Source organism: Serratia sp. CY52157 (genome assembly GCF_052168495.1).
Lineage (GTDB): Bacteria > Pseudomonadota > Gammaproteobacteria > Enterobacterales > Enterobacteriaceae > Serratia > Serratia ureilytica.
Genome location: NZ_JBJNMO010000007.1, coordinates 167,641 through 252,647 on the forward strand (window position 1 = coordinate 167,641; position 85,007 = coordinate 252,647).

82 protein-coding genes, 1 pseudogene and 1 riboswitch (1 of these 84 running past the window's edge) are annotated in these 85,007 nt (G+C 60.6%); of the genes and pseudogenes, 32 read left to right on the plus strand and 51 right to left on the minus strand.

Features of this window, described 5'->3' with window-relative positions:
- The 6 genes from ACJ8IP_RS20770 to ACJ8IP_RS20795 all read left to right on the plus strand — a co-directional run.
- A protein-coding gene (locus ACJ8IP_RS20770) for a hypothetical protein (protein ID WP_198793321.1) crosses the window boundary here: on the plus strand, positions 1–185 show its end. Its footprint begins 769 nt before the window's first position; the window shows 185 of its 954 coding nt (coding positions 770–954); its start codon lies off the left edge, out of view; its stop codon occupies positions 183–185.
- A 596-nt stretch (positions 186–781) separates the two neighbouring features.
- The gene (locus ACJ8IP_RS20775) at positions 782–910 is read left to right on the plus strand and encodes a hypothetical protein (RefSeq protein WP_269815952.1); all 129 of its coding nucleotides are present in this window, start codon (positions 782–784) and stop codon (positions 908–910) included.
- Positions 911–963: 53 nt separating this feature from the next.
- A complete protein-coding gene (locus ACJ8IP_RS20780; RefSeq protein WP_164106904.1) occupies positions 964–1,431 on the plus strand; it encodes a hypothetical protein in 468 nt (155 codons plus the stop codon).
- A 217-nt stretch (positions 1,432–1,648) separates the two neighbouring features.
- Positions 1,649–1,745, plus strand: a riboswitch (TPP riboswitch).
- Positions 1,746–1,780: 35 nt separating this feature from the next.
- The gene (gene thiM, locus ACJ8IP_RS20785; protein WP_033651555.1) at positions 1,781–2,572 is read left to right on the plus strand and encodes a hydroxyethylthiazole kinase; all 792 of its coding nucleotides are present in this window, start codon (positions 1,781–1,783) and stop codon (positions 2,570–2,572) included.
- Positions 2,572–3,372, plus strand: a complete 801-nt coding sequence (gene thiD / locus ACJ8IP_RS20790) for a bifunctional hydroxymethylpyrimidine kinase/phosphomethylpyrimidine kinase (protein ID WP_033651554.1) — start codon at positions 2,572–2,574, stop codon at positions 3,370–3,372. Before thiM ends, thiD begins: the two co-directional genes overlap by 1 nt.
- 83 nt (positions 3,373–3,455) lie before the next feature.
- The gene (locus ACJ8IP_RS20795; protein WP_033648850.1) at positions 3,456–3,914 is read left to right on the plus strand and encodes an inhibitor of vertebrate lysozyme family protein; all 459 of its coding nucleotides are present in this window, start codon (positions 3,456–3,458) and stop codon (positions 3,912–3,914) included.
- 39 nt (positions 3,915–3,953) lie between these two features.
- On the opposite strand, the gene gutQ is transcribed toward ACJ8IP_RS20795, so the two are convergent.
- From gutQ to yegS, 9 genes are all read right to left on the minus strand, one after another.
- Positions 3,954–4,925 (minus strand): arabinose-5-phosphate isomerase GutQ, encoded by a 972-nt coding sequence (gene gutQ / locus ACJ8IP_RS20800; protein WP_069100799.1) that lies wholly within the window; start codon positions 4,923–4,925, stop codon positions 3,954–3,956.
- Positions 4,918–5,691: a glucitol operon DNA-binding transcriptional repressor SrlR gene (gene srlR, locus ACJ8IP_RS20805; protein WP_033644070.1), complete on the minus strand. Its 774-nt coding sequence runs from the start codon at positions 5,689–5,691 to the stop codon at positions 4,918–4,920. Before srlR ends, gutQ begins: the two co-directional genes overlap by 8 nt.
- A gap of 83 nt (positions 5,692–5,774) precedes the next feature.
- A complete protein-coding gene (gene gutM / locus ACJ8IP_RS20810; protein ID WP_108681744.1) occupies positions 5,775–6,131 on the minus strand; it encodes a transcriptional regulator GutM in 357 nt (118 codons plus the stop codon).
- A gap of 46 nt (positions 6,132–6,177) precedes the next feature.
- Positions 6,178–6,957 carry a sorbitol-6-phosphate dehydrogenase gene (gene srlD / locus ACJ8IP_RS20815; RefSeq protein WP_164057273.1) on the minus strand — a complete coding sequence of 260 codons (780 nt, stop codon included), beginning with the start codon at positions 6,955–6,957 and terminating at the stop codon, positions 6,178–6,180.
- A gap of 10 nt (positions 6,958–6,967) precedes the next feature.
- A complete protein-coding gene (gene srlB, locus ACJ8IP_RS20820) occupies positions 6,968–7,330 on the minus strand; it encodes a PTS glucitol/sorbitol transporter subunit IIA (protein ID WP_004941520.1) in 363 nt (120 codons plus the stop codon).
- Positions 7,331–7,352: 22 nt separating this feature from the next.
- Positions 7,353–8,336 (minus strand): PTS glucitol/sorbitol transporter subunit IIB, encoded by a 984-nt coding sequence (srlE, locus tag ACJ8IP_RS20825; protein ID WP_442524506.1) that lies wholly within the window; start codon positions 8,334–8,336, stop codon positions 7,353–7,355.
- A gap of 15 nt (positions 8,337–8,351) precedes the next feature.
- Complete coding sequence (srlA, locus tag ACJ8IP_RS20830; RefSeq protein WP_004941528.1) at positions 8,352–8,900, minus strand: PTS glucitol/sorbitol transporter subunit IIC; 549 nt, start codon at positions 8,898–8,900, stop codon at positions 8,352–8,354.
- A gap of 235 nt (positions 8,901–9,135) precedes the next feature.
- On the minus strand, positions 9,136–10,185 hold the full coding sequence (fbaB, locus tag ACJ8IP_RS20835; RefSeq protein ID WP_015378749.1) for a class I fructose-bisphosphate aldolase: 1,050 nt from the start codon (positions 10,183–10,185) through the stop codon (positions 9,136–9,138).
- A gap of 261 nt (positions 10,186–10,446) precedes the next feature.
- Positions 10,447–11,352, minus strand: a complete 906-nt coding sequence (gene yegS, locus ACJ8IP_RS20840) for a lipid kinase YegS (protein ID WP_033644066.1) — start codon at positions 11,350–11,352, stop codon at positions 10,447–10,449.
- A gap of 29 nt (positions 11,353–11,381) precedes the next feature.
- Between yegS and ACJ8IP_RS20845 the strand changes: the two genes are divergently transcribed.
- Positions 11,382–11,603, plus strand: coding sequence for a hypothetical protein (locus ACJ8IP_RS20845; RefSeq protein WP_187048288.1), 222 nt, complete (start codon positions 11,382–11,384; stop codon positions 11,601–11,603).
- 216 nt (positions 11,604–11,819) lie between these two features.
- On the opposite strand, the gene trhP is transcribed toward ACJ8IP_RS20845, so the two are convergent.
- Positions 11,820–13,172, minus strand: coding sequence for a prephenate-dependent tRNA uridine(34) hydroxylase TrhP (gene trhP, locus ACJ8IP_RS20850; RefSeq protein ID WP_046897730.1), 1,353 nt, complete (start codon positions 13,170–13,172; stop codon positions 11,820–11,822).
- 178 nt (positions 13,173–13,350) lie between these two features.
- Positions 13,351–13,689 carry a YegP family protein gene (locus ACJ8IP_RS20855; protein WP_033644064.1) on the minus strand — a complete coding sequence of 113 codons (339 nt, stop codon included), beginning with the start codon at positions 13,687–13,689 and terminating at the stop codon, positions 13,351–13,353.
- A gap of 285 nt (positions 13,690–13,974) precedes the next feature.
- On the opposite strand from ACJ8IP_RS20855, the gene ACJ8IP_RS20860 reads away from it, so the two are divergent.
- Positions 13,975–14,157, plus strand: a complete 183-nt coding sequence (locus ACJ8IP_RS20860; RefSeq protein ID WP_046687632.1) for a hypothetical protein — start codon at positions 13,975–13,977, stop codon at positions 14,155–14,157.
- Here ACJ8IP_RS20860 and baeR read toward each other — a convergent pair.
- Genes baeR through ACJ8IP_RS20890 form a run of 6 tightly spaced genes read right to left on the minus strand, consistent with a single transcriptional unit; the run spans position 14,154 to position 25,139 of the window.
- The gene (gene baeR / locus ACJ8IP_RS20865; RefSeq protein ID WP_033644062.1) at positions 14,154–14,870 is read right to left on the minus strand and encodes a two-component system response regulator BaeR; all 717 of its coding nucleotides are present in this window, start codon (positions 14,868–14,870) and stop codon (positions 14,154–14,156) included. The two genes, ACJ8IP_RS20860 and baeR, sit on opposite strands and share 4 nt — an antisense overlap.
- On the minus strand, positions 14,870–16,252 hold the full coding sequence (baeS, locus tag ACJ8IP_RS20870; protein ID WP_033644061.1) for a two-component system sensor histidine kinase BaeS: 1,383 nt from the start codon (positions 16,250–16,252) through the stop codon (positions 14,870–14,872). Before baeS ends, baeR begins: the two co-directional genes overlap by 1 nt.
- Positions 16,249–17,679: a multidrug transporter subunit MdtD gene (gene mdtD / locus ACJ8IP_RS20875; RefSeq protein WP_164106906.1), complete on the minus strand. Its 1,431-nt coding sequence runs from the start codon at positions 17,677–17,679 to the stop codon at positions 16,249–16,251. The genes baeS and mdtD overlap by 4 nt, the downstream gene beginning before the upstream one ends.
- Positions 17,680–17,689: 10 nt before the next feature.
- On the minus strand, positions 17,690–20,770 hold the full coding sequence (mdtC, locus tag ACJ8IP_RS20880) for a multidrug efflux RND transporter permease subunit MdtC (protein ID WP_047574078.1): 3,081 nt from the start codon (positions 20,768–20,770) through the stop codon (positions 17,690–17,692).
- The gene (locus ACJ8IP_RS20885) at positions 20,767–23,886 is read right to left on the minus strand and encodes an MdtB/MuxB family multidrug efflux RND transporter permease subunit (RefSeq protein ID WP_047025609.1); all 3,120 of its coding nucleotides are present in this window, start codon (positions 23,884–23,886) and stop codon (positions 20,767–20,769) included. The genes mdtC and ACJ8IP_RS20885 overlap by 4 nt, the downstream gene beginning before the upstream one ends.
- Positions 23,886–25,139, minus strand: coding sequence for an MdtA/MuxA family multidrug efflux RND transporter periplasmic adaptor subunit (locus ACJ8IP_RS20890; RefSeq protein ID WP_442524507.1), 1,254 nt, complete (start codon positions 25,137–25,139; stop codon positions 23,886–23,888). Before ACJ8IP_RS20890 ends, ACJ8IP_RS20885 begins: the two co-directional genes overlap by 1 nt.
- A gap of 269 nt (positions 25,140–25,408) precedes the next feature.
- On the opposite strand from ACJ8IP_RS20890, the gene ACJ8IP_RS20895 reads away from it, so the two are divergent.
- Together ACJ8IP_RS20895 and ACJ8IP_RS20900 are read left to right on the plus strand one after the other, a co-directional pair.
- A complete protein-coding gene (locus ACJ8IP_RS20895) occupies positions 25,409–26,362 on the plus strand; it encodes an aldo/keto reductase (protein ID WP_240289951.1) in 954 nt (317 codons plus the stop codon).
- Positions 26,363–26,423: 61 nt separating this feature from the next.
- Positions 26,424–27,041 (plus strand): pyridoxamine 5'-phosphate oxidase family protein, encoded by a 618-nt coding sequence (locus ACJ8IP_RS20900; protein WP_033644055.1) that lies wholly within the window; start codon positions 26,424–26,426, stop codon positions 27,039–27,041.
- On the opposite strand, the gene ACJ8IP_RS20905 is transcribed toward ACJ8IP_RS20900, so the two are convergent.
- On the minus strand, positions 27,038–27,604 hold the full coding sequence (locus ACJ8IP_RS20905) for a GNAT family N-acetyltransferase (protein ID WP_033644054.1): 567 nt from the start codon (positions 27,602–27,604) through the stop codon (positions 27,038–27,040). The two genes, ACJ8IP_RS20900 and ACJ8IP_RS20905, sit on opposite strands and share 4 nt — an antisense overlap.
- Positions 27,605–27,655: 51 nt before the next feature.
- Positions 27,656–29,008, minus strand: coding sequence for a molecular chaperone (gene yegD / locus ACJ8IP_RS20910; protein WP_442524508.1), 1,353 nt, complete (start codon positions 29,006–29,008; stop codon positions 27,656–27,658).
- A gap of 271 nt (positions 29,009–29,279) precedes the next feature.
- Between yegD and ACJ8IP_RS20915 the strand changes: the two genes are divergently transcribed.
- The 3 genes from ACJ8IP_RS20915 to alkA all read left to right on the plus strand — a co-directional run bounded on the left by ACJ8IP_RS20915 (position 29,280) and on the right by alkA (position 32,929).
- Entirely contained in the window at positions 29,280–30,290 is a 1,011-nt protein-coding gene (locus ACJ8IP_RS20915; RefSeq protein ID WP_197666693.1) for an AraC family transcriptional regulator, read from the plus strand.
- Between the two features lie 147 nt (positions 30,291–30,437).
- Complete coding sequence (locus ACJ8IP_RS20920) at positions 30,438–31,277, plus strand: oxidoreductase (RefSeq protein WP_033651541.1); 840 nt, start codon at positions 30,438–30,440, stop codon at positions 31,275–31,277.
- A gap of 161 nt (positions 31,278–31,438) precedes the next feature.
- Positions 31,439–32,929 carry a DNA-3-methyladenine glycosylase 2 gene (alkA, locus tag ACJ8IP_RS20925; RefSeq protein WP_164106909.1) on the plus strand — a complete coding sequence of 497 codons (1,491 nt, stop codon included), beginning with the start codon at positions 31,439–31,441 and terminating at the stop codon, positions 32,927–32,929.
- A 6-nt stretch (positions 32,930–32,935) separates the two neighbouring features.
- On the opposite strand, the gene ACJ8IP_RS20930 is transcribed toward alkA, so the two are convergent.
- The 6 genes from ACJ8IP_RS20930 to ppk1 form a co-directional block, all read right to left on the minus strand.
- On the minus strand, positions 32,936–33,289 hold the full coding sequence (locus ACJ8IP_RS20930) for a DNA-binding protein (RefSeq protein ID WP_033644048.1): 354 nt from the start codon (positions 33,287–33,289) through the stop codon (positions 32,936–32,938).
- A 195-nt stretch (positions 33,290–33,484) separates the two neighbouring features.
- Positions 33,485–36,814 (minus strand): diguanylate cyclase, encoded by a 3,330-nt coding sequence (locus tag ACJ8IP_RS20935; protein WP_042785187.1) that lies wholly within the window; start codon positions 36,812–36,814, stop codon positions 33,485–33,487.
- Between the two features lie 185 nt (positions 36,815–36,999).
- On the minus strand, positions 37,000–38,433 hold the full coding sequence (mgtE, locus tag ACJ8IP_RS20940; protein ID WP_015378729.1) for a magnesium transporter: 1,434 nt from the start codon (positions 38,431–38,433) through the stop codon (positions 37,000–37,002).
- A 103-nt stretch (positions 38,434–38,536) separates the two neighbouring features.
- Positions 38,537–38,719, minus strand: coding sequence for a YfgG family protein (locus ACJ8IP_RS20945; RefSeq protein ID WP_004941600.1), 183 nt, complete (start codon positions 38,717–38,719; stop codon positions 38,537–38,539).
- A 181-nt stretch (positions 38,720–38,900) separates the two neighbouring features.
- Complete coding sequence (gene ppx / locus ACJ8IP_RS20950) at positions 38,901–40,451, minus strand: exopolyphosphatase (RefSeq protein WP_442524509.1); 1,551 nt, start codon at positions 40,449–40,451, stop codon at positions 38,901–38,903.
- A 10-nt stretch (positions 40,452–40,461) separates the two neighbouring features.
- On the minus strand, positions 40,462–42,525 hold the full coding sequence (gene ppk1 / locus ACJ8IP_RS20955) for a polyphosphate kinase 1 (RefSeq protein WP_033644044.1): 2,064 nt from the start codon (positions 42,523–42,525) through the stop codon (positions 40,462–40,464).
- A gap of 396 nt (positions 42,526–42,921) precedes the next feature.
- Here ppk1 and ACJ8IP_RS20960 point away from each other — a divergent pair, with 396 nt between their 5' ends.
- Genes ACJ8IP_RS20960 through pstB form a run of 3 tightly spaced genes read left to right on the plus strand, consistent with a single transcriptional unit; the run spans position 42,922 to position 47,580 of the window.
- Positions 42,922–45,093: an ABC transporter permease subunit gene (locus ACJ8IP_RS20960; RefSeq protein ID WP_164106910.1), complete on the plus strand. Its 2,172-nt coding sequence runs from the start codon at positions 42,922–42,924 to the stop codon at positions 45,091–45,093.
- A complete protein-coding gene (pstA, locus tag ACJ8IP_RS20965; protein WP_442524510.1) occupies positions 45,090–46,739 on the plus strand; it encodes a phosphate ABC transporter permease PstA in 1,650 nt (549 codons plus the stop codon). The genes ACJ8IP_RS20960 and pstA overlap by 4 nt, the downstream gene beginning before the upstream one ends.
- 28 nt (positions 46,740–46,767) lie before the next feature.
- Positions 46,768–47,580 (plus strand): phosphate ABC transporter ATP-binding protein PstB, encoded by an 813-nt coding sequence (gene pstB, locus ACJ8IP_RS20970; protein ID WP_004941613.1) that lies wholly within the window; start codon positions 46,768–46,770, stop codon positions 47,578–47,580.
- A gap of 280 nt (positions 47,581–47,860) precedes the next feature.
- On the opposite strand, the gene ACJ8IP_RS20975 is transcribed toward pstB, so the two are convergent.
- The 4 genes from ACJ8IP_RS20975 to purM form a co-directional block, all read right to left on the minus strand.
- Positions 47,861–48,082, minus strand: coding sequence for a hypothetical protein (locus tag ACJ8IP_RS20975; protein ID WP_033651536.1), 222 nt, complete (start codon positions 48,080–48,082; stop codon positions 47,861–47,863).
- Positions 48,083–48,283: 201 nt separating this feature from the next.
- Positions 48,284–48,835 carry a spermidine N1-acetyltransferase gene (speG, locus tag ACJ8IP_RS20980; RefSeq protein ID WP_033644040.1) on the minus strand — a complete coding sequence of 184 codons (552 nt, stop codon included), beginning with the start codon at positions 48,833–48,835 and terminating at the stop codon, positions 48,284–48,286.
- Between the two features lie 113 nt (positions 48,836–48,948).
- Positions 48,949–49,587: a phosphoribosylglycinamide formyltransferase gene (gene purN / locus ACJ8IP_RS20985; RefSeq protein ID WP_147881080.1), complete on the minus strand. Its 639-nt coding sequence runs from the start codon at positions 49,585–49,587 to the stop codon at positions 48,949–48,951.
- A complete protein-coding gene (purM, locus tag ACJ8IP_RS20990; protein WP_025303843.1) occupies positions 49,587–50,624 on the minus strand; it encodes a phosphoribosylformylglycinamidine cyclo-ligase in 1,038 nt (345 codons plus the stop codon). The genes purN and purM overlap by 1 nt, the downstream gene beginning before the upstream one ends.
- A 255-nt stretch (positions 50,625–50,879) precedes the next feature.
- Between purM and upp the strand changes: the two genes are divergently transcribed.
- Together upp and uraA are read left to right on the plus strand one after the other, a co-directional pair.
- The gene (gene upp / locus ACJ8IP_RS20995; protein ID WP_004941642.1) at positions 50,880–51,506 is read left to right on the plus strand and encodes a uracil phosphoribosyltransferase; all 627 of its coding nucleotides are present in this window, start codon (positions 50,880–50,882) and stop codon (positions 51,504–51,506) included.
- 76 nt (positions 51,507–51,582) lie between these two features.
- Entirely contained in the window at positions 51,583–52,872 is a 1,290-nt protein-coding gene (uraA, locus tag ACJ8IP_RS21000) for a uracil permease (RefSeq protein WP_033651534.1), read from the plus strand.
- A gap of 47 nt (positions 52,873–52,919) precedes the next feature.
- Here uraA and ACJ8IP_RS21005 read toward each other — a convergent pair whose 3' ends face one another.
- Both ACJ8IP_RS21005 and ACJ8IP_RS21010 read right to left on the minus strand, forming a co-directional pair.
- Positions 52,920–53,168, minus strand: a complete 249-nt coding sequence (locus ACJ8IP_RS21005) for a GlsB/YeaQ/YmgE family stress response membrane protein (protein ID WP_016926728.1) — start codon at positions 53,166–53,168, stop codon at positions 52,920–52,922.
- Positions 53,169–53,201: 33 nt separating this feature from the next.
- Entirely contained in the window at positions 53,202–53,717 is a 516-nt protein-coding gene (locus ACJ8IP_RS21010) for a hypothetical protein (RefSeq protein ID WP_016926729.1), read from the minus strand.
- Positions 53,718–53,989: 272 nt separating this feature from the next.
- On the opposite strand from ACJ8IP_RS21010, the gene hda reads away from it, so the two are divergent.
- Positions 53,990–54,691, plus strand: coding sequence for a DnaA inactivator Hda (gene hda, locus ACJ8IP_RS21015; protein ID WP_025159568.1), 702 nt, complete (start codon positions 53,990–53,992; stop codon positions 54,689–54,691).
- Positions 54,692–54,704: 13 nt separating this feature from the next.
- Here the strand turns inward: hda and ACJ8IP_RS21020 are convergent, their stop codons facing one another.
- The 4 genes from ACJ8IP_RS21020 to ACJ8IP_RS21035 all read right to left on the minus strand — a co-directional run bounded on the left by ACJ8IP_RS21020 (position 54,705) and on the right by ACJ8IP_RS21035 (position 57,532).
- A complete protein-coding gene (locus ACJ8IP_RS21020) occupies positions 54,705–55,244 on the minus strand; it encodes a helix-turn-helix transcriptional regulator (protein ID WP_033644020.1) in 540 nt (179 codons plus the stop codon).
- A gap of 13 nt (positions 55,245–55,257) precedes the next feature.
- A complete protein-coding gene (locus tag ACJ8IP_RS21025) occupies positions 55,258–55,488 on the minus strand; it encodes a hypothetical protein (protein ID WP_164106911.1) in 231 nt (76 codons plus the stop codon).
- A 200-nt stretch (positions 55,489–55,688) separates the two neighbouring features.
- Positions 55,689–56,042: an arsenate reductase (glutaredoxin) gene (arsC, locus tag ACJ8IP_RS21030; RefSeq protein ID WP_047025632.1), complete on the minus strand. Its 354-nt coding sequence runs from the start codon at positions 56,040–56,042 to the stop codon at positions 55,689–55,691.
- A gap of 20 nt (positions 56,043–56,062) precedes the next feature.
- Positions 56,063–57,532: a beta-barrel assembly-enhancing protease gene (locus ACJ8IP_RS21035; protein WP_033651532.1), complete on the minus strand. Its 1,470-nt coding sequence runs from the start codon at positions 57,530–57,532 to the stop codon at positions 56,063–56,065.
- Positions 57,533–57,872: 340 nt separating this feature from the next.
- Between ACJ8IP_RS21035 and ACJ8IP_RS21040 the strand changes: the two genes are divergently transcribed.
- Together ACJ8IP_RS21040 and ACJ8IP_RS21045 are read left to right on the plus strand one after the other, a co-directional pair.
- On the plus strand, positions 57,873–58,412 hold the full coding sequence (locus tag ACJ8IP_RS21040) for an RrF2 family transcriptional regulator (protein ID WP_033644016.1): 540 nt from the start codon (positions 57,873–57,875) through the stop codon (positions 58,410–58,412).
- A 160-nt stretch (positions 58,413–58,572) separates the two neighbouring features.
- Positions 58,573–59,781, plus strand: coding sequence for an NAD(P)/FAD-dependent oxidoreductase (locus ACJ8IP_RS21045; protein WP_042785178.1), 1,209 nt, complete (start codon positions 58,573–58,575; stop codon positions 59,779–59,781).
- Between the two features lie 34 nt (positions 59,782–59,815).
- Here the strand turns inward: ACJ8IP_RS21045 and ACJ8IP_RS21050 are convergent, their stop codons facing one another.
- Entirely contained in the window at positions 59,816–60,277 is a 462-nt protein-coding gene (locus ACJ8IP_RS21050; protein ID WP_021504394.1) for an Lrp/AsnC family transcriptional regulator, read from the minus strand.
- 192 nt (positions 60,278–60,469) lie between these two features.
- Here ACJ8IP_RS21050 and ACJ8IP_RS21055 point away from each other — a divergent pair, with 192 nt between their 5' ends.
- Positions 60,470–61,087 (plus strand): LysE family translocator, encoded by a 618-nt coding sequence (locus ACJ8IP_RS21055; RefSeq protein ID WP_033651530.1) that lies wholly within the window; start codon positions 60,470–60,472, stop codon positions 61,085–61,087.
- Positions 61,088–61,089: 2 nt separating this feature from the next.
- Here ACJ8IP_RS21055 and ACJ8IP_RS21060 read toward each other — a convergent pair whose 3' ends face one another.
- Positions 61,090–61,542, minus strand: a complete 453-nt coding sequence (locus ACJ8IP_RS21060; RefSeq protein ID WP_033651529.1) for a GNAT family N-acetyltransferase — start codon at positions 61,540–61,542, stop codon at positions 61,090–61,092.
- Between the two features lie 30 nt (positions 61,543–61,572).
- The gene (locus tag ACJ8IP_RS21065) at positions 61,573–61,785 is read right to left on the minus strand and encodes a hypothetical protein (RefSeq protein WP_033651528.1); all 213 of its coding nucleotides are present in this window, start codon (positions 61,783–61,785) and stop codon (positions 61,573–61,575) included.
- Positions 61,786–62,641: 856 nt separating this feature from the next.
- On the opposite strand from ACJ8IP_RS21065, the gene ACJ8IP_RS21070 reads away from it, so the two are divergent.
- Positions 62,642–63,718, plus strand: coding sequence for an AI-2E family transporter (locus ACJ8IP_RS21070; protein WP_033644006.1), 1,077 nt, complete (start codon positions 62,642–62,644; stop codon positions 63,716–63,718).
- Positions 63,719–63,761: 43 nt separating this feature from the next.
- Here ACJ8IP_RS21070 and bcp read toward each other — a convergent pair whose 3' ends face one another.
- Positions 63,762–64,226, minus strand: a complete 465-nt coding sequence (gene bcp, locus ACJ8IP_RS21075; protein WP_033635500.1) for a thioredoxin-dependent thiol peroxidase — start codon at positions 64,224–64,226, stop codon at positions 63,762–63,764.
- A gap of 2 nt (positions 64,227–64,228) precedes the next feature.
- Positions 64,229–64,834, minus strand: coding sequence for a glycine cleavage system transcriptional repressor (locus ACJ8IP_RS21080; RefSeq protein ID WP_369795937.1), 606 nt, complete (start codon positions 64,832–64,834; stop codon positions 64,229–64,231).
- Positions 64,835–64,944: 110 nt separating this feature from the next.
- Between ACJ8IP_RS21080 and dapA the strand changes: the two genes are divergently transcribed.
- The 6 genes from dapA to ypfH all read left to right on the plus strand — a co-directional run bounded on the left by dapA (position 64,945) and on the right by ypfH (position 71,736).
- Positions 64,945–65,826: a 4-hydroxy-tetrahydrodipicolinate synthase gene (gene dapA / locus ACJ8IP_RS21085; RefSeq protein ID WP_033644005.1), complete on the plus strand. Its 882-nt coding sequence runs from the start codon at positions 64,945–64,947 to the stop codon at positions 65,824–65,826.
- A gap of 16 nt (positions 65,827–65,842) precedes the next feature.
- Complete coding sequence (gene bamC / locus ACJ8IP_RS21090) at positions 65,843–66,895, plus strand: outer membrane protein assembly factor BamC (protein WP_033644004.1); 1,053 nt, start codon at positions 65,843–65,845, stop codon at positions 66,893–66,895.
- Positions 66,896–67,064: 169 nt separating this feature from the next.
- The gene (gene purC, locus ACJ8IP_RS21095) at positions 67,065–67,778 is read left to right on the plus strand and encodes a phosphoribosylaminoimidazolesuccinocarboxamide synthase (RefSeq protein ID WP_033644003.1); all 714 of its coding nucleotides are present in this window, start codon (positions 67,065–67,067) and stop codon (positions 67,776–67,778) included.
- A 209-nt stretch (positions 67,779–67,987) separates the two neighbouring features.
- Positions 67,988–68,857, plus strand: coding sequence for a KPN_02809 family neutral zinc metallopeptidase (gene ypfJ, locus ACJ8IP_RS21100; RefSeq protein WP_033644002.1), 870 nt, complete (start codon positions 67,988–67,990; stop codon positions 68,855–68,857).
- 56 nt (positions 68,858–68,913) lie between these two features.
- On the plus strand, positions 68,914–70,926 hold the full coding sequence (locus ACJ8IP_RS21105; RefSeq protein WP_442524511.1) for a tRNA(Met) cytidine acetyltransferase TmcA: 2,013 nt from the start codon (positions 68,914–68,916) through the stop codon (positions 70,924–70,926).
- A 120-nt stretch (positions 70,927–71,046) separates the two neighbouring features.
- Positions 71,047–71,736, plus strand: coding sequence for an esterase (gene ypfH / locus ACJ8IP_RS21110; protein ID WP_099785460.1), 690 nt, complete (start codon positions 71,047–71,049; stop codon positions 71,734–71,736).
- 30 nt (positions 71,737–71,766) lie between these two features.
- Here the strand turns inward: ypfH and ACJ8IP_RS21115 are convergent, their stop codons facing one another.
- The 7 genes from ACJ8IP_RS21115 to ACJ8IP_RS21145 form a co-directional block, all read right to left on the minus strand.
- On the minus strand, positions 71,767–71,952 hold the full coding sequence (locus ACJ8IP_RS21115) for a YpfN family protein (protein WP_004941720.1): 186 nt from the start codon (positions 71,950–71,952) through the stop codon (positions 71,767–71,769).
- A gap of 2 nt (positions 71,953–71,954) precedes the next feature.
- Positions 71,955–72,629 carry a M15 family metallopeptidase gene (locus ACJ8IP_RS21120; protein ID WP_442524512.1) on the minus strand — a complete coding sequence of 225 codons (675 nt, stop codon included), beginning with the start codon at positions 72,627–72,629 and terminating at the stop codon, positions 71,955–71,957.
- Entirely contained in the window at positions 72,626–73,753 is a 1,128-nt protein-coding gene (gene dapE / locus ACJ8IP_RS21125; protein WP_442524513.1) for a succinyl-diaminopimelate desuccinylase, read from the minus strand. The genes ACJ8IP_RS21120 and dapE overlap by 4 nt, the downstream gene beginning before the upstream one ends.
- Entirely contained in the window at positions 73,750–74,136 is a 387-nt protein-coding gene (locus tag ACJ8IP_RS21130; RefSeq protein ID WP_228206518.1) for an ArsC family reductase, read from the minus strand. Before ACJ8IP_RS21130 ends, dapE begins: the two co-directional genes overlap by 4 nt.
- 256 nt (positions 74,137–74,392) lie before the next feature.
- Entirely contained in the window at positions 74,393–74,944 is a 552-nt protein-coding gene (locus tag ACJ8IP_RS21135) for a LuxR C-terminal-related transcriptional regulator (protein ID WP_033651523.1), read from the minus strand.
- A gap of 729 nt (positions 74,945–75,673) precedes the next feature.
- Positions 75,674–76,105 carry a GNAT family N-acetyltransferase gene (locus tag ACJ8IP_RS21140; RefSeq protein WP_147839004.1) on the minus strand — a complete coding sequence of 144 codons (432 nt, stop codon included), beginning with the start codon at positions 76,103–76,105 and terminating at the stop codon, positions 75,674–75,676.
- A 9-nt stretch (positions 76,106–76,114) separates the two neighbouring features.
- Positions 76,115–76,594 carry a tetratricopeptide repeat protein gene (locus tag ACJ8IP_RS21145; RefSeq protein ID WP_197756167.1) on the minus strand — a complete coding sequence of 160 codons (480 nt, stop codon included), beginning with the start codon at positions 76,592–76,594 and terminating at the stop codon, positions 76,115–76,117.
- A gap of 216 nt (positions 76,595–76,810) precedes the next feature.
- Here ACJ8IP_RS21145 and ypfM point away from each other — a divergent pair, with 216 nt between their 5' ends.
- Positions 76,811–76,870 (plus strand): protein YpfM, encoded by a 60-nt coding sequence (gene ypfM, locus ACJ8IP_RS21150; protein WP_100396732.1) that lies wholly within the window; start codon positions 76,811–76,813, stop codon positions 76,868–76,870.
- Between the two features lie 124 nt (positions 76,871–76,994).
- On the opposite strand, the gene acrD is transcribed toward ypfM, so the two are convergent.
- The gene (gene acrD / locus ACJ8IP_RS21155; RefSeq protein ID WP_442524514.1) at positions 76,995–80,129 is read right to left on the minus strand and encodes a multidrug efflux RND transporter permease AcrD; all 3,135 of its coding nucleotides are present in this window, start codon (positions 80,127–80,129) and stop codon (positions 76,995–76,997) included.
- A 291-nt stretch (positions 80,130–80,420) separates the two neighbouring features.
- Between acrD and ACJ8IP_RS21160 the strand changes: the two genes are divergently transcribed.
- Positions 80,421–80,699, plus strand: coding sequence for a winged helix-turn-helix domain-containing protein (locus tag ACJ8IP_RS21160; protein WP_004941750.1), 279 nt, complete (start codon positions 80,421–80,423; stop codon positions 80,697–80,699).
- 31 nt (positions 80,700–80,730) lie between these two features.
- Here the strand turns inward: ACJ8IP_RS21160 and ACJ8IP_RS21165 are convergent, their stop codons facing one another.
- Both ACJ8IP_RS21165 and narQ read right to left on the minus strand, forming a co-directional pair.
- The gene (locus ACJ8IP_RS21165) at positions 80,731–81,363 is read right to left on the minus strand and encodes a response regulator (RefSeq protein ID WP_033643992.1); all 633 of its coding nucleotides are present in this window, start codon (positions 81,361–81,363) and stop codon (positions 80,731–80,733) included.
- A 161-nt stretch (positions 81,364–81,524) separates the two neighbouring features.
- A complete protein-coding gene (gene narQ, locus ACJ8IP_RS21170) occupies positions 81,525–83,201 on the minus strand; it encodes a nitrate/nitrite two-component system sensor histidine kinase NarQ (RefSeq protein ID WP_046897421.1) in 1,677 nt (558 codons plus the stop codon).
- Between the two features lie 387 nt (positions 83,202–83,588).
- Here narQ and nudK point away from each other — a divergent pair, with 387 nt between their 5' ends.
- Positions 83,589–84,164 carry a GDP-mannose pyrophosphatase NudK gene (gene nudK / locus ACJ8IP_RS21175; RefSeq protein WP_060660385.1) on the plus strand — a complete coding sequence of 192 codons (576 nt, stop codon included), beginning with the start codon at positions 83,589–83,591 and terminating at the stop codon, positions 84,162–84,164.
- Between the two features lie 749 nt (positions 84,165–84,913).
- Here the strand turns inward: nudK and ACJ8IP_RS21180 are convergent.
- A pseudogene (locus ACJ8IP_RS21180) lies at positions 84,914–85,007 on the minus strand (transketolase-like TK C-terminal-containing protein); the annotation flags it as partial.

The window sequence follows — 85,007 nt, forward strand, 5'->3', positions numbered from 1 at the left end:
ATGGTAGAGGGTTTTTCAATGAAAACAACCTTGGTCGAATAGTTATATTTTACAGTCAAGTCGATGAGGTTGGGAAGGGATATATGACTCCTCAACTTGGATGGGGGGAAGTGGCTCTGTTACCTGCTAAATATAATGAATTTCTAATCAGGGATTATATGTCATCTCACCATGGTGAGAAATAACTTTCGGTTGGTTATTGTTAAATCGATAATTGATGGTGGGTAAATTTTGGATGCAAACTTTATGATTTAGTATAGACTATACTAAAACAGGGATTGCTTATATAATCGCATTCACAGGTATTTATAAATCAAGCAAAGTATTTTGATAACTAGTTATGCCTTAAAGGAGAATGTTAGATGGATAAAAATGGGATTCTTCAATAGATAGAGACTAGATGTGCTTTTTCTAAATCAGCCTGGGTGCCCTTACGAGCGGCTTCAGAGAATGAGCAAAGCAATGTTAAGGATGGACTGACCTCACCACGGTAGTTGAGCCTTTACTTTAGTTGGGTTTACACTATAAAGTGATGTGAATCGCTTGTTTGATTATATCGACTGGTCAGCAAAAGCAAGCGCGGATTCATTGACTCGCAGCCTTACGCTATCAGCATTGAGTGGTCAGTCATCCACAAGGAGATGGTTGCGATGTAAATCACACGGGGATGCCGCATATTGTATTTTATTTTTATGTGGTTTTTTTTGACACCGTTTCGTTTGTCCCTTAACCTTATCAAGGATAAAAAGTTTAATCTTTATCTTCAGGATGAGGTGTTTCTATGGCTAAGAAAACAGTAGTTCGTTCTGCGATAACTGGTCAGTTTGTTAAGCCCATGGAAACTAAACGGCATCCTGATACTGCGGTAACTGAAATTATCATAATGCCTAGCAATAAAGGTAATAAATAAAAAAATCTCAAAGCGCTCGTAGTGGCGCTTTTTCTATCTCTGGAGATCTATTGATGGAAAGTCATAACTTTGAAAGGCTAAAAGAACACATCTTATCTTTATCGGTTTCGAATAACTTTGAAGTTGCCAAAACAGAGTGGAGTCTACACTCGATAGAAGTTTCTGAAGAAATGGATTTCTGTCCATGTGGTCAGAGTATCAAAGAGCATTGCTACATTGAAAATAAAAAAAATGGTAAAACCACGTATGTTGGTAACGTTTGTATAAATAGATTTTTGAATATTTCAACTGGAAATTTGTTTGAAGGGTTGAAAAGGATTAAGAAAAATATTTATGCCAATCCAAACTTGGAACTAATTGAGTATGCGAATGATAAAGGGTATTTATACGATAAAGAGTATGGTTTCCTTGTTGATACAATGAAGAAAAGAAACCTTAGCGAAAAACAAAAGTTGTGGAAGGAGAAAATAAACAGTCGCATCCTTAAAGAAGTTGTTGTTAATAATCGTACAGCAAGATGAGAATTCTTTTTTAGCAACTTCGATTCGGAAACAATGAAAACCAGCACATTCTATACAGAGTGTAAGTAATAAGGGGCTTGCCCCCTTTTTGCTGTCTGGGATGGGGGTCAGAAAAAGGGGGATACGTATTTTCGAGGAGAAGAAATGATAACCGGAAGGTCGGGCTTGCGTTAGCAACCCACTTCCCCTAATCTGGCAAAAAGTATAGAGATTCAATCTACATGACTCGGGGTGCCCTTCCGCGTGAAGGCTGAGAAATACCCGTATTACCTGATCTGGATAATGCCAGCGTAGGGAAGTCACGGCCGCTCAACCGGCGCCGCCTTCTTGAACGCCGGTTGGGAGGAATATGATCGCTCGACCTGATGCACTACCCGGCGCCCGCGCCGCGGCCTGCCTGACCCAATTCCAACAGCGGCCTCCGCTGATCCACTGCCTGACCAACGAAGTGGTGCAGTCGCTGACCGCCAACGTGCTATTGGCGCTCGGCGCCTCTCCGGCGATGGTGGTGGAGCCGCAAGAGGCGGCGCAGTTCAGCGCGCTGGCCGACGGCCTGCTGATCAACGTCGGCACCCTCAACGCGCTGCGCGCCGAATCGATGCGGGCGGCGGTGGCCGCCGCCAATCGGGCCGGCAAGCCCTGGACGCTGGATCCGGTGGCGGTCGGCGCGCTCTCCTACCGCACCGCCTTCGCCAAACAGCTGCTGGACGAGAAACCGGCGGCGATACGCGGCAACGCCTCGGAAATCATGGCGCTCAGCGGGTTGCTGGCCAGCGGCCGCGGCGTGGATAGCGGCGACGACTCGCTGGCGGCATTGCCCGCCGCGCGTGAGCTGGCGCAGCGCAGCGGCGCGGTGGTGGCGGTCACCGGCGCGGTGGATTACGTCACCGACGGCCAACGCGATTGGGCGATCGAAGGCGGCTCTCCGCTGATGACGCGGGTGGTGGGCACCGGCTGCGCGCTGTCGGCGGTGGTGGCGGCGTTTTGCGCCCTGCCGGGCGATCGCCTGGACAACGTGGCGACCGCCTGCCGGGTGATGTCCCACTGCGGCGGCCTGGCGGCCAGGCAGGCCGCCGGGCCGGGCAGCTTTACGCCGGCGTTCCTCGATGCGCTGTATCAACTGCGCGGGGAGGATCTGTGATGAAACGCATTAACGCCCTGACCATCGCCGGCACCGATCCCAGCGGCGGCGCCGGCATTCAGGCCGATTTGAAGGCCTTCTCGGCGCTTGGCGCCTACGGCACCTCGGTGATTACCGCGCTGGTGGCGCAAAATACCCGCGGCGTGCAGTCGGTGTATTACATCGATCCGGCGTTCGTCGCCGCGCAGCTGGACTCGGTGTTCAGCGACGTGCGCATCGACAGCGTCAAGATCGGCATGCTGGCCAACGCCGACATCGTGCAGGCGGTGGCCGAACGGCTGCGGCATTACCGGCCGGAATTCGTGGTGCTGGATACCGTGATGCTGGCGAAAAGCGGCGATCCGCTGTTGGCGCCGGAGGCGGTAGAGTCTATCCGGCGCGAGCTGTTGCCGCTGGTGTCGATCATTACGCCGAACCTGCCGGAAGCGGCGGCGCTGCTGGCGTGCGCGCCGGCGGAAGATGAAGCGCAGATGCGCGAGCAGGGGCGGGCGCTGCTGGCGATGGGCTGCCGGGCGGTGCTGATGAAGGGCGGCCACCTGAGCGAAAGCGAGAGCCCGGACTGGCTGTTTACCGCCGAAGGCGAGCAGCGCTTTACCGCGCCGCGCGTCGCCACCCGCCACACTCACGGCACCGGTTGCACGCTCTCAGCCGCGTTGGCGGCGCTGCGCCCGCGCCATGCCGACTGGGCGGCCACGGTGGCCGCCGCCAAGGACTACCTGCAACACGCGCTGCAACAGGCGGATACGCTGGAAGTGGGGCACGGCATCGGGCCGGTGCATCATTTTCACGCCTGGTGGTGAGTCAACTTTTTGCCGCAACCGTGGTCTGACTAGTTCAGGCCCGGTTTACGGGCGAAACCTGATTTAACCTAGGGAGAAGGACTATGACGGGACACCAGGCGCTGCGTTGCGCCCTCTTCGGCGCACTGCTCAGCTTCAGCGCGGGCAGCTTCGCTCAGCAGATCGTCACCACATCGGATTTGATTCAGCAGCCGGGGTATCAGGCCAGCTGGCAAAACATGGTCAAAGGCCAGGCGCGGATGCCGGGCTGGGCGCGCAAGGGCGTCGGCACCTCTACGCCGGCGCAAAACCTGAGCTGGAAGGGCAAAGAGTATCTGGTCGGCAATCTGTGCAAACCGCACGACTGCGGCAACAACTTTTTGATCGTGGCGTTCAGCGCGGATAAATCCCAGGCCTGGGGCGTGCGAGTCGCGGTGGAAGATCGGCCGGAAGCCGTCGATCATCCGAAGAAATATGCCAAGTACCAGTGGCTCGGCAAGCCGGATGACGACATGAAAGCGCTGCTTAAGCAGCAGTTTGAGAACAATCCCGACTGGAAATGATCTGACCGGGGGCGCTGACGATGCCGCCCCCGGCGTCGATCAGCCAATGCCGGCCTGATGCAGATCGTGCAGGTTGAGCGCCCCCACCAGCACGCCGTCCATATCGACCACCGGGGCCGCGCTGATGTGCTGTTCGTGCAGCGCTTCCAGCGCTTCGCCGGCGCGCCACTGCTCCGGCAGCCGATAGCCGGGGCGGGTGATCGCCGGGCTGAGCGGATCCTGCAGGCTGTTGCCCTTCACCAGCCAGCGGCGCAGGTCGCCGTCGGTAAACACGCCCACCACCCGCTGCTGCGCGTCGCACACCGCCACCAACCCGAGCCCGGTGCGGCTCAGTTCCAGCATCGCTTCCATCACGTTGGCGCTTTCGCTCACGCGCGGCAGGCGATCGCCGGTGCGCATCAGGTGATGCACGCGGTTCAACAGGCGCGCCCCCAGGCTGCCGCCCGGGTGCGAGCGGGCGAAGTCTTCCGCATTGAAACCGCGCTGGCGCATCAGCGCCATCGCCAGAGCGTCGCCCATCATCAGGGTGTTGACCGCGCTGGAGGTGGGCGCCAGCCCCATCGGGCAGGCTTCGCGCTCGACGCCGATATCCAGTACGCAGGCCGCGCCCTGCGCCAGGGGCGATTCTTTGCCGCCGGTGATGGCGATCACCGGAATGCCGTTCTCCGCCAGCAGCGGCAGGATCAGATCCAGCTCTTTGGCGCGGCCGGAGTAGGAGATGAACACCACCACGTCGTCGGCGCCGATCATGCCGAGATCGCCGTGCAGCGCCTCCGCCGGATGAACGAAGAACGACGGCGTGCCGGTGCTGGCCAGCGACGCGGCGATTTTTTTGCCGATATGGCCGGACTTGCCGATGCCGGAAATCACCGCTTTGCCGCGGCAGTTCAGCAGCAGCTCGCAGGCGCAGACGAAATTGTCATCCAGGCGCGCCAGCAGGCGCTGCGCTTCGGTCAACTCGATCTCCAGCGTTTCGCGGGCGAAGGCGAGCAGGGCGTTGGCGTTACTCATCGGGGTCTCCTACCAGAATGATATTGATGCCTTTCGCCTGCAGGGCGGCGAGGTAATCGGGGTTGATGTCTCGGTCGGTGATCAGCGTATCGACGGCGCTGAGTTCGCACACCACGTTCGGGCTCTTGCGGCCGAATTTCGAGGAGTCCACCAACAAAATAATGCGGCCGGCGGCTTCGCACATCGCTTTGCTGACGTTGTGCACTTCGTTGAAGGTGGTGACGCCGGCGTTGAGATCGACGCCGTCCGCGCCGATAAACAGCTTGTCGAAGCTGAATTGCTGAAACGCCGATTCGGCCAGGCTGCCGTGGAACGAGGCCGATTTTTTGCGGTAGGTGCCGCCGGGCATCAGGATGGTCTGATCGTTATCCAGCTCCACCAGCGCGTTGACGATGGTCAGGCTGTTGGTCATCACCGTGATGTTATTGAACTGCGCCAGATGCGGCACCATCTGCAGCACCGTGCTGCCGGCGTCGAAGATCAGCGAGTCGCCGTCGGCGATCAGCGCCACGGCGGCGCTGGCGATGCGGCGTTTTTTCTCGGTGTTGATATGGGTTTTACGGTCGATTGGCTGATCGCCGTCGTCGCGGCTGAGCACCACGCCGCCGTAGGTGCGGATCACCTCACCTTCTTCTTCCAGCAGGGTAAGATCTTTGCGGATGGTGGTGCCGGTAGTGGAGAAATGCTCGGCCAGGGCGTCCACTGCCGTTTTGCCATGCTGCTGCAGATATTCAAGGATAGCGGCCTGCCGCTGCTTTGGTTTCATCGCGATTCCCGTTCACAAGAGTGGGGCATTTCCCCTCGCTGAATAATTCACTATGAAAGGTAATGCCTTTTAATGTGAAAATATCACGATTTGGGTTCAATCGCTAACGATAGTGCAGACTGGCATGCGCGATCCTCGGGGAAGATCACATCCGGGCGCAAATCCCGCTGATGCAAACCGTGCAAATGAGGCACCGGGCGGGGCCGGGCGAAAACGGTCAGGCCGCGCAGCAACAGGCTGCCGCACACCCGCCGATCGGCGTCGAAGGCCAGCGCCAGCACCACCCGCGGGCGAAAACGGCCGCCGGAGCGGCCGACGCCGACGGCGCCCAGTCGGCATAAGCCGTCGAAGGCGCGGTTGAAACGTTGCAGTTGCCACCAGCCGAAGGCGATTTGCAGCAGCCAGGCCAGCAGCGCGAAGGCGATCAAAGCTTGTGTCATGGGGTTCTCCTTATGCCCCCTTCCGCGGAAGGGGGCGTCGGTGGCGTCAGAACATCACCTGGCCGCCGGTGATGTTGATCGATTGGCCGGTGCAGTAAGAGGCCTTATCGCTGGCGTAGAACAGCAGGGTGTTCAGCACGTCCTGGTAGTCGCAGCCGCGCTTCAGCGGCACTTTGTCGATGTAGTACTGCTCCACCTGGTCCGGCGCGATGCCCAATTTTTGCGCGTACTGCGGCAGCAGCGATTGAAACATCGGTGATTTCAGCAGGTTGCCGAGCATCAGCGAATGCACCGTAATGCCGTATTCCGCCAGATCGAGCGCCAGCGACTGCGTCAGCCCCACGCCGCCGAACTTGGCGGCGCTGTAGCCGGAGTTGTGCTTGCTGCCGACCTTGCCGGACTTGGAGTTGATCTGAATGATGCGCCCGGCGATGCCATCGCGGATCATCAGGCGCGAGAACTCACGGGCGCAGAGGAAATAGCCCACCAGGTTCACCTGCAGCGAGCGGTCGAAGTCGCCCAGCGGGAAGTCGGTGATCGGCGCCGCCTTGGCGATGCCGGCGCTGTAGACCAGCAGGTTGGTTTGGCCAAACTCCCGGTCAACCGCCGCCGCCAGCGCGATCACGCTCTGCTCGTCGGTGGCGTCGGCCTGAAAACCGCAGGCGCTGCCTGCGCTATACTCTTCGTTGATCTGCCGCGCCACCCGATTGGCGTTGTCGGCGTTCAGATCGGCCACCGCCACCCGATAGCCGGCCTGCGCCAGCCCGTGGGACAAAAAGGCGCCTAACGTTTGGCCGCCGCCGATCACTACAGCTACTTCAGACATGGTCTACTCCTTATGCGATAAATGACAGCGTGCTGCCCAACGGGATATCGGTCGGCGTCGGGCCGGAAACGTGGATCGAACCGGGGAATTCGGCTTCGGCTTCGCCGTCGAAGCGCACGGTGATGTGGCCGAGCTCGCGCAGATTCTGCGTGGCGACGCTGCCGACGGCGGTGATGGCGTAGCGCTGCTGCGCCAGTTCCATCACGCCGCCCACCTGCAGTTCGCCGGCGGTCGCGCCGTGGCGGTGGATGAAGCAGAACTCTTCGATATCCGCCGGCGCGCCTTCACGGAAAGTGATCAGCATGTTGTCCAGCAACGCGTCGCGGGCGCAGCCGCCGATCTGCGTGATGGTGGTATGAAAAATGGTGTGCATAAACGTCTCCCTGGAAATCATGCTATTGATAAATAAAGGCCGAGGCGGCCCAGGCGATCAGGACCGTTGGCGCGCCGGTCAGAAAGCGCCCAACCAGCACTGAAGGCACGCCGACCCGTACGGTGTCCTGTTTGGCTTCCGCCAGCGACAGGCCGACCGGAATGAAATCGCAGGCGGCCTGCGCGTTGATGGCGAACAGCGCGGGCAGCGCCAGCTGCGGCGGGATATGGCCGAGGCCGATCTGCACCCCGACCAGCACGCCGATCACCTGGGCGATGACCGCGCCGGGGCCGAGGAACGGCGACAGCAGCGGGAATGAGCAGATCAGCGCCAACGTCACCAGGCCGATCGGGCTGTTGGCCAGCGGCGTCAGGCCGTGAGCGATAAAGTCCCCGAGGCCGGAGGCCATGATGATGCCGATCAAGGCCGAGACGAATGCCATAAACGGCAGAATGGTCTTCAGCACGGTGTCGATAGTGTCGCGCCCGGCCTGGAAGAACACCGCCACCACCGATCCCATGCCCATGCCGACTTTCGCCAGCAGCCCGTCGCTTTGTTCGGTGATCTTCTTGCTGGTGTCGTAGTCGCGCGCCTTGGGCGGCGCTGCAACGGCGGCGGCGGCGGGTGGGTTCTCCGTAGCGTCGATTCGGCTGATGTTGTGGTCGCGCACGCCGGAGACATAGATGTCTTCGAGGATAAACTGCGCCAGCGCGCCGGACTGGCCGGTGGCGTGGATGTTGACCGTCGGAATGCGGCGTTTCGGGTACAGGCCGCAGCGCAGGGTGCCGCCGCAGTCGATCACCGCCACGCCGATCTCTTCCGCCGGCGGCTCGCCCTCTTTGAAACCGTCGACGGCGGGCCAGCCGGTCAATTCGCTGAGGCGATCGACGATGGAAGGCCGGGTGCCGGCGGTGATGTACACCACTTTTTTGCCGGGTTCTATCGGCAGTTCCAGGGGGCCGCCCCAGCCGCTGGCGCCTTTTTCAATACGGATATAAGCACTCATGCTGCACTCCACGAATTAAAGTTGCACCTGGCGATCCAGACGGATGCCCATCTTGCGTTCGAACAGACTGGTGGTGAGATCGGTGACCCAGCCGCGGAAGAAGTTGGTGAACAGCCCCACCAGGAAATAGCTCACAGCCAACGGGCCGAGCGGCAGGCCGAGGGTAGTCAGGCCGCTGGCGATGCCGAGGTAAACGAACAGCTCGCCGGGGTTGATGTGCGGGAACAGGCCGTTCATCGAGTGGCAGCTGTAGGAGGCCGCCGCGTAGTAGCTTGGCTTGTATTTCTCCGGCATGAAGCGCCCCAGGCTGAGGGTCATCGGGTTGCAGAAGACAAAGGTGCCGATCAGCGGCAGCAGCAGATAACGCGAAACGGGGTTGCCCGCGCAGCGCTGTGCCAATCGTTCGATACGTTCCTGGCCAACAAATTTGATCAGCGCGTTCATGATAACCAGCAGGCTGATCAATAAAGGCAAAATGCCGGTCACCATGCCGACAAACACTTCACCGCCTTTCTGAAACAGGCCGATAAACCACTCGGCGCCGTGGGTGATTAGCTCAATCATTATGTTCTCCTGTAATGGACTGATATGGCCTGGAGCGAACGGCGGCTCTGTCGCCATGGGCCTTACAGTAGTCACTTTGTTGGGCTATTTGTTTTAAATAGATCACAATTTGAAAGATAAATATTTTATTTTGAAAGTTTAAAGTGAAAGAAAGAGAAGAACTGTGGCACGAGGGGGAGAAAACGGGCACAAAAAAGCCCGGCGAACCGGGCTTTGGGACAGACGGTCTGTCACATCAGGCGATGGTGACCTTCTTGTCCAGGTAGGCGTCTTGTACGGCGTTGATCAGCGCCACGCCGTCTTTCATCGATTTCTTAAACGCTTTACGCCCCAGGATCAGGCCCATGCCGCCGGCGCGTTTGTTGATCACTGCGGTGCGCACCGATTCCTGTAGATCGTTCTCACCGGCGGCGCCGCCGGAGTTGATCAGCCCGGCGCGGCCCATGTAGCAGTTGGCCAGCTGGTAGCGCACCAGATCGATCGGGTGATCGGTGGTCAGCTTGGTGTAGACGCGATCGTCGGTATAGCCGAATTTCACCGCGCGGTAACCGCCGTTGTTTTCGGCCATTTTCTGTTTGACGATGTCGGCGCCGATGGTGGCGGCGATGTGGTTGGCCTGGCCGGTCAGATCGGCGCTGGAGTGGTAGTCCACGCCGTCCTTGTTGAACGCCGGGTTGCGCAGATAGGCCCACAGCACCGTGACCATGCCCAGCTCATGCGCGCGCTCGAAGGCGATCGAGATCTCTTCGATCTGGCGGCGCGACTGCTCGGAGCCGAAGTAAATGGTGGCGCCAACCGCCACTGCGCCCATGTTGAACGCCTGCTCGACGCTGGCGTACAGGGTCTGGTCGTACTGGGTCGGGTAGCTCAGCGTTTCGTTGTGGTTGAGTTTGACCAGGAACGGAATTTTATGCGCATAGCGGCGCGATACCGACGCCAGCACGCCGTAGGTGGAGGCGACGCAGTTACAGCCGGCTTCAATCGCCAGCTCGACGATGTTCTTCGGATCGAAATACAGCGGATTGGCGGCGAACGAGGCGGCGGCGGAGTGCTCGATGCCCTGATCGACCGGCAGGATCGACAGGTAACCGGTGCCGCCCAGGCGGCCGTGGTTGAACAGGGTTTGCATCGAACGCAGCACGCTGTTGGGGCGGTTGTTATCGATCATTACGCGGTCGACGAAGTCGGCGCCCGGCAGGTAGAGATTCTCGGCGGGGATAGTGGTACAGCGGTGTTGCAGCAGATCTTCCGCTTCCTTTCCTAGCAACTGCACAATATCAGTCATGATTCACTCCCGATTAAGCTTCTTCATACACCGGCAATGCAAGGGTTTTTGACCACCGGCGTAGTAAAAAAGCGGTGATTGAAGCTGTAAAGCGATGCTACCGAACTTGATCCGGCAAGGACAAACAATAGATGCGATTGAGAGGAAATGCCATTGGCGAGGCCAAATACGCGGGGACGATCGCCCCCGGCGCGTTAAGTGCTTGATTGTTCGATCTCGCCTGCCTTGGCGTTCCGAGCGGCGAGCGGGCGCAGAGCCGGATTAGCCCAGCAGGGCGCAGTTCGGCGGCAGGCGGCATTCGATGGCCTGCGGCACCACTTCGATGCGGAAATGGCGGCCTTTGAGCGGCTCGCCGTCGAGGTTAAAGGTCATCTCATGCGGCGCGTCGATCTCCAGCCACGGCAGCGCGGCGCTGAGGATGCTGTTGCTCTCTTCGTCGTTGAACAGGGCGGCCACCAGCGCCGGCAGCAGTTCATCGGCGATCAGCAGGCGCAGCTGCAACTGCCCGTCGTTAATCAGCGCGTTGGGGCACAGTTCCTGGCCGCCGCCGGCCTGTTTGCCGTTGCCGATGCCGATCACCAGCGCTTCGCCGGCCCAGCGGAAGTCCGGCCCGCGGATTTCACAGCGGTCGGCCTGCAGCGTATCCATGCGCAATAAGCCGTGAACGAAGTAGGACACGCCGCCCAACGCCGCCTTCAGCTTCTCCGGCGTTTCAGTGGTGATACGGGTGCCGAAGCCGCCGGTGGCCATGTTGATGAAGTAGCGCTCGCCGTTGACCTTGGCCAAATCGATAGGCACCGAGCGGCCTTTGATCGCCAGCTGCAGCGCCTGCTCGGGCGAGAGGGGAATGTTGCAGGCCATGGCGAAGTCGTTGGCGGTGCCGAGCGGCAAAATGCCCAGCGCCGGCCGACCTTGCGCCGGCAGTTGCGCCAGCGCGGCGGCCACTTCGTTGATGGTGCCGTCACCGCCGCCGGCGACGACGGTGCCGACGCCGAGCCGAGCGGCTTCCGCGACGTAGCGCGCGGCGTCGCCGTGCTCCCAGGTGACGCGCACGTGCAGCGTTATTTGCTCTTCGCGCAGCCGGTTGACGGCCTGGCGCAGCTCTTCGTTGCCGGCGCCCTTGCCGTTGATGATAAGCAGTGCTGGTGCATGTGAGTGTTGAGGCATTGCCGAGCTCCTCCGGCGGAAAACCAATAATGCCTCAAGATAAACCAGCCCAGGCCGCCAAGCCATCAGAATATTCAGCTAATTCCGGTTATTTCCCATTGTGCCGTGAATATGAGGACGATGCGAATTTATCTGAATTTAACCTGACAATAAGCGCAATTTTAATGGCGGCAGGATTAATCGCTATAGCGTTATTTATATATCGATGTGGCGTTATTATTTTTATTAAAATGGATAACGGGAAAACGTAATGAGAAATAGGCGCGCCGGCGGCAATGGCGGGCCCATAAAGAAAAAGCCAGCCCAAGGGAGATTGGGCCGGCTAAGGAGGTGGTTCCTAGTATTGCTATGCAAATATTTTCGTTGTTCGTTTTAAGCAGCGTGATAGTAACCAAGCTGCGGGCACATTGATGTGATCCAATTCTAATATTTGCTAAAAATCGCCGCCGAATGACGGCGATTCATTGTTAGGCTCCGGCGCTATTTTCTTCCGCCAAATTGCGGATCAGCAAAGCATAATTGAGATCGATATCCTGCGGGATCGGCAAATAAACGATATGGCCGTTGCCCGGCGCGACCTCAATCGGCTCGCCTTTCTTATTTTGCATGCTTTCGAGGGTGAACAGCACGTTGCCGCCCGGCGTCATCATCTCGACGCTGTCGCCGAGTGAGAATTTATTCTTCACGTCGACTTCCGCCCAGCCTTCGCGGCGCACGCCGGTGAACTCGCCGACGAACTGCTGGCGCTCGGAGAGCGAAGAGCCGTATTCGTAGTTCTGCTGCGCTTCGTGCACGTGGCGGCGCAGGAAGCCTTCGGTATAGCCGCGGTGCGCTAGGCCTTCCAGCGTGGTGAGCAGGGTCGGATCGAACGGTTTGCCGGCAACGGCGTCGTCGATGGCGCGGCGGTAGACCTGGGCGGTGCGCGCGCAGTAGTAAAAGGACTTGGTGCGCCCTTCGATCTTCAACGAATGCACGCCGAGCTGCGTCAGACGCTCTACGTGCTGGATGGCGCGCAGATCCTTGGAGTTCATGATGTAGGTGCCGTGTTCGTCCTCGAAGGCGCTCATATATTCGCCTGGTTTTTGCGCCTCAGACAGCATGAATACCTTGTCGGTCGGCGCGCCGATGCCCAGCGTCGGCTCGACGGTCTGCACCGGGATCGGCTCGTGCAGGTGCACGATATTGCCGGTGTCGTCCTCTTTGCCTTCTTCCGCCTTGTACTGCCAACGGCAGGCGTTGGTGCAGGTGCCCTGGTTGGGATCGCGCTTGTTGATGTAGCCGGACAGCAGGCAGCGGCCGGAGTAGGCCATGCACAGCGCGCCGTGGACGAAGATCTCCAGCTCCATGTCCGGCACTTCGGCGCGGATCTCGGCGATCTCTTCCAGCGACAGTTCGCGCGACAGGATCACGCGGGTCAGGCCCATTTGTTTCCAGAACTTCACCGTCGCCCAGTTAACGGCGTTGGCCTGCACCGACAGGTGGATGTCCATCTGCGGGAAGGCTTCGCGCACCATCATGATCAGGCCAGGATCGGACATGATCAGCGCATCCGGGCCCATATCGACTACCGGTTTCAGATCGCGCAGGAAGGTTTTCAGCTTGGCGTTGTGCGGGGCGATGTTGACCACCACGTAGAATTTTTTGCCCAGCGCGTGCGCTTCGTTGATGCCCTGCGCCAGATTCTCGTGGTTGAACTCGTTGTTGCGCACCCGCAGGCTGTAGCGCGGCTGGCCGGCGTAAACCGCATCGGCGCCGTAGGCGAAGGCGTAACGCATGTTTTTCAGCGTTCCGGCCGGGGAGAGAAGTTCCGGTGTAAACATAGTGTGTCTCGGTCTGATTTCAGGTCAGCACCACGCCACCTGATGGCGCAGTAAAAGCGGGGGATTGTAGCCGCGGCGCGGCAAAAAATCAGCAGTTAACCGGATTTATTCAAGGGAGATTGATCCCGGTCAAACGGAAAACGCGCGATGGCGGCCACCGCGCGGGCGAAACGGGGGATCAGGCGCTCAAATCGCGAATATCGGTGGTCGGGCCGTTTTTAATCACCGACTGGATACCGTTTTTGGCTGCGCTTTCGGAGCTGTACATTTCGCTGACGCCGATCACCTGATGGTTCTTGGCCTTCAGCACAAAGTAGGGCTGGTTGCTGGTGCTGTGCTTCAGTTCAAACTGCGCTTCATGCGGCGAATTGGTCTGCACCGAGGCGATGCCGTTCTCCGCCGACGCTTTGCTGGCGTACATCTCGCTGGCCAGAATGATCTCGCCGTTACTGGCTTTCAGGTTGAAGTGGTACTGTCCGTTCTTTGCTTTTTTCAGCTCGTAATGACCGATTGCCATGGTTCTTCTCCTGTAGGTTCCGATTCGTGATGTAAGTGTAGCCAATCGCTTGAAAATCGGTGGCTAAACCTCACAGCAGCTTAGTCGAAAAAATGCGCAATTTTTTTGCGCCGGCGCGGAGTTTTCGCCCGAGAAGCCCGGCGCCGCACGGGAAGCTAAGGGAGGGGCGGTGATTGCGCAGCGCAGTATTTGGGACGTCTAAGCCGTGGAACACTCGCGATTTCATCTTGGCGGGTTCACCTCGCAGAGATAAAATAGGGCAAATTTTGCACAGGAGCGCCAAGGATGGAAAAAATCGAACGGTCAGTAGGAAATGATAAAAGCGAGGGCAGCGATAAAGATTGGGAGCCTCTGTTGAGAATGATCGCTAACACAGCCCTACCACACGACTTCCTGCTGTCGGATGAGCGACAACAGGGTGTGGCTGACCGCGCGCCTTGGTGGAACGCAGTCGATTCTCTCCCCTAAACCCCATTCACCAGCCGGCAGGGTTCGGCTTCCCAGCGGTAACCGACGCCGTATACCGAGCGGATAAAGGATTTTTGCCCGTCGATCAGCTCCAGCTTGCGGCGCAGGTTTTTGATGTGGCTGTCGATGGTGCGGTCGGTGACCACCCGATAGTCGTCATACAGGTTATTCAGCAGCTGCTCGCGCGAAAATACGTTGCCCGGCTGGCTGGCCAACGTCTTCAGCAGGCGGAACTCCGCCGGCGTCAGATCCAGCAACTGCCCCTGATAGCTGGCCTGGAAACGCGGTTCATCGATGTGCAGCAGGTCATCTTCCCGCGCATTCTCCTGCGGCCGATAGCTGCGGCGCAGGATGGTTTTCACCCGCGCCACCACCTCGCGTGGGCTGTAGGGTTTGCAGATGTAATCGTCGGCGCCGATCTCCAGCCCCAACAGGCGGTCAATCTCTTCGATTTTCGCCGTCACCATCACGATCGGTACGTCGCTGAAGCGGCGCAGCTCGCGGCACACCGTCAGCCCATCGGCGCCCGGCAGCATCAGATCGAGCAAGATCAGCGCCGGCGGATGCTGGTGCACGGTCGGCACCACCTCATTGCCGTTGGTCAGCCAACGGGTGGCGTAGCCCGCCGCCTGCAGATAATCCACCAGCAGCTGGCCCAGCTTGGGCTCATCTTCAACAATCATGATCTGCACGGGTTGATTCTGAATGTCCATCAGGGCGCCTTATTTTTTATCGGGGTAGCAAATTCTACTGTAATGCGCACGCCGCCTAAAGGCGAATGCTCGGCGCGGATTTTCCCGTCGTGCGCTTCCACGATGTTGTGGCAGATCGCCAGCCCCAATCCGGAACCGCCGCTGGCGCGGTTGCGCGAGCCTTCCGCCCGGTAGAAACGTTCGAAAATGCGCGTCAGTTGCTGATCGCTGATGCCCGGCGCGCTGTCCTGCCAGCAGAGGGACAGCCGCCCCGGCTGCAGCTCGGCGCTGATTTCCAGCCGGCCGCCGGCATCGGTGTAGCGCAGGCTGTTTTCCAACAGGTTATTGAACAGCTGATTCAGGCGATCGGGATCGCCGAACAGCGGCGCCTGGGGCGGCAGATGGGTAACGATCTCCAGCCCTTTGGCGCGAAAGCGCTCGCGGAAGGCGGCGACGGCGATCTGCAGCAGATGCACGCAGTCCACCGACGATTTGCGATAGGCCAGCGCGCCGAGATCGGAGAGCGAAAGCTGGTGCAGATCGTCGACCAGTTTGGTCAGAGTGGACACCTCGGCCTGCAGCGAGCTGAGTGACGCGGGCGTCGGCTGGCGCACGCCGTCCTGCAGCGCCTCCAGCTCGCCGCGCAGCACCGCCAGCGGCGTGCGCAGTTCGTGCGACACGTCGGCCATAAAGGCGCGGCGCATCTGTTCATTTTTCTCCAGCGAGGTGGCCAACTGGTTGAAGTCGTGCGCCAGCCTGCCCAGCTCATCCTGGCTGCTGACCGCCACGCGGGCGGTGAAGTCGCCCGCCGCCAATCGATGGGTGCCCGCCACCAGGCGTTTAACCGGGGCCAGCATGCCGCGCGACAGTAGCCAGGTCACCGCCGCCGCCAGCAGGGTGGAGAGCGCGACGATGATCCAGCTGGTGCGGCGCTGCTGGCGATCGAAGTTGATGTCGGTATTGCGCGTCAGGCGTTCGACCGGGGTAGTGAGCACCCAACCGACGATCTCGTTGTTGTAGCGGATCGGGTGGCGCGGCCCCTCTTTCGGCAACGGGCCGGAATGCCCGACCAGCCGATTGAACTGGCTGTCCACCACCCAAAACTGGGTGCGCCAGCCTTTGGGCGGCAGGTTGTGGCTGCTGTCGCTGTTCTGCTCGAACGAACGCATGATTTGGTAGACCACCTGATCGTTGTTGCGCAGGAATATCCAGTTGCCATGATGGCTGTACTGCTCCTCCAGCGCTTCGCTCAGCATGTTGATGCGCTGCTCGTTACTGCTCTTGATGTAGTCGATAAAACCGCGCTCAAAGCTGACGCGCACCCCCCAGTGCATGGTGATCAACACCAGCATGCAGGTGGCGAAAATGGCCAGGAACAGCTTCCCGGTAATGCCTATCTTCATTGCAACCTCGTTGAGCCGGTGCCCGGCTCTTTGGCCAGCGTGCGGTTAGGCGCGCTATCCGCCGGCACGCGCGCGAAGGCCAGCGCGGGCAGGGCGATAATCAACGCCATACAGCAGTAGCTGTAAATAAATGCGCTGTGGATGGCCGGGCTGTCGGCCACCGCCTGGTGATGGGCGAAGCTGCCGATCAAGATGCCGGCGACGCTGACGCCGAGGCTCATCGACAGCTGCATGACCATCGACAACAGGCTGTTGCCGCTGCTGGCCAGGCGGTCCGGCAGGTCTTTCAGCGTCAGGGTATTCATCGCCGAGAAGCGCAATGCGTTGACCATCCCCTGGAAGAACAGTATCACCGGCAGCAGCCACAGCCAGCCGAGCATCGCCGCCAGCAGGAAACTCAGGCTGACCAGCGCCAGCAGCAGCGTGGCGGCCACCAGCACGTTGCGGTAGCCGAAGCGGTTGACCACCTGCACCACGATGCGCTTCATGCCCATGCTGCCGATGATCATCGGGATCATCATCAGCCCGGCGTGGAACGGCGTGAAGCCCATGCCCACCTGCAGAAACAGCGGTGTCATGAACGGCAGCATGCCGCTGCCGATGCGCCCCAGCAGACTGGCCAGCAGCCCGATCTTGTAGGTCGGGGTGCGCAGCAGCCGCAGCGAGAACAGGGCGCGGCTATTGCCGTAGGCATGCCAAACATACCCCAACAACGCCGCCGCGCCCAGCGCCACCAGGCCGGCGATGGCGCCGCCGGTCAGGCCCATGCCTTTGTGGCCGTCGAGCGCCAGCGTCAGCGACGCCATGCCGATCGCCAGCAGGAAAAAGCCGCTGAGATCGAAGCGGCGGGTCTGCATTTGGTAGTTGGGCATCAGCAGCAGCGTGGCGATGGCGCCCACGATGCCCACCGGAATATTGATCAGGAAAATCCAGTGCCAGCTGGCGTATTGCACCAGAAGTCCGCCCAGCGCCGGCCCCATCAGCGGGCCGATCTGGCCTGGCAGCGTCACGAAGGTCATCGCCGCCATGTACTGCTCGCGCGGCACGATCTTCATCACCGTCAGGCGGCCGACCGGCACCATCATCGCGCCGCCGATGCCCTGAAGCACGCGCGAGGCGATCAGCTCGTTCAGGGTTGCCGAGCGGGCGCAGAGGAGGGAGCCGAGGGTAAACAGCACAATGGCGCTGAAAAACACCCGCTGTACGCCGACCTTGTCCGCCAGCCAGCCGCTGGCCGGCAGCGTCACCGCCACCGTCAGCACATAGGCGACGATCACCGACTGCATGCGCAGCGGGTTCTCCCCCAGGCTGGCGGCCATCGAGGGCAGGGCGGTATTGACGATAGTGGTATCCAGCGTCTGCATAAAGAAGCCGAACGCCACTATCCAGAGTTGCCAACGTACCGTGGCGGCGTGTTTCATCAGCATCGGTCGGCCATTAGTGCGGCAGCGGGGCCAGCTGCTTGTTGCGGCGGAACTTCGCCTGCAGCCGGTCGAAGTAAAGATAGACCACCGGCGTGGTGTACAGCGTCAGCAGCTGGCTCATCACCAGACCGCCGGCGATGGTGATGCCGAGCGGCTGGCGCAGCTCCGCACCGTCGCCGCTGGTCAACACCAGCGGCAGCGCGCCGAACAGCGCCGCCAGCGTGGTCATCAGGATCGGCCGGAAGCGCAGCAGGCTGGCCTGGAAAATCGCCTCGCGGGCGCTGATGCCGCCGTTGCGCTGCGCCTCGAGCGCGAAGTCGACCATCATGATGGCGTTTTTCTTCACGATGCCGATCAGCAGCATGATGCCGATCAGCGCGATCAGGCTGAACGGCGCGCCGAACAGCTCGAGCGCCAACAGCGCCCCCACGCCCGCGGAAGGCAGGGTGGAGAGGATGGTCAGCGGATGGATATAGCTCTCGTACAGCACGCCGAGCACGATATACACCGTGGCGATCGCCGCCAGGATCAGGATCAGCTGCGACTTCAGGGTGTCCTGGAACACCTGGGCGGTGCCGGCGAAGGCGCCGCGCACCGTGGACGGCACGCCGAGCTGAGTCATGGTGCGTTCGACAGCGGCGGTGGCGTCCGACAGGCTGCCGCCGTCCGGCAGGTTAAAGGAGATGGTTGAGGCGGCGGACAGCCCCTGATGGTTGACCGACAGCGGCGCGTTGGCCGGTCGCCAACTGGCAAAGTAGGAGAGCGGTATCGCCTTGCCTTCGTTGTTGATGATGAACATCTTGTCCAGCGAGCTGACGTCCTGAGTGTAAGGCGGCGCGACTTCCATCACCACCTTGTATTGGTTGAGCGGTTGATAGATGGTCGAAATCTGTCGCTGGCCGAAGGCGTTGTTCAACAGGTTGTTGGCGTCGGACACCGAAATGCCGAGGCGCGCCATGGTCTCGCGATCGTAGACCAGATCCATCTCCGAGCCTTTATCCTGCTGATCCGAGTTGACGTCCGCCAGCTCGGGCAATGCCGCCAGCGCGGCGCGGATCTTCGGTTCCCAGTCGCGCAGCGCGGCGAGGTCATCCGCCAGCAGCGTATATTGGTAGCTGGCGTTGGCCTGGCGGCCGCCGACGCGGATATCCTGCACCGCCATCAAGAACAGGCTGGCGCCCGGTTCTTTGGCCAGGCGAGCGCGCAGGCGGGCGATCACTTTCTGCGCGTCGTCGCTGCGCACCGACAGCGGTTTCAGTGAGATGAACATCGAGCCGCTGTTGGTGCGCGAGCCGCCGGTAAAGCCGGTGACGTTTTCCACGTCCGGATCTTCGCGCACGATTTTCATGAAATCTTCCAGTTTGCCGCGCATCGCCTGGAACGAGATGCTCTGATCGGCCTGGATAAAGCCCATCAGGCGGCCGGTATCCTGTTCGGGGAAGAAGGTTTTCGGGATGCTGATATACAGCCAGACGTTGAGCGCAATGGTGGCGAGGAACACCGCCAGCACCCAGCGCGAGTGGCCAAGCACCCAGTTCAGCGAGCGTCCGTATCCCTGCTGCAGCGCCAGCAGCATTTTGCCGAAGCCGCGCGCGCGCCGCTGCGAACGCGCCGGCTGGTGGCGCAGCAGATAGGCGCACATCATCGGCGTGAGCGTCAGCGAGACGATCAGCGACAGCCCGATAGACACCGACAGGGTGACGGCGAATTCGCGGAACAGCCGGCCGGGCAGGCCCGCCATCAGCAGCAGCGGGATAAACACCGCCACCAGCGAAACGCTCATCGACAGCACGGTGAAACCGACCTCCCGCGCGCCCAGCAGCGCAGCGTTGATCGGTTTCATGCCGGCCTCGACGTGGCGGGAAATGTTTTCCAGCACCACGATGGCGTCGTCCACCACAAAGCCGGTGGCGATGGTCAGCGCCATCAGCGACAGGTTGTTGAGGCTGAAGCCGCACAGGTACATGGCGGCGAACGAGCCGATCAGCGACACCGGCACGGCGACCGCCGGGATCAGCGTGGCGCGGCCGGAGCGCAGGAAGATGAACACCACCAGGATCACCAGCCCGATGGCGATCGCCAGCGACTGTTCGACCTCGGCCAGCGACGCGCGAATGGTCGGCGAGCGATCCTGCGCGACGTTGAGCGAGATTGCGGCCGGAATGTTTTCCTGCAGCGCGGGCAGCTCGGCGCGAATGCGATCGACGGTTTCGATGATGTTGGCGTCCGGCGCGCGGCTGATGGCCAGAACGATCGCCGGCTTGGCGTCGGTCATCCCGGCGTTGCGCACGTCCTGCACCGAATCTTTGACCTCGGCCACGTCGCCGAGCCGCACCGCCGAACCGTTGTTGTAATGAACGATCAGCGGGCGGTAGGCGTCGGCGGTTTTCAGCGCGTCGTTGGCCTGGATTTGCCAACGTTGCTGCGGGTTTTCGACGGCGCCCTGCGGGCGGCGCACGTTGGCGTTGCTGATGGCCTGCCGCACGGCATCCAGCGAAACGCCCTGATTGAACAGCGCCGAAGGGTTCAACTCCACCCGCACCGCCGGCAGCGAGCTGCCGCCCACGGAAACGTCGCCGACGCCTTCGGTCTGGCTGATCTTCTGCGCCAGCTGGGTGGACGCGAAGTCGTAAAGCTGCCCCTGGCTGTAGGTGTCCGACGTCAGCGTCAGGATCATGATCGGCGCGTCGGAAGGGTTGACCTTGCGATAGCTGGGGCGGCTCGGCATGCCGGTCGGCAACAGGCTTTGCGCGGCGTTAATCGCCGCCTGCACGTCGCGCGCGGCGCCGTTGATGTCGCGGCTGAGATCGAACTGCAAAATCACCCGGGTGCTGCCGAGCGAGCTCATCGAGGTCATTTCATTGACCCCGGCGATGCGGCCCAGCGCGCGCTCCAGCGGCGTCGCCACCGAGGAGGCCATGGTTTCCGGCGAGGCGCCCGGCAGCGACGCGCTGATCGAAATCACCGGAAAATCCACCTGCGGCAGCGGCGACACCGGCAGCAGGCGAAAACCGATCGCGCCGCTGATGGCGATGGCCAGCGTCAGTAGGGTGGTGGCCACCGGCCGGTGAATGAACAGGGCGAAGAATTTCACGGCAGCTCCTGCGTATCCGGCTGGCGATGCGTGTTGCGCGCCAGTTTGTCAAACAGCAGGTAGATCACCGGCGTGGTGAACAGCGTCAGGATCTGGCTCATGATCAGGCCGCCGACCATACAGACGCCGAGCGGATGCCGCAGCTCCGCGCCGACGCCGGTGCTGAGCATCAGCGGCAGCGCGCCGAGCAAGGCCGCCAGCGTGGTCATCAGGATCGGCCGGAAACGCAGCAGGCAGGCCTGATAAATGGCGTCGCGCGGCGATAAGCCCTGTTCGCGTTCCGCCGCCAGCGCGAAGTCGATCATCATGATGGCGTTCTTCTTCACGATGCCGATCAGCAGGATAATGCCGATGATGGCGATCACGTCCAGTTCGCTGCCGGCCAGCATCAGCGCCAGCAGCGCGCCGACCCCGGCGGTCGGCAGGGTGGAGAGGATGGTCACCGGATGAATGAAGCTTTCATACAGCACGCCCAGCACGATATACATCGCCACCACCGCCGCCAAAATCAGCCACAGCGTGCTGCCGAGCGCCGCCTGGAAGGCCAGCGTCGCGCCCTGGAATTGGGTGGTGATGTCTTTCGGCATGGCGAGATTTTTTTCCGCCTGGGTGACGGCGTCTACCGCTTCGCCGAGCGAGTAGCCGGCGGCGACGTTGAACGAGACGGTGGCCGACGGGAATTGGTCGAGGTGGTTGACCGACAGCGGGCCGAAACGTTCTTCGATTTTGGCGATGGCGCTCAACGGCACCACGGCGCCGTCCTTGCCGCTCAGACGGATCTCATTGAGCGCCGCCAGTCCCGGCGTCGCGCTGACGTCGTGCTCCAACACCACCCGGTATTGATTGGCCTGGGTGTAGATGGTGGAGATCAGGCGTTGGCCGAAGGCGTTGTACAACGCATTGTCCACGTCGCTCATGGTGACGCCGAGGCGCGAGGCCGAATCGCGATCGACGTTGACGTAGGCGACCAGCCCCTGATCCTGCCAATCGCTGGTGACGTCCGCCAGCTGCGGGGTGCGCTTCAGCTCATCCATCAGCTGCGGCACCCACAGGCTGAGATCGTCCAGCGACATCGCCTGCAGGGTGAACTGGTACTGGGTGCGGCTGACCTGGGTATCGATGGTCAGATCCTGCACCGGCTGCAGGTACAGCTTCACGCCGGGGAACTGCGCCGTTTGCTGCTGCAACCGGCTGATGATCGCCGGAATGCGGTCGCTGCGTTCGCTCAGCGGCTTCAGGTTGATCTGCAGCCGGCCGCTGTTGAGCGTGGCGTTGCTGCCGTCGACGCCGACGAACGAGGTCAGGCTCTCCACCGCCGGATCTTTGAGGATCTGCGCCGCGACCTGCTGCTGGCGCTCGGCCATATTGCTGAACGAAACGCTCTGCGGCGCCTCCAGCGTGCCCTGAATGATGCCGTTGTCCTGCACCGGGAAGAAGCCTTTCGGGATCAGCAGGTACAGCAACACCGTCAGCGCCAGGGTGCCCACGGCCACGCCGAGCGTGAGCCAGGGGTGGTTAAGCACCGTTTTCAGCCACTGGCCGTATCGCGCGATCACGCGCTCGAAAAAGCGCTCAGAGGCGGCGGAGAAGCGGTTCTGCTTGCGCAGCGATTCGTGGCTGAGCATGCGGGCGCACATCATCGGCGTCAGCGTCAGCGATACCACGGCGGAGATCAAAATCGCCACCGCCAGCGTCACGGCGAACTCGCGGAACAGGCGGCCGACGATGTCGCCCATGAACAGCAGCGGGATCAGCACCGCCACCAGCGAGAAGGTCAGCGAGATGATGGTGAAGCCGATCTCGCCGGCCCCTTTCAGCGCGGCGTCGAGCGGCTTTTCCCCTTTCTCGATGTAGCGTGAGATGTTCTCGATCACCACGATGGCGTCATCCACCACGAAACCGGTGGCAATGGTTAATGCCATCAGCGTCAGGTTATTGATGGAGAAGCCGAGGAAATACATGGCGGCGAAGGTGCCGACCAGCGACAGCGGCACCGCCACGCTGGGGATAATGGTCGCCGGCACGTTGCGCAGGAACACGTAGATCACCATTACCACCAGCGCGATCGCCAGCAGCAGCTCGAACTGCACGTCGCTGACCGAGGCGCGGATGGTGGTGGTGCGATCGGTCAACACCTTGACGTCGACCGACTTGGGCAGGCTTTTAATCAGCGTCGGCAGCATTTCGCGGATGCTGTCGGCGGTGGTGATGACGTTGACGCCGGGCTGGCGCTGAATGTTCAGCACGATCGCCTGCTGCTGGTTGGCCCAGGCAGCCAGTCGGGTATTTTCCGCCCCTTGTTCGATGGTGGCGATATCCTGCAGGCGGATCGCCGCGCCGTTCTGATAGGCGACGATCAGCTGGCGATAGTCGTCGGCGGATTTCATTTGGTCGTTGGCGGACAGGGTGACCGAGCGGGTCGGGCCGTCCAGGCTACCTTTCGCCGAGTTGACGTTGGCGTTGCTGATGGCGGTGCGGATGGTTTCGCTGTTCAGGCCATAGGCGGCGACCGCCGCGGCGTTCAGTTTTACACGCACCGCCGGGCGTTGGCCGCCGGCCAGGGTCACCAGGCCGACGCCGGTCACCTGAGAGATTTTCTGCGCCACGCGCGTCTCCACCATGTCTTCCACCTGCGTCATCGGCATGGCGGTGGAGGTGACGGCCAGCGTCAGGATCGGCGGATCGGCCGGGTTAACCTTGCTGTAAATCGGCGGGTAGGGCAGATCGTTCGGCAGCAGGTTGGTGGCGGCGTTGATCGCCGCCTGCACTTCCTGCTCCGCGACGTCGAGCGGCAGCGCCAGCTGGAATTGCAGCGTCACCACCGAGGCGCCGCCGGAGCTTTGCGACGCCATTTGCTTCAGGCCGGACATCTGGCCGAACTGGCGTTCCAGCGGCGCGGTAATGGCGGAGGTGACCACGTCCGGGCTGGCGCCGGGATACAGCGTCACCACCTGGATGGTCGGGTAGTCCACTTCCGGCAACGCGGAAACCGGCAGCGCGCGATAGCCGATGATCCCCGCCAGCAGTATCGCCACCATCAGCAGGGTGGTGGCGACCGGGCGCAGGATAAACAGGCGGGAAGGGCCGCCGCCGCGGGTCGGTGGCATCACCTGCATCAGGACTTCCTCTGAACGTCAGGTTCGCGCTTGGCTTTTGACGCCGCAGGCGCGTCGTTCGGCGCCAGCACTTCCACCTGCATGCCTTCGGTCAGGCGATCGATGCCGTCGGTCACCACCCGATCGCCGGCGTTGAGGCCGGCGCTGATCACCACCTGCCGGCTGTCCTGCACGCCGGCGGTGACCCGGTGTTTGCTGACCTTGTTGTCTTCGCTGAGCGTCCAGACGAAGTTGCCTTCGTTGCCCATCTGCAGCGCGGCGGTCGGGATCACCACCGCATCGTGCAGGGTATCCACCTGCAGCCGCGCGTTGACGAACTGGTTGGGGAACAGCGCGTCGTCTTCGTTGGCGAAGCGCGCTTTCAGCTTGATGGTGCCGGTGGCGGTATCAATTTGGTTGTCCAGGCTCAGCAGCGAACCGGTCGTCAGCTTGTTCTGGTTGGTGCGATCCCAGGCTTCGACGCTCACCGGACCGGCTTTTTGCGCCTTGAGCAGATCGGCGATGTTGCCTTCGGGCAGCGTGAACACCACGTCGATCGGGTGCGTCTGCGTGATCACCACCAAACCGGTGGTGCTGCCGCTGGTGACGTAGTTGCCGACGTCGACCAGTTTCAACCCGACGCGGCCGTCGATTGGCGCAGTGATGCGGCTGTAGGTGATCTGCAGTTTGGCGCTGTCGACCGCGCCCTGATCGGCTTTGATGGCGCCTTCGGTTTGCTGCACCAGCGAGGCCTGCGTATCCAGCTCTTGACGGGAAACCAGATTGGTTTTCACCAATTGCTGGTAGCGCGCCAGATCGCGTCGGGCGTTGGCCAGCGTGGCCTGATCTTTCGCCAACTGCCCCTGCGCCTGGGTCAGTTGCACCTGGAACGGCCGGGGATCGATCTCCGCCAGCAGATCGCCGGCTTTGACCTGCTGGCCTTCGGTAAAGTGGATCGCCATCAGTTGGCCGTCGACCCGGCTGGTAACGGTGACGGTATTGGCGGCGGTGGCGGTGCCCAAGCCGGAAAGATAGCGCGGCACCGTCTGTTGCGTGGCCGTCGCGGCCTGCACCGGCGACATCGGCGCGCCGCGCCGCCCGCCCGCCGCGCGACCGGCCCCCGCTTTGCCGCCGGCCTGCTGCGCGCCCGGGGCCGTGCCGGCCGGCGGTTGAGCGGCGTTAAAATAACGCCAGGCGAAGACGGTGGCGATGACCAGGATGGCCGCAACCAGCAGGCGCGGCATCAGGGAACGGCGTTGGGGTTTTGCATTCATGGCGGCGAAAATTCTCTCCAAAAGGCAGGGGTGCGGGCACTCATTGCCACAAAAATGACACTCCTTACAGGATACTAGTTTAGCCAGCGGGGACGGCATAAAAATGAAGGAAATATGGAGGAACCGTCAGCATTGTCCTAATAAGTGGGTGATTTGAGCGTGCTATGTTTATAAGTGATTTGTTTCAGCTTATAGCCAATCCGTTTTAGCGTTCTATCCTGGTTGGCGCTAATAATTAACCCGCGAATCTTTTCCCACAGGAGCAGGTGATGAGCAACAGAGAATTGGGCCGCTCAGGCATTCAGGTGCCGGCGTTGACCTTTGGCGGCAATGTGTTCGGTTGGACGGCGGATCAAGCGACCTCGTTCAGCCTGCTGGATGCGCTGGTGGACAATCAGCTCAACTTTATCGATACCGCCGACGTTTATTCCAGCTGGGCGCCGGGCAACCGGGGCGGCGAATCGGAAACCGTCATCGGCGAATGGCTGAAGAAGAGCGGCAAGCGCGACAAGGTGATCATCGCCACCAAGGTGGGCAAACCGATGGGCGAAGGCAAACAGGGTCTGTCGCCGCGCTATATTCAGCAGGCGGTGGAAGATTCGCTGCGGCGCCTGCAAACCGATTATATCGATCTTTATCAGTCGCATGACGATGACCGCGATACGCCGTTGGAAGAGACGCTGGCGGCGTTCGATGCGTTGATTAAGGCCGGCAAGGTGCGGGCGATCGGCGCCTCCAACTATCAGGCGGATCGCCTGGAAGAAGCGCTGCGGGTGAGCGAGAGCAACGGATTGGCGCGCTACGAAACCCTGCAGCCGGAATACAATCTGTATGCGCGCGAAGGGTATGAAGCCGAGCTGGAGGGGGTGGCGCAGCGCCATGGCCTCGGGGTGATCAACTTCTTCGCGCTGGCCAGCGGCTTTCTGACCGGCAAATACCGCAGCAAAGCAGATGAGGGCAAAAGTCAGCGCGGCGATCGCATCGTCGAACGCTACCTGAACCCGCGCGGTTTCCGCATCCTGGCGGCGCTGGATCAGGTGGCGGGCAAACACGGCGTCTCTGCGGCGCAGGTCTCGCTGGCCTGGCTGATCGCGCGCCCGAGCATCACCGCGCCGATCGTCAGCGCCACCTCGTTGTCGCAGCTGGATGAGTTGGTCAGCGCCACGCGTCTGACGCTGGATGCGGACGACATTCAGACGCTGAACCACGCCAGCGCCGAGTAAGAGCCGCCGGCGATTTTGCTCTATGCTGAAGGAGTCAATATGACTCATTCAGGAAACTGCAATGTCTGGCGATATCATCAACGACCTCGCGGCGCTGGAACAGCTGTACGGCAAGCCTGCCGCGCCCTCGGTTTTTAAAGAAGTCAGCTACATCCACCCGGCGTACCGTCCGTTTATCGAGGCGGCGCCGTTCGCCGCCCTCTCGACGGTGGGGCCGGACGGCATGGACGTCTCGCCGCGCGGCGATCCGGCCGGTTTCATTCATATCGAAGACGAGAAAACCCTGCTGTTGCCGGATCGGCGCGGCAATAACCGCATCGACAGCCTGCGCAATATCCTGCACGACAACCGGGTGGCGCTGCTGCTGCTGATCCCCGGCATCGGCGAAACGCTGCGGATTAACGGGCGGGCGGAGATCGTGGTGGCGCCGGCGGTGTTGCAGCGCTTCGCCCACCGCAACCAGCTGCCGCGTTCGGTGCTGCGCATTCGGGTGGAGGCGGTGTTCTTCCAGTGCAGCCGGGCGATCTTGCGTTCGGGGTTATGGGAAGAGGCCAGCCGCCTCGAGCGTTCGGTGCTGCCCAGCCCCGGCCATATTTTGGCCGCGGTGAGCCAAACGCGCTTCGACGGTGAGGAGTACGACAGCGCGCTGCCGCAGCGGCTGAAGGATACGCTGTATTAATCGCCGTGGCGTTCGCGCCACGTTTGTCGATTCAGCCGGTACAAGACGTGCTTTTGCAGCGGATGGCCCGCCGGCAGACGCGGGTGCAGGAAGGTTTCGCCGTCGAAGCGCATACCGATGCGCGTCATCACCCGGCGCGACGGCTGGTTATCTTCGGCGGTGAAGGCCACCACTTCCGGCAAATGCAGCGTGTCGAAGGCGCACGCCAGCGCGGCGCGCGCCGCCTCAGCGGCGTAGCCGTTGCCCCAGTGGGCCGCCGCCAGCCGCCAGCCGATCTCCACGCAGGGGGAGCAAGGCAGATCGTCGCCCGGCCGCGCCAGCCCGACAAAACCGATAAAAGGCGCGCCGCTTTTCACTTCCACCGCCCACAGCCCCCAGCCGTGCTGTTGCAGGAAGGCGCGGATGCGTTCGGCCTGCGCGCGGCTTTCCTCGGCCGTCATCGTCGCCGGGAAATAGCGCATGACCTGCGGATCGGCGTTGAGCGCGGCGAAGGCCGGCAGGTCGTCGTCGCGCCAGGGGCGCAGCCGTAGCCTGGCGCTGTCGAGGGTAAGGATGGTCGACATGATGCATAGCCTCCAATGAACAAGGGCGCGGCGAGCCGCGCCCTTGGGCTGTCAACGGAACAGCGTTTGCGCCCAGCGCGCCAGCCCGGCGGTGACCGAGCCGAAGTCGTTGCCGCCGACGATCGGAATGCCCGGCAGCTGCTGTTGCAGCGCGGCGCGCAGCAGCGGCGAACGCGCGCTGCCGCCGGTCAGGTAGATCACCTGCGGCGCGGTCTGGCTGCTGGCCAGCGCGGCGCTGACCTGCTCCTGAATGCGCATCAACGGCTGCGAGATGGCGTCGGCGAGCTGATCCTGGCTGATGTTCTCCGCCAGATCGGCCTGCACGAAATTGAGCGGCGCGCTGATGGCCGTTTGGCCGGACAGGGCGATCTTACTCTCTTCGGCCGCCCGCACCAATCGGTAGCTCAGGCGCTGCTGGTACACTTTCAGCAGGCGCTTGACCTTTTCCGGCTCCGCCGCGTCGAGGATCAGATCGCGCAGCACGCGGCCGTTGGCGGCGCTGTAGAAATCGTTTTGCGCCGGCACATCGTTGGTCGCCACCGCGTTCCAGTAAGGCAGCGCCGGCAGGGCGATGCCTTTGGCGGTTTTGCCGCCCAGGCCGAACAGCGGCATCAGCTGCTTGAAGGCCAGCATGATGTCCAGATCGTTACCGCCGACCCGGCAGCCGCTGTGGCCCAGCAGGCTCTGCTGGCGATCGGCGCGGTTGCGCCACTGCGGCCCCATCAGCAGCACCGAGCAGTCGGTGGTGCCGCCACCGATGTCCACTACCAGCACGGTTTGCTCTTCGCTCAGCGTCGCTTCGAAGTCCAGCCCCGCCGCCACCGGCTCGAACTGGAACTCAATGTCCTTGAAACCGGCGCGTTCGGCGGCGCGTTGCAGAATGCCCTGCGCCTGCCGGTTGGCTTCGTCGCCGCCGATGCCCTGGAAGTTGATCGGCCGGCCGATCACCGCCTGATCGATGCCGGTTTGCAGCACATTTTCCGCCTGGCGTTTGATGTGGAACATCATGGCGCACACCAGGTCTTCGAACAGCGCGATCTGCTGTGGTTTCAGGCCGTTGGCGCCGAGGAAGGACTTCGGCGAGCGCACGAAGTACACCTCTTCCGGATCTTCCATATAGTGCGCCAGCGCCTGCAGGCCGAACAGCACGCTGTCGCCGTTGACCGGAATGTCTTCTTCGCGGTTGTAACTGATGGCGCGGCGCAGCAGCTGCTGGTTTTCTTCGCTGCCGGTCGGGATCTGCCAATGGCGGTGCAGGCATTCGCTCACCGCTTCGCGGGTCGGCGCGCACAGCATCGAAGGCAGATAGGGCGCGTTGTTTTCCAGCGTCAACAGCTCGGGGCCGTGGTCGCGCATCACTGCAACGGAACAGTTGGCTGTCCCGTAATCGAATCCAATAAACATCTCTTTTTTGTCCCCATGCCAATGAAGGGGGGCGACTTTACCCGAGACGGGGCCGGCGGGCAATGCGCCAATGCGCGAGTGTCGAAAAATTTAGCGGGCGCGGCGGCGTGCGCGAACTTTCTCAGTGCGGATAACGCTCAAGCCGCAGCAATGGCACAGTCGGCTATGAAAATGGCGTGCTTCGCCCATCAAGACGCACGCCATTTCTTTATACTCAACAGGTATTCCGAGCGGGGAATGCCTTTCCCTATGACTCTGTGATGAGGATTTCATGACGCGCAACTCGACCTTTCTCATGAATATCGGCTGGAGAACCCTGCTGAAAGATCTGGGGCTCCAGCCGACGGATGTTTTACGCCGGGCTGCATTGCCTGAAGATCTGTTGTCACGCACCGCTGAAGGGATCACTACGGAAGAATATTTCCGCTTCTGGCGCGCGATGGAGGAAGGAACGGGCGACCCGTTGTTTCCGTTGAAAATCGTTGCGCTGATGTCAACGGAATCGTTTGACCCTCCGATATTCGCCGCCCTGTGCAGCGCCAATCTGGCGCAAGCTGTCCAGCGGTTAGCGAAATACAAGCAACTTACGGCGCCGATGAGCCTGGAGCTCGCCATCGGCCCTGAAGGCGAAATGACGATTTTACCCCGCTGGCTGTTGGCGGAGGAGGCAGTACCGGCGTCTTTGCTGGTGGCTGAGCTGGCATTTTATGTTCGGCTGGCGCAGCTTGCCACGCGCGAACAGGTAAAAGCGCGCCGTATCACCTTGCCTGAACTGCCGCCTGCAGCCCTTTCACGCCCCTTGGCAGCCTTCTTCGGCTGCGCGGTAACGCCTGGGGCAGGGCCGGGCATTACTTTCTCCTCCGCAGATGCCTTGCGTCCCTTTTTGACTGTGAATGAGGGCATGTGGCGCGTTTTCGAACCCGAGCTGCGTCGTCGCCTCAGTGAACTGGACGCCACGGCAACCACCGGAGAGCGCGTTTGTGCGGTGCTGCTGGAGTTGATTCCCAGCAATACCGCCGGCATCGACGCGGTGGCGGCAAGATTGGGCATGAGCCGCCGGACGCTGCAGCGGCGTCTGGAAGATGAGGGCGAGAGTTTTCGTTCGCTGAGCAACGGCACCCGGGAAAAATTGGCGCGCCACTATCTTAAGCATTCGACCCTTACCAGCGGAGAGATTGCCTTTTTGCTCGGTTTTGAAGAGCCGAACTCTTTCTTCCGCGCCTTTCACGAATGGACAGGGCAAACGCCGGAAGCGGCTCGCCAGGCGATGCGGCTGAATTAGCCGAGAGGCGCTGTTCACGTTGGCGCATTCTGCGAGTTGATTGGCGCGGTTCGACATGGTTGCGGCAGGGCCCGTCGCTTAAAGTGGACAACATACAGACTGCGCAGGCAGTCGCCAACGCAATCATCCTAATAAGGAGCAGTCAGTATGAAGTCCAAAGTGATCCTGGTGACCGGCGCCTCGTCCGGTATTGGCGAAGCCACCGCCGTCACGTTAAAGCAGCGCGGGCATACCGTTTATGCGGCCGCCCGCCGGGTTGAACGCATGCAGGCTCTGGCTGCCGCCGGCATTCGCGTTTTGCCGTTGGACGTCACCGACGATGCTTCCATGGCGCAGGCGGTAAAGACCATCATCGCCGAAACGGGGCGTATCGATGTGTTGGTCAATAACGCCGGTTACGGCTCCTATGGCGCTATTGAAGACGTTTCTGCGGATGAGGCTCGCGCTCAATTTGATGTGAATGTGTTCGGTGCGGTTCGGCTGACGCAGCTGATTTTGCCGCACATGCGAGCGCAGCGCTCCGGCACCGTCATCAATATTACGTCGATGGGCGGGAAAATACATACGCCGCTGGGCGGATGGTATCACGGCACCAAATTCGCCTTGGAGGCCATCAGCGACTGTTTGCGCATGGAGGTGCAACCTTTCGGCATCGACGTCGTGGTGATCGAACCCGGCGGCATCCAGAGTGAATGGGCGGATATCGCCGCGGAAAAACTGATCGGCGTTTCCGGCCAGAGCGAGTACGCCGCTCAGGCTCACGCTGTCGCCCACGCCATGGTCAGCGACGCCAGCAAGAAACGGCAATCGCCGCCGAGCGTGATTGCCGATACGATCGCCAAAGCCGTCGCCGCCCATCGTCCGAAAACGCGCTATGCCGTGGGGTTTGGCGCGAAACCGCTGATTTTTCTGCGGCGCTTGTTGTCCGATCGCGCCTTCGATGGGCTGATGCGCCGGGCATTGGGGGTACCGCGCCAGGGGCAATAAGTCGTCGGGCAGCGGGGCTTTATGTCGGTGGCGGTGAAAATGATGCGTCTGAACACTGTTCAGACGCATAATCATTAAAGACAATCGCTAATCTGGACGGTGGGAAGGTGCGTAACTTAATGTCCGAATTCCGCACGTCAGCGCGCTAGCCGAGTCCCATAATGCAGAAAAAACCGAACCCGAGCGTTGCCATGAATACTCAACAGCAAGCGTTGTACGACGCGCTGCGCGCGCGTGACCGCAAATTCGACGGCCGTTTTTTCGTCGGCGTCTCTTCCACCGGCATCTATTGTCGCCCGGTGTGCAGCGCCCGCACGCCGAAGCTGGAAAACTGCACCTTTTATCCGAGCGCGGCGGCGGCTGAACTGGCGGGGTTTCGCCCCTGCCTCAAATGCCGACCGGAACTGGCGCCCGGCCTGGCGCTGATCGATCTGGGCAACCGCTATGCCCAGGTGGCGGTGCAGCTCATCGAGCAAGGGTATCTGTCCGAACACAGCTGCGAAGCGCTGGCGGCGCGGCTGGGCATTTCCGATCGCCATCTGCGGCGCATCTTCGCCGAACAGTTTGGCGCTTCGCCGATCGACTACGCGCAGTCGCATCGGTTGCTGCAGGCCAAGCGCTTGCTGGCGGACACCGATCTGCCGCTCAGCGAGGTGGCGTTCGCCGCCGGTTTCGGCAGCCTGCGGCGTTTCAACGAGCTGTTCAAGGCGCGTTACCGCCTGATCCCTTCGGCGCTGCGCAGCGGCGGCGCGCGCGGTGAACGGGCCGCCGCCAGCGGGTTGGTGTTTCACCTGGGCTATCGGCCGCCCTATGACTGGGCGCGCATGCTGAATTTCTTGCAGGCGCGCGCCGTGCAGGGCGTGGAGCGGGTCGAGGGGCGCCGCTACCTGCGCTCGATCGCCGTCAGCCAGGGCGGCACGGAACACCGCGGCTGGCTCAGCGTGCAGCCGGAAGAGGCGAGCAATCGGGTTCGGGTCGAGATTGCGCCGACGCTCAGTCTGGTGACGACGGAGGTGTTGCGCCGGGTGCGCCTGCTGTTTGATCTGGACGCCGCGCCGGATCGCATCAATGAGGCGCTGGGCTCGCTGGCGGCCGATGCGCCGGGGCTGCGCCTGCCGGGCTGCGTGAACAGTTTCGAGCAGGCGGCGCGTGCGGTGCTGGGGCAGTTGGTCAGCGTGAAAATGGCGGCGACCTTCGCCGGGCGGATGGCCGAACGCTGGGGCGAAGCGCTGGCGACGCCGCATGAGGGCATCACCCACGTTTTCCCCACAGCAGAACGGGTGGCGCAGCTGCAGCCTGAAGAACTGCGCCCGCTCGGGGTGCAAGTGAAGCGCGCGGCGGCGCTGATCGAGATCGCCCGCGCGCTGGGGGAAGGGCGGCTGCAGCTCGACAACGTGCTGGACATCGAACAGGGCATCAAGGCGCTGACCGCGCTGCCGGGCATCGGCAGCTGGACCGCCAGCTATATCGCGATGCGCGCCTGGTCGTGGCCGGACGTGTTCCTGGCCGGCGACTACCTGATCAAACAGCGTTTCCCCGGCATGACGCCGCGCCAGATTGAACGCTACGCCGAGCGCTGGCGCCCGTGGCGCTCTTACGCCACGCTGCATCTGTGGCACAACGGCGGCTGGGCGCCGGAAGCGGAGAGTTGAACGCGGCTAGCGGGGAGACTCGATCAGCTGCAGCAGGCGGCTCATGCCTTCACGCATCAGGAACGCCAGCAGCTTTTCCCGTTCGGCCGGCGTGAGGTGATAGTAATACTCGATCCAGACCCGTACCGGATCCTGACGTTTGACGTCGTAATCCGGATGGTCGGTTTCGCGCAACGCTGACAGGCTGCGCGCGCCGAACGGCAGACTGTCGATATGGTATTCCAGCGCTTTGCCCTGTACGCCGCTGCGGCGGCGACTGACCCAGCCTTCGCGCCGGGCCATCAAATTGACCCCTTGCGGGGTTGAGGGCAACCCCGCCTTACCCATCAGTTCCCTGGCGGAAAACCATTTCTTTTCCATAGTCCCTTGTCTCTGAGCCATCACCTGTCGAGGAAAATCAACGGATACGTCGATGTTCGCATGGGGATTTCATCTTACTTAATCGTTTAAGCTTCAGGTGTTATTTATATCACTAATCTTGTCTTGGTTAATATCATGTAACGAACGAGATGCGAGGCGCCGCCCGGGAGACGGCGCCTGAGTGGGGGGAGAGGGTTAACGGATGCCGAAATAGCCGTCGCTGAGCAACACCGCCAGCGGCTGCTCCAGCGCCACCTGGTCGCCGTCCGCCAGATCGACGCCAATGTCGCGCAGCGCCTGCAGCGTCACCGGCTGGTGAGCCGGTCCGGCGAAGGTCTGCGCTTTAATGCGATGCGCCGCGCCGTTGAGCATCGAGACCATCAGCTCGTCCATCTGGTTGCAGTGCACGTTGGTGATAAAGCGCTCATCGATGCGAATGATGTCGATCCTCTGATCGCTGAGCTCATCGAACGCATTGATGTTATGCCCGAAGCCGTTGACGATCAGCCGGCAGCCCTGCTGCTGCAGTTCGCGGAGAAATGCCCGACACTGCGCGGCGTGCTCCAGTATCGCGGCCTCATCGACGCTGAACAGCAGCGCCTGCGGCGGCAGCGAGGAAGCGCGCACCGTTTCAGTCAGGTAGCGCTGGAAGTCGGCGCTCAGCAGGCTGTCGATGGCCAGCGGCAGCGCGAGCGACAGCCCTTTGCGTTTGATGTCGTCGGCATATTTCACCAGCAGTTGCGCCGCCGTCCAGCGGTCGATGTCCGGCATCAGGCCGTACAGCTGCGCGGCGGCGATGAACGCCTCGTGCGACAGCGGGCGGTCGTCCGGCGCCATCACCTGCAGCTTCACCTGGTGAAACGCGGCCGACAGCGGCGTCGCCGGCGGCGCGACCGCGTGAGTCAGCAGCCGCAGTTGCCCCTCGCTGATGATCGTCTGCACTTCCTGCAGGCTCAGCACCTCGTGCTGCCGCTCCAGCAGCTGTTTCTGCCGCGTTTCGTACAGATAAACCTGGCCGCGCCCCTGGTGCTTGGCGGTGTAGCAGGCGATATCGGCCTGCGCCAGCAGTTCGCTGCTTTTGGCGTCGGCGCTGATGCGCGTGATGCCGGCGCTGGCGCCGACGCGGTAAATCTTCCCTTCCCAGTAGAACGGGTGCTGGCTGATTTGATTAACCACTTGCTGCACCAGCGATTTGGCCTGTTCCAGCCGGCAGTCGTACAGGATCAGACCGAACTCGTCGCCGCCCAGCCGGGCCAGGCAATCGCTATGGCGCAGCTGATGCCGCATCAGCTGGGCGATGTCCCGCAGCAGGGCATCGCCCGCCGCATGGCCGGCGGTGTCGTTCACCGCCTTGAACCGATCCAGATCGAGGAACACCAGTGAATGCGGCGATGACGGTTCCCCGCCGGCGACGATCGCCGCTTTCAGCTGTTTCTCGAAGCGGGTGCGGTTCGGCAATCCGGTCAGCGCATCGTGCGAGGCGCTGTAGCTGAGTTTTTTCATCAGTTCGCGCGAGGCGGTGACGTCCTGCAGCACCATCACCGCGCCCATGGTTTCCCCGTCGAGGGTTTTCAGCGGTGAGACCGACTGCTGTACGTCGAAATAACGCCCGTCGCGGCTGTGCAGCACCAGCGCATAATCCGCCGGCCATTGCCGTGGGTATTGCGTGAGGTTTTCGATTTCCGGGCCGTCTTTGCCGTTGGTCAGGCGCACCACGCCGGCGACGGGCATGCCGATCGCCAATTCGAGCGGCCAGCCGCACATCTGTTCCGCCACCGGATTCATAAAGGTGATGCGCAGGTGGCTGTCGGTGGAGATCACCCCTTCGCCGATGGCGTCGAGGGTGATGTGCAGGCGCTCTTTCTCTTCGTGCAGCGCCTCGGCGAGGCTCTTGAGCTCGGTCATGTCGATATTGGTGCCGATCAGGCGCAGCGGCCGGCCCTGATCGTCGAGGATCACGTTGCCCTGGCCGCGGATATGGCGCACTTTGCCGCTGCGCGTAGTGATGCGAAACTCCATGATGAATGGCCGCGGCTGCGCCAGGATCTCGGCCAGCTCGCGATCGGTGCGCTCGCGATCTTCCGGCACCAGCAGGGTGCGCCACAACGCCAGCGTCGGCGTTTGGTCGGGGGTGAGATCGTAGAGTTCGAACATGCGCTGATCCCAGGTGAAGTTTTCCTGGCTCATCACCCATTCCCAGATGCCGACGCCGCCCACCTGGTTGGCCAGCGTGATGCGCTCCACCAACCGGTTGTTCTCCGCCTCGCTGCGCTTAAGGTCGCTGATGTCCTCCACCTGAGAGATGAAGTACAACGGCCGGCCTTCGCCGTCGCGCACCAGCGAGACCGCCAGCAGCGCCCAAACCGTCTGGCCGTCGCTGCGGATATAGCGCTTCTCCATGGTGTAGCTGCTGATATGGCCGTCGAGCAGTTCGTGCAGTTGGGTCAGGTCGGCGTTCAGATCGTCCGGGTGGGTGATCTCTTGAAAGGTCAGGCGATAAAGTCTTTCGGGCGGATAGCCGAGCAGCTTGCACAGCGCCTGGTTAACCTGCAGCCATTTGCCCTCCGGCGACACCAGCGCCATGCCGATGGCGGAATACTCCAGCGCGCTGCGAAAGCGGCTTTCGCTCTCGACGATATGTTGCTTTTCCACCCGGAAGGTGTGCATCACCATCGCCATGGCGTGCGCCGGGATCAGGATCAGCAACATCGGCAGATAGAGGCCGAGTTCGCCCAGGAAAGTGTGCTGGGAAGACTGAAGGCGCAGCAGGCCCAGCGACAGCAGGACGGTGATCAGCAAGAGAGTGCAGAAACAGACGGTGAAGGTTTCGAAGCGCGACAGCGCGATAGCCGCCCACAGCAGCGGCAGGATGACGAAGGTAAAGGGGAAGGGCAGATGTGTCAGCGCCAGATAGCTGAAGGCCAGCGAGCCCATCAGGGTCAATAGCAGCGGATACGGATTCAGCCCGGCCAACAGGCGGCGGTGATAGGTGAGCCCGAGCGGCGCCAGCGACAGCACCCCTATCGCCTCAGAGATGAACCAGGTGCCGAACGATTGCCAAAACGTTTGGTCCGGCGTGGGCGTCAGTCCGGCGGCCAGCAGCGCGCTGAACAATGGGGTAAATATCACCGCGCAGACCACGAAGCGCAGCCAACAGCCCAGATCGCTCAGCGGATCGATCGCCGGCAGCGTGCGGCGCAGCAGCAGAGCGCAGACTGCCGCTTCCAGCAGGTTGATGGCGGCCAGCTTGACGGGAATGGCGCTGAGGCCGAACAGCAGAAAGCTGGCGAGCACGATGCCTGTGCCGCTGGCCAGCAGCGGTAAACCCCAATGACGCGGGGGATGGCGATACAGCACGGCGATCGCGGCGGCGGTCGGGAACCACAGCGGCGTGAAGTGATGAGCCTCACTGGATAACGACAGGCTCAGCAAGGCGAGCAAAAATGTCGCCAGCGCCACGAACAGAGAATGTGTCAGCATAACGCCTTTGTGTGTGCCGAACGCGTTCGGCGCGCTGATATCCATAGACATCCTTACCGATGACCTCTGCCTGTGATTGGATTCATGACGTGGATGAATCAAGATGATTTATTGAAAAAGGGTAGTACAGCGCGGGAGGAAAACCTACCGGGAGGGCCGACTTTACTGCGTTAGCGCAAACCCGGCGACAGAATGACGAAAAAGCCGGCGCGGGGCCGGCTTTGAGCGTCTTACAGCAGGAACAGGGTGGCGAGGCCGAGGAAGATGAAGAAGCCGCCGGTATCGGTCAGCGCGGTGATGAGCACGCTCGAGCCGACCGCCGGGTCGCGGCCCAGTTTGAGCATGGTCATCGGGATCACCACGCCCATCAGCGCCGCCAGCAGCAGGTTGAGCAGCATCGCCAACGTCATCACGCCGCCCATCGCCGCGTCGCCGTACAGCAGCCAGGTGATCACGCCCATGATGCCGCCCCACACCACGCCGTTGATGATGGCGACGCCCAGCTCTCTGAGCATCAGGCGCGAGATGTTGCCGACTTCAATCTGGTGCAGCGCCAGCGCGCGCACGATCATGGTGATGGTCTGGTTGCCGGTGTTGCCGCCGATGCCGGCGACGATCGGCATCAGCGCCGCCAGCGCTACCAGCTGGGAAATGGTGTGCTCGAACAGGCCGATCACTCGCGAGGCGACGAATGCGGTGCAGAGGTTGATCGCCAGCCAGGCCCAGCGGGTTTTGACCGCTTTGCTGACCGGGGCGAACACGTCTTCTTCCGGGCTTAAACCGCCCATGCGGCGCAGGTTGGTGTCGCTCTCTTCGTTGACGGCGTCGACGATCTCTTCGATGGTCAGGCGGCCCATCAGTTTGCCTTTGGCGTCAACCACCGGGGCGCTGATCAGGTCATAACGTTCGAACGCGCCGGCCGCTTCATCGGCCTTGTCCTCAGGCTGAAAGGTGGCGGGGTCGCTGTCCATCACTTCGCGTACCGGGATTTCCGGGTCGTTCAGCAGCACCGCGGTGAGCGGCAGTTCGCCCAGCAGGGTGTTTTTGCGATCGGTGACGAACAGTTTATCGGTGGCGTCGGGAATGGTTTTGCGCATGCGCAAAAAACGGTGCACCGCGCCGAGCGTGACGTCCGGCCGCACCGTCACCAGTTCGAAATCCATCATCCAGCCGACGCTGTCTTTGGCGTACTGGCTCATCTCGCGCACCTGAGCGCGCTGCTCCGGCTCCAGCGAGGTCAGCAACCGGCCCATCAGGTTACGCGGCAGGTATTGCGCCAGATAGGCCTGTTCGTCCACGTCCAGCGTTTTGATCGCTTTGAGCAGGTCTTTATCGCTCATTTCTTCGATCAGGCTGTCCCAGACCGGTTCGGCGACTTCCACCAGCGTCTGGCCGCGCTTGCTGTTGCCCACCAGCCGCCACAGCGCCATGCGCTCGTCCTGCGGCAGCGCTTCCAGCAGGTCCGCCAGGTCGGCGGCGTGCATGTCGTCAAGCAGGCCGGTAATTTCCGCCGTTTGGTTCAGCAGTTCGCTTTGGCTGAGGGCGTGTTCATCCCCTGGCCGGCCGAGAATGCCGTCGACCAATTCCTTATTGTTCAACAACAGAGTGAGAATGCGCTGGCGGTGTTCAGCGACTTTTTTGACGTTATGGGTTGCGGCTGACATGGTGTTCCTTAACGGGCGCTCGGCGTTCCTGACGCAGGCTCATTAAAAGATAGAGCATAGCGAGTGCCGGAGTCATTTTTATGAAACGGACGGGGCGCGGCGGTTATTCAGAGGAGGCGTCCTGTTGCGGCGCGCTGACTTCGGCGGCGTTTTGCGCAGCGGCCTGCTTTTTTTCCTGATGATGAGGCACCGCCACCACGGCGGCGTACAGCAGTCGGCCGACTAAAATGATAAAGCTGATAAACAACACTATCTTCGTCATCTGTCCGGTGGTTTTCTTGCGCATATATCACCCGGTATGCCGGTGTCCTGTGTTATTCGCTCGAGAATTTGTAACCGGATTTTAGGCGCTGATGACAAAAGTTGTCCATTTTTTTCCGGCGAGCGGCGCGCCGTATTAGGGTTTCGTTTAGGTTGGCGGAGCGGGGGCGGAAAGAAAAACCCCCTGGCTGGCAGGGGGCGGAGGATCAGGCGGAGCGCTGTTCGTCTTGCGAACCTTCTTCGTCGATCAGCAGCTTCCAGCCGACGACGTCGTTCCAGTAGGCCTGCTCGCGCTCGAAGTCCAACTGCACCAGGTTGTTTTGCGCCAGGTAGCCGGCCGGGAAGCGCAGCGTCCAGTGGTTGTCGTCGGCGGTCAGGCGCAGCGTTTCCGGCGTGGTGGTCGACTGGCGTTGGTTGTTGAGCAGGGTGCTCAGACGCAGCAGCTGGATCAGCGGCAGGTAGTGTTTCTTTTTGAACAGGTTGAGGCGCGGCAGCTCTTCCAGCTTGATCGCCTTGCGGTGGAAACGCACCAACGCCGCCAACAGCAGCTGCTGTTCCTGGTTAAAGCCAGGCAGGTTGGAGTTTTGCAGAATGTAGGCCGAATGGCGATGCATGCCGCTGTGGTTGATGCTCAGCCCCACTTCGTGCAGCATGGCGGCCCATTTCAGCAGGGCTTCCAATTGCGGATGCACCAGCTTGGTGTTTTGCGCCATCCACTGCGAATAGAGCAGTTCGGTGGTTTCCAGCACCCGCTTGGCCTGTTCGCGGTCGATGTTGTAGTGATCGGCCAGGCTTTTGGCGGTGCGGCTGCGGATGTCCTGGTGGCGGAAGCGGCCTTCCATTTCATACAGCACGCCTTCGCGCAGCGCACCGTCAGACAGGCGCAGATCGCGGATCGCGAGTGCATCGAACACGCCGCACAGAATAGCCAGCCCCGGCACGAACACCGATTGGCGATCTTCCGACAGCCCCGGCAGGCTCAGTGAGCTGAAGCTTTTGAACTGCAGCACCTGTTCGGCGAGCATTTCCAGGCGTTCGAGGGTGATCAGACCGTCTTTTTCGCCCATCGCCACCAGCACTTCGTGGGCGGCCTTGATGGTGCCCGAGGCGCCCAGCGCGTACTGCCAGCCCTGAATGCGGTACTGCCAGGCCAGCGTTTCCAGCTTCTGCGCCGCCGCCAGCCGCGCGCGGCGGAAGTTGTTTTTGCTGATCTCGCCGCCGGGGAAGAACAGCTGGGCGAAGCTGACACAGCCCATGCGGCGGCTTTCCGCCAGCAGAGGCTCGAAGTCTTCGCCGATCACCAGCTCGGTCGAGCCGCCGCCGATGTCGATCACCAGCTTGCGGCCTTTCTCCGGTTGAGTGTGCTCCACGCCCATGAAGATCAGGCGCGCTTCTTCCTGGCCGGCGATGATTTCGATCGGGTAGGGGATCACTTTGGCGGCGCGCTTGAGGAACACTTCGGCGTTCACCGCCTGGCGCAGGGTGTGGGTCCCGACGATGGTGACGTTATCCGCCGGGAAGCCCTGCAGCCGTTCGGCAAACAGCGCCAGGCAGGCCAGGCCGCGTTCTATCGCCTCTTCACTGAGTACGTTGTTGCTGTCCAATCCGTCGGCGAGGTGCACCCGCTGTTTTAAACGGCCCAATACCTGTAAGGCGCCGTTGACGACGCGGGCGATCACCATGTGGAAACTGTTCGACCCGAGGTCGATGGCGGCGATTTCCTGCGGTTTGTTCGTTGCAGTGTTTTTTAGCGGCATAGTTGCTGGCCTACTGTCCTGGTTGTTCCAGAGCTTTTAAATACTCGTAAATAGCCACCTGGGCGCGCACTTTGCGGCGGTTGCCGCGCGGCACGTACTGGTTGCTCAGTTCTTTATCCACATAACGGGCCTTGACCGTATCGCTGAACAGGATCTCCAGAATGTCCAGAACGCGCTGTTTCAGCGCCGGATCCAGCAGCGATACCGCCACTTCGATACGGTAATCTATGTTGCGGGTCATCCAGTCGGCGGAGGACAGATACACCCGTTTGTCACCTTTGTTGTCGAAAACGTAAACCCGATCGTGTTCCAAAAAGCGATCGACGATGCTGATCACCTGAATATTGTCGCTGATCCCCGGCAGGTTGGGAATCAGGGAACACATGCCCCGCACCAGCAGGCGGATCTTCACGCCGGCGCCGGACGCGGTATATAACCGATCTACCAGCCCTTTATCCACCAGATTATTTATTTTCAACATAATGCCGGCCTGTTCCCCGGCCTGGGCGTTGGCGATTTCGTTGTCGATCAGCTCATACAGCTTCAGGCGCGAGTTCTGCGGCGACACCATCAGGTTGTCGAAGGTGACCGGCCGGTAGGGGTTCTCGATAAAGTTGAACACCCGGCGCACTTCGTTGGTGATGCGCGAGTCGGCGGTCAGCAGCGAATAGTCGGTATAGATGCGCGCGGTTTTTTCGTTAAAGTTGCCGGTGCCGATATGAGCATAGCGCACAATTTCATCGCCTTCACGGCGCGAAATCAGGAACAGTTTGGCGTGGATTTTCAGCCCCGGCGCCGAGAAGATCACGTGTACGCCGGCTTCGGTCAGGCGCTTCGCCCAGTGAATGTTGGCCTCTTCGTCGAAGCGCGCCTGCAGCTCGACCACTACCGTGACCTTTTTGCCGTTGTGCGCGGCGTGGATCATCGATTCGATGATGCGCGAGTCTTTCGCCACGCGGTAGATGTTGATTTTGATCGCCAGCACGCTCGGATCGAACGACGCCTGGCGCAGCAGCTCCAGCACGTGCTCAAAGGTGTGGTACGGGTAGTAGAGCAGCACGTCTTTTTCGCGAATGGCGTCGAAGCCGTTGCGGAAACCGTCGAACCAGATGTGGCGCAGGCGCGGCAGCGGCTTGTTGACCAGATTGGCCTTGCCGACGTTCGGGAAGCTGATGAAGTCTTTAAAGTTGTGATAGCGGCCGCCGGCGATCACCGAATCGTAGTTGGAGATGCCCAGCTTGCCGCGCAGCAGTTCCACCATCTCGTTCGGCATGTCGCGCTGATAAACGAAGCGCACCGGTTCGGCGGTGAGGCGCTGTTTCAGGCTGGAGGACATCAGTTCCAGCAGGCTGGATTCCATTTCGGTCACCAGATCGTACTCGGCGTCGCGGGTCATCTTCATCGAATAGGCGTTGAGCGCGTCGTAGTCGAAGAAGCCTTTGAAAATCTCATCCAGGCAGTAACGCAGAATGTTGTCCAGCAGGATCATCGGCTTGCGGCGGCGCGGCGCTTCCGGCGGCAGATTGACGAAGCGCGGCACTTTGTCCGACGGGATTTCCAGCAGCGCATAGTCGGTGCGCGCGCCGCGGATAATTTCCACCGCCAGATAGGTGTAATCGTCTTTCAGGAACTGCACCAGATTGGTGTCGTGGTTGATCAGGATCGGCGTGATGTGCTGGCGCAGATGCTGTTTGAAATACTGGCGCAGCCAGATTTGCTGGTTTTCGGACACCTGGCGTTCGTTGATCAGGAAGATCTGGTTGCGCGCCATTTCCAGCAGCAGATCGTTGTACAGGCCGTCGAATTCCTGATCGGTTTTCAGCACCTTGGCCTGGATCTTTTTCAGCAGGTGGCGCGAGGCGCCGGCGGAGCCCTGCTCTTCGCTGATCAGGATGCGGCGTTTGAGATCGGCGAAGCGGACCTTATAGAACTCGTCGAGGTTGTTGGAGTAAATGCCCAGAAAACGCATTCGTTCAATCAGGGGATTGCTCTTATCTGCGGCTTCCTGCAACACGCGTTCATTAAAGGATAACCAGCTTAGTTCTTTTTCGATGTAGAGCTTTTCCTGACCCATTGCCACTCCAGTTCAATTTTAGAATAGGATCCGGGACGCAGCGCCCGGATGCCGCTCTAGTGTCCTTCATCATTATTGCGAGAGATTGACAGGAAAGTCCAACATATCCATTGCGTTGGCGCGCGGCGTTTTTCGCCGACAATAAATTTTCCCCGCGGCGGGATGCCCGGCAGTGAAACGATCAGCATGAAATGACGGTTAGCAGGCTTATTCTTGGCGTTATAAAGCGTGTTTATGGTCATTTGTCAGCAATATATCAAATTCATATTGTCTGTTGGCAGTGTAAAAAACCTGGGTTGAGTCGGGTAACTTTGTCATGCAAACGTCATAAAACTGACATAAGATGCCCGGTTATCTTACGGCGTAAGCCCGATTACATCAGCGACAGCGAGACACATGACACAGACGACGGCAAATCAACATCCCCGAGATCGCCTGCGCGGGCGCATCGACCGCGGCGTGCAGGCGGCAGTGACCGCCTGCGGGCTGATGGTGCTGATGACGTTGATGCTGATCTTCGTTTATCTGCTGTTTGCGGTGCTGCCGCTGTTCAAACCGGCCTCGCTTGGGCAAGTTCAGCCGCTGCCGATTGTGGCGTCTTCCCCGGCGCTGGCGCTGGGCATGGACGTGCAGCAGCGCGTCGGTTATCGCATCGATGCGCAGGGCACGGGGCAATTTTATCGTCTGTCGCCGGCGCCGAGCGGCCAGGCCCAGACACCGCTGGTGCAGCAAACGCTGCTGGCCAAACCGGCGCTGCTCGCGCAGGCCGCCGGAGAGCGGGATCTGTTCGCGTTGGCGCAGGCCGACGGCCGGTTGGTGGTGGCGCGCGCGGATTTCGCCACGGCGGAAAACGGCCGGCCGCAGTGGCTGTTCCCACTCGGTCAACCGCCGCTGGCGCTGGATCCGCAGCGCAAGCCGCTGAAGCTGTTGTCGCTGGCGGACGCGCATCGCGGGCAGTATCTGCTGGCCGGGGTGACCGACGATCGGCGGCTGGTGTTCGGCCGTTTCAGCCCGGATCGGCCGCCGCAGTTCAGCGAACGTCCGCTGGAACACGACGGGGAGCAACTGGTGCTGACGCCGGATGGCCGCCAGCTTTACCTGCTGGCGGGCAACCGGCTGGCGCGTTACCAGATCGACGGCGCGCAGCTGCAACTGCGTGAAACGCGCACCTTGGGCGAACACGCCCCGTACCAGATGACGGCGCTGCCCGGCGGCAGCGCGCTGCTGATCAAGGGCGCCGACGGCAACCTGCGCGAGTGGTTTGAGGTGGAAAAAGAGCAGCGCTGGCGACTGACGCCGGTGCAGCATTTCGACCACGGCGCCGACGGGCAGGAGCTGACGGTGGCTGAGCCCTATCGCCGGGTGTTCGCCACCCTGCGGCCCGATGGCGGCTTCTCGTTATTCTCCACGATCCAATCCCAGCCGCTGCTGAATACCCGTTTGGGCGCCGAGGTGCGGCAAATGGCGTTCGCGCCGCGCGGCGATGGCCTGCTGCTGGAGAGCGCGCAGGGCTGGCGGCGCTATGCGCTCGACAACCCGTATCCGGACGTCACCTGGCGTTCGCTGTGGGGCAAGGTGTGGTATGAGAACTACCCGCAGCCGGCCTATGTCTGGCAGTCCACCTCCGGCGAAGACAGCTACCAACCTAAATTCAGCCTGATGCCGGTGATCTTCGGCACCTTCAAGGCGGCGGCTTACGCGATGCTGTTCGCCATCCCGCTGGCGTTGGCCGGCGCCATCTATACCGCTTACTTTATGACGCCGGGGCTGCGGCGAGTGATCAAACCGGCTATCGAAGTGATGGGCGCGCTGCCGACGGTGGTGATCGGGCTGGTGGCCGGCATCTGGCTGGCGCCGATCATCGAGCAGTATCTGTTGGCGGTGCTGGCGTTGCCGCTGCTGCTGGCGGCGGCGGTGCTGCTGTGCGGCGCGTTGACCCATCGCTTTATGCCGCGCTGCCGGCCGGGCGTCGATCTGCTGTTGCTGTTGCCGCTGCTGGCGTTGACGGTGTGGCTGGCGTTCAGCCTGGGGCCGTGGCTGGAGGTGGCGCTGTTCGGTGAGCCGCTGCATTTCTGGCTGGGGGATAATTATGACCAGCGCAATGCGCTGGTGGTGGGCGTGGCGATGGGGTTCGCGCTGGTGCCGATCATCTTCTCGCTGGCGGAGGATGCGCTGTTCAGCGTGCCGGCCACCCTGAGCCAGGGCTCTTTGGCGCTGGGCGCCACCCAATGGCAGACGGTGATCAAGGTGGTGCTGCCTTCCGCCAGCGCCGGCATTTTCTCCGCGCTGATGATCGGCTTTGGCCGCGCGGTGGGAGAAACCATGATCGTGCTGATGGCCACCGGCAACACGCCGATTATTGACGGCAGCCTGTTCCAGGGGCTGCGAGCGCTGGCGGCCAATATCGCCATCGAAATGCCGGAGGCGGTTTCCGGCAGCAGCCATTACCGCGTGCTGTTCCTGACTGCGCTGGTGTTGTTTGTCTTCACCTTCGTGTTCAACACGCTGGCGGAGGCGGTGCGCCTGCGGCTGCGCAAGCGCTACACGCCGAATCAGGAGGCGCCATGAAAAACTGGGTGAAGAGCGGGTCGCCGTGGGTGTGGCTGACCGCCGGTTCGGTCGCCGTCAGCCTGCTGGCGCTGATCGGCATTTTGTTGCTGCTGGCCGGGCAGGGGATGCGCTATTTCTGGCCGAGCCCGGTTTATCAGTTCGAACTGAATCAGAACGGCGCCGGGCCGGTGACGGTGATCGGCGAGTTGTACCAGCAACAAAGCATTTCCCGGCGCCAGCTGGCCGAGGCGGGCGTCACGCCGCCGGGCGAGGCGCAGAACGTCGAACGTTATCTGATTAAGGTCGGCAACCGCGAGCGCGAGGGGCAGGATTTCCGCACCTTGCTGGCCAGCGATATCCGCAGCCAAAGCACGCCGCGCAGCCTGCTGGTGCTGGAACGCGACAGCCACGGCACCGCTTACGGCTATCTGGCGGGGCTGCTGGAAGATGGGCAACCGCTGACCGGCCGCAATCTGGGGCAGGCGTTGCAGCAGCGCCTGCCGCAAATCGCCGCGCTCTCACGCCAGGCGCACGACATTCAATTCCGCGACATGGCGCGCATCAATCAGCAGTTTGACGCGCTGCGGCTGCGGGAAAAGCGCCTGCAGCGCGACGATAAGCTGGACGCCCGCGCGCAAGACGCCATCAAGGCCGAACGGCTGGAGCTGCAGCGGCAGTATCAGCTGTTGTCCGAACGTCTGGCGGGGCTGAACCGCGATCGCCAGCGCGACGCGTTGCTGCTGCGCGACATGCACGGGCAGACGTTGACCATTCCGCTCAGCCAGGTGCGCGATGCCTGGTGCCCGAACGCCATGAGCACCTCCGAGAAGCTGGCGCACTGGGGCGAGCAGGTGAAGAAGTTTCTCATCGACAGCCCGCGTGAGGCGAATACCGAGGGCGGGGTGTTCCCGGCCATTTTCGGCACGGTGTTGATGGTGATCCTGATGTCGATCGTGGTGATGCCGTTTGGCGTGATCGCGGCGGTGTATCTGCACGAATATGCCGGCAACAATCTGCTGACACGGGTGATCCGCATCGCGGTGGTCAATCTGGCCGGCGTGCCCTCGATCGTCTATGGCGTATTCGGCCTCGGCTTCTTCGTCTATATGATAGGCGGCACGCTCGATCAGCTGTTCTATCCTGAATCCCTGCCCAACCCGACCTTCGGCACGCCCGGCGTGCTGTGGGCGGCGCTGACGCTGGCGCTGCTGACGCTGCCGGTGGTGATCGTCGCCACCGAGGAAGGGCTGTCGCGCATACCCACCTCGCTGCGGCAGGGCTCGATGGCGCTGGGGGCCAGCCGGGCCGAGACGCTGTGGCGCATCGTGCTGCCAATGGCGGCGCCGGCGATGATGACCGGCCTGATCCTGGCGGTGGCGCGCGCCGCCGGGGAGACCGCGCCGCTGATGCTGGTGGGGGTCGTGAAATCGGTGCCGGTGCTGCCGGTGGACGAGATTTTCCCGTATCTGCACCTGGAGCGGAAGTTCATGCATTTGAGCTTCCAGATCTACGATATGGCATTCCAGAGCCCGAGCGTGGAGGCGGCGCGGCCGTTGGTGTTCGCCACCGCCTTCTTGCTGGTGACGATCGTGGTGAGTTTGAATCTGGCGGCGATGGGCATCCGCCATTCGCTGAGGGAGCGGTACCGAGCATGGTCGCAGTAACAATGACGCTATTTTTGGGGAGTGCGTAATGGGTTTGATGACGCCAGGCAGTTTGCCCCGGCTGGATGTCCAGCATCTCGACGATGAACAGACCGCGCTGGCGGTCAACGGCCTGAACCTGTTTTATGGTGACAAACAGGTGCTGCACGATATCTCGCTGCGTATCCCGAAACACCGGGTGACGGCCCTGATCGGCCCTTCGGGCTGTGGCAAATCGACGCTGCTGCGCTGTTTCAACCGCATGAACGATCTGGTGGACAACTGCCGCATCGAGGGCGAACTGCAGCTGAACGGCGCGGCGATCTCCGGCGCGCAGATCGACGTGGCGGCGCTGCGGCGGCGGGTGGGCATGGTGTTCCAGCGGCCGAACCCGTTCCCGAAATCGATCTATGAAAACGTGGTGTACGGCCTGCGCTTGCAGGGCGTGCGCGACCGGCGCTTGCTGGATGAAGCGGTAGAGCGTTCGCTGCGCGCCGCCGCGCTGTGGCATGAGGTGAAGGACCGGCTACGCGAAAACGCCTTCCGCTTGTCCAGCGGCCAGCAGCAGCGCCTGGTGATCGCGCGCGCCATCGCCATCGAGCCGGAAGTATTGCTGCTCGACGAGCCGACCTCGGCGTTGGATCCGATCTCCACGCTGACCATCGAAGAGTTGATTTCCGCGCTGAAGCAGCGCTATAGCGTGGTGCTGGTGACGCACAACATGCAGCAAGCGGCGCGCGTCTCCGACTACACCGCCTTTATTCATCAGGGGCGGCTGGTGGAATACAACGACACCGACGCCATTTTCACGTCGCCGCGCCAGCGCCGCACCGAGGATTATATTACCGGGCGGTATGGGTGAGGGGAGAGCGACGGAGGTTTTCGCTCCGTCGCTGGCAATGGCCGTTACAGTCGGCCTGCGTCTGCTGTTTTATTTTACCCGCGCATTAAGCCGGCATGAATTAAGGCATGGCATAAGTCTGATTGCCGGCGAGTTTGTTTTATTCATTTTTCATCATGTGGAATTCAATCCATTCTCTGCAATTTATTATCAACCACAATTATGTTGTCGGTGATGATCAATATCATTGCTCATGTCGATAATGGCTGTGGCGGGCTCGGCGGTGCTGAAATGGTAATCCTTAATGCGCGCGGCCTTTAGCCGTAACCCGCAATACCAACCCCACCAGCAACAACGCAGCGCCCGAGGCATAGAGCGGGAACCAGCGCGTCCACCAGAGCGGGGAAAACAGCGGGGTGCTGTTGGGATCTGCAGGCGCGTAGCCGCTATAGGTATTTAGACCGGCGGCGATGGCGAGCATCGCCAGGCCGATAAAAAGCAGCAGGTTTGAGACGGTCGTCATGGCATTTTTCCTTTGTAGAGGCAGAGGGTAACTCTTACTATCACTATTAATTATTTTTCGATTAATTATATTGGAGAATATTATTTATTTTCGTATTCATCAGGTTGTTTCCTGACGATAAAATAGCATGCCTTAATACTAGCCACTTATTTCCCAATAAAAAACCCGCCTGGGCGGGTTTTCTCTTTTTCTCGCTAGCAGTCACTTCACCAGCGGCTTATCGCCCGGCGTTTTGAACTTCGCCAGATATTGCGGCTGGAAGATGCACATGCGCAGCACGGTGCGGTATTCGCCGTTGACGAAGAACTCGTCGATCAGCTCGCCTTCCACGTTAAAGCCCAGCTTGCTGTAGATGTGGATCGCCTTCGGGTTCTCCTTGTCGACGATCAGGTACAGCTTGTACAGGTTCAGCACCGAGAAGCCGTAGTCCATCGCCAGGCGGGCGGCGGTGCTGGCGTAGCCTTTGCCCTGGTGGGCGGGATCGATGATGATCTGGAATTCTGCGCGGCGGTGGATGTGATCGATCTCCACCAGTTCCACCAGGCCGACCTTGGCGCCTTCGTGCTCGATGATAAAGCGGCGCTCGCTCTGATCGTGGATGTGTTTGTCGTAGAGATCGGAAAGCTCGACAAAGGCTTCGTAGGGTTCTTCAAACCAATAGCGCATAACGCTGGCGTTGTTGTCCATCTGGTGGACGAACGACAGATCGTCCCGTTCCAATGGGCGTAACCTGACGCTGGCAGTGCTGGACATGTGGGCTCCTCTGTGCCGTGAAATTGTGCAAAGTATAACTTCACAGAATGGATGAAGGCGAAAAAAAACGGCGCCGCGTGGGCGCCGTTTAGGCAAGGTTCAGGCTGCGCGCATCAGTCGGCGGCGTGGCCCTGCGCCGGCAGGCGTTCGCCGTCCAGCCAGGCGACGCCGTCGCGCATCGCCAGGCGGCCGTCGACGAACCAGCTCACCACCAGTGGATAGATCGTGTGTTCCTGGGTTTGCACCCGTTCAACCACGTCATCCTCCTCGTCGTCAGTGAAAATCGGCACCTTGGCCTGCAAAATCACCGGGCCGCCGTCGAGCTGTTCGGTCACGAAGTGCACCGAGGTGCCGTGTTCGCTGTCGCCGTTGTCGATGGCCTGACGATGTGTATGCAGCCCCGGGTATTTCGGCAGCAGGGAAGGGTGGATGTTCAGCATGCGGCCGGCATAGCGCTGCACGAACTGCGGGCTGAGGATACGCATGTAGCCGGCCAGCACCACCAGATCGGGCTGGTACTGGTCGATGGCGTCCGCCAACGCGGCGTCGAACGCCGTGCGATCGGCGTAGGCCTTGGCATCCAGCGCCTGGGCGGCGATGCCCGCCGCTTCGGCGCGTTGCAGGCCATATGCCTGCGCCTTGTTGCTGAACACCGCCACGATTTCGGCGGCGATGCGGCCCTGCTGGCAGGCGTCAATCAGCGCCTGGAGATTGCTCCCCTGGCCGGAGACCAACACCACGATCTTTTTCATCAGTTGATGACCACTTGTTGTTCGTCGGAAGAGGCGGTCAGTTTACCGATTTTCCACGCTTTTTCACCTGCCGCGGTCAGCAGCGCGATGGCCGCTTCCACTTCGGCTTCCGGCAGGGCGATGACCATGCCTACGCCGCAGTTGAAGGTGCGATACATTTCATGACGGCTGACGTTACCGGCCTGCTGCAGCCAGGTGAACACCGCCGGCCACTGCCAGCTGGCTTCGTCGATCACCGCTTGCATGCCTTCCGGCAGCACGCGTGGAATGTTTTCCCAGAAGCCGCCGCCGGTGAGGTGAGCGATGGCGTGTACGTCAGCCTTCTCGATCAGCTCCAGCACGGACTTCACGTAAATCTTGGTCGGTGCCAGCAGGTGGTCGGCCAGCGGTTTGCCTTCCAGCTGAGTGGCGGTCGGATCGGTGTTGCTCACTTCCAGGATTTTGCGCACCAGCGAGTAGCCGTTGGAGTGCGGGCCGGAAGCGCCCAGGGCGATCAGCGCATCGCCGGACTGCACTTTGCTGCCGTCAATGATCTCGGATTTTTCGACCACGCCGACGCAGAAACCGGCCACGTCGTAGTCTTCGCCGTGGTACATGCCCGGCATTTCAGCGGTTTCGCCGCCCACCAGCGCACAGCCGGACTGTTTGCAGCCCTCGGCGATGCCGGTGATCACGCTGGCCGCGGTGTCCACATCCAGCTTGCCGGTCGCGTAGTAGTCGAGGAAGAACAGCGGCTCGGCGCCCTGAACCACCAGATCGTTGACGCACATCGCCACCAGATCGATGCCGATGGTGTCGTGGCGTTTCAGATCCATCGCCAGACGCAGCTTGGTGCCCACGCCGTCGGTACCGGAAACCAGCACCGGCTCGCGGTATTTCTGCGGCAACGCACACAGGGCGCCAAACCCGCCCAGACCGCCCATCACTTCCGGGCGACGGGTCTGTTTAACTACACCTTTGATGCGATCTACCAATGCGTTGCCTGCATCGATATCGACACCTGCGTCTTTATAGCTGAGAGAGGTTTTGTCGGTCACTGCGCGATTCCCCACGACGATTTGCGGTTTGAAAACTGTGCTTCCGATGTTGATTCCGGAATAAGGCGCGGCAATTCTAACAGCGCAGGCAAACGTTTGCGAGCGGCTTGTGAACCGGCTCCGCTTTTTCGTTATCTATACTGATATTCAAACTTTTGTTGATCCCGATCGGGCTATTGTGGGTGGCGCGGCGAAAAAAAGGAGGTATAATCCCGCGATTTTTTTGGCCGCAACCACCTTAATAGGAGAAAAATGATGAAGATCGTTGAGGTGAAACACCCGCTGGTAAAACACAAGCTTGGCCTGATGCGCGAAAATGACATCAGCACCAAACGCTTCCGTGAGCTGGCCTCAGAAGTGGGTAGTTTACTGACCTATGAAGCGACCGCCGATCTGGAGACGGAAAAAGTCACCATCGAAGGCTGGTGCGGGCCAGTTGAAGTGGATCAGATCAAAGGGAAAAAGATTACCGTAGTGCCAATCCTGCGCGCAGGCCTGGGCATGATGGAAGGGGTGCTGGAGCACGTGCCGAGCGCGCGCATCAGCGTGGTGGGCGTATACCGCGACGAAGAAACCCTGGAGCCGGTGCCGTACTTCCAGAAGCTGGTTTCCAACATCGAAGAGCGCATGGCACTGGTCGTCGACCCGATGCTGGCCACCGGCGGTTCGATGATCGCCACTATCGATCTGCTGAAGAAAGCCGGCTGCCACAGCATCAAGGTGCTGGTTCTGGTCGCGGCGCCGGAAGGCATCGCCGCGCTGGAGAAAGCGCATCCGGACGTTGAGCTGTACACCGCCTCCATCGATCAGTGTCTGAACGACAAGGGCTATATCGTGCCTGGCCTGGGCGATGCGGGCGACAAGATATTTGGTACTAAGTAAACATTTGAGCCGACTTAACGAGTCGGCTTTTTTTTGACTAAAACCTATAAAACCAATAAACCGAGGAAAAGCACACATGACCCGTCGCGCCATCGGCGTCAGCGAGCGCCCGCCGCTGCTCCAGACCATTCCGCTCAGCTTCCAGCACCTGTTCGCCATGTTTGGCGCCACCGTGCTGGTGCCTATCCTGTTCAAGATCAACCCGGCGACCGTGCTGTTGTTCAACGGCATCGGCACGCTGCTGTATCTGTTCATCTGTAAAGGCAAGATCCCGGCCTACCTCGGTTCCAGCTTCGCGTTTATCTCGCCGGTGTTGCTGCTGTTGCCGCTCGGTTACGAAGTGGCGTTGGGCGGTTTCATCATGTGCGGCGTGCTGTTCTGCCTGGTGGCGCTGATCGTGAAAAAGGCCGGCACCGGCTGGCTGGACGTGATGTTCCCGCCGGCGGCGATGGGGGCGATCGTCGCCGTCATCGGCCTGGAGTTGGCGGGCGTGGCGGCCAATATGGCGGGGCTGCTGCCGGCGGAAGGCGCCAGCGCCGACTCGACCACCATCACCATTTCGCTGGTGACGCTGGCGGTCACGGTGCTCGGTTCAGTACTGTTCCGCGGCTTCCTGGCGATTATCCCGATCCTGATCGGCGTGCTGGTGGGCTATGCGCTGTCGTTCTTCATGGGCGTGGTGGATTTGACGCCGATCCGCGAGGCGCACTGGTTCGCGCTGCCGACCTTCTACACCCCGCGCTTTGAGTGGTTCGCCATCTTCACCATTCTGCCGGCGGCGCTGGTGGTGATCGCCGAGCACGTCGGCCACCTGGTGGTGACCGCCAACATCGTAAAAAAAGACCTGATCCGCGATCCGGGCCTGCACCGCTCGATGTTCGCCAACGGCATCTCGACGGTATTCTCCGGCTTCTTCGGCTCCACGCCGAACACCACCTACGGCGAGAACATCGGCGTGATGGCCATCACCAAGGTCTACAGCACCTGGGTGATCGGCGGCGCGGCGGTGCTGGCGATCCTGTTGTCCTGCATCGGTAAGCTGGCGGCGGCGATCCAGGCGGTGCCGGTGCCGGTGATGGGCGGCGTTTCGCTGCTGCTGTACGGTGTGATCGGCGCTTCGGGCATTCGCGTGCTGATCGAATCCAAAGTGGATTACAACAAAGCGCAGAACCTGATTTTGACCTCGGTGATCCTGATCATCGGCGTGAGCGGCGCCAAGGTGCACATCGGCGCGGCGGAGCTGAAAGGCATGGCGCTGGCGACCATCGTCGGCATTGGCCTGAGCCTGCTGTTCAAGGTCATCAGCCTGTTCCGCAAGGAAGAAGAGGTGCTTGACGCGCCGGACGAATCGGCGGAGCAGAAGTAACGAAAAGGGCAGCCCAGGGGCTGCCCTTTTGACTTATGGCATTCGCCTTAGCTGCGAATTTTGCGGTACACGAACAGCACCACGATGGCGCCGATAACCGCCACCACGAAGCTGCCGAAGTTGAAGCCGTCAACCTTGCCGTAGCCGAAGAAGGTGCTGATATAGCCGCCGACCACGGCGCCGATGATCCCCAGCACGACGGTCAGAATAAAGCCGCCGCCGTCTTTGCCGGGCATGATCCACTTAGCCAAAATACCGGCGATCAGGCCGAAGATAATCCAGGAAATAATCCCCATTTACTGCTCCTTTCTTTGGTGGCTGAGAATAGCTTACTGCTGGGTGGCCGGCTGAGTATTGCCGTTCACCGCCGCATCGGTCTCTTGTTTCAACTCTTGCGCTTTGTTTTCGGCGCTGTTCTTGATGGCTTCGGTCTTCGCCTTGGCCTGCTCGGTCAGATCGTTGGCGCCGTTGATGGCGTCGTTTTTGATGGCCTTGGCCTGATCCACCAACTGCTGGCTCTGTTTGCCTGCGTCGTCTTTGATCGCGGCGGCTTTGGCCTTGGCGTCGTTGGTGATGGCGTCCGCCTGCTTGGCGGCGTCTTCTTTAATCGCCGAAGCTTTGTCTTTCAGCTGATCCGCCTGAGTGGCGGCCTCTTTTTTGATTTCATCCGCCGTCGCTTTCGCTTTGTCCGTCAGATCGTCCGCTTTTTTCTGGGCGGCGTCTTTCATCTGCTCGGCGCTGTCTTTGGCTTTATCCAGGTTGGCGTCAACCTTGGAGGAGTCATCACAGCCGGCAACCAACAACCCGATAAAGGAGGCCAACAGCACTTTATTCCATACTTTCATCGTCTATATCCTTGCAGAAACCTTGTTGATGGTGATTGCATTTAGCCTACCTATACTAGGTCAGATTTTACTTAAATTACAAATTTAACCTGCGCAGGCATGGAGTTAGGGAATGATATCGGATAATTCTTGCCTCGGCGGGCGCCGCCGCCGATCAAGCGATGCTTAGGCATTGTTCACTATTGCGGCATAAGATCCTGCCGGTTCAACAGCGCCCGTTTTCTGTGTTAAACTGCCCACGTTTTTCTGCCAGTTTTGGTTGAGGTGCTTCTCTGAATACGCCGGCACAGCTTTCACTGCCACTTTATCTTCCCGATGATGAAACTTTCGCCAGTTTTTATCCGGGCGAGAACCCATCCCTATTAGCCGCGATCCAATCCGCCGTCCGTCAGGAACATGGCAGCTATATCTATTTCTGGTCGCGTGAAGGCGGCGGGCGCAGCCATCTGCTGCATGCGGCCTGCGCCGAGCTTTCGCAGAAAGGCGAAGCGGTGGGCTATGTGCCGCTCGACAAGCGCGCCTACTTCGTGCCTGAAGTGTTGGACGGCATGGAGCAGCTGGCGCTGGTCTGCATCGACAATATCGAATGCATCGCCGGCGACGAAGAGTGGGAGATGGCGATCTTCAACCTCTACAACCGCATCCTGGAAACCGGCCGCACCCGTTTGTTTATCACCGGGGATCGTCCGCCGCGTCAGCTGAACCTGCGTTTACCGGATCTGGCTTCGCGCCTGGACTGGGGGCAGATCTACAAGCTGCAGCCGCTGTCAGACGAAGAGAAACTGCTGGCGCTGCAGCTGCGCGGCAAACTGCGCGGCTTCGAGCTGCCGGAAGACGTGGGCCGCTTCCTGTTGAAACGGCTGGATCGCGAGATGCGCACGCTGTTTATGACCCTCGATCAACTCGATCGCGCCTCGATCACCGCCCAACGCAAGCTCACCATCCCGTTCGTTAAAGAGATCCTGGGGCTGTAACGGGCTAATCTGCCTATTTTTCCGCGTGTTCCAGCAGGGAGCAGTAGTGCTCAACCTGCTGGCGTTGCCGATCGTTTCGCAGTTGCAAAGCGAGATTGATATGTTCCAGACACTGCGCATTGTCTGCAAGCCGTGGGTCGATTTTCCCCTGCTGTGCCAACCAGGCCGCCACGTCAGCCCAGCGCCACAGCGGTGAGGCGCCGCCGAGCCGTTGAATGGGGGAAGGGAAGCCGCCGGGGCCGCGAGTTCCGTCTTTTAGCATGGCGATCGCCTGACGCGACAGTTCGGTGAGCTCGGCAATATCGCTTAATCCCACCAGACTGGAGTCCACCGATATCACCTTGGCGCCGATATTTGCGGATTCAATATCGCTGATGGCGCTGCAAATCGCGTGCGCAAAGTTATCGCTTTCTCGATCGAACTCCAGGTAAACGGCTTTACCGTAGAAACAGATCAGCGCGTCATCGCATCCCGCCGCATACAGCGCATCTTCCAGCCCGGCGGTATCGGCGGTGACCCCATCCAGCGTCAATGAGAAATGATAGAGCGTCATGGTGATTCTCCGGTTATTTTTTCTGCGACAGCGCCAGGCAGTGATCGACTTTGCGCCGAATCTGTTTGGCATGTACCTCTGGGTTTTTTGGCGTGCTCCAGATGCTCATCATATGTTCTTGATGCCCGGCAAAGGCGCAATGTAGTCGGCCAAATGCGTGCCCCTTGCTGGGCCGATAATGCCAACCCTGAGAAAGGGCGTAAGCTAATGCCGCCTGAATGTGCTTGTCTGGGTGTTTTTTCATCGCTCGTCCAGTGATGCGATCAGGGTAGGCGGGGTGTTGACGATTGTCAACGGCTGTTTCACCGAGAGATTTGGCGTTTGCGCAGCATAGCAGCGGAAGAAGACTGTGATGATGAAAAGTACTTATATAACAATTAATTAAAAATAGCCCTGTTCAGGGCTATTGGTATTTTGCGGTTCAATAAGAGATTTGCCGGACGATTACAAAATCTCCAGCACCTGCTCCGGCGGCCGGCCGATGCGCGCCTTGCTGCCTTTCACCACGATGGGGCGTTCGATCAGTTTCGGGTTCGCCGTCATCGCCGCCAACAGTTGCTCTTCGCTCAGGCTGTCGTCCGCCAGCTTCAATTCCTTGTACAGATCTTCTTTTTTGCGCATCAGATCGCGCGCCGATGTGAAGCCCAGTTCCTTCAACAGCTTTTTCAGCTCATCGACCGTAGGGGGCGTTTCGAGGTACAGCACCACCTTGGGATCGACGCCGTGCTGTTCCAGCAGCGCCAGGGTTTCACGGCTCTTGGAGCAGCGCGGGTTGTGGTAAATCGTGACGTTTTTCATGGCGTTCATTCCTTGTTGAATCAGCTGCGCTGGTATTGGCGGAAGCGCTGTTGCAGTTGGCGCAGCTGGTCGATGCGCGCATCGTAGCGCGCCTGTTTCAGGCTGCCGAGTTTCTGCAGCGAGCTGGCATTGCTGAGCAGGCCGATAGCCTGATCGAGCCGGCCGTTCAGCGCCAGGCTTTCGGCGCGGGCCGACAGCTCTTCATCGCGCAGCCCCTGAGCGGCGCTGGCCTGCGCCAGCAGATCCCAGCCGTTCGGATCGTCCGGATGGGCAAAGGTGTAGCGGTTCAGGATCTTCGACGCCTGCGCCGGCTGGTTGCCTTCGACATAGGCGTTGGCCAGGTTGAGTTGCAGCACCGGGTTGTTGTTCTGGGCGGCGTTGGCCGCCTGCAGGCGGGCGATGGCCTGCGGCGCGCGTTTCTGGCCGAGATCGATATCGGTCATCAGGTCAATCAGCCAGACGTTTTTCGCATCCTGCGCCAGCATCGGTTGAATGATATTGCGCGCGTCGTCGTATTTTTTCGCTTCATAGAACAGGATGGCGCGGCCGTATTTGGCGGCCGCCTGTTCGCGCACGTTCCCCTTGCTGAGCGAGCCGAGCAGCTCTTCGTTCAGGCCATAGCCTTCCGAGCTGTACATGCCCAGTGCGCGCACCTTGGCCATCAGGTAATCCTGCGAAGACTGCACGATGTGTTTCTGCATCTGGTTGGCGCGGTTGCGTGCGTCGGAGAGACGGCTGTCCGGCAGCGGGTGCGTCAGCAGCATTTCCGGCGGCTTGGAGGCGTAACGCGACTGATCCGAGAGTTTCTGCAGGAAGTCGGGCATCGCTTCCGGATCGAAACCGGCGCGCTGCAGCACCTGAATGCCGATGCGATCGGCTTCCTGTTCGTTCGATTGGGTAAAGCTGATCATGCCCTGCTGGGTGCCGGCCATGGTGCCGCTCAGCGCCGCCATGCCCATGGTCGGGTTGGCCATCGCCAGCAGGATGGAACCAAGTGCGCCCACCCAGGTCAACGGGGCGTTGCGTTGCTGATCTTCCATTGCGCGCGCCAGGTGGCGTTGGGTGACGTGCGAGATTTCGTGCGCCAGCACCGAGGCCAGCTGGCTTTCATTGTCGCTGACGCGGAACAGGGCGGAATGCAGCACCACGTTGCCGCCGAAGAAGGCGAAGGCGTTGATTTCGTCGTTGCGCACCAGATAGAAATGGAACGGCGTGCGCACCGAATAGGCGCTGGCCACCAGCCGGTTGCCCAGTTGGTTGATGTATTGACTCAGCAGCGGATCGTTGATCAGCGGGGCGCTGGCGCGCAGTTGGCGCACGTAGAAGTCGCCCATCGCCAGCTCTTGTCCGATGCTCAGGGTGCCGCCGGCGGAGGTGCCCATATCCGGCAACTGGTCCTGGCTTTCCGCCTGTGCTGGCGCCAGGGCGGTGGCGTTCAACGTGCCGAGCAACAGCACCGCTAACGCGGTTTTGGTCAACCGGTTGGTCATAGTCAGGCGTTTCCCTTAAATAATCATTTCTAAGACGTCAGCAGCAGACAAGAGTTCTTTATTCCCACGGCGCGATCCGCGTGAAAGTGCGGCGGATCACAAACCGCCGCGACGGCAATCATCACATCATAGTCAGCGGCAGGCGACAAGGAAACGTTAGCCGGGGGCGAATAGGGCAAAAAAGTTTTATTTTTCATTTCGAAGGGCGTTTTCTCCGTCGGGAGCGAGACGGAACTTCAATAAAACGCGGATAAAGTTAGTCCGTGTTTTATTGACAAGATAAACGCAGACTCATATAGTCTGCGTTATTGAAGGTTTACTGACGGTCAAAAACGGACATATGGCGTACATCACAACCAGCGTTGAATATGGCATCCACTGCCTGCTGTGGCTGGTCGGCGATAACCAGCGCGCGCTCAGCAGCCGCGAACTCGCCGAACTGCAAGGGATCTCCCCCAGCTTTCTGGCCAAGATTTTCCCCAAGCTGGAAAAGGCGGGCATCGTCGCCGCCAGTGAAGGGGTGCGCGGCGGTTACCGGCTGGCCCGTCCGGCGAAAGAGATCAGCTTTCTGGAGATTATCGACGCCATCGAGGGGCACAAGCCGCTGTTCGATTGCCAGGAGGTGCGCGGGCGCTGTGCGGTGTTCGATGATTCCCCGCCGGAATGGGCGGTCTCCGGCAAATGCGCTATCCATGCGGTGATGCTGCAGGCGGAGAAGGCGATGCGCGATGCGCTGGCGGCGCAAACCCTCGGCGACGTCGCTGCCCGTTTTGGCCGCAAGGCGCCACAGGGCTTCTTCGGCGAGGTCAACATCTGGCTCGACGAGCGCATGACGGAACGCACCGCGCGCAGCGGCAAAACGGCTCGCGCCAAGACCTAAACTCCGCCTTTCCTTAAAACAAAACACATTTTTTCCCGCCTCTTCGGAAGGGGCGGGCGGTCCTTCTGCACCCTGCGACGGGAGCGGAACGGCGCCGTTCATCCGAAAAAACTGCGGGCAGCCTCGTCGCCCGGTCAACCCTGTATGAAGGAGTCATCCCATGACGCAGAAAATAGTGATTGCCGGTTCCGGTTTTGCCGGTTTTTGGGCCGCCGTGTCCGCCATGCGCGCCATTACCCTTGCCGGTAAGCATGACGACATCGAGGTGCTGATGGTTTCGCCGACGCCAACGGTCACCATCCGGCCACGCCTGTATGAAGCGGTGCTGGAAAACATGAACCCCGACATTTCCGCGCAGCTCACCGCCGTCGGTGCACGGCACCTGGCCGGGACGGTGGAACGTATCGACGCCGCCGCCAAAACGCTCAGGGTGGCGCCGGCGGTGGGGGAACCCCTTGAGTTGGCCTACGATCGTTTGGTGTGGGCCACCGGCAGTCGGCTTTCCGTGCCTGCGGTGCCGGGCTTTGCCGAATACGGTTTCAACGTCGATACGCTGGAAAGCGCACAGCGCTTGGGCGCTCATATCAAAGCGCTGGCGGCCAAACCGTCAACGCCGGCGCGCAACACCGCCGTGGTGGTGGGAGCGGGGCTGACCGGGCTGGAGAGCGCCGCGGAGATGCCGCAGCGGCTGCGCGATGCGCTGGGGCAAAACGAGAATGTGCGCGTGGTGATCGTCGATAGCGCCCCGGAAGTGGGCGCAGGAATGGGCGCGGAGCCGGGGGCGGTGATTCGCCAGGCGCTGGCGGAGTGCGGCGTGGAAGCGCGAGCCGGCCTGCGCGTTTCGGCTATCGATGCCGAGGGGGTGATGCTGTCGAACGGTGAGCGCATCGCCGCCAACACGGTGATCTTGGCGGCAGGCGTGCGTGCGCATCCGCTGACCGAGCAAATCCCCGGCGAACGTGACGCTAATGGCCGAGTGATCGGCGACGCCTTCCTGCGCGCGCCGGCGGCGGCGGGCATTTTCGTGACCGGCGATACGGTGAAAGCGGCGACCGACGATCTCGGTAACCACAATCTGATGACCTGCCAGCATGCGATGAGCCTCGGCCGCGTTGCCGGTCACAATGCGGCGGCGGAGTTAGTCGGGTTGCCGACGCACCCGTATAGCCAGCCGAAGTATGTGACCTGTCTGGATCTGGGCCCCTGGGGCGCGCTGTATACCGAAGGCTGGCAGCGCCAGGTGCGCTTTACCCGTCAGGAAGGCAAAAAGATTAAACAGGAGATTAACACGCAGTGGATTTACCCACCGGCGGCGGACCGCGAGGCGTTGTTCGCCGTCGCCAATCCGGATTTCGTGATTGTGCCTTAAAAAGATAAAAACGGGAGCGGCAACGCTCCCGTCGTCATTTCCCCAGCGGCAGGAAAGAGCGTTCCGGCACCACGGTTTTCATCACCAGCGTGGAGCTCAGGCGCTGCACGCCCGGCAGGGCGGAGAGCTTCTCGTCGTAAAGCTGCTGGAAGGCGGGCAGATCGCGGGCGATAACATGCAGCAGATAGTCGGGATCGCCAAACAAACGCTGCGCTTGCACCACCTGCGGAATGTCCACCATGGCGTTTTCGAAGGTTTCGACGGCGCGGCGATCGCCTTCGCGCATGGTGACGAACACCAGAGCGGAGAAGTTGTAGCCCAGGCTGCCGGGATCGAGCTGGGCGCGGTAGCCCCTGATCACCCCGGATTCTTCTAATGCGCGCACCCGGCGGTGGCAGGGGGATACACTCAATCCGATCCGCTCGGCCAGCTCGGTCACCGACAAACGCCCGTCGGTTTGCAGTTCCGCAAGAATTTTGCGATCAATCTTGTCCATTTGGAAAAATTTCCCCGCTTATGCCGATTTCAGGCAAGTAATTGAAAGCACATTTTAACGCCTTGAGGATATTCTTGCCATCTGTTGAACGGTTTTGACGGCCGCCGCCAGGCGGGGGCCGTGCTTATTCTACGAGGAAAACGCGATGGTTCTCTGTTCGGTGCGGCGCTGTGCGTTTGAGAGGGCGCCGGCATGACGCTCGCTCTGTTCGCCGCTTTTTGGGCGGTGTCGATTCTGTTGGTGATCACGCCGGGTATGGATTGGGCTTATGTGATCTCGGCGGGCATTCGCGGCCGGGTGGTGGTGCCCGCCGTCGCCGGTTTGTTGTTCGGCCACCTGCTGATGATTGCGATCGTGGTGGCGGGCGTCGGCGCGTTGCTGGTCGGCAATCCGCTGGCGCTGACGGCGCTCACCTTGCTGGGGGCGGCTTACCTGCTGTGGATCGGTTTCAATATGCTGCTGCATCCGCCGGTGCCGGGCGCCGGTGAGGATCAGCGTTCCGATTCCTGGCTGCGCTGGGCCGGCAAGGGCGTGTGCGTCAGCGGCCTGAACCCCAAGGTGTTTCTGCTGTTTCTGGCGCTGTTGCCGCAGTTTACCGACGCCCGGGCCGAGTGGTCGGTGCCGATGCAGATGCTGGCGTTGGGCGCCGTGCATTTGATCAGCTGCGGCCTGGTGTATCTGCTGGTGGGATTCGGTTCACAGTCCGTGCTGCGCACGCGCCCGCAGGCAGCGAAGGGGGTGGGGCGCATCTCCGGTGCGGCGATGATCGTCATCGCGCTCGGGCTGCTGGCCGAGCAGGCGTTGAAATAGCATTACCGTCGATAGATGTCCGGCCGGGCGATCTGCCAGACAAAGTCGGGGTGGTTGATGGCCGAATAGCCCACTTTCTCATAGAGCCAGGGGGCGGTGCTGGTGACCAGCATGATTCGCCTCAGCTTCGCCATCAGCGGATGGGCCTGGCAGCATTCCGCCAGCCACAGACCCAGCCCGCTTTTTTGATGCGTCTCCAGCACGTACACGTCGCACAGATAGCCGAAAGTGGCGTAATCGGTGACCAGCCGGGCGAAACCGATCTGCCTGGCCTCGTGATATAAACCGAAGCACAGGCTGTGGGTGAGAGACTGGCGGACGGTTTCTTTATCGATTCCCTCCGCCCATGAGGAACGGGTCAGAAAAGCGTGAATGGCATCGAGATCCAGCAGGGCGGGATCGGTGCTGACGAGATAGTCCGCACGCTGCCAGACAAGTGGGGAAGGTATGGTCATGCTATTCCTTTTCTTTTCGTTAACGCATCGCTACTGGCGGTGGACCAATCCGCTGATCAAATCCAGCGCGTCGTCCGCCGCCGCCACTTCACTTTCGCTGAGCGCCTGCCGCTCGATGAAGCTCTCGATAGCTTCCAGCAGAGAGAAGACGCTGATTTCATCCCCTATTTTCACGACTTCGCACACGCCGCGCCCAATTGCCTGGCAGATTGCCTCATCAAATTCAAATGGCTTGTTGTTCATCTCTCCCCCGACGGCATTTGGGATTATGACGACCATGTTACCGGTTTTTACACGGCGGCGGTCTGACGAAAATCCCATTTCTTTTCGTTGCTGCAGAATGGCTCACGATCGCGTGCGTTGGCGAAATTCTGATTTCCTTACGGCGGTCAGATTTCCCTTGAGACCGCCTGAGCGGCGCGGTATTGTCGCCAAATGACGACAATACCGCCTCATTGTCCGCATAAAAAATTTATGACGTTATCATCCCTTCATCCCGCTGCCGTGCGGGATTTTTTTATGAGGTTTTTCTCAAAGTGCGGAGAACCTCGACGCGATCGCTTGCCATGCTCTGGGAATAATCCTAGCTTGAAATAGTCATTTAGGGTTAGCAATCCCTCATGACCTCCTTGTAATACTTGATGCACCAGAACGTTTTCTCCCCCGCTCAGGCGGGGGTTTTTAATGGTGTGCATCGGCAGAGGCCTTCAACGTAAAGAACCGACAGAGTTCGTGGCGATAATCGGTTTACGCATCAAGGGACAGGACAATGAAAAATGATCTGGCGGCGGCGATCGCCATCGGCTGTGTGTTGTTGTTCGCATTGGCGGTCGGTTCGCCGCTCTCCATCAGTGCCTCGCTGTAATCTTCTGCGGCCCCGCCCGGGGCCGTTCACCGACTCTGACGCGGCGTCTGCGGGTTTTTGCGCCGATCGCCCACCGGCGCGATAAATTCAGCCAAATCGCTGTTGATGTATGGCGAACTTTGAGTACTCTGAGTGCTTTGCACCCCCCCACGTGCGCCGTTCTATCTATGCTTTAATCAGGCCCATCACAGGAATCGCCATGCCCGCCCGTCAAATCTCGAGGAGCCCGCTCTGATGCTGGAGATGCTATTACAGTGGTACCGCCGCCGTTTCACCGATCCACAGGCTATCGCGTTGCTGGTGATCCTGGTCGCCGGCTTCCTCATTCTCTATTTTCTGCACGGCATTCTGACCCCGTTGCTGGTCGCCATCGTGCTGGCGTATCTGCTGGAGTGGCCGACAGCGCGCCTGCAGCGCATCGGCTGTTCGCGCACCTGGGCGGCGAGCATCATGCTGCTGGTGTTCGCGGGCGTCGCCATGCTGCTGGTGTTCGTCGTCGCGCCGACCGCCTGGCAGCAGGGCATCAATCTGATGAGCGATCTGCCGGGCATGCTCAACCAGTTCTATAACTTCGCCGCGACGCTGCCGAAGCGTTATCCGGCGCTGGTGGATGCCGGCATCATCGACATGATGGCGGAAAATCTGCGCAGCCGGCTGTCCGGTATGGGCGAGTCGGTGGTGAAATTCTCGCTGGCGTCGCTGGTCGGCCTGTTGACGCTGGCTATCTACCTGATCCTGGTGCCGATGATGATGTTCTTCCTGTTGAAAGACAAAGAGCAGCTGCTGAACGCGGTGCGCCGCGTGTTGCCGCGCAATCGCGGTCTGGCGGGGCAGGTCTGGAACGAGATGAATCAGCAGATCACCAACTATATTCGCGGCAAGGTGCTGGAGATGGTGATTGTCGGTGTGGCGACCTACCTGGTGTTCGCCGTGCTGGACATGCGCTACTCGCTGCTGCTGGCGGTGCTGGTGGGTTTTTCGGTGCTGATCCCCTATATCGGCGCGGTGCTGGTCACCATACCGGTGGTGGTGGTGGCGTTGTTCCAGTGGGGCGTCGGCGCCGATTTCTGGACGCTGATCGTCGCCTATCTGGTGGTGCAGGGGCTGGACGGCAACCTGTTGGTGCCGATCTTGTTCTCCGAGGCGGTCAACCTGCATCCGCTGGTGATTATCCTGTCGGTGATCGTGTTCGGCGGAATGTGGGGCTTCTGGGGCGTGTTTTTCGCCATACCGCTGGCGACGCTGGTGAAGGCGGTGATTCACGCCTGGCCGGATGAACTGCGGGTCGAGGTGGAAGACAAGGCCGGCTGACGGAGGGAGACGAAGCGCAGCTGGCCGCTGCGCTTCGTGAGAATTACTGCTGCAGGTAGTTCAGAACGATGTCGTGGTGATTGGTGGTTTTGAAATCATCAAACACTTTTTCAATCTTGCCTTTGGCGTCGATCAGGAAGCTGATGCGGTGAATGCCATCATAGGTCTTGCCCATGAAGGTTTTCTCGCCCCACACGCCAAACTGTTGCGATACCTGATGGTCTTCATCAGACAACAGCGTGAAGTTGAGCAGCTCCTTTTCGGCGAAGCGCGACAGTTTTTCCGGTTTGTCGGTGCTGATGCCCAGCACTTCGACGCCGGCCTTTTTCAATTCGTCCATGTTGTCCCGCAGGCCGCAGGCTTGCACAGTGCAGCCCGGCGTCATCGCCTTCGGATAGAAATAAACCAATACTCGCTGTCCCTGGAAGTCGGCCAAATTAATTTCCTCACCGTCCTGGTCAGGCAAACTAAATTTCGGCGCTGTGTCACCGGCTTTCAATGGGCTCATCACTACTCTCCATCTTTCTCATCATGCTGTGGATAGTTCACCACGCTAATACTGCCTTGCGCGTTCAATTCTGTACATAGGCGATGGAAGGCTTGCTCAATATTTGAGGCGTCTCGATCGCCGGAACTGTGGGCGGTGATTTGAATATACAGCTGCGGCGGCAGGTCGCCGTCCGCCGGCTGCGTGCGTGAGACCAGCTCGGCGATATTCATCTGGCTGGAGTCGAACAGATCGGTAAAACGTTCGATGATGTGCGGCGAGTCCTTCACCTCGACCTGAACCCACACGGTGGCCGGCATCGGCGGCCTTTCATGCGAGTTTGTGCGCTTCATCACGATCAGCAGCTCCAGCTCCGCGCCTTTTTGCGGCAGGGTGGATTCGATCAGGGTGATGGCGTTCCAGCTGCCGGACAGCAGCATGATGAACGTGAACTCCTCTCCCAGCATGGCCAGACGGCTATCTTCGATATTGCATCCGCAACTGCTGACGTGGCGGGTGATGGTATTGACGATTCCGGGGCGGTCGGCGCCGAGCGCGGTAATCACGAGATAGTGTTCGTCTGACTGAGGCAAAATGGCGCTTCCTGTCGTGCTTAATGGGGTTACCATGGTAAACATAAAAAAAACCGCCTGCCAAGCGCTTACAACGCGGTTGTGCGCTTGCTTTTGGATAGGCAGCAAAAGTACCATGAGTGACTTGTTTGTGGAGGGGACGGCCAATGTTTACGGGAAGTATTGTTGCACTGGTTACGCCGATGGACGACAAAGGTGCTGTCGATCGCGCGAGCCTGAAAAAATTGATCGATTATCATGTAGCCAGTGGCACCGCGGCGATCGTTTCCGTAGGGACCACCGGCGAGTCCGCAACGCTTGCCCATGACGAGCACGTTGACGTGGTGCTGCAGACGCTGGAGCTGGCCGACGGCCGCATTCCGGTGATCGCCGGCACCGGCGCCAACGCTACCGCCGAAGCCATCGCGCTCACCACCCGCTTCGCCAACACTGGCGTGGTAGGTTGTTTGACGGTGACGCCGTACTACAATAAGCCGACGCAGGAAGGGCTGTATCAGCACTTCAAGGCGATCGCCGAGAGCACCGAGCTGCCGCAGATCCTGTATAACGTGCCTTCGCGCACCGGCTGCGACATGCTGCCGCCGACCATCGCTCGGCTGGCGAAAATCAAGAATATTGTTGCTGTAAAAGAAGCGACGGGGAACTTAAGTCGCGTTAGTCAGATCCAAGTGCTGGTTGACGATGAAGACTTCATTTTGCTGAGCGGCGACGACGCCAGCGGGCTGGACTTCATGCAACTGGGCGGCAAAGGGGTGATTTCCGTGACGGCCAACGTGGCTGCGCGCGAGATGGCAGAACTTTGTGCGCTGGCGGCGCAGGGCAAATTCGCCGAAGCGCGCCGCTTAAATCAGCGCTTGATGCCGTTGCATCAGGATCTATTTGTAGAAGCAAACCCAATTCCGGTGAAGTGGGCCTGTAAGGCGTTGGGATTGATGGCAACCGATACGCTGCGTCTGCCGATGACGCCGTTGAGCGAAACCGCCCGCCCGGTGGTGGAGCGCGCGCTGAAAAGCGTCGGTTTGCTGTAACTCTAAGGGAAATTTGATGGCTTATTCATTGCAAAAGTCGACGGTAGCAAAAGTAGTGGGCATCTCTTTGGTGATGATGCTGGCGGCCTGCAGCAGCGATCAGCGCTACAAGCGCCAGGTCAGCGGCGACGAGGCTTACCTCGACGCGGCTCCGCTCAAGGCGCTGAACGCGCCGTCCGGCATGATCCTGCCGGTGCAGAGCGGCAACTATGACGTGCCCGCCACGACGCTGCAAGGCAACGTCGGCAAGCAACTGGACATTCGTCCGCCGGTGCAGCCGTTGGCGCTGCTGAGCGGTTCTCGCGCGCAATACGCCGGCGACAGCGGCACGCTGCTGCTGGAAAACAGCCCGCAGAACCAAAACCTGTGGTCGCGCGTCGTCAGCCTGCTGCAGGCGAAGAACATCGCGATCGCTTCCCGCCAGGACGCCGGTCAGACCCTGACCACCGACTGGGTGAAGTGGAACCGTCTGGACGAAGACAACCAGTACGAAGGCCGTTATCAGATCAGCGTGCAGCAACAAGGCTACCAGCAGGCGCTGGTGGTGAAAAGCGTTGGCCTGCAGCAGCAGGGCAAGACCGAACAGGTCACCGATCAGTCTGAGATCCAGCGTTACAACGGCATGATGATCAACACCCTGATCGAAGGTCTGGACAAGCAGGACAACCTGGCGAGCAGCCAGACCGCCAGCCGCTTCGGCGCGCTGGACGTGCAGAGCGGCGCCGATGATACCGGCCTGCCGATGTTGGTCGTGCGCGGCCCGTACACCGTGGTGTGGGATCGCCTGCCGCCGGCGCTCGAAAAACTGGGGATGAAAGTGGGTGACCGCAGCCGTCCGCAGGGCACCGTCGCCGTGACCTACAAGTCCCTGAGCAGCAGCGATTGGGATGCGTTGGGCGTCAAGGATCCTGAGCTGGCGGAAGGGGATTACAAGCTGCAGGTCGGCGATCTCAACAACCGCACCAGCCTGCAATTCATCGATCCGAAAGGCAAGCCGCTCACCCAGTCGAAAAACGACGCACTGGTGGCGGCATTCCAGTCTGCCTTCAGTAAAACCAGCGTTAAATAACCAAAAAGGGGCTTCGGCCCCTTTTTGTTTTATCTATACGGTATCGTTTGCGTCGCAGGTTTGGCACAATAGTGCCCGGCACGCCAAAGAATTCATTAGGTCAATTCTATACCCCTAATTCCGGGCCGCGCTCGGGAGACAACGGGGATACATCACTGGAGTAAGTAAGATGCAAAAGCTAGCTGAGCTGTATCGCGGAAAGGCAAAAACCGTTTACACCACCGAGAATCCCGATCTGTTGGTGTTGGAGTTCCGCAACGATACGTCAGCACTGGATGGTCAGCGCATTGAGCAGTTCGATCGCAAAGGCATGGTGAACAACAAGTTCAACCATTTCATCATGAGCAAACTGGAAGAAGCCGGCATCCCGACCCAGATGGAGCGTCTGCTGTCCGACAACGAAGTGCTGGTGAAGAAGCTGGACATGGTGCCGGTGGAATGCGTGATCCGCAACCGCGCCGCCGGTTCGCTGGTGAAGCGTCTGGGCATCGAAGAAGGTCTGGTGCTGAACCCGCCGCTGTTCGATCTGTTCCTGAAAAACGACGCCATGCACGATCCGATGGTCAACGAATCCTACTGCGAAACCTTCGGCTGGGTGAGCAAAGAGCATCTGGCGCGCATGCGTGAGCTGAGCTATCGCGCCAACGAAGTATTGACCAAGCTGTTCGACGACGCCGGCCTGATCCTGGTCGATTTCAAGCTGGAATTCGGCCTGTTCAACGGCGAAGTGGTGCTGGGCGATGAATTCTCGCCGGACGGCAGCCGTCTGTGGGACAAAAACACCCTGGACAAGATGGACAAAGACCGCTTCCGTCAAAGCCTGGGCGGCCTGATCGAAGCCTACGAAGAAGTGGCGCGTCGCATCGGCGTGAAGCTCGACTAAGCGTTGGCACCGCCATTCGGGGCGATCCGGCCGGATCGTCCCGCTGTTCTGCATTTTTCCAGAAAATTTCTACATTTCCTCCGCGGCAGACCATTTATAATGATGGATGCGAGATGACTAAAACCTATCCCACTCAGGCTTGAAGCTGCCTTTGCGCTTACCAACGCGCGGCATCTTCAACGAGCAGGGGAAATATCTGGAGTGTATTTATGCGTTGGCAAGGGCGTCGGGAAAGTGACAATGTTGAGGATCGTCGCGGGCAGTCTTCAGGTTTGGGCGGCGGTGGCGGCGGTTTCCGCGTGCCGGTGCGCGGCAAGGGTGGCATCGTCATTCTGGTGGTGGTGCTGGTGGCCGGCTATTACGGCATCGATCTGTCGCCGCTGTTGAACGGCGGTAATGTCGCTCCTCAGGGTCAACAACAGAGCGCCAGCATCAGTCCGAAAGACGATGAGCTGGCCAAATTCACTTCGGTGGTGCTGGCCTCGACCGAAGATAACTGGAAAGAGATTTTCCAGCGCATGGGCAAAACCTACCAACCGCCGAAGCTGGTGATGTATCGCGGCGTGACGCGCACCAGCTGCGGCACCGGTCAGGCGGCGATGGGGCCGTTCTACTGCCCGGGCGACAGAACGGTCTATATCGATCTGTCTTTCTATCAGGACATGAAGACCAAGCTGGGCGCCGGCGGTGATTTCGCTCAGGCCTATGTGGTGGCGCACGAAGTCGGCCACCATGTGCAGAACCTGCTGGGCATCGAGCCGAAGGTCCGCCAGATGCAGCAGGGCGCCAGCCAGGCGGAAGTGAACCGCCTGTCGGTGAAAATGGAGCTGCAGGCGGACTGCTTTGCCGGCGTATGGGGCAAATACGCCGAGAAGCAGCAGATGCTGGAAGAGGGCGACCTGCAGGCGGCGCTGAATGCCGCACAGGCGATTGGCGACGATCGGTTGCAGCAACAGAGCCAGGGCCGCGTCGTGCCGGACAGCTTTACCCACGGCACTTCGCAGCAGCGCTACACCTGGTTTAAACAGGGCTTCGACAGCGGCGATCCCAATACCTGCAACACCTTCGCATCCCGTTAACACCTCAAGTGCCGGAGCCTGACTCCGGCATTTTTTTCGAATTGAGATACAGCCTTATGCTACAGGCAGCGCAACAACTCATGCGGCGGCAGGGCATCCGGCGCCTGCTGGTGCTCAGCGGCGAACCCGAGTGGTGCCGCGAACAGGCGCAGCGGCTGGCGGCGACGTTGCCCGGCGACTGGCCTTGGGTCGGGGAGAATCCGCCGCCCGGTCAGGCGGCGTTGGCGAGCGGCGCGGTGCGTCAATTGCTGGGGCAGGAGCGGCTGCATGCAGTGTTCGATGCCGGTCATTCGCTGGACGTAGAGGCGTTGGCGGCGCTGAGCGGCGCCCTGCGCGCCGGCAGCTGGCTGCTGTTGTTGACGCCGCCCTGGCGGCAATGGGCTCAGTTGCCGGACGGCGACAGCCTGCGCTGGAGCGATTGCCCGCAGCCGATCACCACCCCGCATTTCATCCGCCATCTGCAGCAGCATCTGACCGACGACAGCGAAGTGACGATCTGGCGGCAGGATGAGCCCCTGACGCTGGCCGCGCTGACGGCGCGTGAAGGGTGGCAGCCGCCGGATGGCCGACCGACCGAGGAACAACAGGCGATCTTGACGGCGCTGCTGCAGGCCGAGTCCGGCGTGTGGGTGCTGACCGCCGCTCGCGGCCGCGGCAAATCGACGCTGGCGGGCATGCTGGTGGCGCAGTCGCCGCTGACCTGCTGGATCACCGGGCCGAGCCGCGCCGCCACGGCGGTGGCCGGGGAATGGGCGCAGGGGCGCGCGCAGTTTTGGGCGCCCGATGCCTTGCTGGCGCAGTGCCGGGAAGGCGACGTCAGCGCCGTGGGGTGGCTGCTGGTGGATGAGGCGGCGGCGATCCCCGCGCCGCTGTTGCAGCAGTTGATCGGCTATTTCCCGCGCGTGTTGCTGACCACCACGGTGCAGGGCTATGAAGGCACCGGCCGCGGTTTTCTGCTGAAGTTTTGCGCCGGGCTGCCGGCCTATCAGGCGCTGAGCCTGCAGCAGCCGATGCGTTGGGCGCAGGGGGATGCGCTGGAACGGATAACGGACAATGCGCTGTTGTTCAACGAGCTGCCCGCCTGGCCGGCGGATGGCCAGGCGATCGATTACAGCCAGGCGGAACAAGGCGAGCTGTGCGCCGATCCGCAGCGGCTGGCGCGTTTCTACGCCCTGCTGAGCAGCGCGCATTACCGCACCTCACCGCTGGATTTACGCCGGCTGATGGATGCGCCCGGCATGCATTTCGGGCTGGCGCAGGCCGATTTGGAGGTGGTCGGTGCCGTGTGGCTGGTGGAAGAAGGCGGATTGAGCGCCGAGTTGGCGCACGACGTGTGGGCCAGCCGCCGTCGGCCGCGCGGCAATCTGGTGGCGCAGTCGTTGGCGGCGCATGGCGGCCAATGGTGGGCGCCGACGCTGCGTTCACGGCGCATTACCCGCATTGCGACGCTGCCGGCATTGCGGCGGCGGGGTATCGCGCGCCAGTTGATCGAGCGGCAACGCCGCCAGGCGCAGGGGCTGGACTTTCTGTCGGTCAGCTTCGGCTATACCGAGCCGCTGTGGCGCTTTTGGCAATCCTGCGGTTTCGAGCTGGTGCGCATCGGCAGCAAGCCGGAGGCCAGCAGCGGCTGCTATACCGCGATGGCGATCTTGCCCCTGAGCGAGCAAGGAGAGGCGCTGCGGCACGCGGCACACAAGCATCTGGCACGCGACTGGCCCTGGCTGCGGCAGCGTATCGAGCTTACGCTGGCGATCCCGGGCGACGACGGCGATACGTCGCTCGGCGAAGAGGACTGGCGCGAGCTGGCCGGGTTCGCTTTTGCCCATCGGCCGCTGGAGGCCAGCCTGGGGGCGTTGCAGCGGTTGCTGTTGGCCAGCAGTCTGCCGCTGCCCGCACTGCGCGGCCATCTGCAGCGGCGGCACTCTCCCGCGGAGTGCGCAGAGCGGGCGGGCGTCAGCGGCCAGAAAGCCTTGCTGCGCCATTGGCGGCATGAAACGGCGCAGGCGCTGGAACAGCTGAATGCGCAGCACTGCCGCTACTGGCGCGACTGGGCGCAGTCATTGCAATAAATTGAAGAAGTTGCTCAATAAAACCCGATTTTCCCGATTTCTCAGCGGCGTATAGTGGCTGTCAGCGGTGCGGCGACGACAGTCGCTGCGTCAGGTTTGGTTACTATTAAGGAGTCATCGATGAAACATGAGCATTTCGTTGTCCAAAGCCCGGCGACCCCGGCGGCGCAGCTGATCTTGCTGTTTCACGGTGTCGGCGACAACCCGGTGGCGATGGGGGAGATCGGCAGTTACTTCGCCAAAGAGTTTCCCCAGGCGCAGGTGGTAAGCATCGGTGGCCCCGCAGCGTTTGGCAACGGCGTCGGCCGCCAGTGGTTTTCGGTTCAGGACGTGACCGAAGAGAACCGCGTGGCCCGCATCGCAGACGTAATGCCGCAGTTTGTGGCCGTGGTGCGCCATTGGCAGCAGCTGAGCGGCGTTGGCTATGCCGGCACTGCCCTGGTGGGGTTCTCGCAGGGAGCGATCATGGCGCTGGAGGCGTTGAAGGCGGAAACCCGCCTCGCCGGGCGAGTGGTCGCATTCAGCGGGCGTTTCGCCCAGTTGCCTGAGCAGGCGTTCGGCGACAGCGTGGTGCATTTGATCCACGGCGAAGAGGACGCGGTGATCGCGGTGCAGCACGCTCACGCGGCGGCGGAGGCGTTGCGGACCAACGGCGCCGATTTCACGCTGGACGTGGAACAGGACGTTGGGCATGCGATCAACCAGGGCATGATGAACGCCGCGCTGGAAAGGTTGCATTACTATGTGCCGCAGCGCTACTGGGACGAAGCCTTGTCCGGCAAGCGCGGCGAGCTGATCGCCTTCCGCTAAAAATTCAGGGCGCCGATGAGCGCCCTGATATCACTTCTTCTTCGGCCAGTCGTCTTCGTCATCCCACTGGGCGTTGTTGTCGCGGTGCGGCGGAATCTCCGGCTTGTTGGCCAGATAGCTTTTGACGTCAACGCGGCGTAGTTCCTTGATGCCGCTGACGACCATCCCCACCAGAACCAGCAGGATAATCCACCAGTAATCAGCTAACCATTGCATAGCTACTCCTTTCCTTTACTGCGTATAAAACGCGAAAAAATCGATGGCAGATGGCGTTCGAGCCATTCGGCACCGGCGACCTCCTTGTCTTGCCAGGCCGCCAGCAACAGCGCCGGCGTCAGCAAGTGTTCGGCTTCTTGCGCCAGCGGCCGGTAGCTCAGATGCCACGGCTCCACCGCCACGCCGCCGCAGTCTTCGGTGAAGGGGCGGTAGAAACCGAATTCGGCCATATGCGCCGTCAGCCACTGGTTAAGGGGCGCAAAGTAGCCGCCTTCCTCATATTCCCACGGTTCCAGCTGCAGCTTTTGCCCTTCCGGCAACAGCGACGGATCGTACACGTCCAGATCGCTGCCCCAGTGGTGGCGGCTGGCGCCCGGCAGAGCCGACCAGCGCAGGATCGCCTCACAGCGCTCGGCGGCGGACAGCGGCGCGATGTCGATCGGTTGACTGTCCTTATCTAATACTGGCCGCTGGCCGCAGAATTTGCCATTCCAGATGGCCAACTGCCGGTCAAAATCGCGGAAGGTGCTGGCGGGCTGGAGATCGAATCCCGCCGCACGCGCCGCCTGCTGCATCGCCAGGAACGCGTTGACGGCATCCGGCTGCAGCCGATGGTTGCCGCTCAGCGGCGCCAGGTGCTCGGTCGAGCGGCCGGTGAGCATTTCTGCGTTGATCATGCGATCAATTGCTCCATGATGCGTTGATACATGCGGCTCAGCAGCTGCAGATCCGCGGCGTTGACGCATTCGTTGACCTTGTGGATGGTGGCGTTGACCGGCCCCAGCTCCACCACCTGCGCGCCCATCTGCGCGATGAAGCGGCCGTCGGAGGTGCCGCCGGTGGTCAACAGCTGCGGCGTCAATTCAGAATAGTGCTCGACGGCGTTGACCACCGCATCCACCAACGCGCCGCGCGAGGTGAGGAACGGCTGGCCGGACAGACGCCACTCGATGCTGTAATTCAACTGATGGCGTTCCAGCAGCTCTTCCACGCGCTGCTTGATCATCGTGTCGGTCAGTTCGGTGCTGAAACGGAAGTTGAACTGTACGTAGAAATCGCCTGGGATCACGTTATTGCTGCCGGTGCCGGCCTGCACGTTGGCGATCTGCATGCTGGTCGGCGGGAAGAACTCGTTGCCGCGATCCCATTCGATCGCCACCAGTTCATTCAGCGCCGGCATGGCGCGGTGCACCGGATTGTCCGCCAGATGCGGATAGGCGACGTGCCCTTGTACGCCGTGGATATGCAGGTTGGCGGTGATCGAGCCGCGACGGCCATTTTTCACCACGTCGCCGACGCGCTCGGTGCTGGACGGCTCGCCGACCAGGCAGTAATCCAGCCGTTCGTTGCGCGCCATCAGCGCTTCAACCACTTTAACCGTGCCGTGAGTGGCGCTGGCCTCTTCATCCGAAGTGATCAGAAAAGCGAGGCGGCCCCGGTGATTCGGGTTGGCGGCGACAAAGCGTTCCGCCGCCACCACCATCGCGGCCAATGACCCTTTCATATCCGCCGCGCCGCGGCCGTACAGCATGCCGTCGCGGATCGCCGGTTCAAACGGCGGGTTGTCCCAGCGCTTTTCATCGCCGGTCGGCACTACGTCGGTGTGCCCGGCAAACGCCAGGGTTTGCCCTTCGCCGCGCCAGGCCCAGAAGTTTTGGGTGTCTTCGAAGTCCATTGCTTCGACGGTGAAACCGATCGCCTGCAGGCGATCGATCATCAGCTGCTGGCAGCCTTCATCATTTGGGCTGAGGGAAGGGCGTTTGATCAGTTGCTGAGCCAGTTCGATAACCGGGCAAGTCATACGGCGACCTCGGCGATAAATTGCTGGTAAGCGTCGGCGTTGAAACCGAGCAGGGCGCGCCCGTTGCCGGCGTCCAGCAACGGGCGTTTGATGATCGCCGGCTGCGCCAGCATCAGCGCGATGGCGGCGTCGGCGTTATTGCAGGCGTTGCGCTGCGCTTCATCCAGCTTGCGCCAGGTGGTGCCGCGGGTATTGAGCAGCGGCTCCCACCCCAGTTGCGCGACGAAACCGCGCAGCCGTTGTTCGTCCAGGCCGTCGGCGCGATAGTCGTGAAAATGATAGGCCACGCCCTGATCTTCCAGCCAGCGGCGGGCTTTTTTGATGGTGTCGCAGTTTTTGATGCCGTACATCGTCAGCGTTGTCTGTTGCGGTTTGTTTGCCATGGCGTAAAGCTACCTGTCTCGTCGAGTCGATACTGAGCGGCGTGGGCGATCTTTGGCCCGCTAGCCGCCCGGCGATAGCAGAGATAATGCCAGTAAAGCGGCGGCGAGATCCAGACAACGATGCGTGCGAGGTGCGATTGCGCGCCAGGGATAAGAGGTCGGCAACGTGGTTGAACGGCTGCCTTCGCCGAGCGTGCTGGTGAAAAGGCGCCGGCGAAAGCGTTCTGCCGCCAATGCAGAGCTGGCGGAGAGAGAGCTACTCTTTATTGATCCTTATGTTTAAACGATCGGTCAAACACCGTACGCGGGTAATATGCAAGAGCGGTTTTATCCGGCTGGCGCCGAGTTTTTTCATTATTCGCGACTTGTAATGATTGGCTGTTTTATTTCTGATATTCATGGCATTGCTGATGTCGGCCAGCGATTTTCCCGTCGACCATTCCGAGAGAAAATGCGATTCGCGCTGAGAGAGTTGCGGCGGCTCGGTATAGTGGCTGTAGCGCTTATATAAGTCGCCGATCAGGTGGCTGAAGCGGCTCAATGATATAAGGTTTGATAATATAATGGTCTTGCTGTCGACAATCACCATGTCATGCAGGCAGTCGGTGATAATGACTATTTTGTAGGTATTGGGGTTGGCATATTCATCGCGGTAGCGCGCTTCAAAATTGGCGATGGTGACATCGATAAAGCAGACCCTTTTGCGGCTAAAACCGGCCGGCGCGCGTTTCTCCGCCCAGGTTTGATTGATGAGCTGCCGGATGCCGATAGCGGTATAGGCACACGCGCTGAAAATATCAATTTTCATTTTATTATAATCCCTTAATTTCTATTTCCCGGTGAGGATTGATATCTTAAAACATAAAAAAAGAAACAATCTAAATAATTTCACATTGAACTTATTGGGCGCCGCAGGGAAAGAACGCTATCCTGCGGTGGACAATCAGGAAAGCCCCATATACTAGCATGATTTATAAAGAGTAAATTTGGTTTTTAATCGAGTTGCCCAGTGAAGAAAGAGGGATAGAATAGAAATCCTCTATTAATACTCCGGTTATTAAAAGGAATTAACATAGAAAGTGGCTATCAAAATAAAATATTCGATCGTTAATATCGATCGTTTCTGTAAGGGATGGGATGCTAATGAATTAATAATTAAGATATTTCTTGCTTTTTAGCGAGGGGCGTCGCTTATTTTTAACTCAGTTCAAAGAGTGTGCTGGGACAATCTCATGGCCCGCGCCAAATTAATGGCAAAGATAAATCTTAATCAAAAAAATGCGATGTTTTAAGCTGCGAGCGTTGTGCAAGTGGGGAGGATTTATACGGGGGAACGGCATGAAAGAATGCCGGATCGAAATTTCCGATAAGATCACGTCGGAAATAGCGTCTTGTCTTGTGGACGGATTGGATCGCGTTAACGATGAATATATCGGCTACGACAATCGTCGGCCGCGGTGAAAGATCGTGACAGCGGCAGCAATTCTGCGGGGCATTTGCCGCCGTATTTTTATCAGCCGAATGTTGTAATGCGCGATTAACGCACGTAGCCCCCCTGTTGCAAACGCCGCAGAGCATCCCCTTCTGCGAACACCATGCCGGTGGTCAAATCGTGAAAACCGTACTTTTTATAGAAAGCCAGTTTTTCCGGCACCGAATAGATGAAAATCTTGCCGAGCGGCGCCAGATCTTGCATTACCCGGTCCATCAACCGGCGCCCCAATCCCTGCCCCTGAAAGCGCGGATCGATCGCCACGTCGGCCAGGTAAGCGACCGAAGTCAAATCGCTGATGGCATGCGCGGTGGCGATCAGCTCATCGCCGATAAACCCCCAATAGCAAAACTGGCTGTGTTGATAAACGCGTTGCAGCGTATGCGGATCGCGTTCGCCCAGCCCGGCGGCCTGCAGCAATTCACACAGCCGCCGCCAGTCGATGGCGCGGCGGTTCATATCGGTGATGATTTCCATCGTTTTCCTCTAATCAATATGATTGAGATCGGCGGCATAGTGCTGAATGGCGCGCTGATAGCCGCGGATGTCGGGGTCTGACGAGGTTTCCGCCAGCAACAACAACAGATCGGCCACGGCCCGTTTACCTTCATCCAGATTGTACAGCGTCATGGCGCGAAACAGCCTCAGCTCGTTGGCCTGCGGGAATTCAGCCAGGCCATCGTCGAAAGCGCGCAGCGAAGCCGGGTATTTCCCCAGGGCGCGGTAAGTGCTGCCGAGGCCCAGCCAGGCTTCACGGCGCTGGGCGGGCGGCAAATCGCGATCCAACGCCGCGAGGTAGCAGGGAATCGCCTGTCGCTCCAAACCCTGAACGTCGTACAGGCAGGCCAGCTGAAAATGCAGCATCGCCGCTTCCGGCTCTGCCGCCAGTTGCCGCAACGCCAGCGCAGTGGCTTCCTGATAATGACCTTGCGCTTTCAACTGTGAGACAGACAAAGAGGTGGACATGATCGGCGCTCCATTGGCGTATTGTTATACCTTTTACACGCTATCGTGGAGAAATTGATATCACAAGGGAATAGCCGCACTGAACATTGATCAGATAAATACGAAAATGTGCGCTAACCCCGGTTTCCGGGCTCGGCATCGTTCCCGTTTCCCTTCACATGGTCAAAAAACAGGCGTAGAATCCGCTTCGTCAAATAATTGAGGTTGTAAAGTATTATGGTTGATCGTGAATTAGGAAACTGGAAAGACTTCATTGATGAGATGTTGGGCAACTGACACAGCGATGAAGCCGATGGCAAGGTTGAGTCATTGGAAAATTACTGAAACACCGTGGGAACGAGATATTCGTTCGAAAAAGCAGCATCGGTCATCCGACGCTGCTTTTTTTATGCGCCGCCGATCACTCTTCGCCGGGCGGTGTGGCGGCAGGATGCGCTTTACCGGGGAAGCGGCGGCGAACCAGCACGAAGAACAGCGGCACGAAGAAAATTGCCAGCAGGGTGGCGGAGATCATGCCGCCCATCACCCCGGTGCCGACCGCATGCTGGCTGCCGGAACCGGCGCCGCTGCTGGTGGCCATCGGCAGCACGCCGAAGATGAACGCCAGCGAGGTCATCAGGATCGGCCGCAGGCGCATGCGCGACGCGTCGAGCGTCGCCGACATCAGATCCTGCCCTTTCTGGTTCAGCTCATTGGCGAACTCGACGATCAGAATGGCGTTTTTCGCCGACAGCCCAATGATGGTCAGCAGGCCGACCTGGAAATAAACGTCGTTCTCCAGGCCGCGCAGCCAGGTGGCGGCGACCGCGCCGATCACCCCCAGCGGCACCACCAACATCACCGAGAACGGAATTGACCAGCTCTCGTACAACGCCGCCAGACACAGGAACACCACCAGCAGCGAGATGGCGTACAGCGCCGGCGCCTGCGAGCCGGACAGCCGTTCCTGATAGGACATCGCCGTCCATTCCAGACCGAAGCCGGTCGGCAGCTGGCTGACCAGTTTCTCCATTTCCGCCATGGCGGTGCCGGTGCTGACGCCGTTGGCCGCTTCGCCGACAATCTCCAGCGCCGAGCTGCCGTTATAGCGTTCCAGCCGTGGCGAACCATACTCCCAGTGCGAGCTGGCGAAGGCCGAGAACGGCACCATGCCGCCCGTGCTGTTGCGCACATACCATTTGTTGATGTCATCCGGCAGCATGCGGAACGGCGCCGCAGCCTGCACGTAGACTTTTTTCACCCGGCCGCGATCGACGAAGTCATTGACGTAGGTCGAGCCCCAGGCGGTAGAGAGCGTGCTGTTGATGTCGTCGATCGACACGCCCAGCGCCTGAGCCTTGCGTTGATCGATATCGATTTGCAACTGCGGGCTGTCGTCCAGGCCGTTGTGGCGCACGCGCGACAGCAGCGGATTTTGCCCGGCGAGCTGCAGCAATTGATCGCGCGCCGCCATCAGCTTGGCGTGGCCGAGGCCGGCGTGGTCTTCCAACTCCATATCGAAGCCGGAGGAGTTGCCGAGGCCGGTGATCGCCGGCGGACTGCTGGCGATCACCCGGGCTTCGTTAATCTTGCTGAATGCCTGAGTCGCGCGATCGATGATGTCGAATGAGCTGTTGGCGCCCGAGGCGCGCAGGTCCCAGTCTTTCAGCCGGACAAACAGGCGCGCCACGTTTTGGCCGTTGCCCCCCGGCCCGGAGCCGATGATGGCGAACACCGACAACACGTCCTGTTTCTCTTCGGTGAGGAAGTATTGCTCGACCTTCTCCACCACTTTGGACGTTTGCTGCAGGGTCGATCCCGCCGGCAGCTGCACCTGTACGGTGAAGATGCCGCGGTCTTCCTGCGGCAGGAACGAGGTCGGCAGCTTGATGAACAGCAGCGCCATGCCGCCGAGCAGCAGCAGATAAATCACCATATAGCGGCCGCTGGCGTGCAGGATGCGCCCCACGCCGCGCTCATAGCGATCGGCATTGCGGTTGAACATGCGGTTGAACCAGCCGAAGAAGCCGCGCTTGCCGTGATGATGCCCCTTGGCGATCGGTTTAAGCAGCGTCGCGCACAGGGCCGGGGTCAGGATCATCGCCACCAGCACCGACAGCACCATGGCGGAGACGATGGTGATGGAGAACTGGCGATAGATGGCCCCGGTGGTGCCGCCGAAGAACGCCATCGGCACGAACACCGCCGACAGCACAAGAGCGATGCCGACCAGCGCGCTCTGGATCTGCCCCATGGATTTGCGCGTGGCCTCTCGCGGCGGCAAGCCTTCCTCGCTCATCACGCGCTCGACGTTCTCCACCACCACGATAGCGTCGTCCACCAGCAGGCCGATCGCCAGCACCATGGCGAACATGGTGAGGGTGTTGATGCTGAAGCCGCAGGCGGAGAGGATGGCGAAAGTGCCCATCAGCACCACCGGCACGGCGATGGTGGGGATCAGGGTAGCGCGGAAGTTCTGCAGGAACAGGTACATGACCAGGAACACCAGCAGGATGGCCTCCAGCAGCGTTTTCACCACGTCCTTGATCGAGGCTTTGACGAACGGGGTGGTTTCATAGGCCACTTTGGCTTCCAGCCCGTGCGGGAAGTATTGCGACAGCTCGGCGATTTTGTCCTTCACCAACTGGTCGGTCTGCAGTTCGTTGGCGCCGGAAGCCAGCTTGATGTTCATGCCGGCGGCCTGCATGCCGTTGTAGCGGCTGAGGTAGTTGTAGTTCTCGCCGCCCAACTCAACGGTGGCGACGTTGCCCAGCGTCACCAGCGAACCGTCCTGATTGACCCGCAGGGTGATCTGGCGGAACTGCTCCGGCGTCTGGAGCTGCGACTGGGCGTTGATGGTGGCGTTCAGCGCCTGTTTATCGACCGACGGCGTGCCGCCCAACTGGCCGACCGCCACCTGGGCGTTCTGCGACTGAATGGCTTTGACCACGTCCTGGGTCGTGAGCTGATAGCTGTTGAGTTTGTTAGGATCGAGCCAGATGCGCATGGCGTACTGCGAGCCGTAGACGTCCATGCTGCCGACGCCGTTGATGCGGCTGAGCGGATCCTGCAGGTTGGAGACGATGTAATCGGCGATGTCCTGCTTGTCCATGCTGTTGTCGGTGGAGACGAACGCCACCATCATCAGCGTGGTATCGCCGGATTTCGAGACCGTGACCCCCTGATTCTGCACCGCCTGCGGCAGACGTTTGATCGCCGCCTGCAGCTGGTTTTGCACCTGCTGCATCGCTTCGTTGGGGTCGGTGCCGGCTTCGAACGTCAGCGTGACGGTCGCCTGGCCGGTATTGGTGCTCTGCGACGACATATACATCATGTTGTCGAGGCCGGTCATATTCTGTTCAATGATCTGCGTGACGGTGTTTTCCAGCGTTTGCGCCGAAGCGCCTGGATAAGTTGCGCTGATGCGCACGTTCGGCGGCGCCAAATTCGGGTATTGTTCTACCGGTAAAGAAAAAATCGCCAACGCGCCGGTCAGGCAAAGAATTATTGCCAGCACCCAGGCGAAAATCGGGCGATCAATAAAAAAATTGGCCATGCAGCGCGAACCTCGTTATGACTTGTTCTATCTTTAAAACGCATCAGAATTATGCATTTCAGCGGCAGGGAGGGATCCCGGCGCTATTGCACTGTACTCGGGAAAGCCGAGGAAAGCGTGGAGAAAAAAAGGAGATAGTGTAAATAACGGTAGCGTAAAACGGCGTTGGCGCTTGTTTGCCGACAACGAGACGCGATTAAGACATTTTTATGACTGTCGAAGGCCTTGCGCGCCTTTTTGCGCGCACGGAACCGGAAATAAACAGGACTCACCTTACAGCAGGAGCTTGGCATGGGAATTAACCCGGTATTTGCCCGTCGGCTTTATTTGTGCTGGCTGATCAGCCACAGTGAGCGGCCCAATGTGCCGCGGTTGATGGCGCTGACCGGTTGGCCGCGCCGCACGTTGCAGGATGTGCTGAAGGCGCTGCCCGGCATGGGCGTCGAGCTGCAGTTCGTACAGCAGGGCGTGCGCAACAACGACGGTTTCTATCAGCTGGAAAGCTGGGGGCCGTTCAACAAGAGCTGGGTGCACCAGCACCATCAGGCGCTGCTCAGCGCCATCGAGTAAGCTGCCCCGGCGCAGCGGCCGGGGCTGACGTTCATTGGCTTTTATGCTCCAGGTACATCACCGTCGCCGCCACGCGAGAACGCACGTCCAATTTGCGCAGTATGTTGCGGATGTGCACCTTCACGGTTTCTTCAGAGATATGCAGCTGCGCCGCTACCTGTTTGTTGGACAGGCCGCGCGCCACCTCTTGCAAGACATCCAGCTCACGTTCGGTCAAGGCGGCAAAGGGATCGCGCTGCTCGCTGCGCGCCAGCAAATAGTCGGCCATGGCGTCGCTGATCACGTTCTGCCCCTCGGCGGCGGCGCCGATGTGCTCCAGCAGCAGTTCCGGCTCGCTGTCTTTCAGCAGGTAGCCGTCGGCGCCGGCGTCTATCAGCGCATACAGATCGCTGCGCGCGTCGGAGACCGTCAGCACGATGATGCGCGCGTCCACGCCTTCGTCGCGCAGGGCCCGCAGCGTGTCCAGCCCGGACATGCCCTTCATGTTCAGATCCAACAAGATCACGTCCGGGGCGTGCTGCAGCGCCAGCGCAACCGCCTCGCTGCCGTTGCCGGCCTCCGCCACCACGCTAAATCGCGCATCCAGTCCCAGCAGTTGTTTGATGCCGCGCCGCATCAACGGATGATCGTCAACGATCATGACTCGGTATTGCTTCATCACCATGAAATATGCTCCCTGTAGCAAGTAAAGCCACTCAAACGCGCCCTGCGGCGTGCTTCACAGTGGGACTGTCTCTTCAAAAATAGCGGCAATCAGCGCCGTAAACCTCCCCGGACGGCCTTCCGCCCGGCGGCAACCGTAACGCAGAATGAACAGCCGCAAGGTCAGGGCGAGAATGTCAGGCAAACCGCCGTGCCGCCGCCGCTTCTGCGCTGAATGTGCAGCGTTCCTCCCAATCGCGCCGCGCGTTCGCTCATGATGGTCAAACCATAATGCCCTTCCGGTTCCTCCAGACTGGCGATGCCGCAACCGTCGTCGGTAATGCTGAAAACGTTGTCGCCTGCGGCGTTGACCTCGCAACACACCGTAATCTCGTCTGCCCCGGCGTGCTTGACGGCATTGAGCACCGCCTCGCGCACGATCTGCAGCGCGTGCACCTGCTGCTGGGCGTTGAGCGCTTGCGAAGACAGCCGACAGTGTAACTGAATCCGCGCGGGGGTTAGCGCTTTTAATGGCTGCAACAGCTGCTCCAGCGCGGCGTTCAGATCCGCCTCCTGAATGTTGAGACGGAAGGTGGCCAGCAGCTCTCTCAACTGGCGATAGGCATCGGCCAGCGTGCGATCGAAATCGTCGATAATGGTCTGCGCCGCCGGATCGGCGGCGCTGCGCCGCAGCAGCGTCAGCTGGATGCGCAGGAACGACAGCGTCTGCGCCAGCGAATCGTGCAGCTCGCGGGCGATGGTCGCACGCTCTTCCATCAACAGCAGATATTGGTGCTGCTTTTGCGCCCGGTTGAAGTAAACGCCGCGGCCCAACATATTGGCCAGGCTCTGCATCAGGTGAGGATGCGGCGGGTGCGCCTCGGGCTGCCAGCGCAACTCGCCCAGCGGCTTGTCGCCCTGGGTGATCGGCAGCGCGTTCCAGGCCTGCGTCGGCGCCGCTTCCCCTTCGCTCAGCCGCCACTGGCCCTGGCCGTCCGCTACGTTCAGCTGGATGCAGCGCAGCCGTTCGCTTTGGCGCACGATGCGCAGCACATTTTCGAACGCCTGCTGATCGAGCTGGCGCACGCTCAGCGCCTGCGAGCAGCGATACAGCACCTCAAGCGTTTCATTGGCCTGCTGCAGACGTTGGGTTTTTTCCTGTACCTTCAGCTCCAGCGACTGATAGAGCCGGGCCAGTTCGTCCGACATGGCGCTGAAGGTTTGCGACAGCACGCCGAGCTCGTTCGGCAACGTCACGTCCAACTGCGGGTGGCGAAAATCCCCTTGTTGCACGCGCTGGCTGGCGTCGACCAGATGCTGCAGCGGGGTGACCACCTGGCGGCGCATGAAACGAATGCAAAACAGCACCAGACCGATGATGGCGGCGTAACCCAGCACGCTGACGGCGGCCACCAGGGTCAGTTTCAGTTCGGAATAGCGCTGCAGGGCGGACACGAAATGGTCAACGCGATTGACATGGCCGGCGACCTCCGCCCGATAGGCGATCGCCTGCCCGTTGCGGATCTGCCGCTCCATCGTTTGCCACGCCTGTTGCAGCGCCAGGTAATGGTTGCGCACCTCGGCCGGTACGTAGAAGCGCGCCAGTTTTTGCAGCGCCGGCGCCTGCAATGACTGCCGGTATTGCTGCAGGTGCAGCTCCAGCTCTGGGCTCTGCTGGTCGAGATCGAAGGCCAACCGGTAGCTTTGCATGCGCAGCGAACCGGCGATATTGATCGCTTCGGCATCGCTCTGGCTGCCGGCGACGGTGGTCAACGCCAACCCGGTGGCGAGCACCGACAGTATCACGATGCCGAACAGCGCTTTGGCCAGGCTGCCGGTCACGGAACGTTTAACAAGCAATCAAGGATCCTTCTCTCAGGTAGGGCGCGTCGCCAGTTTCATTCGAAAGCAAAACTATAACTTTTGCAACTAAAATGCACCGCGATTTGTATCAAGTTGTCAACAAAACGGGAACAATTGTGGTTGTGTAATCAAATGAATAGCGAAACGCCCGTCGATTTTCAGCGGCGGGCCGGTTTCCTCTGACGATTTGTCTTTGGGGGGCGAATCGCACTGGGTTTTATGCAATCTCATGCGCCTGAGCGCGACTTATTTTTCATTATTTTAAGCAATGTTAAGTCCCGGCTTGTCCGGCGGGGCGCGGTGTGATTTTTGTTGCAAATCGTCTGCCGCGGCGCGGCCTAATCGCGGTATGATCTTCACGTTGTCACGCAAGGGAAAAGGGTTATGTCGTCGAAAATTGAGAATGTGAAGAAAGAGCTGCTGTCGGACAACTGGTATGTGCTGCACAAGTACACGTTCGATCTGAAACGCAAAAACGGCGGTTCGGTGCAACAGGTGCGCGAGGTCTACGATCGCGGCAACGGCGCCACCATTTTGCTGTATAACCGCGCCAAGGGCACGGTGGTGCTGACCAACCAGTTCCGCATGCCGACCTATGTCAACGGCAACGAGAGCGGCATGCTGCTCGAGGCCTGCGCCGGCTTGCTGGACGCCGACTCTCCGGAGCAGTGCGCGCGCCGCGAAGCGGTGGAGGAGACCGGTTTTCAGGTCAGCGAGGTGAAGAAAATCTTCGAAGCCTACATGTCGCCGGGCGGCGTGACCGAGATCGTGCACTTCTTTATCGCCGAATACCAGGACGATGAGCGGCGCGCGGCCGGCGGCGGCATTGAAGATGAAGATATTGAGGTGATCGAACTGCCGTTTCGCGACGCGGTGGCGATGATCGCCGATGGCCGGATCAAAGACGGCAAGACCATCATGCTGCTGCAGTATTTGCAGATTCATCGGGTGATGGAATAAAAAAAGCCGGTCATGATGACCAAGGCGGCTCGGTTAAGCCTGGGTGGCATTTTTTATCCAGCCTCTGGGCGTTCTGTGCAGGGGAATTGCCGTAAATGTCCCGCATTTCTCTGTGGCCAATATGAACGGCAATTGGAGGGGCCGATGGCGCGGCCCCTCCACCCGCGCCTTTGCTTAACACCGTCTGTCCGCTATGCGGATACCCTCGCCGCGTCTGCGTTGTCGGGCGGGTCGGCTGCGACAAACGTCCCTGTTAGTCTCGCCTCAACCGGCCTTCCCTGGCCGGTTGCCCCTGACAACGCCGTCTTGCTCGGCAGCCGGTGATGCGCGCCCAAGGTCAACACCTGAGCTGGCTGCTATCGGGAAATCTTTCGCTTATGAGGTTGTGGTAGAGAAGTTGGAGATGAGCGCGGTGTTGGGCGCCCTTGAAGACGCCGAACGCAGGCATAGCGCATTAGGAGAAACCGCCATGGACGGCGGTTTCAGGTGAGACAGGCAGGGACGCCTGTCGCAACCGGCCTCAATGCGCTATGGCGGAGGGAGGGGAGTTGGCAAAGCCAACCGTCTGACAGGGCAAAGGCGCGGGTTGCCAGGGGCCGCGCCTTCGGCCCCTGGCTCGGTCGAGGTGCATGAGCCACATGGGGCATCTCACTTTTATCGACCGAAAATGTCACGAACGCCTGCATAAAAACGCTAACTGACCAGCATTAGGCGCCAGTGCCCCTTTTTATCGGCTTGCGCCCGGCGGCTTACTTCAGCAGCGCCTGCGCCTTGGCCACCACGTTGTCCACGGTGAAGCCGAACTCGGCGAACAGCTGCTCCGCCGGCGCCGACTCACCGAAG

Bases quoted from the DNA above. Each gene is read 5' to 3' on its own strand.
- ACJ8IP_RS21115 (WP_004941720.1), bottom strand. From the start codon at position 71,952: ATGCAATGGTTAGCTGATTACTGGTGGATTATCCTGCTGGTTCTGGTG.
- purC (WP_033644003.1), top strand. From the start codon at position 67,065: ATGCAAAAGCTAGCTGAGCTGTATCGCGGAAAGGCAAAAACCGTTTAC.
- pstA (WP_442524510.1), top strand. From the start codon at position 45,090: ATGAAAAACTGGGTGAAGAGCGGGTCGCCGTGGGTGTGGCTGACCGCC.
- ACJ8IP_RS21165 (WP_033643992.1), bottom strand. From the start codon at position 81,363: ATGGTGATGAAGCAATACCGAGTCATGATCGTTGACGATCATCCGTTG.
- ACJ8IP_RS20920 (WP_033651541.1), top strand. From the start codon at position 30,438: ATGAAGTCCAAAGTGATCCTGGTGACCGGCGCCTCGTCCGGTATTGGC.
- ACJ8IP_RS20975 (WP_033651536.1), bottom strand. From the start codon at position 48,082: ATGACGACCGTCTCAAACCTGCTGCTTTTTATCGGCCTGGCGATGCTC.
- alkA (WP_164106909.1), top strand. From the start codon at position 31,439: ATGCAGAAAAAACCGAACCCGAGCGTTGCCATGAATACTCAACAGCAA.
- bamC (WP_033644004.1), top strand. From the start codon at position 65,843: ATGGCTTATTCATTGCAAAAGTCGACGGTAGCAAAAGTAGTGGGCATC.
- ACJ8IP_RS20885 (WP_047025609.1), bottom strand. From the start codon at position 23,886: ATGCAGGTGATGCCACCGACCCGCGGCGGCGGCCCTTCCCGCCTGTTT.
- ACJ8IP_RS21010 (WP_016926729.1), bottom strand. From the start codon at position 53,717: ATGAAAGTATGGAATAAAGTGCTGTTGGCCTCCTTTATCGGGTTGTTG.
- ACJ8IP_RS21135 (WP_033651523.1), bottom strand. From the start codon at position 74,944: ATGAAAATTGATATTTTCAGCGCGTGTGCCTATACCGCTATCGGCATC.
- arsC (WP_047025632.1), bottom strand. From the start codon at position 56,042: ATGAAAAACGTCACGATTTACCACAACCCGCGCTGCTCCAAGAGCCGT.
- trhP (WP_046897730.1), bottom strand. From the start codon at position 13,172: ATGTTTACACCGGAACTTCTCTCCCCGGCCGGAACGCTGAAAAACATG.
- ACJ8IP_RS20905 (WP_033644054.1), bottom strand. From the start codon at position 27,604: ATGTCGACCATCCTTACCCTCGACAGCGCCAGGCTACGGCTGCGCCCC.
- thiM (WP_033651555.1), top strand. From the start codon at position 1,781: ATGATCGCTCGACCTGATGCACTACCCGGCGCCCGCGCCGCGGCCTGC.
- ypfJ (WP_033644002.1), top strand. From the start codon at position 67,988: ATGCGTTGGCAAGGGCGTCGGGAAAGTGACAATGTTGAGGATCGTCGC.
- nudK (WP_060660385.1), top strand. From the start codon at position 83,589: ATGTCGTCGAAAATTGAGAATGTGAAGAAAGAGCTGCTGTCGGACAAC.
- ACJ8IP_RS21005 (WP_016926728.1), bottom strand. From the start codon at position 53,168: ATGGGGATTATTTCCTGGATTATCTTCGGCCTGATCGCCGGTATTTTG.
- ACJ8IP_RS21145 (WP_197756167.1), bottom strand. From the start codon at position 76,594: ATGTCCACCTCTTTGTCTGTCTCACAGTTGAAAGCGCAAGGTCATTAT.
- ppx (WP_442524509.1), bottom strand. From the start codon at position 40,451: ATGCCGCTAAAAAACACTGCAACGAACAAACCGCAGGAAATCGCCGCC.
- ACJ8IP_RS21140 (WP_147839004.1), bottom strand. From the start codon at position 76,105: ATGGAAATCATCACCGATATGAACCGCCGCGCCATCGACTGGCGGCGG.
- ACJ8IP_RS21060 (WP_033651529.1), bottom strand. From the start codon at position 61,542: ATGACCATACCTTCCCCACTTGTCTGGCAGCGTGCGGACTATCTCGTC.
- uraA (WP_033651534.1), top strand. From the start codon at position 51,583: ATGACCCGTCGCGCCATCGGCGTCAGCGAGCGCCCGCCGCTGCTCCAG.
- baeR (WP_033644062.1), bottom strand. From the start codon at position 14,870: ATGGACATTCAGAATCAACCCGTGCAGATCATGATTGTTGAAGATGAG.
- yegS (WP_033644066.1), bottom strand. From the start codon at position 11,352: ATGCCTCAACACTCACATGCACCAGCACTGCTTATCATCAACGGCAAG.
- srlR (WP_033644070.1), bottom strand. From the start codon at position 5,691: ATGAAACCAAAGCAGCGGCAGGCCGCTATCCTTGAATATCTGCAGCAG.
- ACJ8IP_RS20795 (WP_033648850.1), top strand. From the start codon at position 3,456: ATGACGGGACACCAGGCGCTGCGTTGCGCCCTCTTCGGCGCACTGCTC.
- mdtD (WP_164106906.1), bottom strand. From the start codon at position 17,679: ATGCTGATGAAACACGCCGCCACGGTACGTTGGCAACTCTGGATAGTG.
- ACJ8IP_RS21070 (WP_033644006.1), top strand. From the start codon at position 62,642: ATGCTGGAGATGCTATTACAGTGGTACCGCCGCCGTTTCACCGATCCA.
- srlB (WP_004941520.1), bottom strand. From the start codon at position 7,330: ATGCACACCATTTTTCATACCACCATCACGCAGATCGGCGGCTGCGCC.
- ACJ8IP_RS21055 (WP_033651530.1), top strand. From the start codon at position 60,470: ATGACGCTCGCTCTGTTCGCCGCTTTTTGGGCGGTGTCGATTCTGTTG.
- srlE (WP_442524506.1), bottom strand. From the start codon at position 8,336: ATGAGTGCTTATATCCGTATTGAAAAAGGCGCCAGCGGCTGGGGCGGC.
- ACJ8IP_RS20855 (WP_033644064.1), bottom strand. From the start codon at position 13,689: ATGGCAATCGGTCATTACGAGCTGAAAAAAGCAAAGAACGGACAGTAC.
- gutM (WP_108681744.1), bottom strand. From the start codon at position 6,131: ATGACACAAGCTTTGATCGCCTTCGCGCTGCTGGCCTGGCTGCTGCAA.
- ACJ8IP_RS20895 (WP_240289951.1), top strand. From the start codon at position 25,409: ATGAGCAACAGAGAATTGGGCCGCTCAGGCATTCAGGTGCCGGCGTTG.
- fbaB (WP_015378749.1), bottom strand. From the start codon at position 10,185: ATGACTGATATTGTGCAGTTGCTAGGAAAGGAAGCGGAAGATCTGCTG.
- ACJ8IP_RS20860 (WP_046687632.1), top strand. From the start codon at position 13,975: ATGGAAAAAATCGAACGGTCAGTAGGAAATGATAAAAGCGAGGGCAGC.
- ppk1 (WP_033644044.1), bottom strand. From the start codon at position 42,525: ATGGGTCAGGAAAAGCTCTACATCGAAAAAGAACTAAGCTGGTTATCC.
- ACJ8IP_RS21020 (WP_033644020.1), bottom strand. From the start codon at position 55,244: ATGACGCTCTATCATTTCTCATTGACGCTGGATGGGGTCACCGCCGAT.
- yegD (WP_442524508.1), bottom strand. From the start codon at position 29,008: ATGTTTATTGGATTCGATTACGGGACAGCCAACTGTTCCGTTGCAGTG.
- ACJ8IP_RS20960 (WP_164106910.1), top strand. From the start codon at position 42,922: ATGACACAGACGACGGCAAATCAACATCCCCGAGATCGCCTGCGCGGG.
- ACJ8IP_RS21025 (WP_164106911.1), bottom strand. From the start codon at position 55,488: ATGAAAAAACACCCAGACAAGCACATTCAGGCGGCATTAGCTTACGCC.
- baeS (WP_033644061.1), bottom strand. From the start codon at position 16,252: ATGAAGATAGGCATTACCGGGAAGCTGTTCCTGGCCATTTTCGCCACC.
- upp (WP_004941642.1), top strand. From the start codon at position 50,880: ATGAAGATCGTTGAGGTGAAACACCCGCTGGTAAAACACAAGCTTGGC.
- ACJ8IP_RS21105 (WP_442524511.1), top strand. From the start codon at position 68,914: ATGCTACAGGCAGCGCAACAACTCATGCGGCGGCAGGGCATCCGGCGC.
- ACJ8IP_RS21035 (WP_033651532.1), bottom strand. From the start codon at position 57,532: ATGACCAACCGGTTGACCAAAACCGCGTTAGCGGTGCTGTTGCTCGGC.
- purN (WP_147881080.1), bottom strand. From the start codon at position 49,587: ATGAAAAAGATCGTGGTGTTGGTCTCCGGCCAGGGGAGCAATCTCCAG.
- mgtE (WP_015378729.1), bottom strand. From the start codon at position 38,433: ATGTCAGCCGCAACCCATAACGTCAAAAAAGTCGCTGAACACCGCCAG.
- ACJ8IP_RS21160 (WP_004941750.1), top strand. From the start codon at position 80,421: ATGGGAATTAACCCGGTATTTGCCCGTCGGCTTTATTTGTGCTGGCTG.
- dapA (WP_033644005.1), top strand. From the start codon at position 64,945: ATGTTTACGGGAAGTATTGTTGCACTGGTTACGCCGATGGACGACAAA.
- speG (WP_033644040.1), bottom strand. From the start codon at position 48,835: ATGTCCAGCACTGCCAGCGTCAGGTTACGCCCATTGGAACGGGACGAT.
- ACJ8IP_RS20935 (WP_042785187.1), bottom strand. From the start codon at position 36,814: ATGGATATCAGCGCGCCGAACGCGTTCGGCACACACAAAGGCGTTATG.
- ACJ8IP_RS20900 (WP_033644055.1), top strand. From the start codon at position 26,424: ATGTCTGGCGATATCATCAACGACCTCGCGGCGCTGGAACAGCTGTAC.
- ACJ8IP_RS20915 (WP_197666693.1), top strand. From the start codon at position 29,280: ATGACGCGCAACTCGACCTTTCTCATGAATATCGGCTGGAGAACCCTG.
- ACJ8IP_RS20845 (WP_187048288.1), top strand. From the start codon at position 11,382: ATGCCTCAAGATAAACCAGCCCAGGCCGCCAAGCCATCAGAATATTCA.
- pstB (WP_004941613.1), top strand. From the start codon at position 46,768: ATGGGTTTGATGACGCCAGGCAGTTTGCCCCGGCTGGATGTCCAGCAT.
- ACJ8IP_RS21080 (WP_369795937.1), bottom strand. From the start codon at position 64,834: ATGGTAACCCCATTAAGCACGACAGGAAGCGCCATTTTGCCTCAGTCA.
- ACJ8IP_RS21050 (WP_021504394.1), bottom strand. From the start codon at position 60,277: ATGGACAAGATTGATCGCAAAATTCTTGCGGAACTGCAAACCGACGGG.
- thiD (WP_033651554.1), top strand. From the start codon at position 2,572: ATGAAACGCATTAACGCCCTGACCATCGCCGGCACCGATCCCAGCGGC.
- gutQ (WP_069100799.1), bottom strand. From the start codon at position 4,925: ATGAGTAACGCCAACGCCCTGCTCGCCTTCGCCCGCGAAACGCTGGAG.
- ypfH (WP_099785460.1), top strand. From the start codon at position 71,047: ATGAAACATGAGCATTTCGTTGTCCAAAGCCCGGCGACCCCGGCGGCG.
- ACJ8IP_RS20775 (WP_269815952.1), top strand. From the start codon at position 782: ATGGCTAAGAAAACAGTAGTTCGTTCTGCGATAACTGGTCAGTTTGTT.
- ACJ8IP_RS20780 (WP_164106904.1), top strand. From the start codon at position 964: ATGGAAAGTCATAACTTTGAAAGGCTAAAAGAACACATCTTATCTTTA.
- srlA (WP_004941528.1), bottom strand. From the start codon at position 8,900: ATGATTGAGCTAATCACCCACGGCGCCGAGTGGTTTATCGGCCTGTTT.
- srlD (WP_164057273.1), bottom strand. From the start codon at position 6,957: ATGTCTGAAGTAGCTGTAGTGATCGGCGGCGGCCAAACGTTAGGCGCC.
- ACJ8IP_RS21130 (WP_228206518.1), bottom strand. From the start codon at position 74,136: ATGGCAAACAAACCGCAACAGACAACGCTGACGATGTACGGCATCAAA.
- ACJ8IP_RS20890 (WP_442524507.1), bottom strand. From the start codon at position 25,139: ATGAATGCAAAACCCCAACGCCGTTCCCTGATGCCGCGCCTGCTGGTT.
- bcp (WP_033635500.1), bottom strand. From the start codon at position 64,226: ATGAGCCCATTGAAAGCCGGTGACACAGCGCCGAAATTTAGTTTGCCT.
- ACJ8IP_RS21040 (WP_033644016.1), top strand. From the start codon at position 57,873: ATGGCGTACATCACAACCAGCGTTGAATATGGCATCCACTGCCTGCTG.
- ACJ8IP_RS21065 (WP_033651528.1), bottom strand. From the start codon at position 61,785: ATGAACAACAAGCCATTTGAATTTGATGAGGCAATCTGCCAGGCAATT.
- dapE (WP_442524513.1), bottom strand. From the start codon at position 73,753: ATGACTTGCCCGGTTATCGAACTGGCTCAGCAACTGATCAAACGCCCT.
- ACJ8IP_RS21045 (WP_042785178.1), top strand. From the start codon at position 58,573: ATGACGCAGAAAATAGTGATTGCCGGTTCCGGTTTTGCCGGTTTTTGG.
- acrD (WP_442524514.1), bottom strand. From the start codon at position 80,129: ATGGCCAATTTTTTTATTGATCGCCCGATTTTCGCCTGGGTGCTGGCA.
- ACJ8IP_RS20930 (WP_033644048.1), bottom strand. From the start codon at position 33,289: ATGGAAAAGAAATGGTTTTCCGCCAGGGAACTGATGGGTAAGGCGGGG.
- ACJ8IP_RS20945 (WP_004941600.1), bottom strand. From the start codon at position 38,719: ATGCGCAAGAAAACCACCGGACAGATGACGAAGATAGTGTTGTTTATC.
- ACJ8IP_RS21120 (WP_442524512.1), bottom strand. From the start codon at position 72,629: ATGATCAACGCAGAAATGCTCACCGGCCGCTCGACCGAGCACCTGGCG.